At 71.5% G+C, this 94,024-nt stretch carries 85 protein-coding genes and 4 pseudogenes; 52 read left to right on the top strand and 37 right to left on the bottom strand.

Annotation, left to right across the window (positions count from 1 at the left end):
- Nucleotides 1–126: 126 nt before the first annotated feature.
- On the top strand, nt 127–1,722 hold the full coding sequence (locus tag A949_RS0113865; protein WP_019356617.1) for a hypothetical protein: 1,596 nt from the start codon (nt 127–129) through the stop codon (nt 1,720–1,722).
- Between the two features lie 226 nt (nt 1,723–1,948).
- A complete protein-coding gene (locus A949_RS39745) occupies nt 1,949–2,329 on the top strand; it encodes a ChbG/HpnK family deacetylase (RefSeq protein ID WP_443332993.1) in 381 nt (126 codons plus the stop codon).
- A gap of 199 nt (nt 2,330–2,528) precedes the next feature.
- On the opposite strand, the gene A949_RS0113855 is transcribed toward A949_RS39745, so the two are convergent.
- Nucleotides 2,529–2,897, bottom strand: a complete 369-nt coding sequence (locus A949_RS0113855) for a VOC family protein (protein WP_019356615.1) — start codon at nt 2,895–2,897, stop codon at nt 2,529–2,531.
- A gap of 32 nt (nt 2,898–2,929) precedes the next feature.
- A complete protein-coding gene (locus A949_RS0113850) occupies nt 2,930–3,703 on the bottom strand; it encodes an oxidoreductase (protein ID WP_019356614.1) in 774 nt (257 codons plus the stop codon).
- An 81-nt stretch (nt 3,704–3,784) separates the two neighbouring features.
- Here A949_RS0113850 and A949_RS0113845 point away from each other — a divergent pair, with 81 nt between their 5' ends.
- A complete protein-coding gene (locus tag A949_RS0113845; RefSeq protein ID WP_019356613.1) occupies nt 3,785–4,363 on the top strand; it encodes a TetR/AcrR family transcriptional regulator in 579 nt (192 codons plus the stop codon).
- Between the two features lie 77 nt (nt 4,364–4,440).
- On the opposite strand, the gene A949_RS38085 is transcribed toward A949_RS0113845, so the two are convergent.
- On the bottom strand, nt 4,441–4,605 hold the full coding sequence (locus tag A949_RS38085) for a hypothetical protein (protein ID WP_019356612.1): 165 nt from the start codon (nt 4,603–4,605) through the stop codon (nt 4,441–4,443).
- 763 nt (nt 4,606–5,368) lie between these two features.
- Here A949_RS38085 and A949_RS0113830 point away from each other — a divergent pair.
- Entirely contained in the window at nt 5,369–5,554 is a 186-nt protein-coding gene (locus A949_RS0113830; RefSeq protein WP_158687583.1) for a hypothetical protein, read from the top strand.
- Between the two features lie 90 nt (nt 5,555–5,644).
- Nucleotides 5,645–6,151, top strand: a complete 507-nt coding sequence (locus A949_RS0113825) for a hypothetical protein (RefSeq protein WP_026004626.1) — start codon at nt 5,645–5,647, stop codon at nt 6,149–6,151.
- 1,179 nt (nt 6,152–7,330) lie between these two features.
- Here A949_RS0113825 and A949_RS39065 read toward each other — a convergent pair.
- The 3 genes and pseudogenes from A949_RS39065 to A949_RS0113815 all read right to left on the bottom strand — a co-directional run bounded on the left by A949_RS39065 (nt 7,331) and on the right by A949_RS0113815 (nt 9,399).
- The gene (locus A949_RS39065) at nt 7,331–7,543 is read right to left on the bottom strand and encodes an RRQRL motif-containing zinc-binding protein (protein ID WP_237735827.1); all 213 of its coding nucleotides are present in this window, start codon (nt 7,541–7,543) and stop codon (nt 7,331–7,333) included.
- A 14-nt stretch (nt 7,544–7,557) separates the two neighbouring features.
- Nucleotides 7,558–7,791: pseudogene (locus A949_RS36465) on the bottom strand (IS110 family transposase); the annotation flags it as partial.
- A gap of 312 nt (nt 7,792–8,103) precedes the next feature.
- On the bottom strand, nt 8,104–9,399 hold the full coding sequence (locus tag A949_RS0113815) for an amidohydrolase family protein (protein WP_026004625.1): 1,296 nt from the start codon (nt 9,397–9,399) through the stop codon (nt 8,104–8,106).
- A gap of 86 nt (nt 9,400–9,485) precedes the next feature.
- On the opposite strand from A949_RS0113815, the gene A949_RS0113810 reads away from it, so the two are divergent.
- The 6 genes from A949_RS0113810 to A949_RS33360 all read left to right on the top strand — a co-directional run bounded on the left by A949_RS0113810 (nt 9,486) and on the right by A949_RS33360 (nt 15,523).
- A complete protein-coding gene (locus A949_RS0113810; protein ID WP_019356606.1) occupies nt 9,486–9,974 on the top strand; it encodes a MarR family winged helix-turn-helix transcriptional regulator in 489 nt (162 codons plus the stop codon).
- Nucleotides 9,975–10,219: 245 nt separating this feature from the next.
- Nucleotides 10,220–11,185 carry an STM4015 family protein gene (locus tag A949_RS0113805; RefSeq protein WP_019356605.1) on the top strand — a complete coding sequence of 322 codons (966 nt, stop codon included), beginning with the start codon at nt 10,220–10,222 and terminating at the stop codon, nt 11,183–11,185.
- A complete protein-coding gene (locus A949_RS0113800) occupies nt 11,182–12,423 on the top strand; it encodes an STM4014 family protein (protein ID WP_019356604.1) in 1,242 nt (413 codons plus the stop codon). The genes A949_RS0113805 and A949_RS0113800 overlap by 4 nt, the downstream gene beginning before the upstream one ends.
- A 37-nt stretch (nt 12,424–12,460) precedes the next feature.
- Nucleotides 12,461–13,267: an STM4013/SEN3800 family hydrolase gene (locus A949_RS0113795; protein ID WP_019356603.1), complete on the top strand. Its 807-nt coding sequence runs from the start codon at nt 12,461–12,463 to the stop codon at nt 13,265–13,267.
- Nucleotides 13,264–14,637, top strand: a complete 1,374-nt coding sequence (locus A949_RS0113790) for an STM4012 family radical SAM protein (RefSeq protein ID WP_019356602.1) — start codon at nt 13,264–13,266, stop codon at nt 14,635–14,637. The genes A949_RS0113795 and A949_RS0113790 overlap by 4 nt, the downstream gene beginning before the upstream one ends.
- Before the next feature lie 34 nt (nt 14,638–14,671).
- On the top strand, nt 14,672–15,523 hold the full coding sequence (locus A949_RS33360; RefSeq protein ID WP_037706350.1) for an STM4011 family radical SAM protein: 852 nt from the start codon (nt 14,672–14,674) through the stop codon (nt 15,521–15,523).
- Nucleotides 15,524–15,730: 207 nt separating this feature from the next.
- On the opposite strand, the gene A949_RS0113780 is transcribed toward A949_RS33360, so the two are convergent.
- The gene (locus A949_RS0113780; protein WP_019356600.1) at nt 15,731–16,150 is read right to left on the bottom strand and encodes a MarR family winged helix-turn-helix transcriptional regulator; all 420 of its coding nucleotides are present in this window, start codon (nt 16,148–16,150) and stop codon (nt 15,731–15,733) included.
- A gap of 55 nt (nt 16,151–16,205) precedes the next feature.
- Here A949_RS0113780 and A949_RS0113775 point away from each other — a divergent pair, with 55 nt between their 5' ends.
- The 9 genes from A949_RS0113775 (at nt 16,206) to A949_RS0113735 (ending at nt 26,692) form a co-directional block, all read left to right on the top strand.
- The gene (locus tag A949_RS0113775) at nt 16,206–16,736 is read left to right on the top strand and encodes a DUF6790 family protein (protein ID WP_019356599.1); all 531 of its coding nucleotides are present in this window, start codon (nt 16,206–16,208) and stop codon (nt 16,734–16,736) included.
- Between the two features lie 23 nt (nt 16,737–16,759).
- Nucleotides 16,760–17,413 (top strand): TMEM175 family protein, encoded by a 654-nt coding sequence (locus A949_RS0113770; protein ID WP_019356598.1) that lies wholly within the window; start codon nt 16,760–16,762, stop codon nt 17,411–17,413.
- Between the two features lie 236 nt (nt 17,414–17,649).
- Nucleotides 17,650–18,744, top strand: a complete 1,095-nt coding sequence (locus A949_RS0113765) for a substrate-binding domain-containing protein (protein ID WP_019356597.1) — start codon at nt 17,650–17,652, stop codon at nt 18,742–18,744.
- Between the two features lie 65 nt (nt 18,745–18,809).
- Nucleotides 18,810–20,408, top strand: a complete 1,599-nt coding sequence (locus A949_RS0113760) for an FAD-dependent oxidoreductase (RefSeq protein ID WP_019356596.1) — start codon at nt 18,810–18,812, stop codon at nt 20,406–20,408.
- A gap of 71 nt (nt 20,409–20,479) precedes the next feature.
- Entirely contained in the window at nt 20,480–22,612 is a 2,133-nt protein-coding gene (locus A949_RS0113755) for a hydantoinase/oxoprolinase family protein (protein WP_019356595.1), read from the top strand.
- Nucleotides 22,609–23,172, top strand: a complete 564-nt coding sequence (locus A949_RS0113750; RefSeq protein ID WP_019356594.1) for a hypothetical protein — start codon at nt 22,609–22,611, stop codon at nt 23,170–23,172. Before A949_RS0113755 ends, A949_RS0113750 begins: the two co-directional genes overlap by 4 nt.
- Nucleotides 23,173–23,175: 3 nt before the next feature.
- Entirely contained in the window at nt 23,176–24,465 is a 1,290-nt protein-coding gene (locus tag A949_RS0113745; RefSeq protein WP_019356593.1) for a TRAP transporter large permease subunit, read from the top strand.
- Nucleotides 24,466–24,497: 32 nt separating this feature from the next.
- Nucleotides 24,498–25,502, top strand: coding sequence for a twin-arginine translocation signal domain-containing protein (locus A949_RS0113740; RefSeq protein WP_019356592.1), 1,005 nt, complete (start codon nt 24,498–24,500; stop codon nt 25,500–25,502).
- Nucleotides 25,503–25,717: 215 nt separating this feature from the next.
- Nucleotides 25,718–26,692, top strand: a complete 975-nt coding sequence (locus A949_RS0113735) for an acetylxylan esterase (protein ID WP_019356591.1) — start codon at nt 25,718–25,720, stop codon at nt 26,690–26,692.
- 333 nt (nt 26,693–27,025) lie between these two features.
- Here A949_RS0113735 and A949_RS0113730 read toward each other — a convergent pair whose 3' ends face one another.
- Nucleotides 27,026–27,655 carry a TetR/AcrR family transcriptional regulator gene (locus tag A949_RS0113730; protein ID WP_019356590.1) on the bottom strand — a complete coding sequence of 210 codons (630 nt, stop codon included), beginning with the start codon at nt 27,653–27,655 and terminating at the stop codon, nt 27,026–27,028.
- 70 nt (nt 27,656–27,725) lie between these two features.
- Here A949_RS0113730 and A949_RS0113725 point away from each other — a divergent pair, with 70 nt between their 5' ends.
- Nucleotides 27,726–28,598 (top strand): ketopantoate reductase family protein, encoded by an 873-nt coding sequence (locus A949_RS0113725; protein WP_019356589.1) that lies wholly within the window; start codon nt 27,726–27,728, stop codon nt 28,596–28,598.
- Between the two features lie 236 nt (nt 28,599–28,834).
- Here A949_RS0113725 and A949_RS0113720 read toward each other — a convergent pair whose 3' ends face one another.
- On the bottom strand, nt 28,835–29,479 hold the full coding sequence (locus A949_RS0113720) for an MBL fold metallo-hydrolase (protein WP_019356588.1): 645 nt from the start codon (nt 29,477–29,479) through the stop codon (nt 28,835–28,837).
- Between the two features lie 136 nt (nt 29,480–29,615).
- On the opposite strand from A949_RS0113720, the gene A949_RS0113715 reads away from it, so the two are divergent.
- From A949_RS0113715 to A949_RS38080, 5 genes are all read left to right on the top strand, one after another.
- Nucleotides 29,616–30,041, top strand: a complete 426-nt coding sequence (locus A949_RS0113715; protein WP_026004624.1) for a MarR family winged helix-turn-helix transcriptional regulator — start codon at nt 29,616–29,618, stop codon at nt 30,039–30,041.
- A 540-nt stretch (nt 30,042–30,581) separates the two neighbouring features.
- Nucleotides 30,582–31,541, top strand: a complete 960-nt coding sequence (locus A949_RS0113710) for an NAD-dependent epimerase/dehydratase family protein (RefSeq protein WP_019356586.1) — start codon at nt 30,582–30,584, stop codon at nt 31,539–31,541.
- A 149-nt stretch (nt 31,542–31,690) separates the two neighbouring features.
- Complete coding sequence (locus A949_RS0113705; RefSeq protein ID WP_019356585.1) at nt 31,691–32,392, top strand: TetR/AcrR family transcriptional regulator; 702 nt, start codon at nt 31,691–31,693, stop codon at nt 32,390–32,392.
- 474 nt (nt 32,393–32,866) lie between these two features.
- Nucleotides 32,867–33,463 (top strand): RNA polymerase sigma factor, encoded by a 597-nt coding sequence (locus A949_RS0113700; protein ID WP_019356584.1) that lies wholly within the window; start codon nt 32,867–32,869, stop codon nt 33,461–33,463.
- Nucleotides 33,460–34,179: a hypothetical protein gene (locus tag A949_RS38080; RefSeq protein WP_019356583.1), complete on the top strand. Its 720-nt coding sequence runs from the start codon at nt 33,460–33,462 to the stop codon at nt 34,177–34,179. The genes A949_RS0113700 and A949_RS38080 overlap by 4 nt, the downstream gene beginning before the upstream one ends.
- Nucleotides 34,180–35,104: 925 nt before the next feature.
- Here A949_RS38080 and A949_RS0113690 read toward each other — a convergent pair.
- A complete protein-coding gene (locus tag A949_RS0113690) occupies nt 35,105–36,388 on the bottom strand; it encodes a helix-turn-helix transcriptional regulator (RefSeq protein WP_019356582.1) in 1,284 nt (427 codons plus the stop codon).
- Nucleotides 36,389–36,559: 171 nt separating this feature from the next.
- Between A949_RS0113690 and A949_RS0113685 the strand changes: the two genes are divergently transcribed.
- From A949_RS0113685 to A949_RS0113670, 4 genes are all read left to right on the top strand, one after another.
- The gene (locus A949_RS0113685) at nt 36,560–37,720 is read left to right on the top strand and encodes a GDSL-type esterase/lipase family protein (protein WP_019356581.1); all 1,161 of its coding nucleotides are present in this window, start codon (nt 36,560–36,562) and stop codon (nt 37,718–37,720) included.
- A gap of 31 nt (nt 37,721–37,751) precedes the next feature.
- On the top strand, nt 37,752–37,961 hold the full coding sequence (locus tag A949_RS39060) for a hypothetical protein (protein WP_237735826.1): 210 nt from the start codon (nt 37,752–37,754) through the stop codon (nt 37,959–37,961).
- A 360-nt stretch (nt 37,962–38,321) separates the two neighbouring features.
- Nucleotides 38,322–38,744, top strand: coding sequence for a VOC family protein (locus A949_RS0113675; protein ID WP_019356579.1), 423 nt, complete (start codon nt 38,322–38,324; stop codon nt 38,742–38,744).
- 695 nt (nt 38,745–39,439) lie between these two features.
- Complete coding sequence (locus A949_RS0113670) at nt 39,440–40,015, top strand: YdeI/OmpD-associated family protein (RefSeq protein ID WP_026004623.1); 576 nt, start codon at nt 39,440–39,442, stop codon at nt 40,013–40,015.
- A 431-nt stretch (nt 40,016–40,446) separates the two neighbouring features.
- Here A949_RS0113670 and A949_RS33350 read toward each other — a convergent pair whose 3' ends face one another.
- Together A949_RS33350 and A949_RS0113660 are read right to left on the bottom strand one after the other, a co-directional pair.
- Complete coding sequence (locus A949_RS33350; RefSeq protein WP_237735825.1) at nt 40,447–40,689, bottom strand: hypothetical protein; 243 nt, start codon at nt 40,687–40,689, stop codon at nt 40,447–40,449.
- Between the two features lie 272 nt (nt 40,690–40,961).
- Entirely contained in the window at nt 40,962–42,014 is a 1,053-nt protein-coding gene (locus tag A949_RS0113660) for a barstar family protein (RefSeq protein WP_019356576.1), read from the bottom strand.
- A 347-nt stretch (nt 42,015–42,361) separates the two neighbouring features.
- On the opposite strand from A949_RS0113660, the gene A949_RS0113655 reads away from it, so the two are divergent.
- On the top strand, nt 42,362–43,714 hold the full coding sequence (locus A949_RS0113655; protein WP_019356575.1) for a hypothetical protein: 1,353 nt from the start codon (nt 42,362–42,364) through the stop codon (nt 43,712–43,714).
- A 117-nt stretch (nt 43,715–43,831) separates the two neighbouring features.
- Here the strand turns inward: A949_RS0113655 and tpg are convergent, their stop codons facing one another.
- From tpg to A949_RS0113640, 3 genes are all read right to left on the bottom strand, one after another.
- On the bottom strand, nt 43,832–44,389 hold the full coding sequence (gene tpg, locus A949_RS0113650) for a telomere-protecting terminal protein Tpg (protein ID WP_019356574.1): 558 nt from the start codon (nt 44,387–44,389) through the stop codon (nt 43,832–43,834).
- Nucleotides 44,390–44,393: 4 nt separating this feature from the next.
- Nucleotides 44,394–46,532 carry a telomere-associated protein Tap gene (gene tap / locus A949_RS0113645; protein WP_019356573.1) on the bottom strand — a complete coding sequence of 713 codons (2,139 nt, stop codon included), beginning with the start codon at nt 46,530–46,532 and terminating at the stop codon, nt 44,394–44,396.
- Between the two features lie 498 nt (nt 46,533–47,030).
- The gene (locus A949_RS0113640) at nt 47,031–47,768 is read right to left on the bottom strand and encodes an SDR family oxidoreductase (protein ID WP_019356572.1); all 738 of its coding nucleotides are present in this window, start codon (nt 47,766–47,768) and stop codon (nt 47,031–47,033) included.
- Between the two features lie 213 nt (nt 47,769–47,981).
- On the opposite strand from A949_RS0113640, the gene A949_RS0113635 reads away from it, so the two are divergent.
- Nucleotides 47,982–48,842, top strand: coding sequence for a helix-turn-helix transcriptional regulator (locus A949_RS0113635; protein WP_037706324.1), 861 nt, complete (start codon nt 47,982–47,984; stop codon nt 48,840–48,842).
- Nucleotides 48,843–49,020: 178 nt separating this feature from the next.
- Here the strand turns inward: A949_RS0113635 and A949_RS0113630 are convergent, their stop codons facing one another.
- Entirely contained in the window at nt 49,021–49,674 is a 654-nt protein-coding gene (locus A949_RS0113630; protein WP_019356570.1) for a TetR/AcrR family transcriptional regulator, read from the bottom strand.
- Nucleotides 49,675–49,756: 82 nt separating this feature from the next.
- Here A949_RS0113630 and A949_RS0113625 point away from each other — a divergent pair, with 82 nt between their 5' ends.
- Both A949_RS0113625 and A949_RS33345 read left to right on the top strand, forming a co-directional pair.
- Nucleotides 49,757–51,331 (top strand): serine hydrolase domain-containing protein, encoded by a 1,575-nt coding sequence (locus A949_RS0113625; protein WP_019356569.1) that lies wholly within the window; start codon nt 49,757–49,759, stop codon nt 51,329–51,331.
- A gap of 185 nt (nt 51,332–51,516) precedes the next feature.
- Nucleotides 51,517–52,191: a hypothetical protein gene (locus A949_RS33345; RefSeq protein WP_019356568.1), complete on the top strand. Its 675-nt coding sequence runs from the start codon at nt 51,517–51,519 to the stop codon at nt 52,189–52,191.
- An 87-nt stretch (nt 52,192–52,278) separates the two neighbouring features.
- Here the strand turns inward: A949_RS33345 and A949_RS0113615 are convergent, their stop codons facing one another.
- On the bottom strand, nt 52,279–53,373 hold the full coding sequence (locus A949_RS0113615) for a hypothetical protein (protein ID WP_026004620.1): 1,095 nt from the start codon (nt 53,371–53,373) through the stop codon (nt 52,279–52,281).
- A gap of 333 nt (nt 53,374–53,706) precedes the next feature.
- Here A949_RS0113615 and A949_RS0113610 point away from each other — a divergent pair, with 333 nt between their 5' ends.
- The 3 genes from A949_RS0113610 to A949_RS0113600 all read left to right on the top strand — a co-directional run bounded on the left by A949_RS0113610 (nt 53,707) and on the right by A949_RS0113600 (nt 57,577).
- On the top strand, nt 53,707–53,916 hold the full coding sequence (locus tag A949_RS0113610; RefSeq protein ID WP_019356566.1) for a hypothetical protein: 210 nt from the start codon (nt 53,707–53,709) through the stop codon (nt 53,914–53,916).
- A 455-nt stretch (nt 53,917–54,371) separates the two neighbouring features.
- Entirely contained in the window at nt 54,372–55,397 is a 1,026-nt protein-coding gene (locus tag A949_RS0113605) for a PP2C family protein-serine/threonine phosphatase (RefSeq protein WP_237735824.1), read from the top strand.
- A gap of 665 nt (nt 55,398–56,062) precedes the next feature.
- Nucleotides 56,063–57,577: a hypothetical protein gene (locus A949_RS0113600; RefSeq protein WP_019356564.1), complete on the top strand. Its 1,515-nt coding sequence runs from the start codon at nt 56,063–56,065 to the stop codon at nt 57,575–57,577.
- A 6-nt stretch (nt 57,578–57,583) separates the two neighbouring features.
- On the opposite strand, the gene A949_RS0113595 is transcribed toward A949_RS0113600, so the two are convergent.
- Together A949_RS0113595 and A949_RS0113590 are read right to left on the bottom strand one after the other, a co-directional pair.
- Complete coding sequence (locus A949_RS0113595; RefSeq protein WP_158687582.1) at nt 57,584–58,237, bottom strand: NUDIX hydrolase; 654 nt, start codon at nt 58,235–58,237, stop codon at nt 57,584–57,586.
- 235 nt (nt 58,238–58,472) lie between these two features.
- Nucleotides 58,473–59,444, bottom strand: a complete 972-nt coding sequence (locus A949_RS0113590) for an SDR family NAD(P)-dependent oxidoreductase (RefSeq protein ID WP_026004619.1) — start codon at nt 59,442–59,444, stop codon at nt 58,473–58,475.
- Nucleotides 59,445–59,506: 62 nt separating this feature from the next.
- Between A949_RS0113590 and A949_RS0113585 the strand changes: the two genes are divergently transcribed.
- Nucleotides 59,507–60,088 (top strand): TetR/AcrR family transcriptional regulator, encoded by a 582-nt coding sequence (locus tag A949_RS0113585; protein WP_019356561.1) that lies wholly within the window; start codon nt 59,507–59,509, stop codon nt 60,086–60,088.
- A gap of 301 nt (nt 60,089–60,389) precedes the next feature.
- Nucleotides 60,390–60,977, top strand: coding sequence for an HPP family protein (locus A949_RS33340; protein ID WP_019356560.1), 588 nt, complete (start codon nt 60,390–60,392; stop codon nt 60,975–60,977).
- Nucleotides 60,978–61,023: 46 nt separating this feature from the next.
- Here the strand turns inward: A949_RS33340 and A949_RS39620 are convergent.
- From A949_RS39620 to A949_RS0113565, 3 genes and pseudogenes are all read right to left on the bottom strand, one after another.
- A pseudogene (locus tag A949_RS39620) lies at nt 61,024–61,512 on the bottom strand (DUF2231 domain-containing protein); the annotation flags it as partial.
- 284 nt (nt 61,513–61,796) lie between these two features.
- On the bottom strand, nt 61,797–64,133 hold the full coding sequence (locus A949_RS0113570) for a heavy metal translocating P-type ATPase (protein WP_019356558.1): 2,337 nt from the start codon (nt 64,131–64,133) through the stop codon (nt 61,797–61,799).
- Between the two features lie 202 nt (nt 64,134–64,335).
- Nucleotides 64,336–64,731, bottom strand: coding sequence for an ArsR/SmtB family transcription factor (locus tag A949_RS0113565; protein ID WP_019356557.1), 396 nt, complete (start codon nt 64,729–64,731; stop codon nt 64,336–64,338).
- A gap of 95 nt (nt 64,732–64,826) precedes the next feature.
- Here A949_RS0113565 and A949_RS0113560 point away from each other — a divergent pair, with 95 nt between their 5' ends.
- Nucleotides 64,827–66,809 (top strand): heavy metal translocating P-type ATPase, encoded by a 1,983-nt coding sequence (locus A949_RS0113560; RefSeq protein WP_019356556.1) that lies wholly within the window; start codon nt 64,827–64,829, stop codon nt 66,807–66,809.
- Nucleotides 66,810–66,876: 67 nt separating this feature from the next.
- On the opposite strand, the pseudogene A949_RS39515 reads toward A949_RS0113560, so the two are convergent.
- Nucleotides 66,877–67,305: pseudogene (locus A949_RS39515) on the bottom strand (NAD(P)-binding domain-containing protein); the annotation flags it as partial.
- A gap of 106 nt (nt 67,306–67,411) precedes the next feature.
- Here A949_RS39515 and A949_RS0113550 point away from each other — a divergent pair.
- Nucleotides 67,412–67,771: a winged helix-turn-helix transcriptional regulator gene (locus A949_RS0113550; protein ID WP_019356554.1), complete on the top strand. Its 360-nt coding sequence runs from the start codon at nt 67,412–67,414 to the stop codon at nt 67,769–67,771.
- A gap of 168 nt (nt 67,772–67,939) precedes the next feature.
- Here the strand turns inward: A949_RS0113550 and A949_RS0113545 are convergent, their stop codons facing one another.
- A complete protein-coding gene (locus A949_RS0113545) occupies nt 67,940–68,545 on the bottom strand; it encodes a TetR/AcrR family transcriptional regulator (protein ID WP_037706320.1) in 606 nt (201 codons plus the stop codon).
- 46 nt (nt 68,546–68,591) lie between these two features.
- On the opposite strand from A949_RS0113545, the gene A949_RS0113540 reads away from it, so the two are divergent.
- Together A949_RS0113540 and A949_RS0113535 are read left to right on the top strand one after the other, a co-directional pair.
- The gene (locus tag A949_RS0113540; protein ID WP_019356552.1) at nt 68,592–69,056 is read left to right on the top strand and encodes an SRPBCC family protein; all 465 of its coding nucleotides are present in this window, start codon (nt 68,592–68,594) and stop codon (nt 69,054–69,056) included.
- Between the two features lie 125 nt (nt 69,057–69,181).
- On the top strand, nt 69,182–69,631 hold the full coding sequence (locus A949_RS0113535; protein WP_019356551.1) for a DUF6314 family protein: 450 nt from the start codon (nt 69,182–69,184) through the stop codon (nt 69,629–69,631).
- Nucleotides 69,632–70,380: 749 nt separating this feature from the next.
- On the opposite strand, the gene A949_RS0113530 is transcribed toward A949_RS0113535, so the two are convergent.
- From A949_RS0113530 to A949_RS33335, 3 genes and pseudogenes are all read right to left on the bottom strand, one after another.
- Nucleotides 70,381–70,752: an STAS domain-containing protein gene (locus A949_RS0113530; RefSeq protein ID WP_019356550.1), complete on the bottom strand. Its 372-nt coding sequence runs from the start codon at nt 70,750–70,752 to the stop codon at nt 70,381–70,383.
- A 794-nt stretch (nt 70,753–71,546) separates the two neighbouring features.
- A complete protein-coding gene (locus A949_RS0113525; RefSeq protein ID WP_026004615.1) occupies nt 71,547–71,909 on the bottom strand; it encodes a VOC family protein in 363 nt (120 codons plus the stop codon).
- Between the two features lie 157 nt (nt 71,910–72,066).
- A pseudogene (locus A949_RS33335) lies at nt 72,067–72,834 on the bottom strand (IS5 family transposase).
- Between the two features lie 195 nt (nt 72,835–73,029).
- On the opposite strand from A949_RS33335, the gene A949_RS0113515 reads away from it, so the two are divergent.
- Entirely contained in the window at nt 73,030–73,851 is an 822-nt protein-coding gene (locus A949_RS0113515) for an ATP-binding cassette domain-containing protein (protein WP_019356547.1), read from the top strand.
- Nucleotides 73,848–74,504, top strand: coding sequence for a hypothetical protein (locus tag A949_RS0113510; protein WP_019356546.1), 657 nt, complete (start codon nt 73,848–73,850; stop codon nt 74,502–74,504). The genes A949_RS0113515 and A949_RS0113510 overlap by 4 nt, the downstream gene beginning before the upstream one ends.
- Nucleotides 74,505–75,102: 598 nt before the next feature.
- On the opposite strand, the gene A949_RS36425 is transcribed toward A949_RS0113510, so the two are convergent.
- A complete protein-coding gene (locus tag A949_RS36425) occupies nt 75,103–75,894 on the bottom strand; it encodes an IS5 family transposase (protein ID WP_237735823.1) in 792 nt (263 codons plus the stop codon).
- A 135-nt stretch (nt 75,895–76,029) separates the two neighbouring features.
- On the opposite strand from A949_RS36425, the gene A949_RS0113500 reads away from it, so the two are divergent.
- Nucleotides 76,030–76,509 (top strand): SRPBCC family protein, encoded by a 480-nt coding sequence (locus tag A949_RS0113500; RefSeq protein WP_019356544.1) that lies wholly within the window; start codon nt 76,030–76,032, stop codon nt 76,507–76,509.
- 13 nt (nt 76,510–76,522) lie between these two features.
- Here A949_RS0113500 and A949_RS38510 read toward each other — a convergent pair whose 3' ends face one another.
- On the bottom strand, nt 76,523–76,696 hold the full coding sequence (locus tag A949_RS38510; RefSeq protein WP_192817143.1) for a hypothetical protein: 174 nt from the start codon (nt 76,694–76,696) through the stop codon (nt 76,523–76,525).
- A 190-nt stretch (nt 76,697–76,886) separates the two neighbouring features.
- Between A949_RS38510 and A949_RS0113490 the strand changes: the two genes are divergently transcribed.
- Nucleotides 76,887–77,279 (top strand): DUF2267 domain-containing protein, encoded by a 393-nt coding sequence (locus A949_RS0113490; protein WP_019356542.1) that lies wholly within the window; start codon nt 76,887–76,889, stop codon nt 77,277–77,279.
- 162 nt (nt 77,280–77,441) lie between these two features.
- The gene (locus tag A949_RS35565) at nt 77,442–78,152 is read left to right on the top strand and encodes a rhomboid family intramembrane serine protease (protein ID WP_019356541.1); all 711 of its coding nucleotides are present in this window, start codon (nt 77,442–77,444) and stop codon (nt 78,150–78,152) included.
- A gap of 217 nt (nt 78,153–78,369) precedes the next feature.
- Here A949_RS35565 and A949_RS0113480 read toward each other — a convergent pair whose 3' ends face one another.
- Together A949_RS0113480 and A949_RS0113475 are read right to left on the bottom strand one after the other, a co-directional pair.
- On the bottom strand, nt 78,370–78,822 hold the full coding sequence (locus A949_RS0113480) for a YrdB family protein (protein ID WP_051019485.1): 453 nt from the start codon (nt 78,820–78,822) through the stop codon (nt 78,370–78,372).
- Nucleotides 78,823–79,355: 533 nt separating this feature from the next.
- Nucleotides 79,356–79,925, bottom strand: coding sequence for a TetR/AcrR family transcriptional regulator (locus A949_RS0113475; RefSeq protein ID WP_019356539.1), 570 nt, complete (start codon nt 79,923–79,925; stop codon nt 79,356–79,358).
- A gap of 92 nt (nt 79,926–80,017) precedes the next feature.
- On the opposite strand from A949_RS0113475, the gene A949_RS0113470 reads away from it, so the two are divergent.
- Complete coding sequence (locus tag A949_RS0113470) at nt 80,018–81,511, top strand: MDR family MFS transporter (RefSeq protein WP_019356538.1); 1,494 nt, start codon at nt 80,018–80,020, stop codon at nt 81,509–81,511.
- Nucleotides 81,512–81,672: 161 nt separating this feature from the next.
- On the opposite strand, the gene A949_RS0113465 is transcribed toward A949_RS0113470, so the two are convergent.
- Nucleotides 81,673–81,918 (bottom strand): hypothetical protein, encoded by a 246-nt coding sequence (locus A949_RS0113465; protein WP_158687581.1) that lies wholly within the window; start codon nt 81,916–81,918, stop codon nt 81,673–81,675.
- Nucleotides 81,919–82,131: 213 nt separating this feature from the next.
- Here A949_RS0113465 and A949_RS0113460 point away from each other — a divergent pair, with 213 nt between their 5' ends.
- Entirely contained in the window at nt 82,132–83,685 is a 1,554-nt protein-coding gene (locus tag A949_RS0113460) for a phytoene desaturase family protein (RefSeq protein ID WP_019356536.1), read from the top strand.
- A 129-nt stretch (nt 83,686–83,814) separates the two neighbouring features.
- On the opposite strand, the gene A949_RS0113455 is transcribed toward A949_RS0113460, so the two are convergent.
- The 5 genes from A949_RS0113455 to A949_RS0113435 form a co-directional block, all read right to left on the bottom strand.
- On the bottom strand, nt 83,815–84,372 hold the full coding sequence (locus A949_RS0113455) for a DinB family protein (protein WP_019356535.1): 558 nt from the start codon (nt 84,370–84,372) through the stop codon (nt 83,815–83,817).
- Nucleotides 84,373–84,566: 194 nt separating this feature from the next.
- A complete protein-coding gene (locus tag A949_RS0113450; RefSeq protein ID WP_019356534.1) occupies nt 84,567–85,070 on the bottom strand; it encodes a nucleoside deaminase in 504 nt (167 codons plus the stop codon).
- Between the two features lie 804 nt (nt 85,071–85,874).
- Nucleotides 85,875–86,684: a xanthine dehydrogenase accessory protein XdhC gene (xdhC, locus tag A949_RS0113445; protein ID WP_019356533.1), complete on the bottom strand. Its 810-nt coding sequence runs from the start codon at nt 86,682–86,684 to the stop codon at nt 85,875–85,877.
- 1 nt (nt 86,685) lies between these two features.
- On the bottom strand, nt 86,686–89,097 hold the full coding sequence (gene xdhB, locus A949_RS0113440; protein WP_019356532.1) for a xanthine dehydrogenase molybdopterin binding subunit: 2,412 nt from the start codon (nt 89,095–89,097) through the stop codon (nt 86,686–86,688).
- Entirely contained in the window at nt 89,094–90,578 is a 1,485-nt protein-coding gene (locus A949_RS0113435) for a xanthine dehydrogenase small subunit (protein ID WP_019356531.1), read from the bottom strand. Before A949_RS0113435 ends, xdhB begins: the two co-directional genes overlap by 4 nt.
- Nucleotides 90,579–91,066: 488 nt before the next feature.
- On the opposite strand from A949_RS0113435, the gene A949_RS0113430 reads away from it, so the two are divergent.
- Both A949_RS0113430 and A949_RS0113425 read left to right on the top strand, forming a co-directional pair.
- Nucleotides 91,067–92,953, top strand: a complete 1,887-nt coding sequence (locus A949_RS0113430) for an NAD(P)-binding protein (protein ID WP_037706330.1) — start codon at nt 91,067–91,069, stop codon at nt 92,951–92,953.
- Nucleotides 92,954–93,057: 104 nt separating this feature from the next.
- Nucleotides 93,058–93,747, top strand: coding sequence for a maltokinase N-terminal cap-like domain-containing protein (locus A949_RS0113425; protein WP_019356529.1), 690 nt, complete (start codon nt 93,058–93,060; stop codon nt 93,745–93,747).
- Nucleotides 93,748–94,024 lie beyond the last annotated feature (277 nt).

Below are 94,024 nucleotides of genomic sequence, written 5' to 3'. Positions count from 1 at the left end.
CCCTTTCCTCCTCCCTTCGGGACAATCCCACGATCGAGTGACGTCCCCGCGATCGCGGTCACACATCCCGGCCGGCCCTTTGATCATGTTGAGGTGACTCATCGATCCCGTATCGGCCGCCGTCGGGTGCTGTACCCGAGCGGCGCCGTCGCACTCTGTCTGCTGACCGCGCTCACCGCGTTGCCGGCCGCCGCTCAATCCGACGCGGCCCGGTCCGACGAGGCCGGTCGCTCCGCCGGGCCCGCCGTCCGGCCACCTGCCACGCCCGCCGAGGCGCGCACCGCCGCCTATCTGGAATCCGTCCGCAACGATCCCGGCCGGCTGCGGGACTTCTTCCGGAAGCTGCCCAAGGGCGGCGACCTGCACAACCACCTCTCCGGCGCCGTCACCACCGAGTACCTCATCGAGCTGGCCGCGCAGGACGGGCTGTGCATCGAGACGAAGACGATGACCGCGGTGCAGCCGCCGTGCAAGGACGGTGCCCGCCCGGCCGCCGACGCGCGCTCGGACAAGGCGTTCCACAAGGAGTTGGTGCGGGCCTGGTCCATGGAGGACTTCCCGCAGGGCGAGTCCGGGCATGATCACTTCTTCGCTGCCTTCGGCAAGTTCGGCGAGGTGACCTGGCGGCATCCGGGCAAGCTCCTCGCCGAGGTCGCCGAGGATGCGACCCGGCAGAACCAGTCCTACCTGGAGACGATGGCGACCCCGGCCTCCGACGGCGCGAAGAAGCTCGCCGAACAGGTCGGCTGGGACCCGGACCCGGCACGGATGCATCGCAAGCTCCTCGCCGACGGCAAGCTGGACCGGCTGGTGGCGCAGGCCCGGAAGGACGCCGACCGTACAAACGCCGAGTTCCGCACCGAGGCACACTGCGACACCGCACACCCCCGCCGGGCCTGCCGGCTGCCCGTCCGATGGATCTCGCAGGTCTCCCGCGGGAGTTCACCCGAGCGCGTCTTCACCCAGATCGCACTCGGCCTGCGGCTGGCCGAGCGCGACCCGCGGTTCGTCGCCGTCAACCTCGTCCAGCCCGAGGACGGGGAGAGTGCGCTGCGCAACTACCGGCTTCAGATGCGGATGCTGAGCTACCTGGGCAAGCAGTATCCGAAGGCCCACATCACCCTGCACGCCGGGGAGCTGTGGCCCGGGCTGGTCAAGCCGGAGGACCTGTCCTTCCACATCGGCGAGGCGGTGAACGTGGCGAAGGCCGAGCGCATCGGCCACGGCGTCGACCTCGTCCACGAGGACAACTGGCAGCAGCTGACCCGCACCATGGCCCGCCGGGAGACGGCCGTCGAGGTGCCGCTCACCAGCAACGCACAGATCCTCGGGGTGAAGGGGGACGACCACCCGTTCAACACCTACCGCGCCCACGGCGTGCCCGTCGTCCTGGCCACCGACGACCCGGGCATCTCCCGCACCGACATCAGCCACGAGTTCCAGTACGCGTCCACCACCTACCGGCTGCGCTACCCCGAACTCAAAGACCTGGCGCGGGCCTCCCTCGAGTACGCCTTCCTCCCGGGCCGCAGCCTGTGGCGCGGCAACCCGACGCGCGACGGCTACCGGCCCGCCGCGGCCTGCGCGAAGGAACACCCCGGCACCGGCAGGCCCGGCGGCGCCTGCGGCCGCCTCCTGGCCGACAGCCCGAAGGCAGCCGCCCAATGGCACCTCGAATCCACCCTCACCAGCTTCGAACGCACACACGCCGACACCCGCTGACCCCGACCCCGTCGCCCCACCCCGGTCACGGCCCCGGCCCCTGAGCCGGGGCCGTGACCGGTCCAGTCCGGGGCCTGACGAGCGCAGGGGACACAGAGCGGGATCTCCGCCACAGCACGAGCCACGAGAACCTCGCCAGAACCCGGCGGAGACAGGAACATCGAGGCCGAACCTGCCAGTGAGTATCGCGTTCAACACTCGGCTGATCCGGCAGCAGAGGCTCCTGATGCCGGCAGAATCCGCAGCCGCTGTCGGCAGACTTCGTGGGCGACTGGTTCGAACAGCTCGGGCGTCGAGACCTCGACGAAGAACCCGTCCGGTGACTGCCCGACCACTCGTCCTCAGCGCCGACGACCACGGCTTGAGCGATGGCAGCTCACGAGGCATTCTTCGCGCTCACGACACCGAGCTGAACAGCAGTGTCCCGGTGCTCGCCGTCGGTCCCGCAGCGGGTCGTGCCGTGGCTGGGCTGAGGGATCGCCCCGTCGTCGGGGCCGGCGCGCAGCTGGCCGTGGTCGGTGAGGACCGTCCGTTGCTCACTGCGTGCGAGATTCCCACGCTGGTCGGCCATCACGGTGCGTTCAGGCCCGGCGGCGGTCGTTCATGACCGCGGCGGTGGCGGGACGCGTCGACATGGCAGATGTGCGGCGCGAGTTCGGCGCGCAACTTGAACGGCTCGTACAGGACGTCGGGCTGCAGCTTGGGCGACCCGTCTCCGGTCCGCCGGGCTGGACTTTCCCGACGGCTACGACAGGCTCGACGCGGCCGGTTCCCTCACCCTGTCGGGGACGCAACGCCTCACTGGCTCAGGTCGAACGCAGGCAGAAGGGGTGTCCGGCAGGGCTGGCGTACACGCGGCTACGGGTGCGGGTTTCCTGGGTGGTCTCGCCGGTGGGCCGCAGTCGGGTGGCGCCGGCGTCGGTGGCCGCGCGGTCGGCGGTTGCGAGGTCGTCGACGCCGAAGTCGAGGTGCATCTGCTGGGAGGTGCCGTCCGGCCAGTTCGGGGCGGTGTGTCCGGGGGCGGCCTGGACGACGATCACCGGGAGGCCGGGGGCCTGAACGAAGTGGTGGGTCGGTGTGGGGGTGAGGGAGCCGCCGAGCAGCCGGTGCCAGAAGGAGCTCTCCTTCTCGGTGTCGGCGGCGTCGATGATCACGGAGGTCAGAGTGATGGGCATGGGGGTCTCCTGTTCGTGCTGTCGGTGGTTGTTCAGATGGTCGGGATGATGCCGCCGTCGACGCGGAACTGTGCTCCGGTGAGCCACTTCGCGCGGCCGGAGGCGAGGAAGGCGATCATCTCGGCGACGTCCTCGGGATCCCCCGGGCGGCCCATGGGAACGTTCAGGTGATCCACGATCTGCTGCGTGACCTCTTCGATGGTCACGCCCTGCTCCCCGGCCATGTGCCGGAGGTGGGCGGTGGCGCCGTCGGTGACGACGAAGCCGGGCAGGACGCAGACCACGCGCACCCCGTGTGCGCCGACCTCGGTGGCCAGTTCACGACTGTAGGTGTTGAGCGCGGCCTTGGCAGCGGCGTACGAGGCCTCGGTGCGCTGAGGCAGTTGGCTGGCGATCGAGGAGACGTGCACGACGACGCCGGAGCCCCGCTCGATCATTCCCGGCACCAGGGCCCGGTCCAGACGCACGGCGCTGAGGAGGTTCATCCCCAGGTCCGCCTGCCAGGACGCGTCGGACCGGCTCAGGGTCGGCGCCGGGGCACTGGCCGCGCCGGCGTTGTTCACGAGCACGTCCACGCCGCCCAGCTGCTCGGCGACCCGGCGGCCGAGCTCGGCCACGCCTTCCTGCGTAGAGAGGTCCGCCGGCACGAAGGCGGCGCCGCTGTCCTCCTCGGGCCGGCTGCGCGAGGCCGTCACCACGGTCGCGCCCGCGGCCACGAAGCGCCGCACCGTCGCCGCGCCCAGGCCTCGGCTGCCGCCGGTGACCAGCACTCGCAGGCCGTCCAGACCCTCACCGGTGTCCGGCATGTGGGAACCCCCTCAGTAAGATGAACCTGACTCCGGAAACAGTACACGTAACCGGAACCGGACTCACTTTATGGAGGTTCCTTGCCCTCGTCACGCCCGCTGCGCGCCGACGCGCGACGCAACCGAGAGGCACTGCTGTCCGCGGCCCGCCGAGCGTTCCTCGGCGGCGACACCGACGCCCACGTGGAGGACATCGCCCGCAGCGCCGGCGTCGCCGTGGGCACGCTCTACCGCCACTTCGAGACCCGCGAGGTGCTGATCGAGGAGGTCTACCGCAAGGAGGTCGACGACCTGTGCGCCGCGCCCGGCGACCTGCTGGACCAACACACCCCGCAGGAGGCCCTGCGGCGCTTCCTGCTGCTGCTCGTGGACCACGCGGCGGTGGGCAAGGGGATGTCCAGTGTGCTGGAAAGCATCATGGCGACGGACTCACCGGTCTTCGACGACGCCCGCACCCGCATGGGCGACGCCCTCACCCGACTGCTGGACGCCGGCAGCGCGGCCGGCACCGTCCGCGGCGACGTGACCGGACCCACCCTGCTACGGGCACTGGGCGGCATCTGCGCCATGCGCGCCACCGAGGGCTGGCTGGTCGAGGCCCGGCAGATCACTGCCCTCCTCTTCGACGGTCTGCGACACGGCGCCCCGCAATCGCCCTGAGCAAGGGGGCGCGTCATGCGCCGTCGGCCAGGCCCTGCCCGTCACTGCCGCCCCTCCCGCCGTCCTCCTCGTCCAACTCAGGCGAGTCGCGCGCAGCGGGCGCAGGGCGCCAGCAGCCGGGGCACACCGGCAGAGCTGTGGCGGCCGAGCACGTCGGGGTCGGCGCGCTTGAGCGGAATGGCACGGGTGACGTCCCCGCTCAGGACGTCGCGCTCGCACTCCTCCGAAGGCAGGGCCCGCAACTCCTCGACCGCGGCTTCCAGATAGCGTCAACGGTACGGCGGCATTCAGTGCGGGACCGAGTGCGCCGGACTGTTCGCCTGGCCCGTCTGTTATGCCTGCATGATCTGCCCGCGCTTGCCGTAGCAGATATCCCGGGCGAGCTTGTGGCGGGACTCCGGCACGGTGAACTGCCGGTCCATCTGCCCCCGGCAGGCCGGAGCCGACTCCTCCCTCCGTCAGCCGCCGGCTCTCTCACGCCAGGCTTCGAACCAGTGCGACTTGGCAAGTTGCTACCGCCCCGAATCGAACACCGGTGCGTTCTAAGCCGCGCCACTGCCTCACGGACCCGAACAGGGGCCTGCTGGGCCAAGAGGAAGGGAAGCAGTGGAGAGATCCGCGCTGTCCGACTGCGTGACGTCGGACAATTCGGCATCACGTGCAGTGCGAAAGCTCTCCCTGGACGAGGTTCTGTCTCGTCCAGGGGCCACTGATCAGGCCCCTTACCCGCAGTGCACACCCGATGAGGCGTTGCAGCGCTTCGAATGGGACCAGGGCATACCCGCGGCGCGGGTGTGCTGGAGCGCCGGGTGACCTTCCTTCTGGACATCGATGCGCACGGCAGACTGTTCCAACCCCTCGGTGCTCACCCGGCCGCCGGAGGGCACCGAGGCCGTATCGGTGTGGCATCCACTGGCCGGCTCTGCTCATATCGCACATGCACGTGACGGGGTACTCATGGCGGGCATCGACACCTGGCACGTTTATTTGACAGAAAGTCAAGATGTGCCCCATCTCAACCGTGCGCTGGACGACGCGGGATTCTTCCGCGACGACGAGGACTACGAAGACGACCGGACCGATTCGGCGGCTGCTCTGATGCTGCTGGAGCGCGAGTTCGGCCTCAAGCTCTCCCCTCAGATGGCCAACGGGGCCCTTGCGGCGGTCAGCCTTCAGCACCTCCCCGGATGACCACCGGGGGGCTGGCAATCGGTCCAGGAGCGGTCGTTCCCGGACGGGCTCCGTTGCTCGCACAGCAACGGCACTCAATAGGTTGGTCCGATGGGTCTTTTCGACAAGCTGAACGGCACGAAGCATCCCTGCGGGGATGTTCCCCCTCAGCCCGCTGAGGATGTGAAAAGCGTGCTGCTCGGCCTCAACGGGCCGGACGTGCCCTATGTGGTGCGCTATGGCGCCGACGAGGGCGCCCATTTGGTGGCTGAGTGGCGGCTGATGGAGCCGGCCTGGCAGTCGTTCTTCGCCAGCACCCAGATGAGCCGCCGTATCCGGATCCGGATGCGTCTGGACCCGGGGAGCCACGAGGTCCGCGCTCTCGAGGAGCAGTGGAAGATCCAGTGGGTCGAAGGCGTGCCGGTATCGCAGGAATACGGGCGCGGGCCTGTGAACCAGAAGTCGGTCCGGTGGACGATCGGACGCAAGGAAGCGGGCAGCGGGCTCGAGGTGACGGAGACGTTCCGCTTCGACAGCGCGGAACTGAAGGAACCTCTCCGAAACACGGTACTCAAGGCTGGCTGGACCTGGCGCGGAGTGTTGCTCGGCAAACTGTGAGGGAAGCTGAGCATCGGGCAGCGGTCAGCTGCGCGCAGCAGATTCCGCAGCGGACGCGAACCTGCTGCACATTCCGGTGACGACGCCGGCTTGGTCGGCCCGCACGACATCGAGCCGCATAGCGGCGGTGCACCCCGTCCGGCAGGACGGGGTGGAGACCGAGCGCCCGCCGGCGTCGGGACGGACGGCTTCAAGCAGTCGAGCGGGAGCGAAACGTGTGAACGGCGACTTGGACAAGGTCGCCCCGCCACGCTCGTCGAGCGCGAACCGCGCCCGCGGCGCGGGCGCCACAAGGCTCGGGGCCTCCGGACTCCCGGCCGCCCGGAGACGATGAGCGGGAGCTGCCACCCACGCCACTGGCCACAGAGACGGGGCGAGCCGGGACGGCTCGCCGCTCGGCGGTGGTCCCCAGACGGGCCCGGTGCCAGCTGTGTCGAGCACGTGTCCGTCCAGGACGCTGACGGGCCGCCATGCGCGCTGGTCCCACTCGTCCTCGACAAGGACGGTGGCGCCGCGGCGCTGGACCACCTACCCCTCGGCCGCCAGCAGGCCATCACGTTCCTGGCCGAGGTCGTCGTGGGAAATCCAGGTCTGCCCGGGGTCGGTCGACCAGCGTGCAGGGATCGCCCGCGAGGACGCCCGTGCACACCATGCCCGCGGCACGGACCTCGGGGATGCGGTCGGAGGAGAGCCACTGATCGATGCATTCCCGGATGAACTCCCCAGCACGGTGGGGGCCGATGATGAGGTCGAGCGGTACGGCACACGCTGAACTCGACGGAGAAATCGTCGGCGACCATCGCCCTGAACCGGTCGGGTTCCAGGACCTGGGTAGCGGGCAAGGTGCGCACCCAGGTGCTCTTGCCGCTACCCACCGCGCCGATGAGGGCGATGAGCGCCGGTCGGGGATGGTCGTGTCCAGGGGCTGCCTGATGCTTTCGAAAGCCGTCTTCATGGACGTACTCCCTCGTCGAAACCGATGGCAAGGTGAGGCCAGGTGCGGACGCGCCGCCGGTCGCGCCCGGCGAAGCGGGTGGCGCCGCAGTGCACGACCGCCCGGTGGTGGTCATGGGACGAGGAGGTGCTGGACCGGTTGTGCGACGTAGGCTTTGGGGTCGGCGGGTGTCCCGTCGTGGCACTCCTGGCAGGAGCCGAGGGTCTTGAGCGGGAGGCAATGCACTAGCGCCGACGGCTGAGAGGGCCGGTCTGGCGCGCGGCCATCGCCTTGTCGAGCGGGGCTTCCTCCACGAGGGGCATCGGCCGCACCGGCTTGGCCCGGTCGAGGCGGTACGGCCACGCATGACGCTCCCCGCTGCTGCACTCGATGCGTGCGACCGGGGCCTGTCCGCGGGGCCGCAGTCCCATCGGGCGCAGCTGACGGCGGGTCGCCAAGGTCGTGTATCCCTGTCCCTCGCGACCGCCAGCGGCAGGGCGCCGATCGAGGCCGGCTGGTCGACCACGACGAGCACGCTCCCGTGCTTGGCCTGCATTTTCCCGAAGACCTCGCGGAGCTTCGGTTCGCTGTTGGGCAGCGGTTTGTCGAAGGCTTTCTTCCCGGCCGGGGTGACGGCGGTGGCGTGGTGCTCGCCATAGCCGACGTCCAAGCCGAGGAAGACGGCGATGTCGCTGACGTCGATCACGTGCTTCCTCCGGTTGTCCCCGCCCGGCCGTCCCACGGCACCGATCGCCACATCCACATGACGAAGAGCCTCCCGACCTGCGGAAAAGGCAGGTGGTCATGCCCCTAATCAGCGGTCTGTCGATGCCTCCGGAGCCGGTGACACCACCCCCCGGGCCATGCGTTCGACAGGGGGAGAAAGTCATGCCAACTCCGAAGGCCGTGCGCCCCATTGCGGGGCCACCAAGAAGGTAATGGGGAGCTTCCACGACGTCATCGTCGACGAGGCTCATGACTCGACAGGGGGTTTGCCGTTCAAGCTGCTTCGAGGCATTCATCGTGTCGGGGGCGTCCATGACCCGTCGACCGCGACGCCGGCGGCTGCGGCGATCCGGTCGCGGGATTCCACCAGTCGTGTACGCAGTGCGGGCAGGTCCACACCGAGCAGTCGGCCGTCCCGTTTGACGGCCTTGCCGGCGACGAAGACGCTGTCCACCAGGCCGGGGTGGCCGGCGGCGACGATCGTGCCGGCTGCGTTGTTGACCGGGAAGATCGAGGGGTCCTCGGCGTCGAGCAGGATCAGGTCGGCGTCCTTGCCGACAGTGATGCTGCCTGTCCGGTGCTCGAGCCCGCACGCTCGAGCGCCGTTCACGGTGGCGAACTCGACGACGTCCCGCGAGGTGAGGCCGCCGTCCAGGCCGCGTTGCACGGCGAACGCCGTGCGCATGGTGGCGAACATGTCGCCGCCGGCGGATGGGCAGTCGTCGATCGACAGTGAGGGGCGGATCCCGGCGGCCAGCATGCGGCCGGTCTCGGGCCAGCCGAAGCCCATCTTCAGTTCGACGTCCGGGCTGACCGACACCGAGCAGCCCGCGTCGGCCATCATCGCGACCTGGTCGTCGGAGAGGCCGTTGCCGTGCACGACGGTCGTGCGGTCGTCGAGCAGCCCGCGGTCGCGCATGTCGGCGATCGGGCGGTGCCCGCGAGGCCAGCCGGTAGCGCCGTGCAGGTGGACGCTCACCCGCAGTCCGAGTTCCCGCGCCAGTGCCACATCGGCGGCGGTGGTCTCCAGTGTGGTCAGTTGCGGCCCGCGCAGGCCCAGCATCATGCCGTCGTCGGGCAGTTGCGACCGCACGCGCGTGATCTCCGGGGCGATGTCCGGCTCGTCGGCGACGCCCGCGCCGTAGCAGAACATCGAGTGGCCGGGCGCCTCGCGCAGCCCCTGGATCGCGGCGTCGGCGTTGTCCGGGTGGTCGGAGCAGTGGAACCAGTCGAGCATGGTCGTGACACCCGAGTCGAGCGCCTCGATCCGGCCGAGCAGGTTGCCCAGGTATACGTCGTCCGGCCGGTAGTGCGGCCGCAGCGTGCCGTGCATGGCGATGCGGTACTGGTCGAACGTCCAGTCCGCGCCGAGACCGCGGAACGCGGTCTGCCAGGTGTGCCGGTGGGTGTCCACGAAACCGGGCAGCACGATCTTGCCGGTGGCGTCGACGATCTCTGCGTCGGCCGCGTCGACGGTGGCGGCGACCGCGACGATCCGGCCGTCTTCGACGAGCACGTCGCCCTGCCGGAGATCGCCAACGGCCGGGTCCGCGCTGACCACCATGCCGCCGCGCAACAGTTTTCTCATGGGGCGGAAGGTCCTTCCTAGAGTTGACGCGTCAACTCTAGGTACGGTGGAGTTGAGACGTCAACTCGTTCGGTACGATTCCTGCCATGACTGCATCCCGCACGCCGACCCCTGAGGAGTGGGAGCTCTGGGACACCTGGATGCGCGCGCAGCGCCTGCTCACCCGAGAGCTCGACCGCGGTCTGCAGCGCGACTGCGGCATCTCGAAGGCCGAGTTCAGCGTGCTGGTGTCGCTGTGGCAGGCGCCCGGTTGCGACATGCGCGTCAGTGATCTCGTCGATTCACTCGGCTGGGAGAAGAGCCGCGTCTCACACCAGTTGACACGCATGGAGCGCCGCGACTTCGTGGAGCAGACCCGGAGCGGGACCAGCGGCCGCCGCACGCGCATGGGCCTGACCGCCGTGGGCCGCCGCGTCGCGCAGAGCGCCATCTCCGCACACGGCGGCAACATCCGCCGTCATTTTCTCGACTCGCTCACACCTGAGCAGGCCGCGGCCATCAAGGCGTGGAGCGAGCAGACGATCGACCGCATCGGACCGCGTCACAGCACGACAACAGACGACGGAGCCACCTGAGGGTCCGGCGGACGGTTGCGGACCGGACCGCGCACCGGTCCCGTCGAGAGGGCACAACGGCGATCCGGCAGGACCCGGTCGGCGTCCGACTCCCGGCGCACGACGCCGTACGGCAGCCGGCGACGGCATCGCTTCCCCGGTCACAGGCGTTGTCAGAAGCGTCGTCAGAGGCGTTGTCAGAGGCGATTGGTAGAAACTCCTCACGACCAGCGCTTCCGACACTTCCCGCCCAGGAGATCAGCGACGTGACCGACATCGAGCACCTGCCGGAGCTGCACGGCCTCCCCGCCTTCGACTTCCCCGATCCCGGGGAGCCGCAAGAGCTGCCCGAGGCGGGCGCCGTGGCCTGGCGGCTGGCCTTCAGCGTCTACGGTGACAGTGCGGACGCCGGGTTCGGCGCCCTGTGGGAGCGATTCCTGGCCACCGTGGACCCGGCGGGCGTCCGGGCGATCATCGTGGGCCCGTGGGGCGAGCCGTGCGAGGACGACTCCGGCGAGGTCGTGCGCCATCTCGTGGCAGCCCGGAAGAAGCTCACGTCTCTGCGCGCCGTGTTCATCGGCGACCTGGAGATGGAGGAAGCGGAGATCTCCTGGATCGTGCAGTCCGACGTCACGCCCGTGCTGGAGGCCTATCCGCTGCTGGAGGAGCTGGGTGTCCGCGGCGGCACCGGGCTGCGCTTCCCCGCCGTCCGCCACCAGCACCTGCGCACTCTCTGGTTCCAGGCCGGAGGTCTGCCGGGCGAGGTCGTGCGCGGCGTCGCCGCCAGCGAACTGCCCGCACTGGAGCACCTGGAGATGTGGCTCGGTGTGGAGGAGTACGAGGGTGACGCGACCGTCGCCGACCTCGCTCCGCTGCTGGCCGGCGACCGTCTCCCGGCGCTGCGTCATCTCGGCCTGCGCAACAGCGAATTGCAGGACGGGATAGCCGCCGCCGTGGCCCGCGCACCGGTCGTCGCCCGACTCACCTCGCTCGACCTGTCCCTCGGCACTCTCTCCGACGAGGGACTCACAGCTCTGCTCGACGGCCAGCCCCTCACCCATCTGACCCGGCTGGACCTCCACTACAACTTCGTCACCGAACCGGTGGCCGAGCGGTTCCGTGCCGCGTTGGAGCCGTCCGGTGTGGAGGTCGACCTGTCCGAGCCGGGCGAGGAGGACCAGGACGAAGACGAGGACGGCGAGGTCTACCGGTACACGGCAGTCTCGGAATGAGTGCCGGAAAGACGGCTGCGGAGCCGTCCGGCCGCGTCGTGCCCCGCACCGACCTCCGGTTCGCCGTGGTGGGCGTCCCCGGCGACCGGCGGACGACGATGTTCACCGCGTCCGCGCGCTCCGCGGGCCATCCCGCCCCGCGCGTGGTCGCGTGGCGGGACGTGCTGCACGGGCGGCCGGCATTCGCCCCGGGCGAGTTCGTGCGGATCGACTCCCCCGGCGAGGACGCGGAGGTGGACCGTCTGCTGCGGGACGCCGACGATCCCACCCGAGTCGGGGGAACGGCCCTGTGGTATCGCCGGTTCACCGCCGCGGTGCGGACGGTGACGGAGGCGGCGCACCGGGCGGGCGCGGTGCCTTCCACAGGCCCGGACGATCTGGCGACGCTCTTCGACAAGCGACGCTGCCACGCCCGGCTGGCCGCCGCCGGAGTCCCCGTGCCCCCGGCACCCAGGGGGCCGGTCGGCTGCTGGAGCGAGCTGCGGGGGACGCTGCGAGCCGCGCGCGTCACCCGCGCTTTCGTCAAACCCGCGCACGGCTCCTCCGCCTCCGGTGTGGTGGCCCTCACCGTGGCGGGCTCCGGCCGGGTGCGCGCGACGACTTCCGTGGAGACCGCTCCGGACGGGCGGCTGTTCAACTCTCTGCGGGTGCGGCACCACACCTCGGAACCGGAGGTCGCCGCTCTCGTCGACGCCCTGGCGCCCGACGGGCTGCACGTCGAACAGTGGCTGCCGAAGAGCTCGCTGGGCGGCGGCCGTCCCGCCGATCTGCGGGTGGTCGTGATCGCGGGGCGCGCCACCCATGCGGTCGTGCGGACGAGCCGGCACCCCATGACGAACCTGCACCTCGGCGGCGCACGCGGCGATCTGGATGCGGCGCGCGCCGCGATCCGGGCCGCGGGCGGCAGCTTCGACGACGCGCTGGACTGCGCCGAGCGGGCCGCCGCCTGTTTCCCGGACACGCTGTGCGTCGGGGTGGATGTCCTGCCGGTCGCCCGGTGGCGGCGCTTCGCCGTCTGCGAGGTGAACGCCTTCGGGGACCTGCTGCCGGGCCTGACCGGCCTGCCCGGGCGCGGAGCCGAGGGCCTGGACACCTACGCGGCACAGATCGCGGCCGTGGAGACCCGGGGCTCCGCGTCCGACGCAGTCCTGGGCGCCCCGGTGACCACCGGCGCGGCGCCGCTCGCCGCCGCGCGGCATGCCCGACACGAGGAGCACCTCCATGACACCTGCGCCTGACGCACCCGGCCAGCTCGGGGAACTTCCCGGGCCGGACATGACCGAGGTCGTGGGGAGCCACGACCTCCTCTTCGTCACACTCGACACGCTCCGCCACGACGTGGCCCAGGAGGCTGCGGCGTCTGGCCGTATCCCGAATCTGGCCCGGCATCTGCCCGGTGGCGCCTGGGAGCGCAGGCACGCCCCCGGCAGCTTCACCTACGCCTCCCACCAGGCGATGTTCGCCGGGTTCCTGCCGACACCGGCCGCGCCGGGACCGCATCCGCGGCTCTTCGCCGCCCGGTTTGCGGGCAGCGAGACCACCGAGAGCGGCACGTTCGTCTACGACACGCCCGACCTGGTCTCGGGACTGGCGGCGGTCGGCTACCACACGGTGTGTGTGGGCGGCGTCGGCTTCTTCAGCAAGCGGGGGCCGCTGGGCTCCGTCCTGCCGGGGATGTTCCGGGAGAGCCATTGGGAGCAGGAGTTCGGAGTGGCCTCCCCCACCTCCTTCGAGGCGCAGGTGGCCTGCGCCGAGAAGGTGATCGCCGCGCTCCCGCGGGAGCAGCGGCTGTTCCTGTTCGTGAACGTCTCGGCCCTGCACCAGCCCAACTGGTTCCACCTGCCCGGCGGAACCCGGGAGGCCGGCGACAGCCGGGCCACTCATGCCGCGGCTCTGGAGTATGTCGACCAGCACATGGGACGGCTTCTCGCGGCGGCGAGCAGCCGCAGACCGTGCTTCACGGTGATCTGCTCCGACCACGGCACCGCGTACGGCGAGGACGGCTATCACGGCCACCGCCTCGGCCATGACGTCGTCTGGACCGTGCCCTACGCCCACTTCTTCCTCGACGAGGCCCGATGATCCCGACCGAAGCGGCACCCATACCCGCCGCCGTCCGTCCGTACCAGCACTACGTCTACGCGTATCCGCACAAGACCGCCTACCGCCCGCTGCCGTGCGGGAGCGCGTCCTTGCGGGCGCTGTGGGCGGAGGAGCCCAAGGACGCACTCTCGCTCTATCTCCACATCCCGTTCTGCGAGGTGCGCTGCGGGTTCTGCAATCTCTTCACCCGTACCGGCGCCCCCGACGGGCTGACCGGCGCCTACCTGGACGCGCTGGAGCGGCAGGCGGCCACGGTGCGCGAGGCCCTGGGCGACCGGGTGCGGTTCGCGCGGGCGGCCTTCGGCGGCGGCACCCCGACGTTTCTGGAGGCAGCCGAGCTGGAGCGGCTGTGCGACGTCGCCGAGCGCGGCATGGGCGTCGACCTGAGCGCGGTCCCGATGTCGGTGGAGTCCTCGCCCGCCACGGCCACCGCCGACCGGCTGGAGGTGTTGGCCGCACGCGGCACCACCCGGCTGAGCCTGGGCGTGCAGACCTTCGTCGACGAGGAGGCGCGCATCGCCGTACGCCCACAGCGCCGGGCGGACGTCGAGAAAGCCCTCGCCCGGGTCCGCGAGGCGGGCATCCCCGTCCTCAACATCGACCTGATCTACGGCATCCGGGGCCAGACCGAGCAGACCTGGCGGGAGTCCCTCGACGCCGCCCTCGGCTGGTGGCCGGAGGAGCTGTATCTCTATCCGCTCTACGTCCGCCCGCTCACCGGCCTGGGCCGGCACGGCGCCGGGCCTCCCGGCGAAGCGGAGTGGGACGAGCAGCGGCTGCGCCTGTACCGCTACGGCCGGGACCGGCTGCTCGCGCGGGGCTACGAGCAGGTGTCGATGCGCATGTTCCGTCGCGCCGGCACACCGACCGACGCGCCCACCGACGCACTCGCGGACCACGCCTGCCAGACCGACGGCATGGTCGGTCTGGGCTGCGGCGCCCGTTCGTATACCTCCGCGTTGCACTACTCCTTCGACTACGCGGTGGACATGCGGCGCATACGCGGGATCATCGACGACTACACCGCTCGTGCCGCCGATGATTTCCGGCACGCCGACTTCGGCTATGCGATGGACGCTGCTGAGGCCCGCCGCCGCCACTTGCTGCAATCGCTGCTCCGGGCCGAGGGCATGCCGGTGGCGGATTACCGGGCCCGCTTCGGCACCGAGCCGGGCGACGACTTCGCCGCCGAGCTGGAACGGTTCGCCGAGCGGCGCTGGCTGGACGCCGCGGCCGCACCCGAGCTGCTCCGCCTCACCCCCGAGGGCCTGGCATGGTCGGATGCGCTGGGCCCCGAGTTGTTCTCGGATGCCGTGCGGGGGCGCATGGCCGCGTACGAACCGAAGTGAGGGGAAGGACGGTGACGGAGCTGCGATGAACTCGATGGACCTGACGCTCCTCTATCGCGGCCCGCTGGCCTCGTGCGACTACGCCTGTCCGTACTGCCCGTTCGCCAAGCGCCGCGACAGCCGCGCCCAACTGGCCGCGGACCGTGCTGCGCTGCAGCGCTTCGCCGCCTGGGCGGCCGGGCAGCGCGAGGACCGGCTGTCGGTGCTGTTCACGCCGTGGGGGGAGGGGCTCGTGCGCTCCTGGTACCGGGGTGTGCTCACGGAGCTGAGCCGGCAGCCGCACATCCGCCGGGTGGCGATCCAGACCAACCTGAGCTGCCGCACGGACTGGTTGGACGCCGCCGACCTGGACACCCTCGCCCTGTGGTGCACCTTCCACCCGGGCCAGACGCCGTATGACCGGTTCCTGACCAAGTGCCACGACCTCACCGCTCGCGGTGTCCGGCACAGCGTCGGCGTCGTCGGCCTCGCCGAGCATCTGGAGGACGCACGCCGACTGCGCGCCGACCTCCCCGCACAGGTCTATCTGTGGGTGAACGCCGCCGAGGGGCACACCTACACCGATGCCGAGGCCGCCCGGTGGACGGCCCTCGACCCGCTGTTCCCGTACAGCCGTCACCCGCACCGCAGCGCGGGCCTCCCCTGCCGCACGGGCGAGTCGGTCCTCTCGGTGGACGGCGAGGGCACGGTCCGCCGCTGCCACTTCGTCCGTGCCCAGCTGGGCAACCTCTACGACGGCTCCTACCGCCGGGCTCTGCGCCCCCGCGCCTGCCCGCTGGCCGTCTGCGACTGCCACATCGGCTACGTCCACCTGGAGTCGCTGCCGCTGTACGACGTGTTCGCGGGCGGAGTCCTGGAGCGGATCCCGGCCACGCTCCCGCGGTGAAGGCGGCGCCCCTGACCGAGCCGCGTCGAGGTGTGTGAGCGTGCTCGGCCGTCGAGGGCGGCGGCCCTGACCGACCCGCCCTCGGCCCGCCCGCAGCCACGACAGAGACCGGTGCAGTGCTGCTCCGGTCGGACGGGAGAGCGTGGTGGTGGCCCCGTCGGTGTCCGGGAGTTGGGCGGGAGGGGTCTGGAGCGCATGGCGGCGTACTCAGTCGGATGCGAGGAGTTCGGCCAGCCGGAGGGTGTCCTCGAGATAACGGTCGTAGGGAAAGCCGGCGGCGACGAGTGCGGCCCGGAATTCCTCGTCGAGCGGCTTTCCTGTGGTGTGGAAGGCTTCCCGGCCGGCCTCGGTGAGGCGGACCAGCCGCCGCCGCGCGTGTTCGGGGTCGACGGTGATCTGCACCAGGCCGTCCGTCTGCAGCGGCCGTAGTGCCCGGCTGATCGCCGGGTCGGACACCGACAGGGCCTGCGCGAGTCTGTGCTGCGTCGTCGGCTCGATGTCCTCCAGCGTGCCGAGCAGTCGGATCTGGCTGTAGGTCAGACCGTCGGGGCCATCGGTACGCCGTCGGGCCGCCTCGCCCAGCAGCATGACCACGCGGTGCAGCAGGTCTGCGAGTCCGTCATCCACAGCACCACTGTACCTGACTGTTGCGCAGTTAATATTAACCTGTTAAGACTGAGTCATGAGCAACCTCTCCTACCTCGCCCAGTCCGCGTTCCCCCTGGTGTGGCTGCTGGTGCCGGCCGTCGGAGCCTTCATCCGGACCCGCCGTGCCCCCTCCCCCCAACAGGCGCTGGAAACCTGGCAACGCTGGTGGGCCATCGGCGCCTTCGGCTGCGGCAGCCTCTGGATGACGGTCGCGTTCCTCGGCGCCCCGGACGTCATGGCGACGGCGATCGGCTTCGACCGGACGCCCTTCCTGTTCGAGATCGCCTTCGCCAACCTCGGGCTGGCGGTCATGGGCTTCCGGGCCGCCTCGGCATCCGCGCGCGAGCGCATCACCATCGGGCTCGGCGGGGGGATGTTCCTCTGGGGAGCCCTGGCCGGCCACGTCTACCAGTGGTTCGTCAACGGCGACCACTCCCCCGGCAACACCGGCGGGGTCCTCGTCAACGACCTCCTGATCCCGGCAGTCATGATCACGCTGGCCGTGCGCTCCCAGCGCCTGGAGCGGGCCACACCCCGGCCGGCCACGCAAGCCGCCGCCGTCTGACACTCCAGGAGCTGTTCCCCACCATGCCGACTCACCACAGCCACGACTCCGGCGACCAGCACGGCGAGACCGGAACGTTCGCCACCGGCCGGCTCACCGCGTTCGTGGACGCCGCCGTCGCGATCGCACTCACCTTGCTGGCCCTGGACCTCCCCGTCCCCGCCGGCGAGACCACCGGTGCCGTGCTGCGTTCGGTGTCCGACCACAGCAAGGAGTACCTGGCCTTCGCGCTCGGTTTCGTGGTGATCGCCGCGCACTGGCGGGCCCACCACGAGATCTTCCGGTATGTCCGCTCGCCGAGCAGCCGGCTGACCAGCCTCACCCTGGCATGGCTGTTCATGCAGATCCTGATGCCGTTCGCGACCCGAGTGATCACCGCCGACGGCGCGTTCCCACCCCGGTTCAGCCTCTACGCCATCGTGCAGGTCCTGGCGTCCACGCTGATCGCGCTGATGATCCGGGAGATCCGGCATGAACACCTGTACCGCACCGACGCCCCGCCCCGGGCCTTCGCCCGGAGCCGGGTGCGCAGCCTCTGCCTGGCCGCGGTGTTCGGGGCGTCCGTCCCCGTCTCGTTTGTGACCACGAGCACCGGCGCGTACCTGTGCTGGCTGACGGCGCCGCTCGTCCTCACCGTCGCCCAACGCGTCCAGAACCGCGCTCCGACCCGTGCCTGACCAGGGGTGATGTCCTCGCGGGCGACGGGCCCGGACTCGGGCCCGCCCGACGGCACACGCGCCGAGCCGTCTCCCGGTGACCGCTCCTCGCTCCCCATCCCCGCGACGGCCGACCGGCCCGGAGCCGGAAAGAACCTGCTGCACACCTCTTGACGGCCGCCACAGGCAGTCCGCAGAGTGCAGTAATGCGCATTAGTAATGCGCATTACTTCCCTGCGTTCGAGGAGTCTTCAGGCGTGGAGCAACCCAGGAAGCGGGCCAAGCCCGGCCGCACCCCCGCACCGGCGGGCCGCACCTCACGGCCGCGGCAGGCCGAGGTGGCGCGGCTCGCGGGGGTCTCTCAGGCCACCGTGTCGCTGGTGCTGTCGGCCCGCAGGGACGGGCGGGCCGCCACCATCTCCGAGGAGACCCGCCGGCGCGTCCTGGACGCGGCCGCCAGCCTCGGGTACGTACCGGACCCGGCCGCCAGCCGGCTCGCCGCGACCCGCAACAACCTCCTGGGCGTCTTCAGCTTCACGGCGGCCTTCCCCACCGATGTGCAGCACTCCTACTACCCCTTCCTGGTGGGCGTGGAGCAGGAGGCCGCCGCCCGCGGCTACGACCTCGTCCTGTTCACCGGGTCGAGCACGGGAGGCGCGGGCTCGGGCGGGCCGGACACCCTGAGCCGGGTCCGCCTGGCCGACGGCTGCCTCTTCCTCGGCCGTCATGTACCCCGCGCCGAACTCAAGCGGCTGGTGGCCGACGGCTACCCGGTCGTCCACCTGGGGCGCAGGGAGGAACTCGAGGGGCTGGCCTGGGTCGGAGCCGACTACGTCAGCGCCAGCCGTGACGTCGTCGCCCACCTGGCCGCCCAAGGGCACCGCCGCATCGTCCTCGTGCGCGAGGACGACGACGCGCCCGCCTCAACCGACCGCCAGCAGGGCTTCCTGGACGGGCTGTCGCAGGCCGGCATCGAGCACGGCGACGAGGCCGTGCTGCGCTGCGCCGACCCGGCCGCCGAGCTGACCGCGCAGCGTGTGCGGGACCTCGTGGCGGACGGAGTGACGGCCTTCGTCGCGGAGGAGACCGACACCGGGGCGGCCTGGCGGGCGCTCGATGCCGCTGTGCGCCGGGCCGGTCTTCACTGCCCGGACGACGTCTCCCTCGCGCTGCTCGGCAGCCCGCCCGCGGATCTGGCCGGGCAGCCCGTCCCGACGGGCTTCGACATCCCCCGACACCGGCTCGGCGCCGCCGCCGTGCGCCTCCTGTCCGCCCTCGTGGCCGGCAAGGAGGCGCACGAACCCCTGGTGGCCTGCGAGTTGCGCACCGGTGAGACGGCGGGCCCGCCGTGAGCCCCGCCGGGGCCGCACACCACCTGTTCACGTACGACGCACGAATGACGACCGCGAGGAGCACTGTGACACCCGAACCGGACATCCTGATCGTCGGCGGCGGACTCGGCGGGATCGCCGCCGCGCTCGCCGCCTGCCGCGCGGGCCGGCGCGTGGTGATGACCGAGGAGAGCGACTGGGTCGGCGGCCAGCTCACCGCCCAGGCGGTGCCGCCGGACGAGCACCCGTGGGTGGAGCAGTTCGGCACGACCGCCACCTACCGTGCCCTGCGCGAGAACATCCGGGCCTACTACCGGCAGTGGTATCCGCTGCGCTCGGAGGCCCTCGGCCTGAGCGATCTCAATCCCGGCGCGGGCCGGGTCAGCAAGCTCTGCCACGAGCCGCGCGTCGCCCTCGCCGTCCTGGAGGGGATGCTGGCGCCGCACCGGGCGGCGGGACGGCTGACCCTGCTGACCGAGCACAAGGCCGAGTCCGCCGAGACGGACAACGATGTCATCCGTGCCGTCACCGTACGCGACCTGCGCACCGGCCACCTGTCGACCTTCACCGCCCGCTACGTCGTCGACGCCACGGAGACCGGGGAGCTGCTCGCGCTGGCGGGTGTCGAGCACGCGAACGGCGCCGAGGCACAGAGCGAGTTCGACGAGCCGCACGCCCCCGCCCGGGCCCAGCCGGACAACCAGCAGGGCATCACCGTCTGCTTCGCGCTCTCCCACCACGAGGGCGAGGACCACACCGTCGAGCGGCCCGCCGACTACGCCTTCTGGCACGACTACCGGCCGGACTTCTGGCCCGGCCCGCTCCTCGGCTTCACGGCGCCCGACCCGCGCACGCTGGAGCCCGTGGGCCGCACCTTCGTGCCCAATCCGGACCTCGACCCGCTGGCGGTGAGCGCCGATCAGAGCGCGGACGCCGGGGACAAGGAGCTGTGGGGGTTCCGCCGGATCCTGGCCCGGGGACTGCACCGGCCCGGCAGCTTCGACTCCGACATCACCCTGGTCAACTGGCCGCTGAACGACTACTGGCTCAAGCCGTACATCGGCCAGGAGGCCGAAGCCCTGCACGGGGCACGCCAGCTGTCGCTGTCGGTGCTGTACTGGCTGCAGACCGAGGCACCGCGCGCCGACGGCGGCACCGGCTTCCCCGGCCTGCGCATCCGCCCGGACGTCACCGGCACCGCCGACGGTCTGGCGAAGGCGGCGTACGTGCGGGAGTCGCGGCGCATCAAGGCCGTCACCACGGTCGTCGAACAGGATGTCGCCATCGACGTGGTGGGCCCGTACGGCACGCCCCACTACCGCGATTCCGTCGGTGTCGGCGGCTACCGCATCGACCTGCATCCCTCCACGGGCGGCGACACATACGTCGACATCGGTTCGGTGCCGTTCGAGATCCCGCTCGGCGCACTGGTGCCCCGGCGGGTGCGCAACCTGCTGCCGGCGGGCAAGAACATCGGCACCACGCACATCACGAACGGCTGCTTCCGCCTGCACCCCGTCGAGTGGAACATCGGCGAGGTCGCGGGCGCCCTCGCCGCCCACTGCCTGTCCGAGGACGTCGAGCCGTATCAGGTGCAGGCCGAGGACAAGCGGTTCGAGGAGTTCGGCCGGCTGCTGGACCGCTCGGGCGTGCAGCGGCACTGGCCCGACGTCCGCGGCTACTGACCCCGCACGTTGCGACGCCCCCACGTCCTGCTCTCCCTCACGCACGTCAACGCACAAGGAGGTGCACTGACATGACCGTTGATCGTCGTATCCGCGTCGGCATCGACGTGGGCGGCACGTTCACGGATGCCGTGGCGGTCGATGCCACGACCCTGGCCCTGGTCGGCCAGGTGAAGGTGCCCACGAGCCACCACCACGCCGACGGTGTCGCGCACGGTATCGTCCAGGCGCTCGAAGAGCTCCTGGTGAAGGCCGGCCGCACGGCCGGCGACGTGACCTTCCTGGCGCACGGAACCACTCAGGCCACCAACGCCCTGCTGGAGGGCGACGTCGCGCGGGTCGGCCTGCTCGGGATCGGCAGCGGCGCCGGCGCGGTCTTCACCCGCCGCCTCGCCTCGTTCGGCAAGCTCGAACTCGCCCCGGGCAAGCGGCTTCCGCTCTCCTATGCGCACATCACCGACCCCTTCGACGAGGCCGCGGTCCGCGCCGCCGTCGAGCGGGTGCGCGGCGCGGGGGCCGAGGTCCTCGTGGCCACGGAACCGTTCGGTGTGGACCGGCCCGAGGGCGAACAGGCGGTGCTGGAGACGGCGCGGTCCGCGGGGCTTCCCGTCGCGGCCGCCCACGAGATCACGTCGCTGTACGGGCTCCACAAGAGAACCAGGACGGCCGTGGTCAACGCGGCGATCCTGCCCCGCATGCTCGCCACCGCCGACCTCGTCGACGCCTCCATCACGAAGGCCGGAGTGACGGCGCCGCTGATGGTGATGCGCTGTGACGGCGGCGTCATGTCGCTGGACGAGATGCGCCGCCGCCCACTCCTGACGATCCTGTCGGGCCCGGCGGCCGGGGTCGCGGGCGCCCTCATGCAGGAACGGATCAGCGAGGGCGTGTTCCTGGAGACCGGCGGCACCTCGACGGACATCAGCGTCGTGCGCCGCGGCAAGGTCGCCGTGCGGCACGCCACGATCCTGGGCAAGACCTCCTACCTCAACGCCCTCGACGTCCGCACCGTCGGCGTCGGTGGTGGCTCCATGGTGCGTCTGGCGGGCGGCAGGGTGACGGGCGTGGGTCCGCGCAGCGCGCACATCGCAGGCCTGCCGTACGCCTGTTTCGCCGCGCCGGACGAACTGCGCGACGCCCGGCTGGCCACGGTGCGTCCGATGGACGGCGACCCGGACGACCACGTCGTGCTCGACGCCGCCGGAGGCCGGTTCGCGCTCACCCTGACCTGCGCGGCCAACGCACTCGGCCGGGTCCCCGACGGCGACTTCGCACGCAGCGGCCAGGAGTCCGCCCGCGCCGCCCTCGCGCCCCTGGCCACCGCACTCGGCACGGACGTGGCGGGCGCCGCCCGCGCGGTGCTGGACGCGGGCACCAAGCAGGTCGAGGCCGTGGTCGACGCCATGATCCGCGACTACCGTCTGGACCGGGACACCGCCGTTCTCGTCGGCGGCGGGGGCGGCGCCGCCTCGGTCACCCCGCATCTGGCGGCGCACACCGGACTGGAGGGGCGCATCGCCCGGCACAGCGAGGTCATCAGCCCCATCGGTGTCGCCCTCGCGCTGGTCCGCGAGCAGGTCGAGCGGATCATCCCCGGCGCCACGCAGGAACAGATCCTCGCCGTGCGCGCCGAGGCCGAACAGGCCGTCGTCGCCCAGGGCGCGGCAGCCGACGGCGTCGAGGTCGAGGTGACCGTCGACCCGCAGACCAGCACCGTGCGCGCCGTCGCCACCGGCGCCACCGAACTGCGCACCCAGGACCGCGCACACCGCGCCGACGACACCGAGCGGCTGCGCTCGGCCGCCGGCAGCCTCAAGGCACGGGAGTCCATGGTGCGGGTGCTGGCCGGCACGGACGCGTACACGGTGTACGGCACCGAGGTGCGACGCAGGTTCCGCGGGCGCCGGCGGCCGGTACGGGTCGTGGACGCGGACGGTGTGGTGCGCCTCGGCGTCCCCGACGCACAGGTCGCGACCACGACCGTCGGCGCCGCGGGCGAGGCGCTGGCCGCGCTGGTGCGCGACGCCACCGCGTACGGCGACGGCGGGGTCCGGGCACCGGCCGTGCGGCTGCTGGTCGGTGCCCGCATCGCGGACCTGTCCGGCGTCCTGGAACCGGACGCGCTGCTGGCCCTGGCCCGCAGCGAGCTGCGCTCGCGCGGCGCCGACGAGCCGGTCGTCGCCGTCGTGGAGTCGCGGTCATGACCGCCGCCCGCGACCACGAGCACGACCTGGAGCTCGCCGTGGCGCTGCTCGCCGCGACGCCCACGCACGAGGGGCGCGACCCGCTGCTGCTGCGCCGGTGGGCGCTGGCGGCCGAGGAGTTCGGACGCGTCATGAAGCCGCAGGAGCGGCCCGTGCGGGTCGTCGAACAGGACGGCGGACTCGCCGCCGGGCTCCTCGCCCGCTACCGCTCCCGTCCGCCGCTCGTCGAGGTGTACACCGACACCGTCGAGCGGGCCGAGCAGCTCGTGGCCGAACGCGGCTGGCGGCACTGGTTTCCCCCCGGGTCGGTACGCGCCGCGGCCCTGGCCCACGAGCAGGCGCACGCCTGGCTCCATCACGCCCACGTGCGGACCGCGTTCAAGCGGACGCTCGGCCACACGGCCCTGCGCCTGGGCCGTCACCGCCTGTACGCGCATGTCGCGGGTGCCGACGAACTCGCGGCCCACGCCTTTGCCCGCGCCGCCTGCGGCCTGGGCCGCAGCCCCCTGCTGCTCACCGAGGCGCTCGCCGCCACCGTGTCCCCGGAAAGCGAGAACTGACCCATGGGTGTCGTCATCCTGCTCGTCATGGCGGCCGGAGTCGCCGCCATGCTCAGCCGCAAACTCCCCACTGCCTTCGCCCTGGTCCTGCTCGCCGTGGTCATCGCCCTGCTGGCCGACGCACCGCTGACCGGCAAGAACAGTGTGCTGGACACGGTGCTCCAGGAAGGGGCCCCGGCCCTCGCCGCCACGATGATCGCGATTCTCCTCGGCTCCTGGCTGGGCAAACTCCTGGAGGAGACCGGGATCGCGGGCACCCTGGTGCGCAAGATCGTCGAATTCGGCGGCGACCGCCCGGTGTTCGTCGCCCTCGGCGTCCTCGCCGTGTCCGCTCTCGTCGGCACGGTGACCGGATCGGCGCCCGCGGCGATGCTCGCCGGACTCATCGGCATCCCCGCGATGATCGCCGTCGGCATCCCCAAGGTGACCGCGGCCGGCACCATCCTGATGGGCATCGCCGCGGGCATGCCGTTCGAGCTGCCGGTCTGGCAGTTCTTCTCCACGGCCCTCGACCTGCCGATCGACACGGTGCGCGGGTTCATGCTGAAGCTGTTCCCGTTCGCGCTGGCCGCCGCGATCGCCTACGTCCTGGTCGAGTCCCGGCGCCGCGGAGTGGAACACGCCTGGGCCGTCAAATCCGCGGCGGACAGGCCGGCGTCGCGCCCCGGACGCCGCCAGGCGCTGGGCGACGCCCCCTGGTACGCACTGCTCACCCCGGTGGTCCCGCTGGTGCTCGCGCTCGGCCTCGATCTGGCGATCATCCCGTCACTGCTGGCGGGCGTGCTGTACGCGCTGGTCACGACGACCCGGCCGCGCGAGATGAACCGTCGGCTGCTGCGCACCCTGTACGGCGGCTTCGAGGTGGCCGCCCCGCCCATCACCCTGTTCGTCGCAATCGGCATCCTGCTCGCCGCGGTGAAGCTGCCCGGCGCGGTCGACGCGCTCGAACCGCTCGTCAAAGCCGTCAGTCCGCAGAACGCGGTCCTGTTCGTCCTCGTCTTCACCCTGCTCGTGCCGCTGTGCCTGTACCGGGGCCCGCTGAACGTCTTCGGTCTCGGCGCGGGCATCGCCGGTGTCCTCATCGCCACCGGCATCTATCCCGCCGCCGCCGTCCTCGGCATGGCGACGTCCTACAACCAGGTCTTCGGCGTCGCCGATCCGACCAGCACCCAGACCGTGTGGAGCGCGCAGTACGCGGGCGTCTCGCCGCAGCAGGTGATGGTCAGGACGCTGCCCTACGTGTGGGCGGTGGCGCTGGGCGGCCTGTGCGTCACGGCAGCGACCTACCTCTGATCCCCCGCAGTCACCGACCTCAGGAGCCTGTCATGCATGAACCGCAGTCCGGCCTCGACCGTCGTACGTTCCTGCGCACCACCGCCGTCACGGGTGCCGCGCTCGCCGTCGGCGGGCTCTCGGCGCCGTCCGCGTCGGCCGCTCCCGGCGGCTTCCCGGACTACAGCTACGTCCGCACGCTGCTGACGCCCTCGCAGCTGAAGTACAACCCGACGGGCGAGATCATCTTCCCGACGATGCGCGGCGTCTACGACAGACTGGCGTCCCCGCTCGGCCGCTACTACCTCTACTACGCGCCCCACGACGCCCCCGGAGGCATCTGCCTGGCCTACGGCGACTCCCTCGAAGGCCCCTTCACGGAGTACCCGGCGAACCCGATCGTGTCGAACACGTGGGACCCGCACTACGCGGTCAGCCACGTCTCCTCGCCGCACGTGCTGTGGCGCGACGACCTGAAGGAGTTCTGGCTCTACTTCCACGGCGAGAACACCACCACACGGCTCGCCCGGTCCAAGGACGGCATCCACTTCACCTACGACAAGGTCGTCCTGTCGACGTCGATGATGCCGTCCGGCACGACCGAGACCTCCTACGCCCGCGTCTTCCGGCACGACCTCCCCGCGCACGGCGCCCACTACGTCATGCTGTTCATGCTGAACAACACCACCGACCACCGGGACATCGGCTGGGGCTGGTCAGCCGACGGACGCACCTGGACCTTCGACCAGGATCCACTGGTCCGCCACTCCGACGTCGGCGCGGTCAACGTCGGCGGCCCGCACCTGCTCACCCGGAACGGCTCCGCCTACGTCGTCTACAACAAGGACAAGGAGAGCGGCGGCGACCTCATGATCACCGAAGTGGGCGCGGACTTCTCGCTCCGCAAGCACCTGGGCGTCTTCTACGACTCCCGCTCGAGTGCCCCGGAGAACGGCCGCGCCGCCGCCCCCTCGTTCGGCACGATGGGCGGGGTGCCGTACATGGTGTACGAGGCCGGCGAGCGGCTCTCCGGAGCGATCGCGGTCGCCAAGGGCTGACCCCCTGGGGCCTGCGCCCCGTGCTGCTGGACGCCGGTACGCCGGCTGCGGCCGGCAGCGCGGGACGCCCCCGGTCGCGGTCCGCCTTCGTCGGCGCGCTCAACGGCTCCGGTCGGGCCGCACTTCACCTCGCCCCGCACCCGGCCCGGCGGGCGGGCCCCGGCCCCCTCCCCCGTCCTCCAGTCCCTCCGCTCCCCGAGCAAAGGCGGTGCCTGATGGCCCGGTCCGATCTGCCTCTCGAACAGCTCCGCACCCACCGCAGCACGTCGGTGGAGCCGGAGGGCTTCGATGCCTTCTGGCAGTCGACCCTGGAGGAGACCCGCGCACTCCCGCTCGCAGTCCGCTTCGCCCCGGTCGCCACCGCCCTGCGGACCGTCGAGGTGTACGACGTGGTCTACGCCGGCTTCGGCGGCCACCCCGTCCGGGGCTGGTTCGTCGTGCCCGCCGGGAGCGCCGAACCTCTGCCGCTGGTCGTCGAGTTCCTCGGGTACGGCGGCGGGCGCGGCCTGCCGCACAGCCATCTGATGTGGGCCTCCGCCGGGTTCGCCCACTTCGTCATGGACACCCGCGGCCAGGGCAGCGCCTGGGGCGGCGGCGGAGACACCCCGGACCCGGTGGGAAGCGCCCCCGCCTACCCCGGGTTCCTCACCCGCGGCGTGGAGGACCCGTACACCTTCTACTACCGCCGCGTCATCACCGACGCCGTGCGCGCGGTGGAGGCGGCCCGCTCCCATCCGCTCGCCGACGCCGCGCGGACCGCGGTGGTCGGGGAGAGCCAAGGCGGCGGCCTCGCCCTCGCGGTCGCCGGGCTCGTACCGGACCTGGCGGCGGCCGCGCCCGACGTGCCGTTCCTCTGCGACTTCCCCCGGGCCATCGCCCTCGGCGAGCGCGCACCCTACCGCGAGGTCGGCGCCTATCTGGCCACCCACCGCGGCGGCGCCGAACGGGTTCGCCACACCCTGGCCCACACAGACGGCGTCCACTTCGCCGCCCGCGGCCGCGCCCCCGCCCTCTTCTCGGTCGGCCTGGAGGATTCCACCTGCCCGCCCTCCACCGTCTTCGCCGCGTACAACGCCTACGCGGGGCAGGACAAGCGGATCGAGGTCTACGAGTTCAACGGGCACGAGGGCGGCGGCCCGCATCACGAGGCGCTGCGGCTGGCGTGGGTGGGGCAGCGGCTGGACGAGTGAGGCGGGACGGGGCGGGGCGGGGCGGGGCGAGCGGACGAAGACCGCCGGCCTGCACCTCACCGGCGGACGGCTGCCAGGCTCCGTCCCGCCCAAGAAGCGCGCCGAGTCTGGCAGCAACCCGGGCCGCAGAAGTCCCCGCACTGTCATCTTCTTGGCGATCCTGCACGAGGATCGCCAAGAAGATGACTGGGCCACCGAGACGGATGCTCGCTCGGGTATCACGTCCACGCACATCAGCGGAAAGACCCGGCTGGTGACCTTGCGCCGGGATGAACTCGACGCCCGCTTCCCCCGCCTGTTCGGCGCCGTGCTGGACGATCCACCCCCTCCTTGTCAGGTCCGGGTCGGTGGCGCACTCATCGCTGCCGTCAGGAACGTGATCGCCCATCGCCGGGCCGCCTCGCCCGCTACCGGGGACGTGCAGCCCGGGGAGGGCTGGTGGTGGACCTCGATGCGGTCGACGGCTGTCACGGCAAGGATCCCTCGTATCCGGAACCACAGCTCCTCCGGGGAAAGGCCGGGCAGTACGCGCGCGAAGGCTGCGAGGTAGCGCTCGCGGACCGTGTCCTCGGCCGGGCCGGTCCAGCTGCGCGCCTCCTCGGCCGGGTCGCCGAGGATCGTCACGATCAGCCGGGACGTCCGGGAGCCGCCCTCGCCGCCGGCCGACATCTGGTCGAACAGCGGCCCCGCGAATGCCTCCACCAGTTCGCTGACCGATGGGTCGGGGGTCCGGGCGAGCAATTTGTCGAGTCCTGCGCACTGGGCAGCGTTGATGGGCTCGATCACGCGTCGGGCGACCGCGGCCATCAGCTCCGCCTTCGACCCGAAGTGGTAGCCGACGGCGGCCAGGTTCGCTCCGGCGAGTTTGGTGATCGCGCGGACCGAGGTGCCGCGGTATCCGTGCTCGGCGAAGAGGTGCTCGGCCGCGTCGAGGAGCTGGGTGCGGGTGTCTGGGGTCGCCACACGAGGGACTCTACATATGTTTGAATGAAACGAACGTATGATTAAATCGAACGTGTGAAAGAAGGCTGCCATGAAGCTGCTCGTGTACGGAGCCGGGGTTTGCGGCAGCCTGTTCGCCGCCCACATGCATGAGGCCGGCCACGACGTCTCGCTCCTCGCCCGGGGTGGGCGCCTGACCGCGCTGCGCCGGCACGCCGTGCAGCTCGCCGAGGGAGACAGCCCAGCTGTCAGGCGGGTACCGGTACCGGCGATCGAGCACCCGGGCGGCGAGTACGACCTGATCACCGTCTTCGTCCGCACCCACCAGGTGGACGCGGTGCTGGAGTCACTCGCCGGCGTCCAAGGCGACGTGCTGTTCCTGCTCAACTGGGCAGCCGGCCCGGAGACGCTGGGCGCGGTGATCGGCCACGAACGCGTGCTGCTGGGCTTCCCCATGACGGGCGGCACGATGGACGGCGACGTGATCCGCCACCGCAAGAGCAGTTTCGTCACCCGTCGGGTCGCGATGCCGATCGGCGAGCCCGACGGACGCACCACCCCGCGACTGGAACGGATCGTGGAGACGTTCCGTACCGCCGGGATCAACGCCGACGCCGAGCCGCAGATGGACGCCTGGCTCAGGACGCACGCCGCATTCGAGGTGCCGCTCGGACAGGCGGTGCACGCGGCGGGCGGCCCGGTAGCGCTGGCCGACGACCCGGACGCGGTCCGCGACATGCTCCACCTCATGCAGCAGAACCTCGCCGCGATGGCGACGCCGCCGGTACCTCGCGCGTTCGCCGCGTTGCGGGCTCTGCCGCAGGGGCTCCTCGTGGCCGTGCTCCGTCGCTTCCTGAAGAGCCCGACGGCCGTGCACAGCGGACTCAACGACCCCTCGCCCGCCATGGCGGCCGAACTCGAGCGGCTGACCGAACAGCTCCATGCCCCTGCGAGAGCCCGCTGAGCGACCCAGGCCGGCGCCCCCACCGCCGGCCCCGAGTCCTCGAACCCAGCTCCGCCGGCTCCACGGACGGCAACCGCTGACCTCATGACCGTTTCGGTAGCAATGACACGTCCGGCCTGCGGAGTTGGCGGCGTGGCCTTCTCCCCTCTTGCGGCCACGTCCTTCGAATAGCGCGGCACTACAGGGCGAACGTTGCTTGATGCGGCACTAGCGTGCCGCATCCTGCGGTCGGGGGTCTACAGAAGGACGGTGGCGCCCGGCTCGAGCCGGGTGAGGGCGGTTCCGGTCAGGCCCTGTTCGCCGAGGAGGCGGGCGGTGGACTGCTGTCCGAGGTCACTGAGCATGAGTTCGTGGATCTGGATGACGCGCTCCGGCTCCACCCTGCGCACATAGTCGGCGGCTTCTCCGAGCTTGGTCCACGGGCCGCTGGTCGGCAGCAGCAGGGTGCGGACGGGGGCCTCGGGGGCGAAGTAGGCGTCGCCGGGGTGGTAGAGCGCTCCGCCGTCGAGGAGGTAGCCGACGTTGTCGGGGCAGGGGATGTCGGCGTGAATCGGGGCGTGACGTGAGCCGTGGACGGTGATCGCGAGGGAGCCGACATCGAAGGCGTCTCCGGCGGTGACGGCGTGCACGCGGGCGTCGTCGGCGCCGAGTGCCGCGGCGACGGCCCGCGTGCCGTAGACCGACAGCTCGGGGCGGCCTCGGAGGGCCGTGGCGATCAGGTCGGCGTCGAAGTGGTCGAAGTGCTCGTGGGTGATCAGGATGGCCTGGGCCTGCTCGACGGCGTCCGCAGCGTCCGGGGTGAGGGTGCCGGGGTCGATGACCACCCGGGTTCCGTCCTTCTCGACAGTGACGCAGGCGTGGGCGTGCTTGGTGAGCTGCACGGTGAAAATCCTCCTCGCATTTTCTACACCGAAACTGTACACCTAGGTTGAGTATATTTTCCGGCATCGCCGGCTGACCGCCTCTCGCGGCATGCAACCAAGGTGTACAGGCTGGTTGCCGACTAGGCTCCGACCCATGGACGCCACAGACCTGGCCGAGGAACTACGTATGGCCGTCGGACAGCTCGTCAGAGCCGTGCGCGCGATCGACACCATGGCACCCGGCGAAGCCGCCGCCCTCGGCTACCTCGACCGCAGCGGCCCGATGACCACCGCGGACATCGCCCATGAACGAGGAGTCAGCCACCAGTCGGCAGCCAAGGCGGTCAAGGAACTCCTCCAGCAAGGACTCGTCCGCTCCGAGGCCCACCCCAGCGACGGACGCAAGAACCTCCTGCACCTCACCCCGACCGGTACCAACCGTCTCGACGAGGAACGCCGCCGGCGCGCCGCCCTGCTCGGCACGGCCATCACCGACGCCCTCACCACCGAAGAACGCGAAACCCTCGCCGCCACCATGCCGCTGCTCTCCCGCCTGACCGACCACCTGCGGACACACTGACCACCACCCCAACGCCCCGACCCCGACCAGCCCCACCACACACCTCCCGCCGGCCGGGACCCTCCGCCGTTCTCCGGGTGTCGGCCAGCAGGCCGAAGCTGCTGTCCGCGCCCCTTCCCCGGCCATGAGGCGAGCGCGCTCATCACCGCTGCTGCCCCGGCAGGGCGGCGGGAAGAGCGGCAGGGGTGCGAACGGCAGGGGCGAACCACATGCATGACGGCGGGGGCGGGCCTCGGTAGGCGCGGGCCGCTGCTGACCGTTTGCCGCGCCGGTGGCGCAGCCATGGCTGGGAGCGTGCGCAGGTACAGGTCTGCGGTTCCCGATGCGACGGGGGCGTGCCCGTCATGGGCATGCCGGCCGATCGGGTGCGGGTCCAGGTCGTTGGAACCGGTCGCAGCACGTCGCCGAGACCTCCAGGGACTATCGCGTCACCCGCTGCACCATGCCCGCGATGGCCATTCAGATAAGTTACATGCTATAACTTACGTGTCTGCCAATAACCCCGAAGGGCTCACGGCCCTCTGCCGAAAGGACCGCGTCATGAGCGCAGCAACAGGTTCGCTTCACACCGTTCTGGGAGCCGGTCCCGCGGGCACCTCCGTCGCGCTGGAACTCGCGCGCCGGGGACACGCCGTGCGGCTGGTCGACCGCGCCGGCTCCGGTGAGCCGCTGGGAGGCGTCGAGCGCCTCAAGGGGGATGTCGGCACGGTGGACGGAGCGCTCGCCGCGATCGAAGGCGCGGACGTGGTCTACCACTGCGTCAACGTCGCCTACCAGCTCCAGGTCGACGTCATGCCCGGCATCCAGGAGGCGGTCCTGGGCGCGGTGGCGCGCACCGGTGCGCGCCTGGTGGTCCTGGACACGCTGTACCCCTACGGCGAGACGCACGGCGAGGTCATGACCGAGGACACTCCGTGGCGGGCGGCCACGGCCAAGGGCAGGATGCGGGCCGCCCTGGACGAGAAGTACCTGGCCGCGCACGAGGAAGGCCGAGCGAGGGTCGTGCTGGGCCGCTCGGCGGACTTCGTCGGACCCCGGGTGCTGAATTCCACACTGGGCGGGGCCGTCTTCCCGGCCGCGCTCACGGACGGCGAGGTCCTGGTGCTCGGCGACATCGACCTCGAGCACAGCTACACCAACGTCCTCGACGTGGCCCGGGGCCTGGCCGTACTCGGCGAGAACCCCTCGGGAGAGGGCCGGGTCTGGCATCTGCCCACCGCTCCCGCCCGCACGACGCGCGAGATCCTCACAGCGCTGGGCGGCCTGGTGGGCCGCCCGCTGCGGATCGTCACGATGAACGAGGCGCGCCCCTTCGGGCCGTTCGACGAAACGTTCATGGATTCCTACGCCGAGATGTTCTACCAGCACACCGAGCCACAGATCATGGACTCCACCGCCTTCCAGCAGGAGTTCGGCGCCGAACCCACCCCGATCGAGACCACCCTGCGGGAGACCCTGGCGTGGTACCGGGGCTTCCTCGCCGCCCGGGCGAAGAGCTGACCGACCAGTCCCGGGCACCTTCGGCAGCACTCCCCCGTCAGCGACCGGGGGAGAGCACCGCCCCGTCGCACCAGCGATACAGTGACGCATGCACTGCGGATCCTGCGCGGCCGGCAGCAGGAGGCGGGGCATGGAACAGGAGGCGGGGCATGACAGTCCGTGCGAACAGCCCGCGTGCGCGGTACCGGGAGCAGACCCGCACGGAGATCAAGGAAGCGGCCGTACGACAGCTCGCCGCCGGAGGCATCGAGGGCGTGGCGCTCCTGCGGATCGCGAAGGAGATCGGGCTGTCCGGCCCGGCGCTCTACCGCTACTTCGCCAGCCGTGACGACCTACTGGCGGAGCTGGTGCTCGACGCCTACGAGGGCGCGGCCGCAGCCGTCCACGCCGTGGACACCGAAGACGGCGGCCGGGCCGCCCTGCACGCCCTGACCGGCGCCTACCGGGAATGGGCCGTGACACAGCCGCACCTGTACCTGCTCATCCAGGGCACCCCGGTGGCGGGCTTCACCGCGCCGACCGAGACCGTACTGAAGGCACGCTCCGTCCTGGGGCCCTTCCTCTCCGTCTTCGCCCAGGGTCGGCCACTGGTCCGCGTGGACCCGCTCGTGGCGCAACTGCGGACATGGCTGCGCGAGAAGCCCGAGGTGGCGGCCTGGGTCGAGCAGTGGACGGGGCAGTCCGGCACCGCCGCCGACGTCGCGCTGACCGGAGCCGTGATGACCTGGCCCCAGATGCACGGCACGGTCAGCCTGGAGATCACCGGCCAGTTCACCGGCATGGGACACGACCCCGCAACCATGCTCGACATCCAGACGGCGATCCTCGCCGACACCTTCCAGCTCCCCTGACCACCCACCCCCGCGCCGCACGCTGCGCCGAACTCTCTTCCCCCACACAGAACCGGAACGCGCTGTTCACGCACCCTTCAGCAGCGCGTTCCATCGGCTGTGGGCCGTTGCTGTCCCGGGATGCCATCGCGGTGGGTCGGGCCGTGCCGGGGCGGGCTGCTCGAGCAGCAGTACCGACGGAAGCAGAGCGGGCGGGGCCATCGCGGTGGCCGCACCGAGCGACAGGCCAGGCCGGTGTCCGGACCATTCGTCGCGAGCAGGGTCAGGGCTCCCGCCGCGGTCGCTGTGCCTCCGCTATTTCTGCGGTGCCGGCCCAACGCCCGGAGCAGTCCGCCGGGTCGGCGGGGGAACGCGGATATCACTTCCAAGGGTGCGGTCCGGCCGCTCTGCGCCCGTAACGCTTCTCGTGCGTCAGCCCAAGAACAGACGAGGTGACACCAAGAAGACGGAAGACCGCAGCAGAGGAGTCAGTGAGTGCAACGGATACGGGGCGGCCCTGCTGCCGCCGCACGTGATCCACAACAGTTCGAGCAGTTCTACCGGCGCCATGTCGAGGGCGTGACGCGCTTCGTGGCCCGTCGTGTGGGAGACCCGCACACGGCCGCCGACCTCACCGCGGAGATCTTTCTCGCGGTTCTGGACTCCGCCCACACCTATCGGCCCGGCCGCGGCAGCGAGACCGCCTGGCTGTATGGAATCGCCCGCAACGTCGTCTCTTCCGAGCGCCGCAGAGTCGCCCGGGACTCCGCGCGCGACCAGCGGATCTCGGGGCGGCGCCTGCTCGACGCGGACGACATCGCCCGGCTCGAGGAGAAGCTGGACGCCGAGAGCCCGGGCCGGCGTGCGCTGGACGCCATGAAGCGCCTGCCGGAAGGGGAACGCGCCGTACTGGAACTGGTCGCGGTCGACCAACTGACCGTCAGCGAGGCCGCAGCCTCGCTCGGCATCCGCCAGGTGACCGCCCGGGTTCGCCTGCACCGAGCCCGCAGGGCGCTGCGCGCCGACATCGCCGGGAGCCGGCTGCAGACGCATGTCTCCGTAGTGGCACAGAAAGTTGGGGAGAAGGCATGAGCACGAAGACGACGTTCCAGGACCGGCTGCTCTCCGAGCTCCAGAAGGAGATCGGGCAGCGGGAGGCGTTGACCGTCCTGGAGACCTCCCAGGCGCGGGAGCGGCGCACGATACCGAACCGCCGCCTGTTCACACCCCTGCGTGTCGGAGCAGCCGGGATGGTCTGCTCCGCAGCCGCGGCCGCCGTGGTTCTCACACCGGGTTCTCCGGCCGACTCACCGGCGTACGCTCTGGAGCGTCTCGACGACAGCAGGGTCAGCGTCACGATGAGTGAGATCAAGCCTGACCGCCGGGCACAGCAGGAACTGGCCGACAGGCTGCGCGAGTACGGGGTGGCGGTCAGCATCGACGTACTTCCTCCCGGCTACCGTTGCCGAGAGCCGCGCGGGGAGGCCGTCGACTGGACGTTCGTCCCGGAGGGCAAGCCGGTGAAGGTCGCGGGGTCGCGGGACGGGAATCGTTCAGTGGCGCAGAAGGGCCATTTCAAGATCACGCTCGAGGAGGGCGACACGCTGCTTTTCGAGAGCTCGGCATCCCACAGCGACAGGTCCCATGCCTTCGTCTTCGAGAACGCTGAGTCCCACGGCAGCGCATCGCCTCGGTCGCTCGCCGTCGGCGGCGTCAAGGGCACCGCCTCCGCCTGCGAGCGCGTGAAGGCCCCCAAAGCACCGACTCCGCCGGACGCCGGCAAGAAGGCCCCGGCGAACATCAGCTGACTCGGCCTTCGACGCACGCCGGCGAACAACGCGGCGCACCTGACCACACGGTTCGGTCACCGGGGCGTCGGGCGGGAACTGGCCGGCCGCTCGCAGCCAGGCGTAGGCCAGCATCGTGGCGTGGTTCCAGTGCCTGCCGGCGACCGACCGGATCTCCATGAGGTCGCCGACGGTGCAGTCCTGGACGGTGCCGCCCGAGCGGGAGGTCCACTGGTCGGGCGGAACGGCGGCTTCGAGCCGGGCGAAGCCGTCAGGGTCGCGGCCGGCGGACATCGAGAGCATGAAGTGCCGGGAGCGGCGGGCCGTGAGCCATGCCGGGTGCATGCGGAGCACGTCCGCGCAGATCAGCACGAGCATCCCGGCCTTCAGCTCTGACTCGCGGACAGGTCGCGGGCCGCGGGCGTCGGCCCATCGGATCACCTCGTCGCACCAGGTCTGCGGGTCCGCGGGGCCGGGGCTGGCTCTCCAGCGGGACTGCCAGCTGTTGCCTGGGAACCTCTGGAGCCACTCCAGCAGGCGGCGGGCCCCGCGGAGCCGTGCGGCGAGGGCGCTCTGGGACGCGGGCCGCAGCGGCGGCCGGGCCAGCCGGTCCAGGACCTCCTTCGGACCGGCGGAGGTGGCCGGTCAGAGGTGTGGAGGGTCCGGTTGGAGCCCAGCAGCTGGTTGGCCCGGTTGAACATCTGTCGGGCGGCCCGGGGGGGGGTTGAACGGGCCAGGGGCGCCGCAGCGGGTGGGCGCGAAGCCGTAACCGCCACCACCGCAGCAGGCCCGTCCCGTACGACCGCAGCGTCGGAGCGGGGTTCCCAGCGGCCTGAGGGCCGTCGAAGTACACCTCCACCAGCCACACGACCTCGCCGCTGGCGTCGAGCAGCCGGTACGGCTCCCATGCATCCCCGGTTTCGACCGCGACCCGGACTTCGGGGCATTACGGCTGGGGGGATGGGGTGAGGCCGGCGTCCCTGGCGAGGGCCGCGGCCTGCCCACGGGAGGAGACGGTCAGCTTCTTGAGGATGTTGCGCACGTGGAATTTCACCGTGGTCTCACCGATATGCAGTTCCTGGGCGATGGCCCGGTTGCTCAGCCCTTGGGCGAGGCCGGCAAGGACGTCGAGTTCGCGGGGGGCGAGGCCATCGAGCGGGCTCGGGGGCGCGGTCTCCGCAGGGTTCAGGGGGAAGGTGGCGGTGACGGTGGTTCCCCACTCCGGTTCGGAGTCGAGCGCCACTTCGCCGCCTGCGGCGGCGGCGATCCGGTGGAGTCGCCGCGCGGCGATGCTGGTGTCGCTGGAGGCGTTCGGACTGTCGTCGCGGACAGTGGCGGTGAGGGCGTTGTCGGTGAGCTGCCATCCGGCGTGGACGTGCTGCACCGGGTCCTGGGTGAACGCGTTGAGTACGGCAGTGAGCGTGACGGACCGGGCGGCATACGCGGTCTCGGAGGGAACGGGCCGGTCCGTCACGGGCGGGCGGAGGCTGAGCCGGACGTCACTGTAGCGCCGGATCGGGCTCAGCTCGGCTGTGAGGTCGTCGAAGACCCGGAGGGTGCTGCTGTCGGCGGGGTCCTCCTGCGCGGTGCGGCGCAGGTCGATGAGTGCGGAGGCGGCGAGGTCGGTGGCCGCCTGCCGGGCCGCCGCGTCGCTGAGGGACCGGGAGCGCAGGGTGGCGAGCACGGCGGTGAGGGTGACGGCGTGAGAGCTGGTGAGCTCCGCGGTGACACGCTGGCGCTCGCCGGAGGCGGCGCGGGAGCGGGCGAGCTGTTCGGGTTCGGGATCCAGGGCGCGGTGGAGCAGGTGCGCGGTGACTAGGTCCCAGATGCTTTGCAGCAGTTCCGCCGCGGCCGAGGGCAGGGGGTCTGCGGGGGTGTCGATGAGTACCAGCAGCGACCCGTCGCCGTCGGGGGCCGCTGCGGCAACGGCGGTGAGCACGCGGTCGGCCCCGCCCAGCAGCGCGGTGCCGCGCCAGGGAGCGCCGACCGGGACCTTGGAGGCCAGGCGGCCCAGATCGGTGCTGGTGACGGCCTCGGTGGCCGCGTCGGTTCCGGTGGTCTTCAGCGGGGAGTGGCCGCAGAAGCCGGTGAGCTGGGCGACGGCGGTATGCGGCACGAGCGGGGCCACAAGCGCGGACAGGCGGCGCAGTACGTCGCCGAGAGGCGCCCGCTGAACGTCCGCGAGCGCGGACGTGACCGAGGCAGGACTCGACCAGTCGATGGTGCTCATAGCGCCAGGCTAGGACAGTGCCATGACGACGGTCCCCTTCGGAAGGAGGGGGGAAGCCGCTCATTCGGAGGGGCTGGTTGTCAGTGCCCGGAGGTGAGGCTGGGGACCGCAAGACGCGCCAGTGCCCTTCAGGGGCGCTGGCCCGGCACTGACCGGAACGAGGCACATCCCATGACCGAATTGATCCGGACACCGCTGACTCCGGGCATGCTGCGCGGAACGGTGGACGCACGGAACACCGAGCGCGGCGTGATACCGCTGCGCCTGCCGGAGGCCGCCCTGAGGCAGGGTCACGACGACTATCTGCGCCTCATGGCGTCCCAGGGCGCAGGGGTACGACTGGCGCTACGGACGGCCGCGACCGTGGTGGAACTGGACCTGGTGGCCACCCGCACCGTCTTCCACGGCGCCCCGGTCGGTCCGCCCGGAGTGTTCGACCTGCTCGTCGAGGGCCATCTCACCGGCGAGGCCGCCGCCCCGGGCGGAGCGAGCGCCGACGTCGACATGGCCACGGGCGCAGTCACCTACAGCACCGGCACGGCAGGAACCGTGCGCTTCGAGGGGCTGCCGAGACGGGAGAAGGACATCGAGATCTGGCTGCCCCATTCGGAGGTCGCCGAGCTGATCGCTCTGCGCACCGACGCCCCTGTCCGGGCGGCACAGGAGGCGGACAAGAGGATCTGGCTGCACCACGGCAGCTCCATCAGCCAGGGTGTCGACGCGGCCGGCCCCACCCGCACCTGGCCCGCAGTCGCCGCGAGCAGGGCGGGTGTGGAACTGGTCAACCTTGGCCTGAACGGCAACGCTCTGCTGGACCCCTTCACCGCTCGCACCGTGCGCGACACGCACGCGGATCTCATCAGCATCAAGATCGGCATCAACCTCGTCAACACCGACCTCATGCGGATGCGCGCCTTCACCCCGGCCGTCCACGGCTTCCTCGACACGATCCGCGAGGGGCATCCCGACACTCCGCTGCTCCTGGTCTCCCCGATCCACAGCCCTCTCGTCGAGGACACCCCCGGCCCCACCGCGCCCGACCCCGATTTCCCCGGCCTGCGCTTCAAGACGTTCGGCGACGCCGCCGACACCGCCACCGGACGCCTTACTCTGCGCACCATCCGCCGGGATCTGTCCCGTATTGCCACCGAACGCATGGCCGATGATGCCTGCCTGCACTACCTCGACGGGCTCGACCTCTACAGCGAAGAGGATTTCGCCACCACACCGCTGCCGGATCTCCTGCACCCCGACACTGCAGGCCACGCACTGATCGGCGCACGCTTCGCCCGCCACGCCTTCACCGGCCGCGGTCCCTTCACCTCTTGCTGACGCTCAGTCACGCCACAGAAAGCACCTGAACATGCGCACCAATGCCCTTGCCTTCGCCGACCACGGGACCCCGGACGTCCTGGACCCCACCACCACCGACGTAGCCGGCCCCGGCCCGGGCCCCGGACAGGTCCGTACCCGCGTCCACGCCACCGGAGTCAACCCTCTCGACCTCAAGCTCAACAACGGAGCGATGGCCGCCTTGATGCCCCTGGACCTGCCCTACATTCCTGGCCTGTAACTCGCCGGCACCATCGAAGCCACCGGCCTCACCCACGTCACCGACCTCGGCGCGACAGCCACCACCTACGGCAGCGGCCCGGCCGACCGCGTACGCGCCCTCGCACCCGGCGGATTCGCCCAGGTCCTCGACACTTCCGGAGCCGATGACCGAACCGCCGACGCTCTCGCCGCCGTCAGCGCCCTGCATGACAAGGCGATGCCGACCCAGCGCATCCATGAGGTGCTGCCCCTGTCTCAGGCGGCCCAAGCTCACCGCACCGCCAGGACTGGTCACCTCAACGGAAAGACCTCCTGACTCCCTGACTCCCGACCTGCACCGGTCCAAGGGGTCCGGCCCCTCACGATGAGAGGAATACTTGTGCCCAGGCTCGATCACACCATCGTCCACAGCAGCGACCGCTTCGCCGGAGCGCGCTTCATAGCCGACCTCCTCGGAACACCCGAGCCCAGGAATCTCGGCCCGTTCGCCGTCGTGCGTCTCGACAACCACGCGGCCCTGGACTACGCCGAACACCTCGTCGCGGGCAAGGACTGGCTCCCCACGCACTACGCCTTCCGGGTGACCGACGAAGAGTTCGACGCCGTCTTCGCCCGGATCCAGAAGCGCAACGTGCCCTACTGGGCAGACCCTCAGCACAGCCGGCCGCAGGCCATCAACCATCTTGAAGGCGGGCGCGGTGTCTACGTCCACGACCCCGACGGCCACAACATGGAATTCCTCACCACCACCTACACCGACGACTTCCTCACCAGCCTGACCCCTCCCGCTCAACCGTCCTGACTCGGCCCTCGCTTCCGGTCGGGGCTGTCCCCCGCCTTTGCGTGGAGACAGCCCCGACCGGGACCGATTCAGCGCGGAAGAGGAGCGGGAACAGCGGCAGTCCCCAAGGCGTTCGGGCGTTCGTGGGCAGGCGCTCGGTCGGCGAGGTCAGGCCGTTCGACGAAGCAGACGAGAGCCTTCAGGCTGGACGCGTACCGCTCGACGTCGATGCAGCAACTATCCGTCTTCAAAAGATCGTTCGACGACAGGCAGGCAGCGTGCCCAATGAACCCGTGCGATCCCGGGGGTTCGCGGCGGCGCGAATCCAATCAGATCCGATGGTGACAAGGCCCGTCACGGGTACGAGAACAGGGTCAGCGCACTCGCGCCCTGAGCATGATTCACCGATAGCTGCTGCACCGATGTTCCCCGAGGCCGGTGTCCGAGAGCAGCGGACCCGGCCGGACATGCGCTCCGACCGAGGAACACGTCCAGCCACAGGGCCGGTGTGGGGGGGCAAACGTGCGTGGAGTCGGACCACCCACGCGACGGACGCGGTCGAGGCCGAACAGCAGCGTCGTGTCACCGAGAAGACCTGGAGTTCCGGCCTGATCGTTCTGCGTGGAGAGCAGAACTGATCAGCCGGGTTCACGGGCATCATGCATGCGGGACGTGCCCGTGTCCTGGCATGCAACCGGCTGTGATTCGCTGCTGAGATGACTCAGGACTTGGAGATCGTCGCATTCGAATCCGCCGAAGCATTCGAGGCGTGGCTCGGCGAGAACCACGCCGTCTCGCCCGGCATCTGGCTCAAGCTGCGCAAGAAGGACCCCGCAGTCGTCGCGCTGAACTACGCCCAGGCACTCGACGTGGCACTCTGCTTCGGCTGGATCGACGGCCAGAAGGCCAAGTTCGACGACCAGTGGTGGCTCCAGCGGTTCACCCCGCGAAAGCCGCGCAGCAAGTGGTCCAAGGTCAACCGGGACAAGGTGACCGCCCTGATCGAGCAGGGCCGGATGCGTCCGCCGGGGCAGGCCGAGGTCGATCGGGCGAAGGCGGACGGCCGCTGGGAGGCGGCCTACGACAGCGCCAGGACCGCAGCGGTGCCGGAGGATCTCGCGGCGGCTTTGACCGCCGTCCCGGCCGCGGCGGCGTTCTTCGAGACGCTGGACCGGCAGAACCGCTACGCGATCCTGTACCGGATCCAGGAGGCCAAGAAGGCCGAGACCCGGGCCCGCAGGATCGAGAAATACGTGGCGATGCTGGCGAAGGGCGAGAAGCTGCACCCGTAGCCACGGAGTGGGTCGGCTGCGTGGTGTCCTGGGCTTCCCTGTGCGCCTGAGGCCTCGACAGCAGCCACCCGTCACTGTCGCGTGACGGGACGCCAGCGGCCCTGACCCTCGTGGCTTCGCGAACCGGCCTGTCCCGCAGGTGGTCAGGGCGCGGGAGAGCACCTTCGGGTTGCCGCCCCGTGAACCTCGTCGCCCGCGGCTCAGGCGGCGCGCCGGCCAGCGTCCCGGAACCGGGGAACCATGCGGGCGGCCAGTTCCGGCTCGGCGGTGGGCGGTGGAGGCGGTCCCGGTCTCCTCGCCGGGTGGTGTTCCGCTCCTCCGGACAGGACCTGACCGCCGTGCGGACCTGCGTCGGGACGGCCTCGCGCTTCATCGAGCCCCTGCTGCTCGGACCGGCGGTCCCGGCCCTCCGCGCCCGCCTCCGACGCCGGCTATCCCCGCGGCCCGAGGTGCTGTATCGCGGAGCCGCGCTCTTCCGGGTGCCGTTGCAGCCGGGCCAGCACCCAGGCGGTCCGGGCGTCCATGCCCATCCCGCAGTTGGCGGCCAGGCGCCGAGCCCGCCAGGTGGTGCGCGGGGCAAGCAGCCACCGGGTGAGCGGGAAGCGAACCCGGGACCCCTGACCCGGGCCCTTCGTCGAAGCTCTCGCCGTGCCGGAAGTGGGTGTGTCAGTCACGTCGAGAGCGTCGCGCCCCTCCGCACCGGGCTGCTGCAAATCGACACCTCGCCACTCGAAGGAGTTAGGTGCGTCGCGCGGTGTGTTGACGCGAAGCTGCGGGGTGCCACCGCCCCCTCCTTCGCTTCCCGGCCACGGCTGCGGCCGCGGACACCCGCGCTGCAACGGCCTCTTTGCCTGGGCGCCTCAGCCCAGGCATCCCATCCGGCCGGCGCACGAAGGGCGGTGGCCGTCCGACGTGGCCGCCCGATGCCTGGCGGGCGGGCCGCAGCTCACGCCAGCGTGACGTGCATGCCGCCCTGCTCCAGGACATCGAGGATCTCGCCGAACAGGTCATAGGGGTGGCCATCCGGTGTCAGAGCCTGGGACAGATGTTCGCGTGCGGTCACGGCGTCCCGCCAGAGCAGGGTTGCGGGGGCGGTGTAGCCGAAGTTGCCGCGCAGACAGTCGTCGAGGGCTCCCAGGCAGCCGCCGAAGTACCCGCCCGGACCGTTCACCGCCTCTCCGAGCGCCAGGTAGAGGCCCGGTTCATCGGTGACGTGCCGGCCGTCGAGTGCGTAGGCGTGACCGGCCGGCCGGTCACGGTGAGTGCGCCGGCCGGCCCGCTCCCGGACGAGTTCGTGCCAGGCCCGGCGGCGCCGGGTGTCGAGCCCGGTCCAGGCCGCCGCCGTGTCCGGCGGCCCGGCGAACCACCGCGTCCAAACGGGCCGGGCGTATGCGGGAACCGGCATGGCGAGTTCGTCGTCGAGCTCCAGGTCGATCAGCCCCGTTCCGTGGGGGGAGGGACGCCAGGCGGTGATTCTGGTCCAGAGCAGGCGTTCGGTGAGCGGCTCGCCCCGGTCGTCCTGTATCTCCAGGGCAGCCTGCTCCAGGTCCAGCGCCCGCCGGGTGCCCTTCATCAGTGCTGCCTTCAGCTCGTCGCCCGGGGCGAGTCCTCTCAGGACGAGCGGCTGAGCGCCCTGCTCGCGGGGCAGGACACGGGCGAATTCCCGGCAGCGGCCCAGCCAACGGTGCCCGTCGTGCACCCGCACGCGGCCCCTGTGTCCCTCGGGTGGGCCTTCGTAGTCGTCCAGGCCGGTGAGCACGAGACTGTCCGTCCCAAGAGGCTGCCCCAGGCTCTCCGCGTCCTCGAGCAACCAGGGGTCGTGTGCCTCGTCGTCCGGCACCAGCCACACTCGGTTGCCGACCCAGCCGTGCACCTCTCCTTGTGGCACCCAGCCGAACAACTCGTAGATCCCGCGCCGGGGTTCTCCGAACAATCCCTCCGCCTCGTCGCAGACACCCCAGGCATGCCCGTGCTCCGTATCGGTCAGGGTGTACCGCATTCGCCCGCGATGGCTTTCGTCCTGGTGCACGCTGACCATCATGCCGGGACCGGATTCCGACGGCGAAGTCGTTTCGCACCGGTCGGCTGTGACACCTCGAGCAGCGTGGTCGTCGGCCAGATCGCTCCCCCCGGTGAGGGAGCCGGCCGTGGAGGGAAGGCGCGTCGCGGTCGCGTGCCCGGAGTCTCGAGTTCGCCGGATGCGGGGCGCAAAAATGGGCACGCCCTGTGCGAACTCGCCCCCTATGATCAGCTTGTCGGAGCGTTGAAGGGGTGGGGATGCTTGCGGACACCGGGGACCGGACAGTTGCAGCCGCTCGGCTCGCGGAGGGTGCGCCGCTTCACAGCGTGCTTGATGTCGCCGACCCCGGTGACTGGCTCGCGCTCGACGCGGAGGTGCGTGAAGCAGCCTGGCACCGCCCGCAGTTCCTGGCGGAGTGGGAGCACTCCGCCCCGCTGCCCGCCGACCTTGCTCAACTCGGCGCGTCCCGCCTCGCAGTCGCCCTGTGCCACCGCGACGGACGGATCCGTCAGAAAGCGGTGCGCCAGTCGGCCCGACACCCCGGTCTGCTGCCGTTGGTCGTGATCCGCTGCGCCGATTGGGCCGGCCCCGTGCGCGAGCAGGCCCGGCAGGTGCTGCGCGAGGCCCTGGACGTGAACTCCGCCCTCGACCTCGCGCCGCTCATCCTTCGTGTCGGCCGCCGCGACAGAGGAGCCTTCGGAGTCGATGCGCTCGGCCGGATCCTGCGTCAGGCGTCCCACGGACAACTCGCCGTGCTCTTCGCCGACCCCGACCGCACCGTCCGGCGGTTCGCCTACCGGCTGGCCGTCGAGGGCCGGCTGCTCGGTTCCGCCGAGCTGGCCCGCGCGGCCGCCCGGGACCCGGACAGCGTGGTCCAGGAAGTGTGCGCCACAGCAGCCCTCACGGCTCTGGGGGATGGGGACGCCTACGAGGAGGTACTGCCTCCGCTGCTGTCCGCACGCAATCCGCGTACCCGTTCGGCCGGTGTGACCGCCCTGAGACGGGCGGGACGGCCCCAGCAGGCCGAGCCCTTTCTCGGCGACCGTTCCGGGCTCGTGCGCGCTTGCGCGCGGTATGTCATACGCCAGCAGGGAGGCGACCCGGCGGCCTGGTACCGGGAGCGGTGCACGGCCTCGGACGACCCCGAGTTGCGGCCCGGTGCGGTCATCGGGCTGGCCGAGTGCGGGGACCGCACGGACGCCGGGCTGCTGCGGCCGCTGCTCGTGCACCCGGCGGCCGGCGTGCGGGCACGAGCTGTGGCAGGGCTGCGGGTACTGGACTGCGTGGATGCACAGCAGTTGCGGCCGCTTCTCGACGACCCTGCCGCTGTCGTCGTCCGCGAGACCGCCTCCACCCTGGAGCCCTCGGCCGAGGAACTGCCGGCCGACTGGCTGTTGGAGCGCACCGGATCCGAGCGGCCGCGGCACGTCCGCCTCGGCGCATTCCGGCTGCTCGACGCGTACGGCGGCATCGTGGCACTGCGGGCGGCAGTCGGGCTGCTCGAGGACCCGGATACCAAGCTGCGCACCTGGGCCGCGCAATCGGTACAGGGCTGGCATCCGTCGCCGGACGGACGGCGGGGCGACGCGGAGGTGGGTGAACTGCTCGACCAAAGCCGCCACCTCTTCAGCGACCACGTGCTGCGCCGGCGCAAGTGGGAAGCCGGGGTGGAGAGCTGAGACCGCACCGCGGTCCGGAACTCTGCTCGGCACTCGCGACCCGAATCCCTGGTGCAACAGGGCGCCTGGCCCGATGTCGGCCAAGGGGAGATCAAGCCGGTCACGCCCCTCCGTTCTTCAGAAGTCCAGGTCCAGATAGTCGATGTCGTTGATGGCGACATCCGAGAGTCCCATGGCGCGGCTTCCACCGTCCTGGAAATACACTTCTTTGAATCCTTCGGCGATGATGCCGCGCATCTGCTGGTCGCCGGCCCCGGCCTCGCGGGCGTCGAACAGGCGCTGTGCGTAGGCAGGGGGGAGGTGGACGGTCAGGCGGCGGAAGCGGCCGTCGTCGGTGGAGCCGATCGGTGCGGTGTAGCCGAACCGGGCGCGGGTCTCGACCGTCACGCCGCGGGTCGTGGCGGCCTGCTTGCGGCGCCGCTTGCGCACGCCGGGCTGCCAGCGGGCCCGCACGGCGTCGTCGATTTTCGCCGCGATGTCGGCGCGGGGATGTTTGCGGGCGCCGCGCCGGTAGCGGTTGACGGAGTCGGCGGTGACCCCGATCTCGGCCGCGACGGCCTTCGCGCTGCCGAACTGCTTGAGCAGGTAGCTGATCTGGCCCTTGAGGGTCTTGGGCGGGTTCCTGGTGAACGCCTCCCGGTCGGCACGCTCGATGGCGTCGTCGATCTCTCCCATGGCCCTACTCCCCTTCGTCCAGTACGGCGTCGCCGCCCTTGATGTGGCGGGCCGGGTTCAGCCCCTTCTCCATCAGGTCCACGGCCCACAGCATCGGCTGGACGCCCTCCGGCTTCGCCAGGCCTGGTGTGGGTCCGAGGCGGAAGCCGCCGGGCTGCGGCTTGCCCGAGGCGGCGTAGGGCAGGAAGTCCAGCGGGCTGGTGCCGGGGCTCGGATAGACGACGCAGTCGGAGAGCACCGCCAAGGGGTACAGGCCCGTCATGGTGGCCATGTTGCGCAGCTTGCGGTGCATGTTCACCCGCGCCTTGGAGATCACGGCGGCGCGGATGTCGGGGCGCCAGGTCGGGCGCTCGAGGGCGGGCCAGCGCTCACCTTCCTTGTAGTGGCGCCCCTGGGGGCGCTCCCGGAGCTTGCCGACCCCGCCCTTGATGGTCGCTTTGATCGCGGTCAGCACCGCGGCCAGGGCCGGGTCGGCCTGCTTGTGCTGCTCCATCGCGGCGAGGAACTCGACGTCGGACAGGCCCTTGGTGACGCCGAGGCCGGCGAGGGTGTCGACATAGGCGTTCTTGAGGCGGTCGTGCCAGGGGTCCAGGTATGCGCCGGTCTCCCTGCGCAGGTACGCCTCGAGCGGAGCGACGTTGTGGCCGAGTTCCTGGGCGTAGGCGACGGTGTGCGTCTGGTACCACGCCGGACCCGTCGGCCGGGAGCCGTCCGGGGTGAACGGCGAGGGCAGGCGCGGATCCAGCTCGATGTGGGAGAGGTCGACCAGCCAGGAGCCGGGGATCTTCGGGTTGAACTTCACGTTGTGGAAGTGGTCCGGGGCGGACAGGCCGACGACCAGGCGGGCCGCGGCCGCCAGGAACGCCGTGTTCAGATCCAGGCCGACCGCGTGGGGCAGCAGACACTCGTCATCGGACAGCGTGTCCACCGGCCGCACCCACTGGTACGCCTCCTCGTTGAGGAAGCCGCCGGTCCAGCCGGACCGGACGACGACCGGGTGCTCCGCGGTGGCCTCGGGCGGGGCGGGGTCCATGGGCTCCGTCCCCAGCGAGCCCGGGTTGTGGCCCGAGATCCAGTTGCCGGTCTCCGCATCGCGCTCCGGCTTCGTCGGCGGGCGCAGCGCTGTCATCAGCTCCAGACCCGAGACGGCCGTGGATCCGCGCGGGGTGATGACGCGCTGTGCGTACAGGCCCAGGGTCCGGGCGACGTCGGCCGGCGCCATCTCGCTCACGCCGGGCCAGGAGCGCTCGTCGAGGGCGTCCCAGGGCAGGATCGCCAGCTGCACGCACTGCCGCTCGCGGCCTTCCGCCTTGCGGTAGATCCGCGGCCAGGGGCCGAACCCGCGCTGGGTGAGCTGCCACTTGGCCTTCGCCACCTGCTTGACGACCGGGTGGTCGTCGGGCAGGCGCAGGGAGCGGCGCTGTTCATGCCCTTCCAGACGCTCGGGCAGCCCGAGCTTCACGGCGGCCGCGGCGGTGAGGACGATCAGCGGGTCGGAGTCCTTGCCGTGGCGGTTGAGCTTCGGAGCACCGAGGCCGGACTCGCGCAGTGTCCACTGCACCAGCTCCACCACCGTGGTCGCCGGGCAGTCCAGCACGATCCCCTCGGCGCCGTAGGCGGAGCCGTCGCCGTCCAGCACCGCGAGCGGTCCGTGCGGGAAGCGCGGGTCGGCGACCGGCGCGGCGGCCTTCTTCGCCGGGCGCCGGGACGATGTCTCCGGGCGTGCTGTCGCACGGGAAGGGGGGCGGGGCGGGGCCGGGGCGGCAGGAATGCGAACCGGGGCGGCGGCCTCCGCCTGCTCCGGCCCGGCGGCCGGACCGGCGGACGCCTCGGATGCCTCCTGCTGCGGCACGACGACCGGGGCGGGAGTGGCGGGAGTGGCGGGGGCACTGTCGGCGGGGTACTTCGCCGCCCAGCCCTTGAGGAGTCGCTGGTAGGCCTCCAGGCGCGGAGACTTCGGCTCGGAGCGGCCGTTCTCGTAGTTCTTCACCGTCTGCGTCGATGTCTTCAACGCGACCGCGAGCCGGGCCTGGGTGATACCGGCGGCTTCGCGAAGGCGGGCGCGCTCCGCAGGGGGCGGGAGCTGCGGCTCCTCCTCCAGCAACGCGTCGATGTTCGCGAACAGCTCTTCCTCGGACGGCATGCCGCTCTCCCTCCATCGGCCGCCACCCTAGCAGTCTTTATCTAGAAATTTATCCTATCCATTAACCCGGACAGGGTGACTTCCCGGCCTTGCGAGCGGAACGCCGGGGGCAGGAGGTTACCCTCCCGCGGCGCCGGTCCTCGTCCACGCCGCCGGGAGAGCCGGGGCGGATCAGCGACAGCTGAGGGACCGGATGCTCGCGCCGGGCCTCGCCGCGGGCAAGGTCAGGGCTCCCGTCCCGGTTGCCGTACCGGAGATCGCGGAGGTGCGGGCGGTGCGGCCGAGCGGGCCGGCCGTACGGCGGCGGGGGCGACGACGGCCATCCCGGTCATCATGGGGATCACGTACCCACCGGCCCGGGGCACGGCGATGCCCCGGGCCGGTTGGAGGTGCATGAGGACGTAGCCGGTCGATCCGGTCAAGGCCGTGCCGCGCGGGGGTCGGAGGGCGAAGGGGCCGCCCGGCACGGGGTGCGCGTGGCGGCGGAGGGGCGGGCGGTCAGCCCTGGGCGGTGGGCCGGACGACGATCTCGTTGACGTCGACCGCCGCGGGCTGTTCGATCGCGAAGGCCACGGCGGCGGCGATTGCCGCGGGCGGGATCGCGAGTTTGTCGCGCATCTGTGTGATCTCGGCTCTGACCCGGCTGTTGGCCGACGCCTCGGCGAACGGGGTCGCCGTCACGCCGGGTGAGACGGTGGTGACCCGCAGGGAGTCGCCGGCTTCCTGGCGCAGCCCCTCGCACAGGGCGCGGACCGCGAACTTGGTGCTGGCGTAGACGGCCATGTTGGGCACGATGCGGAACGCGGCCGTGGAGGCGGTGGTGATGAAGTGGCCGGTGCCCTGTGCGCGGAAGACCGGCAGCGCGGCGCCGATTCCGTGCAGCACGCCCTTCACATTGACGTCGACCATCTCGTCCCACTCGTCGGTGCGCAGGTCGTCCAGCGGCGAGAGGGTGCCGACTCCGGCGTTGCCGACCAGGACGTCGAGTCGGCCGAACCGCTCCTCGGCGAGCGCGACCAGGGCCCGCAGGTCGTCCGGGCGGGTCACGTCGGTACGGATCTGTACTGCCATGCCTCCCGCCTGCTCGATCCGCGCCACCAGTTCGGTCAGGCGCTCGGTGCGGCGCGCGCCGAGGACGAGACATGCACCGCGTTCGGCGAGCAGCAGGGCGGCCGCCTCGCCGATGCCGCTACTGGCGCCGGTGATCGCCACCACTTTGCCCTTGATCTCTGACATGACTTTCGCCTTCTCCTCTTTCGACCCCCCGGGGCCCGGGTGCCGCGACAGCAGTAATTGACATGGCGTCAGGTCTTTGCCGGCGTCGGAGGGGTCGGTGTGACGGTGCGGGACGTCGGCGGTGCCGCGGCCCGTGTTCGCACACCAGCCTCCGTCAGGAATAGCCTGGTATCCAGAATGCACTTATCCTGGAATCAGAGGTGCCACGCCGCCATGTCCACGCAACCGGACCGACGCCGTCAGCTGAGCGCGTTCCTGCGCAGCCGGAGAGAGCGCCTCACTCCTGACGAGGTGGGCCTGCCCCGCACCGGCCGCCGCCGGACTCCGGGACTGCGCCGGGAAGAGCTCGCGCTGCTGGCCGGGATCAGCGCCACCTGGTACACGTATCTGGAGCAGGGACGGAACATCCGCGCGTCCGAGCAGGTGCTGACCGCGCTGGCCTCGGCGCTGCGGCTGGACCGGCACGAACGCGACCATCTGCTGTCGCTCGCCGGCCATTCGCCCGCAGCCGAAGCCGGAGCCCACGATCTGCTGACGGCAGAGGTGAGCGCCGTTCCCCTGCTGCTGCAGCCGAACCCGGCGTACATCATCGGCGGCAACTACGACGTGCTCAGCCACAACCGGGCCGCCGCCGAGCTGTTCCCGCGGCTCATCACCGAGGAGGAGCGGCCCGCGAACTTCGTCCGGTGGGTGTTTCTCGAACCTGCGGCGCGGGAGGTCCTGGTGGACTGGGAGCCCGAGGCGCGCGGCGTGCTGGGCCGGCTGCGTACCCTGGCGGCGAACCATTCCGGGGACCCGCGCTACACCCGGCTGATCGAGGAGTTGCACGAGGGCAGCGCGGAGATGCGGGAGTGGTGGCCCCAGTACGAGGTGCAGGTCCGGCGCAGCGGCCGCAAACGTCTGCGGCACCCGCGGCAGGGCACGGTGGAGTACGTCTACACCGCCTTCCACCTGGCCGAACAGCCCGAACAGACGCTGGTGGTCTATCTCCCGGGCAGCGAACCGGACGAAGAGGGCACTTCCCCGCGCGGCAGCGCGGCTGTCTGCTCGTGCGGCGGAGGGAGGCGCGACTGACCCGGCCCCGCGTGGTCGTCGCGGCGGCTCCGGGAGCCGACGAGTGGGGTCCCGACCGCGCGGGGTGCGTCTCCGGCGCGGCTCCCGTTCGGCCCCGACCCGGTCATGGCGGGCCGTACGGGCTCACCGGGGCATGCTGCCGCTGCGTGCATCTCGCACCGGGGCCGGCCGGGAGGCATCAAGCATCGTGCTGTGCGGCGTACTGGCGGCACTCGCCGGTGAAGACGGTGGCCAGTTCGGCGTCGATCACGGATGCCGCCAGTTCGGCCGCGCTCATGCCGTTCACCCCGGCGGGGTCGTGATACACCTGCGTCGCGAGCCCCTGGGTGACGGCGGTCAGCCGGACGGCGGCGGGCCAGGGGTCCAGTCCGGTCTCGACCTCGCCGCACTCCTTGCCGTTGCGGACGGCCGTGGCGATGTCGGCACGCACGCGCCGGGTGGTCTCCGCGTCGATCTCGGCGAGGGCCGGGACGTCCAGCGCGCGGCCGGCGAACGCTCTGCTGACGCGGAACTCGGTGCGGCGCCCCTCGTCCAGGGGGAGGAGTTCGGTCATCGCCTGCGCCAGGACGTCCGCGACCGGGCGGCGGTGTTCGATGCCGTCCCGGATGCGCTGCTCGGCCCGTTCGCGGAGAGCCGCGCCGACCTCCTGGAAGGTGTGGAGCAGCATGTCGTCCTTGGTGCGGAAGTAGTGCTGGACGAGTCCGACGGACATGCCGGCCGCCGCCGCGGTGCGAGCGACGGTGACCGCGTCGAGCCCCTGGTCGGAGATCAGCGCCCGGACAGCGACGGCGATCCGGCGCTTGCGTTCTCCGTGATCGGCGGTTCTTGACACTTGATAACCATACCATCGTACGGTTATAACCGTACGGCCATACGGTTATTTTCCGTGTCCGGGATCGACGACAAGGAAGCCCATGCGCTCCTTCCTCCGGCGCATCGCCACGAGGACCATGCCCGCGCTGCTCGCGCTGCTGCTGTGCGCGGCGGCCGCTCCTCCCGCCGAAGCCACCGCTTCGACGGACCGCTACGCCGCGATCGACGCCTATGTCCGGGACCGGATGGAAGCCACCCGCACACCCGGACTCTCCTACGCCGTCGTGGGCCCCGAGGGGCCGGTGCATCAACGTTCCTGGGGAGAGGACGGCAGGGGCGAACGCGTCACGGCCGACACCCCGTTCCTGTGGGGATCCGTCGCCAAACCCGTCACCGCGACCGCCGTGCTGACGCTCGTGCAGGACGGACGCCTCGGCCTGGACGATCCGGTGGTCGACCACCTTCCGGCGTTCCGGTTCGGCGGTCCTGCGCACGCCGGGAAAGTGACGGTCCGCCACCTGCTCGAACAGACCTCCGGCCTCCCCGAATCCGCGACCTTCGACGTGGCCGACTGCTACGACGCCGACTGCCCTCCGCCCGCGGGACGCCTGGCCGCCCTCGACCGGATCGAGCCGACGGGACCGCCCGGTACCGACTACACCTACACCAGCGCCAACTACCTGGTCCTGACCGCCGTGATCGAGGCCGTCACCCACCGTCCCTTCGCCGAATACATCAGGCGGGCCGTGCTCACCCCGGCGGGCATGGACACCGCCATCGCCGACCGGGCCTCGGCGCGCGAGCAGCACCTGCCTCCCGGGCATCAGCTGCTGTGGGGCAGACCCGCGGCCGTCGCCGACGAGGTGGACGACCACGGAGCCGGCTACGGCTACCTGGGCGGAACCCTGGCCGACCTCGCAGACTTCGCCGCTCTGCAGCTCCGCGGCGGGAAGACCGCCGGCGGAAAGCCCCTGCTGACCTCCGCGTCGATCCGGCTGATGCGCACCGAAGGCACGCTGCGGACCGAAAGCGGAGCCCCCGGCGCCCGCACCGGATACGGACTGGGCTGGCGGGTGGGCGGGCTCAAGGCGCCGCTCCGGGACGCCGTCTGGCACACCGGGGCAACCCCCGGCTATTCGGCCATGCTCTTCCTCGTCCCGGAGCGGAACATCGCGCTCGTCCTCCAGCAGAACCTCTACGGCCTCCTCCAGGACGAAGCCGTCATGCAGGCCGGCTTCGGAGCGGCACGGATCCTGGCCGGCGGACGGCAGCCCACGGACGCCCCCTCCGCGTCCCTCTACTACTGGGCGGTCTGGAGCAGCACCGCTCTGGCCGCACTGCTGGTCCTCTCCACCGGGCACGCGGCGCTGCTCCTCAAGCGCGGGACCGTCGGGTCACTCCCCCGGAAGCGCGTCCTCGCCCGCACCGCCGCCTGGTGCACGGTCTGCGCGGTGCCCCTGCTTCTCCTGGCGTCGGCCGCCCACTACGGTGACGTGCTCGGACTGCTGCAGTGGATACCCGACGCCATGACCGCCCTCTGCGTCGCGGCCGCCGCCGGGCTCACAGCGATCGTGCTCCGCCTCACCCACGCGGTCCGCATCCTCCGCCGGCCTCCCGGCCCGGGGAACGGCCGTCCGGGAGAGCAGCACGTACCGGCCGAAGGAGGCGCCCGGTGATCCTCGTCGGCGCTCGGGCCGGGAAGCGGGGTTCGCATGCACCGCCGCACAGCGCCCAGGCCCCCGGAACACGCGACGCGGAAGGCTGCGTCCGCCACACGGCTCCGCACCGGGATACCGCGGTGTGCCGGAGGCGGGTCCGGGTATCCGGCCACGTACCGCAACGCACCAGAAGGGGGACCGCGATGTCCGGGCAGGACGGGGAGACACGTACGGATGCCGGGCGCTTCCACGCGGTCGCGATCGTCATCATCGTGCTCCTGGCAGCGGCGCTGGCCGGGTTTCTGGCGGGCGCGTTCGCCGGAGAGGGCGAGTGGGACCCCACGCGGGGCCTGTTCTTCACTGCCGCCGTTCTTCTGCCGAGCGCAGGGGCTGCCGCCTGGGCATGGCGGTGGACTCGTCGGCGTGCGGCCGGCTTCGGACTGACCCCGAGCCGCTACATGCGGGTGGGCCGTCAGATCCAGCGGGGAAGGTTGCCGCAGGACCCCGCCGAGCTGCCGGCCGCCATCGACATCGTCAGGCGGCAGCGGCGCACGCTGAGTGCCCAGCGGCACCGGTGGATGTGGTGGCTGATGAGTGCCGCCGCACTGCTGTTGCTCCTGAGCGCCGGGGTACAGGTCCTCGATCGGCGCTACGGGCTCGCCGGCCTGAATCTCCTGGCCCTGGGCATGTGCCTGATCAACCCTTTTGTCCTGCGCCGTCAGCGGCGGCGCCAGCACGCCGTCGAACAGGCCCTGGCAACCGCTCAGCAGCCGCAGCAGCCCTCCACCGGCGTGGAGCGGCCTCCGCGCCCCTCGCGGCCGGGAGCAGACCGGACCGGAGGCGCGAGGGAGGCCGGTGAGACCTGTCCCCCGCTGTGAGGGTCGGGAGGAACCGCCGAGCGCCCCCGCCATGTGAGGTGCTTTCAGGCGTCCTGCGGCACGGGCAGCCGGTCGTCATCTGCACCGTCAGGACCGGGTCGCCCGCCTGCACCCGTCCCCGGAGGACTCGTCCCGTTCGACCGGCGCACTGCGGTCGTACGGATCGATGTCCGCGCCGTCCCCGTCCGCCGCGTGGTCGGTGCCGAAAGGCGGTTCGAAGTAGCCCGAGGGGGTGCCGCAACCGCCGTTGGTCATGTCGTTCTTGTACGAGACGATCGAGAACGTGCCCGGCTCGGTCCGCACCTTGTCCGGGTCGTCCCAGCTCAGGACCAGTTCGCGCCGGACGATGGTGCGGACGATCTCGTCGTCGCCGTCCGCTTCCGCGCGGGTGACCGGGTAGACGAAGGTGACGTCGGCCGTCACCTGGAGTGCGCCGCGCTCGCCCTCCTCGAAGGTGAGCCGGCCCCGGGTCTTCACGACATCGCCGACCAGGTGGACGCGGGAGGGCCGGAAGCGGCTGAAGAGGAGGAGGGGGTCGTTCTTCTCGCTCGGGCTCCGGAAGGCGGTGCCCAGAAAGTCCTGGACGTCCTTCTGGTGCGGGTTGATCAGTGCGATGGCCTCATCCGGATGTTCACCCCGCAGCACCCCGCGGTCCAGGCTGGAGGCGACGAGGAAGTCGCGGCTGCGGTCGAGGGCGCGCTCGACCTCGGCCGCGGTCATCCCTCCGACCGCTTCGGCCTTCGGCACGGTGATCCCGGCCGCGCCGCTCGCCCAGCGCGCCGCCGGGGACCCGCGGAACGGCTCGTCCTGGGTGGGGCGTTGGGATGCCTGCGTCGGGGGTGCCTGGTCCGGGCGGGCGGTCTCGGCCGCCCGCGGTGCGGAGTCGGCGCCGGGGACGAGACCTGTCACCCAGCCGGGCGCGAGCGCCACCACGAGCAGCACCAGCGAGGCCAGCAGTCCGGCCACGTACCAGCCCGTGCGGCGCTTGGGCCGGGCGGGCGTGTAGGTGCGCCAGCCCTCCGGGCCGCGGTCGGGTTCCTCGCGCAGCCGCCGCGTCACGGCGCGGGCCCGCGCGGACGGCTCCTTGGGGGCGTCGGCGGCACCCGCCACCGACTCGCGCAGAAACCGCTCCCACTCCTCGTCCGACTTGGACGTGCCGTCCGGCTCCGTGCCCCCACTCATCCCGAACCCCCTGGCGCCCATGTGACCACGCGCCACTCCCCCGGGCGCGTCCGCATCATGGCACAGAGCCCCGACAGCGCAGCCCACAGGGCCGGGGCAGGCACCGCTCACCGGATCGGCCGGCGGAGGCGTTCCGGCCGTCCAGGACGTCACCGCGGCGGATCGGGGCGCGAACCGCCGCTGGCGACCCCGGAGTGCTCCGCCGCTGGGTTCCGGGCGTCCGGCGTCACCGGCAGGCGGGGTCGCTCGACGATGTTGGTGTACGGAGTGCCAGGGCATACGCTGCGGGCGGAGCGCCGGGCGCTACCGGAAGCACCGCACCGAGGGGGAACCATGCCGTGGTGGGCACTGATCGCCGTCTTCTGGATCGTCGCCGGACCCGTCGCCCTGTACGCCATGACACGGCACAGGCGCCGGACGGATCAAGCCCTCGAAGAGGCCGACGCGCGGTACGAGGAACTCTCCCGCAAGTACACCGCGCTGCTGGAGGAGTCCGCGTCGGGTGAGCTGCCCAGCGGCCGGGAGCGGCACCCCGAGGCCTGAATCCGGTCGTATGGACCGGCGGCGGCGCGGACCGGTCCAGCGCTTCCGCGCGGTCGACCGGCGGCACGTCGCGCGTGCGCGGCCCTCACCCGCCATGTCCGCGGCAGCGATCGCCGGGCGCGGGGCACGGTGCTCGCCACCGGGACGGGCGGTCACGGCGCGGCGGGTCCGGGGGCCGGCCGGGCTCGAACCACGCTGCTGCACTGCCGCGACCCTTCGCCCCGCGCGCCTGGTCCCGGTCGCTCGGATTCTGCTGCTGCGACAGCGTTGCGGAGTCAGCTGTGCTCTCCGCGAAGCCGCCCGAGTCGTTCCGAGGCGGGCGGAGGATGGTGGTGTAGCCGTTGGGCATGGACTATCGGGACTGTCGGGCATGGCTCCGTCGTGCTTCTCGTGCCCCCGGGGCGGTTCTGCTGCTGCCGGTGGCGCTCGTGGTGGGATTGACGATCTGCGACGCCGTGTTGCCCAGTTCCCGCCATTTCGGGCCGCTGGTGATCGTCGCTCCTGCCATCACCTCCGTGCTGGGCGGCCCCCTGGCCACCGCAGCCGTCGGGCTGTGCGCGGTGGTGACGCAGCTGGCTCTCGGGCTGGCGAACGCCGACTCCGACGTCGTCGGCTACAGCACGCGTGCCGCCGCCATCGCGCTGGTCTCAGCCGCCCTCGTCCTCTACAGCCGCAGCCGCCGGCGCCGCGACGAGCAGCTCGCACAGGCCAGAACAGTGGCCGAGGCAGCCGGCGAGGTACTGCTCAAGCCGCCTCCGGCGCGGCTCGGGCGGCTGTCCTTGGCGACCGCCTACCGGTCGGCGCAGCAGGAGGCACAGGTGGGCGGCGACTTCTACGCCGCGACCCGGATCGTGGGCGGTACCCGGCTCATCATCGGGGATGTGCGGGGCAAGGGCCTGGACGCGCTGGAGGACACCGCCCTCGTCCTCGGTGCCTTTCGGGCGTTCGCCCATCACCACCTGCCGCTGCCGGAACTCGCCCGCGAACTCGACACGGTGCTGAGCCTGCACAATCTCGACACCGACATGATCGAGGACTTCGCCACGGCTGTGCTCGTCGACCTCTTCGACGACGCCGACGAGCTGGCTCTGGTCTGCTGCGGACACCCGCCGCCCTACGTCCTCGGCCGAGGGGCGGTTCGGGCTCTGGAAGCGGCCCGACCGTACCCGCCCCTGGGGCTGGGCGAGCTCTCCCCCGAGTCGCGGGCCGTGGAACGGCACGCGTACGCCTCAGGGGAGACGCTGATCCTCTACACCGACGGGGTCATCGAGGCGCGCAACGCCACCGGGGAGTTCTATCCACTCGCCGGCCGCCTGGCCGAGCTGACCACCGGCACCGCCGAGCAGACCACCGACGCCGTGGTGACCGACCTGCTGGACCACACCGGTGGCCGGCTCCAGGACGACGTCGCTCTTCTCACCGTCCAGCGGGCGCCCTCGGCCGCTGCCGTGGCGGCCCGGCGGGGCTTTCTGCCCTTCTGAACCAGCTGCCGGGGTCCATGCTTCCCGGCGGCACGCGCGGGAAGAGCGGGAGGAGGCGTGGCGACGCCGCCCTCCGCAGCGCAGCGGGTGAGGGGCCGCAAGCGTGCACAGTCCGGGCAGGCAGAAGACCGCGGACGGGCCTGTCCCGGCCGGGCCGGAGTGCCTTGGGGCGGTCAGTCACCGCCTCCCCCGCCGCTGCTTCCGCCCTCGCCGCTTCCGCCCTCGCTGCTTCCGCCGTCGCCGTGCCCGTGTTCGCTTCCGGGGGAGTCGCCGCCCCCGGCCCAGGTGGGGCCGGAGCCACGTCGTTCCCTGCCTCCACGGAGTGCCAGGAGGACGAGCACCAACAGAACGGCGAGACCGATCACCAGAACCTTCACGAAGCGCTCCCTCACTGGACGTTCGGCGTCAGGGGCAGCGGCGTGCACGAGGACCCGCACGCATGTGCCCCGCTTCTCACTGCCCCGGCCGACGGCCCGCATGCCTGTGAGGCGCTGGTGGGCGAGCACGTCCGGCGGCCGACATGGCACGGGCGGACGTCGACCGGCTGCCGCTTCACAAACGCCTGTCGATCAGTAGTGACCAAATGTCAAAATCACGACCAGCTTGTGCGAGGCGGACAGAGATGGTTCGAGGGCGACCAACCCTGACGGAGAGGTGTACGAGCGATGCCGGACGAAGAGTTCAACAAGATCGTCAACAGTGATCTCGAGCCGGTCGCCGTGGTGGCCCAGTGCCTCGACAACCAGTGGGTCCCACAGGAACTTCTCGGGTCCATGCTTGAGGGCGGCCGGTCACTGCGGGACGCCGAAGTGGCTCGTGCCCGCCTCCGGGCCGTACGCCACGAGTACCTGCGGGCGATGCTGAATGCCCAGCAGGTCATCGTCAACCGTGCGTTCTTCCTCAACAATCAGGCCGTCTACCAGGATTTCCAGAACGGCGGCGCTGCACGCGATGCGTTCGAGGAACTGCTGCGTGACGCGGTGATCGTTCCCTATCTGTACAGAGAAACCGGACTGGTGGCGGAGCAGAGCTTCACCGTTCGGACCGAGGGGGAACGGGCATGGCGGGAGGTCGTCGCCGACGCGGGAACGGGCAGCTGCCTCCGGCTGTCCTGGGACGAGGACGAGAACACCCGGCTCACCGACCTCAAACTCAAGGACTCGTTCCACGACCAGCTGCTGAGCATGGCCAGATTCCGGACAGAGAGCCTGATGCGTGACTTCAAGCTCGACGAGGAGGGCGCGAGACGGCTGAAGGCCCGGCTGAGGGACGTCTCCCGGTGGGCGGTGGACAGGGAATCAGTGGTGCGCGAGGAGTTCTACCGGGAATTCGTGGTGGCCGAGGGCACCGACCCGGCAGAGGGTCGATACGACCGGTCGAAGCCGTTTGCAGGCGAGTTGAAGCAGCTTGCCGATCTGAAGTACAACACGTCCCTGTCGGACGCTGTGGGGCGCTATCCGCTGACGCCGGCGGATTCGCTGGACCGTACGGCCCTGCAGGAATTGGACCGCGCGCTCTCACGCGGCACGGCCGTGTCCGCGGACGAACTGGTCCGGATGCTCCAGCAGCAGGCGTTCGCTCTCGTCCAGAATCCGTTGGACGTCGGGCTCACCGGGCTCGGTCTGGATCATGTGCGGCAGGCGAGGGGGACCGACGAGTGGGCGCTCTACAAGGACAGCCTCCTGCGTCTCCTCCGGGATCCCGAGCTCCTGGCGGAAACACCTGAGGCGTTCAGGGACCGCAGCCAGGACGTGTACAACCGGTACGTGTCTCTTGCCGAGCGGCTCGGCGGCATCGTCGGTGCCCGGCGCGCAGGAGTGGTGGACCGATGGCAGCCGATCATCAAAATGAGCGTTCATACGCTCGGTTCTGTCATATCCGTCATCTTCGGCGAGGAACCGTGGATCGAGGTGGTCGGGAAAGTGGCCGACTCTGTCGCCGCAACGGCCTCCAAAGGTGTGGTCCGCTTCGCTGTGGTCGGCCGGGACCAGCGGCAGGCCAGGAAGCAGTTGGAGACGAGCGTGGATCTGATGCAGGTGAGGTTCGACCGGACGAGGGACGAGTGGGAGGGTCTGGTCCGCCGGATGCAGGAGGCAGGATTCGCTCGGCGTGAGCCGGTCCACCGCCCCGAGGGGGAGGCCACTTTGAACGCTCCGGACGAGCACGAGGGAACCGGCTGAGCCTTCTCAGCTGAGGAGGTGCCGCAGGCGGGCTTGGGTGAGGGCGGCGAGGGTGAAGCAGTCGGTGATGGTGCCGTCGAGGATTTTCCTGTCGAGTTCCTCGGGCGTGAACGTGACCAGGCTGCGGATTCCCGCCGCGGTCTCCAGGGGCCCTGTGGCGGTCAGCGAGGCGAAGAAGAGGGGTACCGGTTGAGAGTGCAGACCCGTGTCCGGATGGACGACGCCGATGGGAGTGACTGACTCCACCTGCGCCGAGAGCTCCTCGTCGAGTTCCTTCAGGGCATTGCTTTCCGCGGTGAGCCCTTCGGTGCCGTAACCACGGGGGATCTCCAGAGTCCAGCCACGAATGGCGTGCCGGTAGTTCTCCAGCAACAGGACCCGGTCGTCCAGGACGGGCAGGATCGCGGCACCCGGTGAGTCCGCGGTGCTGAGGATCCGCAGGTAGGTGCCGAGGCGGCCGTCGGGGAAGCGGACAGGGTCGCGCAGCAGGCGAATGTAGGGGTCCTGGTAGACCAGACCGAGGGTGCCGAGGTCCTCGGGGGCCTGGCTGGGGTCGACGATGTCGATCGCACCGGGCCCTTCCTCGTTGCGGAACAGGTCCGGTTGCTCCTGACGCAAGCGGCGGTAGCCGTCCATGGGGTCCTCGTGCGCATCAGTCATGCAGGAAGTATGGGACGGCGCGGTCGGCCCCGGTCGGAGTCCGGCGCGGGAACTGGAGCGGTCGCCGGCTCCGGGGCCGTCTTCCCCGCTCCGCACACACCGCGACGCGCCGAGCCGTCTCCGACTTCGGTACCGACTGGGCGGAGCGGCCGCACCGTTCCGGCACCGGTGGAGGCTTCGAACCGTGCGGGGTCGGCCGGAGATCCCATCGGCGTCCCCGACGGGGCCGGCGGCGTCAGGTGTGCAGCAGGTCGGTCGAGACGGTCCAGAGCCGTCGGGCCAGGTCGGGGGCAAGCGCCCACTCCTTGACCCCGTGGGGATGCTGTGCAAGATCGACGTCGTTCGGGACGGGGTACGCCTCCTGCGCGTCGTCGAGGTAGTGGCCTCCGGAGTGGCCGAAGGCGGGCCAGACCGCCGCGACGATGCTGGTGGCGGCCCCCTGCTCGACCGTCTTGTACGTGAAGACACCGGCCGCTTCGGCTGCGTCGAGCGACTGCCGCTGCTGCGGCGTGAAGTTGCGTTGCAGCCCGGTGGAGACGCCGCCGGGGTTCACGGCGTTGGCGACGATCCCGTCCGCGGCCCACCGGCGGGTGGCCTCGACGGCGAACAGGGAGTTCGCCGTCTTCGACTGCGCGTACGCGATCTGCGGGTCATAGCTGCGGTGTGCGAAGTGGAGGTCGTCGAAGTCGATCCCCGACCGCATGTGCGCGGTGGAGCTCACCGCGACGATCCGGGCCGGGCCGCGGTCGGACGCTCCCAGCGCCAGGGCGCCGTGCAGGCCGGCGGCGAGTGCGAAGTGGCCGAGATGGTTCGTCGCGAACTGCACCTCCCAGCCTTCACGTGTCCGTTCGAGGCCACCGGTGACCACGCCCGCGTTGTTGATCAGAAGGTGCAGCGGGCCGCGCCATGCCTCGGCGAATCGGGCGACGGTCGCCGGGTCGGCGAGGTCGAGCGGAGCGACCCGGGGCCGCATGCTCCCGGTGGATTCGCGGATCGACTCGGCGACGGCCTCGCCCGCGGCGGTGTTCCGGACCGCGAGGGTGACCTCTGCGCCGGCCGCGGCCAGCGCACGGGCCGTCTCGGCCCCGATGCCGGAGGAGCTTCCGGTCACGATCGCGCGGACGCCGGTCAGATCGAGGCCTCGCAGCACATCCTCCGCGGTGCTGGCGGCAGTGAAGGGAGTCGAAATGAGGGTGGAATCAGCCATGCCATCGACTATACAGATTAGACGCTGTTTGTATAGTCCGCATCTGCCCGTATGCTCGCCTCATGAGCAGCCCCGATGCCGGTCGCCCTTCTCCGGCTTCTCCGGCAGTCGCCGACACCAGCCGGCGGACCGCGGTCCTGGACGCCGCCCTGCCCACGTTCGCGCGCTTCGGCTACCGGAAGACCTCGATGGAGGAAGTGGCACGGGCGGCGCAGATCTCCCGGCCGGGGCTCTACTTCCTCTTCTCCTCCAAGGAGGAGCTGTTCCGGGCCGCCGTCATCCAACTCCTGGAACGCGACCTCGCGGCCGTCGAGCACGTCCTGGCCGATGCCGCACGCCCCCTGCCGGAGCGTCTCGCCGAAGCCTTCGACCAGTGGGCGGGCCGCTACGTCGGCCCCGCGGCACGCGACATCACCGAGGTCATCGAAGCCAACCCCGGCCTGCTGGGCGAGACGACCGAGACCGCGCCGCGGCGCTTCGAGGCGCTCGTCACGGACGCGGTCGCCGTGGAGACGGGGCGGGAGAAGGCACGCGCCGTCGCCCGGACGCTGAACAGCGCCTCCATCGGCCTCAAGCACCAGGCCCGGTCGCGGGAGTTCTTCCTCGAACGGCTGAGAGTCGCCATCGGCCTGCTGGTGGGCTGAGGGGGGCGACTGGCGGCGTACCCCCTACGCCACGTCCGCTTCGGGAGGGCGACCGCCGGGCGCCAGGCCCGGTGCACCCGACCGGGCCCCACCGGGTGGACCGACGTTTGGCACCGGAGCGGCCTCGGGATTGCTGGACGGTGACCGAACACTGCACGTGCCAGTACGGCGCGGTACGGCACCGGCCGGGAGCGGCCCCGGCGCCCTTCACCGTGCCGGGCCGAAGAACGACACGGGGCAGGGACCCCGGATCGGGCCTGCCGGGTGCCGGGCATGCGTCCGGTCCGGTCCCGGGAGCAGCATGACCTCTCCCAGGAAGAGGCATGCTGCGGAGCTGTGGCTCGCGGGGATCAGGCTGCTGGTACTGGTCGGGGTCGCCCTCACCGCGGTGGGCCTTGCGGGATACGCCGCCGGTTGGGTGTGGCTGACGACCGCGCTGGGACCGACGGCCTACCTGCTCCTGGCCCGCTCCGGCACCGAGTCGTCCCAGCTGCGCACCGCGCTGCTGGGACACACGACCGCGATCGCCTGCGGGCTCGCCTGCCTGGCCGCTTTCGGCCTGTGGAGTCACCCCTCGGTCGTCGAGACGGGGCACGAGAGCCTTCGGCAGATCGGTGCGCAGGCCGTGGCCGTGGGGCTGACGCTGCTGGGGCAGACGCTGCTGCGGGTGGAACACCCGCCTGCCGCTGCGACCGCGCTGCTCATCACCTCCGGCATCACCCGCCCCGGCTACCCGCTCTTCGGACTGCTGGCCGGGCTGGCGCTCCTGCTGGTCCTGGTGGCAGTACTGGCGCGAGTGCCCGGTGGCCGGTCCGGGAGCAGTGGGTATGCGGCGGACACGCAGATGCGGTGGAGGGACGAGGGAGGGAGACGGCACCGCCGCCGGTGAGCCCGTTCGCACCGTCCCCGGTGTGGCCCGATGTCCGTTTCTCCCACACGGCCTTCGCACCGGAGTCCCCGATCCGGAAGGTTTCCAGGGCGGAGCCCACCGCGACGGCCAGCGAGAGGAGGCAGACGACGATCCGGACCGGCAGGGATGTCGCCGCAGAGATCGCCCGGTCGCTTCCCCGGTGCGATGACACCTCGCTTCGTCGTGAAGAGAAGTGATTCAGCAGCCACACCGCCGAGCACGCCACGAGGAGTCCGACAGCCCAGGGGGTCAGCCCGTCGCCCATCTCGGTGTGTTCCTCGACCAGCGAGGTCTCCTCGACGCGCTCCTCCAGCCATTCGCCTGATTCCGTCGTCAGCAGCACGGCCACGAGCGCCACCACGGCCAGAGCCGGCAGAAGCCAGCCGATCCGCCCTCCCAGGGAGGGCCACAGCGCACACAGCACCAGCAGCAGCGCAGCCAGCGGCACGAGGGTGACGGCGCCATGGACCAGCAGGGGATGAGCGGGCAGACCGTTGATCGTATCGATGTCCATGAGGCCATCTCCGGGGAACGAGGCGGCGCTGTTTCGCGGCAGTCGCGATCGGCACCATGGCGGTTCGGATCGTGGGGCGGGGTGGAGAGAGGTGCCGTCGGGGCCTCCGGCGGCGGTGCAGGAGACGGACTTCGTCCACGGTCCATGGTCCGGGGCCCGGTCTCACCCCTCGGCCGCGACACGTTCGGGTCACCCGCACGCACGCCTCAGTACGCCCTGAGAGAGAGGCCGTCGATCCTCGCTCCGCCTGCAAAGAACGGCCGAACCGGCCCCGGCCGCAGAGGTCAGGAAGTGGAAGGCCAGGTCTCCTCCTCCTGGGCGAAGTGCAGCCGGGCGATCGCGTCCAGGCCGTACAGGCACGCGCGGAGGTCGTCGACCTGGGCGGACGTCATACCCGGCCCGGAGTCGGCCAGTTCGATGTGCGCGCCGATGCGTCGGACGAGGCGTTCGATCTCGGTGCGGGCACAGCTCGACACGGTGACGAGCGCCGAGTCGGATGAGTTCCGGGCGAGTTCGGGATACAGTTCCCGTTCCTCGGCACGCTCGTGGGGCAGCAGGCGTTCGACGAGCGCCTGGTGGAGCTCTCTCAGCTCCCGCAGGTGCCGCTCACCGGGTTCGGCCGGAATCAGGTCGGCCGTGTCCCGGACGGCGTCCAGCAACGCGCTGAGCTTCTCGTGTTCCGCGGTGGAACGGCGGATGAGTGCCACCACCGACGGGGAGAGCGGGGAGCGCTCCGCCCTGCCGGGGCGCAGGGATCGCAGGGCATTGAGGATGACGGCTACGTCGATCCCCTCCTGGAGCAGGGCGCCGGCTGCGGGCGCGAGCAGGCCCGCGGCGGCGACGGCCATCGCGGCGAGGGACATCCCCATGCCGCCCAGCGCGCTCTGCACCGCGATACGGCGTGCGCGTACGGCGATGGTGACGGCGTCGGCGAGGCGGTCCACCCGGTCCGCGGTCAGCACGATGTCGGCCGCCTCGGAGGAAGCGGTGGAGCCGCGGGCCCCCATGGCCACGCCGACATCGGCGGCGGCGAGCGCCGGCGCGTCGTTCACCCCGTCGCCCACCATGACGGTGAGGGCGTGTTCGCGTTCGGCCCGCACCGCGGCGATCTTCCCCTCGGGGGTGAGCTCCGCGTGCACGGCGTCGAGGCCGAGGACGGCCGCGGCCTCCCGGGCGGGTTCGGAACGGTCCCCGGTGAGCAGCACCAGCCGTTGGACCCCCGCGCCCCGCAGGCGGCGCAGCGTTCGGGCCGCGTCCCGGCGCAGTGGATCGCGGAGGCCGACAGCGCCCGCGGGACGGCCGTCGACGGTGAGCCAGACGAGGGCCGAGCCGTCCAGGAGGGCCCGGTTCTCGGCAGCCCGGACCCACTCCGGGCGTTCGGCGTCGGCGGCGAGGCGGCCGACCGCCATGGGCTGTCCCTCGACGGTGCCGGTCGCTCCCCTGCCGGGCTCCTCAGCGACGTCCGCGGGCGGGCTGAGCCTCATGCCTCGTTCGCGTGCTGCGTCGACGACGGCGTGTGCGAGGACGTGCGGGGAGTACTGGTCGAGGGACGCGGCCAGCCGCAGCACGTCCTCCGGTGTCCGGGCGGGCGCGGCGATCACGTCGACGACCTGCGGGTGGCCGCCGGTGAGGGTGCCGGTCTTGTCGAGCAGTACCGTCCGGGCCCTGCCGAGGACTTCCAGTACACCGCCACCGCGGATGACCACGCCGGAGCGGGAGGCGCGGGAGAGTCCCGAGACGACGGCGACCGGTGCCGCCAGGAGCAGTGGGCAGGGCGTGGCGACCACCAGGACCGCGACGGCCCGGACGGTCGACCCGCTGACGAGCCAGGCCAGCCCCGCGACGGCGAGTGTCAGGGGCAGGAACCAGGCGGCGTAGCGATCGGCCAGCCGGACGACGGGGGCTGACTCCGCCTCGGCCTCGCGAGCCAGTCGGACGATCCCGGCGTAGGTGCTGGCCTGGGCGGTGGCGTCGGCCCGCAGGTCGAAGGCGTGGCCGGCGTTGACGACGCCGCTGCGCACCGGGCGGCCGGCGGCCCGTTCCACCGCCATCGGCTCCCCGGTGAGCACGGACTCGTCCAGGACCGCGGTCGCGCCGAGCACCCGGCCGTCCACGGGGACCACTTCGCCGGGGCCGACCACCAGGACGTCGTCGACGGCGATCTCGTCGAGCGGCACCAGGACCACGTCTTCGCCGGTGCGGCGCCTGGCGGAGCGGGGTGCGTGCTCCAGGAGCGACCGCAGGTCGTGGGAGGCCCGTCGCTGGGCTCCGGTCTCCAGGGTCCGGCCGCCGGCGAGCATCAGCGCGATCAGTGCTCCGGCCAGGTACTCCTGCACCGCCAGGGTGCCGGCCAGTGCCAGTACGGCGATCAGGTCCACGCCGGCGTGCCCACGTCGCAGCGCGCCCAGCACCCAGGCCAGCGATGGTGGGAGGGCGGCGAGGGTGCCCAGGGCCCAGCACAGGTCCGCGGCGGCGGGCGCGTCCGTGAGCCAGGCGGCGCCCCCGGCGGTCAGGGCGGCAGCCGTGACGCTCAGGAGCGCCTGCTCGAGCCGCGGCTGCGGGATTCCGGCAGCCGCGCGGCGGACGGCCCCGGTGGGGGTGGGGCGACGACGGTGATGCATGACCTTCCCCGCTGCGACACCAGGTGGGCGGATCGGCACCTTGCATGCTGCCCTGATCGGTACCACGCATTGCGCGGAAGGTGCCCGGTGCCGTCCGGGTGCGCACGGTGGTGGGCCGGCTCGGGCCGAACGGAGCAGTGCGGTGCGTCGGCGCGTGTGGTGAGCCGGGTCCGCTGCCCTTCGGCGTGCAGAGCCCGGTGCCTCATCCGGGGCCGGGGCGGCCGGCCGCTGCCGTTTCGGCGGCCGGGACGTCCCGCAGGCCGAGGCGCAGGTGTTCGACGTGGAAGAGGGCCTGCTCCAGGAGCTCGGCGACATGGTTGTCGTACAGCGAGTAGACGATGGAGCGGCCGTGCCGCTCGCCGGTGACGAGTCCGAGGTTGCGCAGCAGGCGCAGTTGGTGGGAGCAGGCCGAGGCTTCCATGCCGACGGCCTCCGCGAGTTCGCCGACCGGGCAGGGGCCCTCCTGGAGGCGGGCCAGGATGTACAGGCGGGACGGGGTGGCCAGGGCCTGGAGTGCGGCGGCGACCTCGGTGGCCCCGGCCGCGTCCAGGCGTTCGCGCGGGGTGTCGCTGTTCCTGCCGTCGCTTCCGTGGCCCATGCGGTCATCCTACTCGTGACACTTGAAGACCTGTTCAGTTGTTCCGGTATGGTGGGCGCACTCTCCACTCCCTGTGCACGAAGGGGCGTTCCGCCATGTCCTCGGTCCTGAACCCGCGTCCGTCGCCGACGCTCACCGCGGGGGCGCGATCCGCTCCTCCCCCGCGCCGCACGCGTCTGCTGGCCCTGCCGGAGACCCGGTGGGCGGCCGCGGCGCTCGCGCTGTTCCTGCTCGCGCTGCCGCTGTATCTGCAGGGCGCTCCGGCCTGGCTCTGGGGAGCGCTGTTCGCCGCCGCCTACGTGGCCGGCGGGTGGGAGCCCGGCTGGGAGGGCCTGAAGGCGCTGCGGGACCGGACGCTCGACGTGGACCTGCTGATGGTGGTCGCCGCGCTCGGCGCCGCGGCGGTGGGCCAGGTGCTCGACGGCGCGTTGCTGATCGTCATCTTCGCCGCATCCGGCGCCCTGGAGGCCGTCGCGACCGCCCGTACGGCGGACTCCGTACGGGGACTGCTCGATCTGGCACCCGCCACCGCGACCAGGATCCTGCCCGACGGCACGGCCGAGTCCGTGGACGCCGGACGGCTGGAGATCGGCGACCTCGTCCTGGTCAGGCCCGGGGAGCGGGTCGGCGCCGACGGAACGGTCGTCGACGGAGCCGGAGAGGTCGACCAGGCCACCATCACGGGAGAGCCGCTGCCGGTGGTCAAGCAGGCCGGTGACGAGGTGTTCGCCGGCACCGTCAACGGCACCGGCGCATTGCACGTCCGCGTCGGGAGGGACCCCTCGGATGCGGTCGTGGCGCGCATCGTGCGGATGGTCGAGGAGGCCTCGCGGACCAAGGCGCCCACCCAGTTGTTCGTCGAGAAGATCGAGCAGCGCTACTCGGTCGGCATGGTACTGGCCACCCTCGCCGTCTTCACCGTCCCGCTGGTGTTCGGTTCCGCGCTCGAACCCGCCCTGCTGCGGGCGATGACGTTCATGATCGTCGCGTCGCCGTGCGCCGTGGTGCTCTCCACCATGCCGCCGCTGCTGTCGGCCCTCGCCAACGCGGGGCGCCACGGGGTGCTCGTGAAGTCGGCCGTCGTCATGGAGCGGCTCGGCGGGACCGACACCGTCGCCCTGGACAAGACCGGCACCCTCACCGAGGGCTCACCCCACGTCAGCGACATCCGGCCGGTGCCCGGTGGCGGGACGGACGGGGAGACCCTGCTGCGGCTGGCGGCGGCGGCCGAGCACCGCAGCGAGCACCCGCTGGGCCGTGCCGTCGTGACCGCGGCCCGGGAACACGGCCTGGACCTCGTGGAGACCGCCGGCTTCTCCTCCGTCCCGGGCCGGGGCGTCACCGCCACCGTCGGCGGCCGCACGGTCCGTGCCGGGTCGCCCGCACACCTGCTTCCCCGTCAGGACGGGGCGGGTGCCGAGGAGATCGTCCGGGAACTGGAGGGTGCGGGACGGACCGCGGTCGTGGTCGTGGTCGACGGCCGGAGCGCGGGGGTGCTGGGCGTCGCCGACCGGTTGCGACCCGACGCCGCCGCCACCGTCGCCGCGCTCACCCGGCTGACGGGCCGCGCCCCGGCACTGCTGACCGGGGACAACGCGCCCGCCGCCGCGCGGCTGGCGGCCGAGGTCGGTGTCACCGACGTGCGCGCCGGCCTGCTGCCCGAGGAGAAGGTCGCGGCGGTGCGGGAGTGGGAGGAACAGGGCCGGGCCGTCCTCCTCGTCGGTGACGGCGTCAACGACGCCCCCGCTCTGGCCGCGGCCCACACCGGCATCGCCATGGGCCGTGCCGGTTCGGACCTCGCACTGGAGACCGCCGACGCCGTCGTCGTACGCGACGAACTCGGCGCCGTCCCCACCGTGGTCCGCCTCTCCCGCGCGGCTCGCCGCCTGGTGCTGCAGAATCTGTGCATCGCCGGGGTGTTCGTCGCCGGGCTGGTCGTCTGGGACCTGGCGGGGACGCTGCCCCTTCCGCTGGGGGTGGCCGGGCACGAGGGCTCGACCGTGCTGGTCGGCCTCAACGGGCTGCGGCTGCTGACGGACGGCGCCTGGCGCCGCGCCCGCGGCGCGGAGGCCGCCTGAGTGTCCCGAACGCTCTCCCCGTGCGCCTGCGGGGACGCCGGCGGCCTCCCCCACGGCGGCGGGGCGGGCCGCTCCTCGGCGTCCGTCCCACTGCGGCCGGGGTCCCGGCTGCTGCGCTGCCCTCGTGCCCGTCCCCGCCGTCCAGGTAGCGGGCACCGCGCTCGCGGGCCCACTCCGCGCGGGCTCGGGCTTGTGCGGGCGTGCCGGTGGTCAGGTTGACGAGGTCCTTGCCGGTCAGGTCCGTACCGGTCAGCACGTCCTGGACCGAGGCGTCGTCCATGAGGCAGACGAGGACCAGGGGGTTCGCGGCGACCGCCTCGGCTGCGCTGTCCGCGGCTTCGGCGCCCTCGGCGGCGAGCGCCGCGGCACGCGCCGGGGTGCGGTTCCAGACGGGGAGCGGGTGGTCTGCGGCGAGCCAGGTCCGGGCGAGCGCGGTACCCATCGCGCCGAGTCCCAGCAGGGTGAGGGGTGTGGGATGAGCAGAGTGATGTGTCATGCCATGAAGGCTGGTCACAGACATAAGTATGATCAAGTACGCACTTTGGGGTGGGTGGTTACCCCGAGGTGAGCGAGCACGTCACCGGGGTGCGGAGGGGTGGAGCATGACGACGCTGAACCGGCCGGGTACGCCGGACGGGCACGTCTGCGGTATCGACACCGCGATGGAAGTGATCGGCGGCAAGTGGAAGGTGCTGATCCTCTGGGCGCTCCACGAGCGCCCCCACCGCCGCTTCGGCGAGCTGCGCCGGCTGCTTCCGGGCGTCACCGAGAAGGTGCTGGCCTCTCATCTGCGGGAGATGGAAGCGGACGGCGTCGTGGGCCGCGTGTCCTACGACGAGGTGCCGCCGCGCGTCGAGTACGCGCTGACCGGGGACGGCAGGCGCCTCGACGAGGCGCTCCGGCCGCTGGCCGCCTGGGGGCGCGAGCGGGCGACCGGCCAGGAGCAGCAGGCGGCGGAGTGACGCGGTGCGGCAGAGCGGTGCAGGCTCCGGTTCCGGCGCTCGTGCGGAAGAGGAGCCGCTTCGTCCGCGGGCGCGGGTGCCGTCCCGGTGGCCGCCGACAGCCGCCCGCGGAGTGCCCCGCGCCCCTGAGGCTCCTGCCCTCGCGCTCCCGACCCGGGAGGCGGCCCGTCACTCGGTGTAGTACAGCCCGAGGAACTCCTCCAGCGCCGCGTCGACGCCGGCCCGGTCTCCGGTGGCAAGCAGGTCGAGCAGCAGGCCGCGCACCGTGGCGAGCCCCAGCCTGGCGCGGCTGCGGGCCGTGGCGGGGTCCGCCCCGGCGGCTTCCTCGGCTGCCGCGAGCGGCTCCAGCCAGTCCGCCACCAGCCCTTCCAGGAACGGGCGGGCTTCCGGCCGGCCCCGCAGGGCGTGCCCGCAGATCTCGAAGAAGAGCCGCTCCTGGCCGGCCAGCCGAGGGTCCGCCAACTGCTGCCACAGACGCCGCGCGGCGTCGGCGGGCGACAGACCGGGCTCCAGGCGTAGTTCGGCCAGCAGTTCGCGCCGGCGCCGCTCCGACGCCCGGACGATCTCGACGAGCAACTGTTCCTTGGAGCCGAAGTGGTGGATCAGCATGCGATGGCTGACGCCGATGGCACCCCCGAGGCGGCGCAGGCTGAGGTCCGCGATGCCGTGTGCCGCGACGTGGTCGAGGGCCGCGTCCACCATTCGGGCGCGCCGGTCCCGGTCCGTGCCGGGTGCCGGCGGGTTCTCCGACCCGGTGTCGTCCGTATTCCCCACCGCAGGAGTGTACCAAGTGGTACATGCGCCATGTACCGTTCGGTACATGAAGCCCGTCACCGTGTCGACCGACGTACCGCAGACACCCGAGCAGGTATACGAGTTCCTCGATGTCATGGCGCACCACGAACGGTTCACCGACCACTACCTCACCGACTGGCACCTCAGCGGTCCCCGCCGCGGCCCCGGGTCCCGGGCCACCGTGACCGCCTCGCTGGGCGGCACGAGGACCGAGGTCGCCGTCGAGGTAGTCGAGGCCGAGGCGCCACGGCAGATCACCGAGCGCAATGTCAGCGCCGCCGGGCGACGTGTCGCCCGCGGCGCCTACACCATCGATCCGCTGCCCGACGGCGGGAGCCGGGTCTCCTTCTCCTACGCCTGGGAGCGGGCCCCGCTCCCCGACCGGCTGCTGGCTCCCCTCGTACGGGCCACCATGCGGAGCGCGAACCGCACGGCCATGCGGCGCCTGTCCACCGAGCTGGCCCAGCACGCGCCGGGCGCCGGAACCTGACGGCGGACCGCTCCGCCGCACCGCATCCGGACGGCGCCGGTCGTCCGGCACCGCACCGCCGGCCACGGTGCCGTCCTGCTCGACGTGCTGTCCGAGGCAGCCACCGGCTCTGCGAGACTGCCGTCATGCCCCCAGCACCGCATCCGGTCGCCGAGACCCTCTCCTACCTCGCCGGCGAGTGGAGCGTGCGCCGCGAGGTGCTCGACCGTTCCAGCGGGCGGCGCGGCCGGTTCGACGGGCGAGCGGAGTTCCGGGCCGGCACGGGTGACGAGTGGCTGCACGTGGAGCAGGGCGTCTTCGAGTGGGACGGGGTCCGGCGCGAGGCAGGCCGGACGCTGCGGCTGCTGCCGGGCCCCGCCGGTACCGCCGAGGTGGCCTTCGCGGACGGCCGGTTCTTCCACGCTCTCGACCTGCGCAGCGGGCGCTGGACGGCGGAGCACCAGTGCGGAGCCGATCTGTACGAGGCCGACTTCACGGTGGTCTCCCCCGCCGAGTGGCGGCTGCGGTGGCTCGTCCACGGCCCGGCCAAGGACCAGCTGCTCGACTCCCGCTACCACCGCCCCGCACACGGCTGACACCACCGACAGCGGGGCCCGGCCGCCTCGGTTGACGAACACCGCCGACCGGCGCGGCCACGCCGAACGACTCCCGTCCGGTCCGCTGCGCGGTCCCGGGCGCGCGTCCCCTCGAAGACGGTGCCGCGCACAGAGCGAAGGCACGGGCCGACACGGGCAGCGAGGCATGCGGGGGGGCTGCACCTCCGTCGCGCCCTGCGGGGACGCACATGGCGGGCGCAGCGCCTGGGGAAACATCCCGGCCCCCTCCCGACACGTACGGGTACCCCACGGGAACCGCTCAGATCCTGGTCGAGATGTCCCTCGAACAGGATTTCTTTGCTGTGCAGGCGGTTTCTGCGGGTGGACATGCCGTCTCGCGCAGCCGCAGCAGAAACGGAAACCAAGCCAGGTCGGCCGCCGCATAGCGGAGCTGGTCGCCGGTGGTGCGCCCGGCCTGTGAGAGGCGTCGGCCTGGCGAAATCGGCGCGGATATGGCGTACTTGCCGGCTGAACAGTTCGCCTGGCGGCGAGGCCGCAGCATCTTCCCGCGCATCGTCCGTCGCGTTTTCGGATCGAGTGATCGGCCCGGACATAGCGCTGGGAATCGAGCGGTCGATCCCGTGACTGCTCGGCAACCGCCGACTCACCGTGCGCGACGAACGAAAACAGCATCGTGTGGCATTCTGCGCACTTGCAGCGGCGCCGATGAGCCACTACAGGCAGTTCACGAACCTCACCACGTGAGACAAGACCGTGAGAGCGTGCACTCAACCAGGCGGAGCTTGGCGCGTGGCTTCCCATGACGAGTCATAGAAATCGTATGCCTTATCAAGCCCGCTGATGCGGAATATTCGCTGCGCCAATCCCGAAGCAGATGCAATGCGCAACGACCCCTGATTCTCGCGCACACGCTTCGCGATCGCGACGACCGCGCCCAGCCCCATCGAGTCGAGGAACGTCACGAAGCCGAGATCCAGCACGAAGTTGCGATGCTCCTGTTCAATGAGGCCGAGCAATGCGTCCCGCATAACAGAAGCGGTGTGAACGTCGACATCGCCATCGATTTCCACTACAGTCCAACCGTTGACAACCTCGTAGTTCACCATGAGGTCGTTTTTCCGGGTGATATTGGTCCGCATCTCGACTCCTTCCCGTTTTTCAGATCACCCAGAGCAGTTGCCGAAAGCAACCTATTTCAACCCCGAAGGGTCGCCTGACCCGCCGGACACGTCAGCCAGTGAACCCTTCCGGGTCTCCTCGGAGAAGCAAGCAAGCACCACTTCCGCCCTATGCACGTTCAAACGCCGACTGTGGTCTCTCACCCCTCATTGTCCAGCATGCGCGCCAGATCCACCAGAAAGCAGCGACGCAGACGATCCCCAAGGACCGATTACACCAAGGAGCCCTTGCACACGACGCTCCCGTGATCGCACCACGCAAGAGAATCGGTCGCCCAGCATTCCCGGGGCAGGCCGTGGAAAGCCGTACCGAGATGTGTGGAGTACCTGCTGCCAGGGTCGCCCCTGGCGAGGCAGAAGCACAGCACCATCACAGCATCGGGTGAATACCCCGATGAGCGAAGCGAGCGTGCGGTCCGCGAGGTGCGCGCCATCGGTCGGCCGATCGGCTCACGTCGCGAAGGGCCTGGGTATCTGCGAGGAAGCTCTGCGCAGCTGGGGGCACCAGGCAGACACCGACCGGGGCGAACGAGACGACCGGGCCCATCACCGCCGAACTTGAGGAAACTGGTGGCAGACCACCTGCCTTCGACCGGGAGACGTACAAGCAGTGCAACACCGTCGAGCGGTGCATCAACCGCCTGAAGCAGTGGCGCCGCATCGCCACCCGCTACGAGAAGACTGCGACGATCCATCCGGCCGGTCTCCACATTGCCGGCGTCTTCTTCCGGTCTGCCCGATGAGCACCTTCATCCTCAGACGTGACTGTGGACGTTGATGACACTTCCGTCGGGTGCCTGGACAAAGAAACGCCGAATCCCCCACGGCTCCGAGGTCAAGGGATAGACGACCGGGTAACCCTGGCGCTCGGCTGCGGCGTACGCGGCATCGACATCCTCGACCTCGACCGCCAGCGCCGAACGGGAGGTATGAGGGTCCCACGAGTCTGCGGCAGGAGAGACCAGGGTCATCTGCGCCGTCGGATTACCCGACGAGGCCAGCATCAAGAAGCCCGGCTCGTCCATACGCACGTCCATCCCCAGGAAGTCGCTGTAGAAGCTTCGGCTCTCCTCAATGTCCTGGGTGACGACATTGGGCATGATGCGACGGATCGTCATGCTCACACTGTAACGCGGGGCCGCTGCGACAACTTGGTCCAAAGGAGAGGCTCCGGGGCCTGTTGGGAGAGTCCCGTCTTCGTCTCGGTCGAGCGACGGGATCTTCGCATCAGGCGCCAGGCATACCGAGCAACCCGGCAGTGAGCTCTTTCCATCCTCAGTTTGAGCTGGCCAGATGCAGGCAGAGGACGGCCTGAACAAGACTCGTGATGCGGGAGGTCGAGCGGCGGAGTTCGCGGAGGAGGCGCCAGGACTTGAGGGTGGCGATGGCCTGCTCGACGAGGGACCGGATCTTGGCGTGGGAACGGTTGACGGCCTGCCGGCCGGTGGAGAGGCTGTCCCATCGGCTGCGGTAAGGGAGACGGACCGTGTCGCCTGCACCCTGGTAGCCCTTGTCTGCCCAGCAGACGATGCCGGCCTCGGCGAGTGCCTCGATGATGCCGTGCTCGCGCGCGGCCCGGATGTCGTGGACGGCGCCGGCCAAGGCCGGTGAAGCCCACATCAGACGTCCCTTTGGATCGGCTATGACTTGCACGTTCATGCCGTGCTTCTTGTGTTTGCCCGACTAGAACGGGCGGTCGGCGGCGATTCGGTCGATGGGCAGTAGTGTCCCGTCGAGGATCACGCACGCCTTCGTCGACGCCGCTCGTACGGCTTCGGCGGGGGTGGGGGCGAGGGCAGCGAGGAGGTTGACGGGCCTCGGGTGATGTATCGGTAGGCGGTGGTGGTGCCGATCCCGAATCCGGCCGCGAGCTGGGCGTAGGGCTGGCCGTTGCGCAGGTGGGCGAGGGGTGAGCAGGGCCTGCCGGCCTGCGTTCAGGCGCCGCCATCGGGTGCCGAGAGCGCGGCGGTGTTCTTTCAGACGGGCGGCGAGGAAGCGCAGCGCCGTGCTGGACACGTCGACGCCGGACGGGTAGACAAGCATGCGAAGCCTCTGGTGGAGACGGTTGTCTTGGTCGAAAACCCATCTACCAGGGGCTTTACCTGCCTGTCAGCTTAACTGCCAAGCCCGTCCGCCAGGCTGGAAGGACCAGCGTGTAGGCCACAGTGAGGAGTCGAGTTGTTACGTTGTGAGGCGGTCGGTAAACGGTACGGCGGAGGACGATGGATCCTCAGTGACGTGGACATGGAAGTCGCGACCGGTGACGTCCTCGCGGTGGTCGGCAGCAATGGTTCGGGAAAGTCGACCTTGCTGAGGATCCTCGTCGGACTGTCGCAACCCACCACCGGGAGGGTGTCGGGCCGACCACCGCGCATCGGTTACGTACCGGACCGCTTCACCGTCCACGACCGCATCTCGGCGATCTCCTATCTCACTCACATGGGGCGTATCCGTGGCCTGTCGGCCTCCGCCGCCCATGCCCGAGGCCATCACCTGCTGGAGCGGCTGTCCCTGATGGGCGGGCTGAACGCACCGCTGCGCACGCTGTCGAAGGGCAACGCGCAGAAGGTGGCGCTCGCCCAGGCCCTCCTCATCCCGCCCGACCTGCTGGTCCTCGACGAACCCTGGTCGGGTCTGGATGCCTCGGCCCACGGTGTCCTCGCCGAGTTCATCGACGAAGTGGCCGCACAGGGCGGGGCGGTGGTCTTCACCGACCACCGCGAGGCGATCACCGAGACGCACGCCCGCGGCGCGTACACCATCAGCGACGGCCGGGTCACCTTGCACGGCGGCCGGCACGCCGGGAGGCGCACCTCGATGGCCGAGCTGGTCCTGACCGTGCCGCCCACCGGTGTCATGCCGATCGAGGTGAACTGGTCCGTGCTGCCGGGGGTGACGCACACCGCCCGGCGCGGCGGGGAGGTCGTCCTGCGGGTGGCGCGGGAGTACTCGGACGCCGTACTGCTGACGGCACTGCAGCACCGATGGTCGGTGGCCAGCCTGACCGAGGCCGCGGACGAACGCGGTTTCCGGGCCGATGCGCGGGGGGCCACCCTATGATCGCCCTGGTCCGCTACATGTCCACGGTGCTGCTGCTCTCCCAGCGCTACCTCGCGCCGCTGCTGCTGTTCCTCGGCCTGATGGCCGTGCTGACCAGCAGCGACACCGGCCCACTCACCGCGACCTACGCTTCGGTGGCCGGGGCCATGCTGCCGTGCTCGGTCTGGCTGACCATGACACTGACCGGTCTCGAGGACCCGGCGCACCGCTCGATCGTCGTCGTCAGTGCCGGCAGCCCTCTACGCGTCCTGCTCGCGACGGCCGGGACGGCCGCCCTGTGGTGCCTGCTGCTGACGGCTGCCGGCCTGGTGCTGCCGCTGCTGTTCGGAACCCACACCCCCGGCCTCGCGGATCTGGCGCTGGGGACCGCGGCCCAACTCACCTGCGCCTTCACCGGCATGGCCATCGGACTGGTCTGCTCGCGGCTGGTGTTCCGACGCCAGGGCCACGCGCTCGTCCTCGCCTTGGCGCTCCTGCTGGCCGTGCTGCTGGGCAAGGGCGTTTCCCCGGTCAACATCCTGCTCACCCACCTGCAGAACGCATCGGACTCGGCGGACGCCCTGGCGCCCACGGGGGCCCTGCTCGCCATCACCGCGGGCTTCTTGGCGGCCGCAGTTGCCATGACACAGGCGATCACCCGCAGAAAGGCATGAACTCTGCGGCGGTGTGCCCGCCCCGGCGCAGGCTACGCAGCGCCGTCCAGCAGAACGCATGCCCCGCCGTCCTGACCGCTTCGGTGAGCGTGGGGGCGAAAGCGGCCGGGAGCCCGACGCCTCGGTGAGACAACCGTAGGCAATGGTGCCGGTGCCGAACCCGGCCGCGAACTGCGCGTGGGAGCAACCATTGCGCAGGCAACCGAGGGCGAGCAGGTCCTGCCAGCCAGCGCTCAGGCGCCTCCAGCAGCTGCCAATCGACCGACAGCGCGCGCAAACGGGTCCTATTGGACTGCCCATGATCCAGGTTGGAAAAGGTTCAGTGCCTGTCAGATCGTGGTCGGCGGCGCGTTTTCCAGGAGGATCGCTGCTGCTGGCCATGGCCGGCTACGGGGTGGCCAGTTGCCCGCAGGGCCTGCTCAGCTTCTACGCCGACACCGTCCGCGGCCAACTCGGAGTGGGCGAAGGGAAGCTGCTCGTGGGTATCTCCTTCGGCTACGCCGACGAGAACGCGCCGGTAAACCGGGTCGCGGCCGGTCGGGCGGCCATGAAGGAAACCACCACATTCCACGCCTGGAGCCGGCCCCGAAAGCGCTGGTCACAGCCACTCTTCGAGGGTTGCGACCAGCACGGTCGCCTGGTGTCGGACGGCGAGTTTGTCGTATCTCGTGGCCACAGCGCGGTTCCGTTTCAGCCGGCTGATCCCGCACTCCACCGTGTGCCGTTCCTTGTGGTCGTCCTTGTCGAAGACCGTTGCGCGTCCGCCTCGGGAGCCGAGCTTCTTGCAGTCGCGTACTCGGTCTGCCTTTTCCGGGGTGGTGCATCCGATTCTGCGTCTGCGCGGGCAGGACCGGTTCGCGCGGGATCCGCAGGCTTTGTCGGCACGGGCCTGTCCGGCATCGTGTCGCAGGCGTCCGGGACCAGCGCGAGGTACGCGAATGCGTTCGAGGAGGGGCTGGAACTGCGGGCTGTCGTGACGGTGGCCCGCAGTGGGCAACAGGGACAGCAGCGTCCGCCCTTGCTCGACCACGAGGTGGATCTTCGTCGTCAGGCCACCGCCGGAACATCCGAGCCCGTGATCGTCCGGCTCGGTGTCGCCGACCCCGCCGGGGGCTCGCCAGACGCCCTTTTCCTGCGCGCCGGCAGCATGCCGGTGGGCACGGCAGGCGGTCCAGTCCACGCTCACGGCCCGGGTGATCAGCCCCTGCGCATCGGCTTGGACCTGCGGCTGTTCCAGGATCCGCTGCCATGTGCCGTCGCGCCGCCAGCGGCGGAACAGGTCGTGATCCGCTCCCAGGGGCCTTACCGGTCGGGGACGTCCCGCCAGGGCGTGCCCGCCCGGGTCCGCCGACGTCTGCCGTCGTTCAACTGTCGCCGCGTCCACGTCCATGACCGCCCCGGCTGCTTCCCCGCCAGCAGTAGCGGCTCCGGTCGAGCCGGCTGCCAGTCCGTCGGGTCTCCTCGCGCCAAACCATGATCATCACAGCTCGGGATCTGCTTTCGCAACAGGCATTAGACTCGGGCCATGGGCAGGACGGACCGTGCCGACAGGGAGATCGCCGCACCGCGGGCGACCGTCTACGGAGCGCTCCTCGACCGGGAGGCTCTGGAGGCGTGGCTTCCCCCCGGCGGCATGCGCGGGCGGATCGACCGGTGGGACCCGCGGCCCGGCGGCGGGTTCCGGATGACCCTCACCTACCTGGATCCGGCTGCCGGCCGGGGCAAGACGTCGGCAACGGAGGATGTCGTCGATGTCGGGTTCGCGGAGCTGGTGCCGCCGGTGCGCGTGGTGCAGCGGGCGGTCTTCGAGGCCGACGATCCGGCGTACGCGGGGACGATGACCATGACCTGGCAGCTGGCCGCCGCCGGTGCGGACCGCACGGAGGTCACCGTCACCGCGACCGGCGTACCGCCGGGTGTCGACCCCGCGGCGCACGAGGCCGGACTCGCCTCCTCGCTGGCCAACCTGGCGTCATACGTGGAGGACGTCGGGCGGCACGGCTGAAGAGGGCCGCGGCCTACTGCTCGTGTGCTCTGGTCTGCAGCCGCCAGGTACTGCCCGCACACGGCAGCGGCGGGAAGGTGTGCCCGGCCACGTCGGTGCTCCAATGGTGTCCCTGACCGCAGTCGCAGGCGTAGATCCCGCTCACCGGGACCTGCTGGCCTGGCTTGAAGTGCTCGTCCTCGTCCATACGCCGGATACTGCGTCCCGGCGGCGCGGGAGCGCATCCCACCTCGCCGGTCCGCCGCCGCTCTCCCCCGTTCGCCGCGCCCGGCGGAAGCCGGAAGCAGGACATCGGCGATCATGATGCATGGGCTCCGTCCCGCTGGGAAACCGGAGCGCTCGACAGCGGACGACGAGCGAGCGGAGGAGCCCCCCAGATGCGTGACGACGAGTTCCTGGCCCAGGTGCGCGACCGCGGCGGCTACACGGACCAGAACGAGGCCAGGGAGGCCACCGAGGCCGTACTGACCGTGCTGGCCCAGCGGATCGGGGCCGACGAGGCCCAGGACCTGGCCGACCAGCTGCCCACTCCCCTGGACCTTCCCCTCCGCGGCAGCGGCGCCGACGCGGACACGAGCGGGGAGGTGTTCGGCCTCGACGAGTTCCACCGGCGTGTCGCGGACCGGTCCCGGACGCGGCCGGACACGGCGAAGCAGCATGCCGCGGCCGTGCTCTCCACGCTGCCGCAGGCGGTGTCCGCCGGTCAGATCCGGCACGTCCGCGCGCAGTTGCCCGACGAGTTCGGACCGCTCTTCGACCATCAGGCGTGACGGCCTCCGGCCGGCGGACCGGTCCGGGGCGTGGCGCTGCGGGCGACCCGGGTGGTCACCTTCGCGGGGTCGTTCTGCGCCGGACCGGACGGGGCATATGTCACTGCTGTTCCAGCACGGTGGCCACTGTCGCCGGTTCGGTGCGCACGGCACGCTTGACTCATGAACACGCACACGCTCGCCCTGTACGGCTGCGCGGCCGCCGTGGTCGTACCCGGGACGCGCTTGATCACGGCCCGGCCGGAGGGCCGGCAGGCCGGTCCCGGCCGGCTGCTCTCGGACCTGTGGCGACGGCCGATGCCCCGGGCCGCCGCCGTGCTGACGGGCGTGATGGTGGCGGTGGCCGTGGTGCAGAGCGTCGCCCCGGATGTCATACCGCACCTGGAGCGCGCTCCTCATGGGCCGTGGTGGCGGGCGGCGACCACGCTGCTGGTGCAGACATCGGGTTGGCCGCAACTGGCCCTCAACCTGGCAGCGCTCGCGGTCGTCGCACCGGCGGCCGAGCGCAGCCTGGGAACCGTGCGGACGCTGGTGGTCTTCCTGCTGTCCGGCATCGCGGCCCATGTGGTGAGCATGGCGGGCTGGAGCGTGCACGGCGCGGGTGACTCGGTGGGCATCTGCGGCCTGGTCGGCGCGCTCGCGGCGGCCTGCGTGCTCGACGGCCGGCAACGGCCGCTGCGGTATCTGTCGGTGCTCGTGCCGACTGCGGGTGCGGTGCTGTGCCTGCTGGAGAACAACCACGGCATCGGCGTGCTGACCGGCGTGCTGTTGGGGGCCGTGGCCGCACGCGGAGGCAGAGACGACGGCAGGGCGGACGACGGCAAAGACAGCAGCAGGGATGGCAGCGGGCCGACCGCGGTGGTGGGTTCGTGACGCCCGCACCGCCGTGATCCGGGCGGCTGCGGCGCGCTCGCCTGCCGGACGCCGGCCTCCCGCCGACGGCAGCCGACGCAGTCACCGGCTCCGGGCCCGCCCGTCGCGAAGGTACGGCGCCTGCCCGAACCGGCGGGGGGCACGGGGGCTGTTCGGGCCGGGCCGCGCGGCACCGGATCCCCGCGAGTGCGCATGCCGGTCCGGCCCGGCTCACGGCTCAGCCATCGGCCGCCGGTGGGGCAACCGCGACCACTCTCCCGGTGGGCGCGGCCTCCGGCCTGCGCCGGAACACCTCCGCCACCGCGGTGTTGACCACGACGACGACCGCCATGGCCACCGCCGCGACCGGATGCCCCACTCCGTACAGGGCGGCTGCTCCGCCCCCGAGCACCAGCGCCTTCACCGCGAGCACGGCGGGCAGCCGCGGACGCAGTCGTGCCCTCGGCGCGGCGAACAAGGCCCACAGCACAGCCGCCATCAGGGGTGCGCCGATCCCCAGCAGAACTCGAAGGACCGCAGGGCCGCCGACGGTGAAACCCCACCAGCTCAGGCACGCCAGGGCGGCGAGTTCGAGGAGGAACGCCAGGACTTCGTTGGCGGTGTACCAGCCCCGCCCGTCGAGCACGCCTCCGGACCCGGGAGGTGTCGGGGAGTCGGACGGTCCCGGCATGAAATCCTCCCGGTGGGGCCGGACTCCCGGCGCACGGAGACGTGGTGTGCGACCCGCGGAGGCACCGGTGTGCCGGACGACAGCTGTGCCGGATGTCCGCGCGAATCGCGGTCAGCGTACTGCACGGGGGCCTGGCCGGGGTCTCTCCCGGTACGGCCGCATCTCCGGAAGCCCAGGCCGCGCGGAGCGGCCGCTGTCCGCGTTCGTCCGGCAGCTCGTTCCGGCGGAGCCGGGCACGCGCGGTGAGCGTGGTGCACACCATGACGACCGCATGACGACCGCGAGCACGAACCGGGAGACGACATAGCGAACGGGTCCTCCCGGGTCTGGTCGCCGCGGCCTGCCTGGCCCGGGCAGCCCGTAGCTCGACGGAGTCCCCGGTCGCCGCCCGTTGTCCATGTCGTCCTGCCGCAACCGCTTCGACAACGTGACGGGATGGACACCGAGCTCGACCGCGGTCTGCTTGATCGCCCGACGTGCCCTCTCATGACGCTGGTGCCGCGCGGCATCGGGTCTGAGCCGTGGTGGGCCGGTCAGCGCACCAGGGGGAGGAAGATCGTGTCGACGATCTCTTCCAGGACGTGATCGGGCACCGGCGCGAACGTCGACAGGATCTCGTGGCGCAGCAGGACGAAGGGGAGGGTCTTGATGCGCTCGGTGAGGACTTCTGAAGTGATCTCGCCGCGGGCGACGGCGCGCTCGAAGAGCGTGTCGAGTGCTGCCGTGCGGCCTGTCGTGACGGGGTCGAACAGGTCATCGGGGCTGCGTCCGGTTTCCCGGTAGTAGCTGGCCAGGTGCGCGTACATCACTGTGATCAGCTGTACGTGGGCGGTGGCGATTTCCCGCATGAGGGTGAGGAGGTCCTCCCGCAGGCTTCCGGTGTCGGGAAGGGTGGGGCGGGATTCCTCGAGCACGTGGACGATGGTGGCCCGGACGAGTTCGTCGCGGTCGGACCAGCGGCGGTAGAGCACGGGCGGGCTGGTGCCCGCGCGCTTGACGACGCCGTCCATGGTGAATCTGGCGTAGCCGTTGTCGGTGAGTTCGTCCCAGGCTGCATCGAGGAGTGCCTTTTCCAGTTCCGCCCCGCGGCGTCGCTGAGCCATGCCCACCTCTCCATCGTAGAAAGACTTGCCTTTCTTAGGGTACCGGCTTACCGTGAGCAGAGTAAGGAAGGATTCTCTATCTTAAGGTGTCGATGGTGCGCACTTCCCGCGACAACGGGCCCGTCTCCACCGATCCCGGCCGTGTGGACCCCGCCGTGTTGCGCATGGCGATCACCCTGATCGTCGGCGCTCTCGGCGTCGTGTTCGACACCACGATCATCAGCGTCGCCCTGAACGACCTGGCCGAAGAACTCGACGCTCCGCTGTCGACCGTCCAATGGGTCAGCACGGGCTACCTGCTGGCGGTCTTCATCACGATCCCGCTCGCCGGATGGGCCCAGTCCCGGCTCGGCGGTCGGCGTCTGTGGGGCATCGCCCTGGGCGGATTCCTGGCCGGCTCGATCCTGAGCGCCCTGGCCTGGAACGCCGGCAGCCTCATCGCCTTCCGGACCGTGCAGGGCCTCTCCGGCGGCATCCTGATGCCGCTGCTGTACACCCTGCTCATGCAGGCTGCCAAGGGCCGCAACATCGGCAAGGTCATGGCCGTCATCACCGTGCCCACCGCGCTCGGACCGATCCTCGGCCCCGTCCTCGGCGGCCTCGTTCTCCACCTGGCCGACTGGCGCTGGCTGTTCATCATCAACATCCCCTGCTGCCTGATCGGCATGTGGCTCACCCGGCGCAACCTGCCCGACGACCGGCCCACACCCGACCAGCCCCGCGTCCGCCTGGACGCAGTGGGCCTGGTCCTGCTCTGCCCGGGATCCGCGGCCCTGCTCTACGGCCTCTCCCAAGTCGACGGCAGCACGGGCTCCGCCAGTGCCCAGGTCATCGCTCCACTGATCGCCGGCCTCGCTCTGATCTCGGGCTTCACCTTCCGGGCGCTCACCCGAGCGTCCAGCCCGCTGGTCGACGTGCGGATGTTCCGGCACCGCTCGGTGGCCTCGTCGTCCACGCTGCTGTTCCTCGGCGGGATCTCGCTGTTCGGGTCGATGATGCTGCTGCCCCTGTACTTCCAGCAGGTCCGCGGCGCGACCCCACTCGATGCCGGACTGCTGCTCATCCCCCAGGGAGTCGGCGCCCTCCTGGCCCGCGGTCTGGCCGGCAGGTACATGGACCGGGTCGGCCCCCGCGCGGTGGCCTTCGTGGCCTTCGTCCTCGTGGCCGTATCCACCGTGCCGTTCGCCTTCGTGACCGCCGGCACCAGCGAAATCCTGCTCATGGCCGCGCTGTTCATCCGCGGCATCGCCCTGGGCGCCGCCATGATCGCACCCATGGGCGCTGCCTTCGTCGGGCTGGAGCACGAGGAGATCCCCGACGCCAGCATGATCACCCGCGTCGCTCAGCAGATCGGCGGCGCAGTGGGCGTCGCCGTCCTCCTCGTCATCCTCCAGCAGAACCTGGGCGACGCCCGCACTCCCGGCGCCCTGGCGAACGGCTTCGACCACGCGTTCTGGTGGTCCGTGGCCCTCACCGCAGCCGCTGTCCCGCTCTGCCTGCTGCTGCCCCGCCTCCCGGCGCCGACGACACCCGCCGACAGCACAGCGCGGGAGAGCAGCAAGAGCATGGGGGCGACCGCGCCGTGAGCACCGCCGTGGAGACCCTGTCCCCTGGGGCGACGCAGCGAAGATCGACAGGCGCTCGGAGCGGGTGCCTCGCGGTCACCCGGCAGTCCGGCCCGCTGCTCCACACCTCAGGCATCGGCCACCGGCGGGACAGCCACGTCCGCTCCCCCGCGGAGCGGCCGCTATCCGCGCTCGTCCGGGAGCTCGTTCCGGCGGAGCCGGGCACGTACCGTCAGCGTGGTGCACACCATGACGACCGCGAGCACGAACTGGGAGACGACGTAGCGAACGGGCTCTCCCGTGAGCACACCGCCGATGCCCAGCACGATTCCGACGACTGCCAGCACGGGGCAGGCCCGGACGAGGAACTTGTCGAGGGAACGGAGCCACGGCCGGCTCTCCAGAGACGTCACTGATCTGTTCTGCATGGGCTGCCGAATACCCATGCGACCGTTTCCAACACCCCCCTCACACACATGGATACGGCAGGGGCTCTCCGATCTCAGACCGGGCCGGGAGGCGACCGCCACGGCACCGTCGGGAGGGAGGGAGGAACGGACGCGGCGGCCCGGCGCGGGCGTCGCCCGCGTGCGGCGCGCGGGATCTGCACGGCCCCCGCTTCCCCGTGCTAGGAAGAGCGCATGCCCGCACACGAGCGATACGACGCCGTCATCGTCGGCGGCGGCCACAACGGTCTGGTCGCCGCCGCCTACCTGGCCCGGGCGGGCCGCAGCGTGCTGGTGCTGGAGCGGCTGGGCAGCACCGGCGGGGCCGCCGTCTCCTCGCGGCCCTTCGCCGGATTGGAGGCCCGCCTGTCCCGCTACTCGTACCTGGTGAGCCTGCTCCCGCGGAAGATCGTGCGGGATCTGGGGCTGGAGCTGACGCTCCGGAAGCGGTCGGTCTCCTCGTACACCCCGGTCCGGCGGGACGGCCGCGCCACGGGTCTGCTCGTGGACGACCGCGCCGACGCGACGCGGCAGTCGTTCGAGCGGCTCACCCACGGCACCGCCGAGTACCGCGCCTGGGAGGACTTCCACGGCATGACCCGGCGCGTCGCCGAGCGCGTCTTCCCCACCCTGACCGAGCCGCTGCCCACCCGGGAGGAGCTGCGCCGCCGGGTGGACGACGACAGTGCCTGGCGCACCCTGTTCGAGGAGCCGCTCGGTGCCGCCGTCGAGGCGTACTTCCGCGACGACCTGGTGCGCGGCGTCGTCCTCACGGACGCGCTGATCGGGACCTTCGCGGACGCCCACGACCCGTCCCTGAAGCAGAACCGGTGCTTCCTCTACCACGTGATCGGCAACGGCACCGGCGACTGGGACGTCCCCGTCGGCGGCATGGGGCAGCTCACGGACACGCTGGCCGCAGCAGCGCGGTCGGCGGGTGCGGAGTTCGCCACCGGCCACCAGGTGACCGGCATCGAGACCGACGGCCACCGGCAGGCCGAGGTCGCCTACCGGACAGCCGAGGGATACGGCACCGTCGCGGCCGGTCATGTGCTGGTGGGCGCCTCGCCCCACGAGCTGGCCGCACTGCTGGGCGAGCGGCCGCCCGCAGCCACCGAGGGCGCCCAACTCAAGGTCAACATGCTGCTGAAGCGGCTCCCGCAGCTCCGCGATCCCGCCGTCGATCCGCGGCAGGCTTTCGCCGGGACGTTCCACATCGCCGAGGGCTACGAGCAGTTGGCCACCGCGTACTCCGAAGCCGCCGAGGGCCGGCCGCCCTCGGCTCCGCCGTCCGAGATCTACTGCCACTCCCTGACGGATCCCACCGTCCTGGGACCGGAGCTGGCCGGCCGGGGCTACCACACCCTCACCCTCTTCGGACTGCACACCCCGGCCCGCCTCTTCGCCGCCGACAACGACGCGGTGCGCGAGAGCCTGCTGGCCTCGACCCTGGCCCAGCTCGACGGCCATCTCGCCGAGCCCCTCGCCGACTGCCTGGCCGAGGACGCCGACGGCCGGCCCTGCATCGAGGCGAAGACGCCGCTCGACCTGGAACGCGACCTGCGGCTCCCCGGCGGCAACATCTTCCACCGTGACCTCGCCTTCCCGCACGCGCAGGAGGGCACCGGCCGCTGGGGAGTGGAGACCGGGCACGCCAATGTCCTGCTCTGCGGTGCGGGGGCCGTGCGCGGCGGCGGTGTCAGCGGTATCCCGGGGCACAACGCCGCCATGGCCGTACTCGGGCTCTGACGGGCGGGACCCGCACCCGGCCGGCCCGGCGTGTGCTCCGTGTGCTCCGGCCTCCGCGGCACTGCGGGGCGGTGGACCGGCGACGGGCAGCCCGCGCCCCGAAGACCGCGGACTGCTCCCGGCGCACCGTCACTGGCCCACTCTGCCGTCGACGCGCTCCCGCAGGAAGTCCGCGTGCCCGCAGTGCCGCGCGTACTCCTCGATCCGGTGCACGAGCAGCTCCCGGATCGCGATGCCGTCCTCGCCCACCCGCTCGCCCAGGTCCGGGTAGCCGGCCAGTGCCGCGTCCGTCTCGCTCTGCTCACGCTCCAGATCGCGGTACGCGGCCTCGACGACGGCCTGCTCGGGCACGGCGCCGTCGAAGTCGGCGTCCCGTCGGCCGTACAGCTTCGGCAGCGGGGCTTCGCGGCCGAGCCAGTTGCGCCAGTCGCGTTCCACCTCGGCGAGGTGCCGGAGCAGCCCGAGGAGCGACATCGTGGACGGCGGCACCGACCGGCGGGCCAGCTGTTCCGCGTCCAGACCCTCGCACTTCAGCAGCAGGGTCGTGCGGTAGTTCGTCAGGCAGTCCTGCAGCGCGCCGAGTTCCCCCTCCGGAGCCGGTCCGTCGTTGCGGGGATCGTCCTCGGGGTCGGCCCACATGTCCGGGTGGACGGTCGCCTTGGTCCAGCGTGCGCTTCGCTCACTCATGCGTGGCATGGTCGTGCGTGCCGTCCGGACCCGCCACCGGATTCCGCCGCGGGAGGACCGGACCGTGTCGCCCCCGCGGCGTCCTCCTCCCCGGTGGCAGATCCCGTTCGCAGGCCGGCGACGGGCGCGAGACCCGGTGCCGCGGTACGTGTGCGCCCGCGCAGGAGACGCCCGGCCCACTGACGGGCTGCGGGTCAGTAGGCGATGCGGTCGGCCTTGCCGACCCAGGCGTCGAACGGCTGGGTGCGCTGGGGCAGGTCGAGGTGCTCCACGGCCATCGGCCACGACTCCTGCGGCCGCTTCTCGAACAGGTCGTAGAACTTGCGGTCGTCGAAGCCCGCCACGGCGGCGTCGTGGCGGTCGGCGGAGAAGATGAGCCGGTCGACGCGCGCCCACAGCGCGGAGGACAGGCACATCGGGCAGGGCTCGCAGGACGTGACCAGGGTGCAGCCGTCCAGGCTGAAGGTGTCGAGTTCCTTGCAGGCGGCGCGGATGGCGCTGACCTCCGCGTGCGCGGTGGGGTCGAGGCTGGAGGTGACCTGGTTGTTGCCGAGGGCGACGATGTCGCCGTCCTTGGCTATCAGGGCGCCGAACGGGCCGCCGCCGTTGTGGACGCTGGTGGTGGCGAGCTGCACGGCCCGCTCCATCCAGGCGCGCTCGAGCTCACGGTTGCCGGTCTCTGCGATGCGGGTGGTCATGGGTGTTCCTTCGGGTGTGGGTGGGCGGATGGGGGTGTCCCGGGTTCGGGTGGGCGGACGGCCTGGAAGAGCGGCGGCCCGGACTGTGCGGAGTCGGGGCCGTGGGGGTGCCGGCGGGGGCCGGGCCGGTTCAGGACGACGTGCGGACGGCGCGAATTCCGCTCTGCCGCGTCCGACTCGAAACCGTGCGGGACACCCGTACCGGCACCTTTTCCGCGCACCGCTATTTCTCCCTTTCGAATGCCGGGGACAACGGGAGCGTTAAGCGGAGAATCGGAGAACGGAGAGATGGTGTCGGCTTGCTTTCCGAGCGCGCCACCCTCGAGTCGTATCAGCCGGTCCACTTCTCCGGAAAGGCGAAAGGCAGCGGGGTCACGGTGGTGACCGAAAGCAATACCCATGCCGGAGAGGCACGCTGGATTCTGCACGCCGTACAACAGTCCCTCGCTCCGTCGCGTCTGCTGCAAGAATTAGACAGGCCGCCGGTCAAGATCGGCCAGGGAGCGAAGGACCAAACAATGGGCGGAGTCGGCCCGGTGATTCGTAGGGTCCTACAAGTGCGGTCGCAGGCCGTGACCCCGTGGTCGCCTCCGGGAGCAGGCCGTGCCGGGAGCCGATCCGCACCCGCGCCGTCGCGCCCGGCCGGGACGGCTGCGCCGCGACAGCCGCCCGGGGTCGTGCCGGGCCTCCACGGGTGCGCGGGGGTGCGCGGGGGATGTCCCGTGCGGCCCACAGCCCTGGCGGTTCGTACGACCACGCGCGTCGGGCCGGGGCCGGGGCACCCCGGTCGGCCGGGGTGGGGAGTCAGCTCTCCTGGGCCTCGAAGGTGCGCAGCACATCGGCCGCGACGCTCACGGCGATGGTCGCGGGAGACTTGCCGGTGATGTCGGCCAGCCCGATCGGGGTCTTGATCCGGTCGATGGCCGCGTCGTCGTGGCCGCCCTCGGTGGCCAGCCGCTTGCGGAAACGTGCCCATTTGGCGGCCGACCCGATCAGCCCGACGGGGCCCAGATGACTCGCCCGCAGCGCCGCATCGCACAGCGCGGCGTCCTCGGCGTGGTCATGGGTCATGATCAGCACGTGGGTGCCGTGCGGCAACTCCGCCAGTACCTCCTCGGGCAGCAGCGGCGTGTGGTGCACCCGCACCTGCGCCACCGCGTCGGACAGCACATCCAGCCGCTCCGCGGCGAGGATCTCGGCGCGGCTGTCGACCAGATGCAGATCCAGGTCCTGACGCGCCAGGATGCGGGCCAGTTCCAGCCCGACGTGCCCGACGCCGAAGACCGCCACCGCCCGGACCACCGGGAGCGGTTCGAGCAGCACCGAGACCGTGCCGCCGCAGCACTGCACGCCGTGCTCGTTGGTCACCTTGTCGTTCAGTGCGAAATCCATCAGCTCCGGCTCCGGCTCGGACGCGGCGAGCAGTTCCCGGGCCCGGTCGATCGCGACGGCTTCCACGTTGCCGCCACCGATCGACCCCCAGGTCCCGCTCCGCCCCACCACGAGTTTGGCGCCGGCGTCGCGCGGCGCGTGGCCGCGCGCGGCCGCGACGGTCACCAGCACACCGGGCTCCCGGCGTGCTCGCAACCGCGCGACCGCGGCGATCCACGTCATGTCAGGCACCGCTCAATGCTTCCGCGCCGGTGCGCGCCGGTTCCGCGGCGGCTGCGGGCAGCTCGCCGTGCCGGGAGGCGGCGCCCCCGCGGGCTTCCTGGACCGCCCAGTAGACCGCCTCCGGCGTCGCGGGCGAGGCCAGTTCGACGCTGACCCCGCCGGGCCCGAACGCGGCAGCGGCCTGCCGCAGGGCTTCCCGGACCGAGAAGGCCAGCATCAGCGGAGGCTCCCCCACCGCCTTGGAGCCGTAGACGGCGCCCTCCTCGGTGGCGTTCTCCAGCAGCCTGACGTTGAACTCCTCGGGCATCTCCGAGAAGCTCGGCAGCTTGTAGGTGCTCGCGGCCTGGGTCAGCAGCCGGCCGCGGTTCGGCCCGTCGCTCACGTCCCAGCGCAGGTCCTCGAGGGTCAGCCAGCCCGCGCCCTGCACGAACCCGCCCTCGACCTGACCGATGTCGATCAGCGGCGAGAGGCTGTCGCCGACATCGTGCACGATGTCCACCCGCCGCACACGGTAGGCGCCGGTGAAGCCGTCGACCTCCACCTCGGTGGCGGCCGCACCGATGGCGAAGTACTTGAACGGCGAGCCCCGGAACGACTTCGCGTCCCAGTGCAGCCCCTCGGTCCGGTAGAAGCCGGACGCCGACAGCTGGACCCGCTGGAAGTAGGCGGTGCGCACCAGATCGTCCCAGGCCAGCTCGGCGTCGCTGCCCAGGGCGCGCGCGACGCCCTCGACGATGCGCACGTCCGAGGCGTTGGCGCCGAGCTGCGAGGCGGCCACCTGCAGCAGCCGCTCGCGGAGCTGTTCGCAGGCGTTCTTGACCGCGCCGCCGTTCAGGTCGGCTCCGGAACTCGCTGCGGTGGCCGAGGTGTTGGGCACCTTGTCAGTACGCGTGGGAGCCAGCCGCACCTTGTGCAGCGGGATACCCAGCGTGGTCGCGGCCACCTGCAGCATCTTGGTGTGCAGACCCTGGCCCATCTCGGTGCCGCCGTGGTTGATCAGCACCGAGCCGTCCTTGTAGACCAGCACGAGGGCGCCGCCCTGGTTGAAGGCGGTGAGGTTGAACGAGATGCCGAACTTCACGCCGGTGACCGCGAGCGCCCGCTTGGTGTGCGGATGCGCGGCGTTGAAGGCCGCGATCTCGCGCCTGCGGTCGGCGATGCCGGCGTCGTCCTGCACCTGCCGCCAGACGGTCGAGATCCGTTCGGGCTGGGTGACCGGCTGTCCGTACGGCGTCGTCTGGCCCTGGCCCGGCTGGTAGAAGTTGCGCTCCCGCAGCTCCATCGGGTCCAGGCCGAGCAGCGGCGCGCACCGGCCGAGGATGTCCTCCATCACCAGCATGCCCTGCGGTCCGCCGAAGCCGCGGAAGGCGGTGTTGGAGACGGTGTGGGTCCTGGCGATGCGCCCGGCGACCCGCGCGTTGGGGATCCAGCAGGTGTTGTCGATGTGGCACAGCGCCCGGGCCAGCACCGGCTCCGACAGGTCCAGGCTCCAGCCGCCGTCCGCGGTCAGCGTGGCGTCCAGGGCCTGGATGCGGCCGTCCGCGTCGAAGCCGATCCTCCAGCGGGCGTGGAAGCCGTGCCGCTTGCCGGACATGGTCAGGTCCTGGGTCCGGTTGAAGCGGAACCTCACCGGCCGGCCGGTCAGCTTGGCGCCGAGCGCGGCGACGGCCGCGAATCCGTGCGGCTGCATCTCCTTGCCGCCGAAGCCGCCGCCCATCCGCAGGCACTGCACCGTCACCTCGTGGCTGGACACGCCCAGCACGTGCGCGACGATCTCCTGGGTCTCCGAGGGGTGCTGGGTGCTGCTCTGGACGAACACCTGCCCGTTCTCGTCGATCTGGGCCAGTGCCGCGTGCGTCTCCAGGTAGAAGTGCTCCTGGCCGGCGAACTGGAACTCGCCGCTGAAGACGTGCGCGGAGTCGGCGAAGCCCGCCTCGATGTCGCCCTGCACCATCACGGGCCGGGCACCGTGGTAGCTGTCGGCCGCGATCGCGTCCTGCAGCGTGATCAGGGAGGGCTGTTCGTCGAGTTCGACCTGCACCGCCGCCGCGCCGAGCCGCGCCGCCTCCAGGGTCTCGCCCAGCACCCAGGCGACGGCGTGGCCGTGGAACATGACCTCGTCGGGGAACAGCGGCTCGTCGTGCTTCATCCCGGCGTCGTTGACGCCGGGCACATCGGCGCCGGTCAGCACCCGGACCACACCGGGCACCTCGAGCGCGGGAGCGGTGCGCAGCGCGGTCACCCGGCCGTGGGCCTTCATGACCTGGACCGGATAGGCGTGCAGGACGTCCTTGGTGCGGTGCACCAGGTCGTCGGTGTAGAGCGCGGCGCCGGTGACGTGCAGACCGGCGGCCTCGTGCGGCATGGGGACGCCGACGACGGGCTTCTCGGGGCGCTCGGACAGCTGGCTCATGACGGCACCGCCTCGGTGGTTTGCGCGTACAGCTTCAGCAGGCTCTGACCGAGCATCGCCGAGCGGTAGTCGGCGCTGGCCCGGTGGTCGTTCATCGGTGTGCCCTGGGCCCGCAGGACCCCGGCCGCGGCCTGGACGGTCCCGGCCGTCCACGGCTCGCCCTCCAGGGCCGCTTCGACGGCGAGGGCGCGGACCGGCGTGGCGGCCACCCCGCCCAGGCCGATGCGCGCCTTGCGCACGACTCCGTCCTCGACGTCGAGCGCGAAGGCGACCGCCACGCTGGAGATGTCGTCGAACCGCCGCTTGGCGATCTTGTGGAAGCCCACGAGCGGCGAGAGCGGGAGCGGGAGGCGCACGGCGCGGATCAGTTCGCCGGGACGGCGGACGCTCTGCCGGTAGCCGGTGAAGTAGTCCGCCAGCGGCACCTCGCGCTCGCCGTCGGCGTCCGCGAGCACCAGCGACGCCTCCAGCGCGAGCAGCACGGGCGGACTGTCCCCGATGGGCGAACCGGTGCCCAGGTTGCCGCCGAGCGTGGCGCCGTTGCGGATCAGCCGGGACGCGAACTGCGGGAACAGTTCCGCCAGCAGCGGCACCGCGCCGTCCAGCCGGCGTTCGATCTCGGTGAGTGTCAGGGCCGCCCCGATCTCGACGGTGTCGGACCCGACGTGCAGCTCGCGCAGTTCGGGAAGCCGGTCGACGGCGACGACGCAGCCGGCGCGGCGGGAGCGGATGTTGACCTCGACACCCCAGTCGGTGGAGCCGGCGACGACCACCGCGTCGGGCCGCTCGCGCAGCAGCCGCAGGGTGTCGGCCAAGGTGCTCTTCCGCAGCAGCACCGCATCGCCCTGGGCGTACTCGGTGGCGACCGGCGCGGGCGCCGGCTGCTCGCGCCGCTGCGCCAGCGGGTCCTCGGCGGTGGGCGTGCCGACGGCGAACGCGGCATCGCGGATGGGCCGGTATCCGGTGCAGCGGCACAGGTTGCCGCTCAGCGCGTGCAGGTCGAACCCGTTGGGGCCGTGCTCGGCGTCGGCCGCGCCGTGCCCGCCCTCGCCGCTCTCGGCGGGTTCGGGGTGCGCGCAGCGGTCCGGCCGGTAGTACTCGGCGGCCATGCTGCAGACGAACCCCGGTGTGCAGTAGCCGCATTGGGAGCCGCCGCGGACCGCCATCTCCTCCTGCACCGGGTGCAGGGCCGGCGGCGTGCCGGGCGCACCGGCGGTGGCGAGGCCTTCCGAGGTGACGATCTCCTGGCCGTCGAGCGAGGCTGCCGGGACCAGGCAGGCGTTGACCGCCACCCAGTCGGTGGGCTTGTCCACCCCGGCCCGGGCCACCAGGACCGAGCAGGCGCCGCATTCGCCCTCGGCACAGCCTTCCTTGGTGCCGGTGAGGCCGCGCTCGCGGAGGAAGTCCAGCACCGTGGCGTGGGGCGGTGCCGGTTCGATGGGGGTTTCTTTCCCGTTGACCGTGATCCGTGCCGCTACCATGACGTGCCTCCGTTCCGGGCCGGGGCAGGTCGGTTCATTGTGTTCGCCAATTTCAGGCAGCTTTCTGTGTTCGGATACGCAGCAGAAGAGGAGCGAGCGCATGACGGCACGCGTCGGCGGCGCGCCGGAGAATGGTGGAGAAGAATGCGAAATCGTGCCACGGGGGCACGTCGGAGCGGCTTTTGTCAGCAGCCGTGCGCGACCCGGCCCGGCACCCAGACGGTGCGGCGGGCGAGGCGGCTCAGATCGGAGTAGACACGCATCCTCGAGCCGCCTCCTTTCGGTGTCATGAATCCACTTCGAGCGTAAATTAGTGGCTGCGCCCACCGGGGTCAAGAGGTGGCGGGGCCGCCACCGTCCTCCGGGGCCGGGCAGCGCGGCTGCTCACGGCCGTCCCGCCGCGAGGTGCGACCGGAGCTGTGACAGGGCACGCTACGCAGGTGCCCACACTGCCCGATCAGTTCGACCCCGACCGCTTCGCCGGACACATGATCGTCTGCGGCGACGACGCACTGGCGCATCGTCTGGCGACCGAGCTCCGCGACGTCTACCGAGCCCGCGTCACGCTCGTCCTCCCCGGCGGCGCGCCTGCCGGGCCGCCGCGGCTGTCCGCTCCCCGCCAGGGGCGGGCCGCAGCGCTGCTGGGACGGGTCTCGGCGGCCGTCACCGGCGGGCCGCCCGCGCCCGGGGCGGATCCGCACCGGCTGGAGGCCGACGCGCTCACCGAAGAGGTGCTGGAGTCGGCGGGGGTGGCCGGGGCCGCCGCGCTGGCCCTCGTCCACGACGACGACGAGACGAACATCCACGCCGCCCTGGCGGCCCGCAGGCTCAATCCGGGGCTGCGGCTGGTGATCCGGCTCTACAACCGCAGGCTCGGCCAGCACCTGGAACAGCTCCTCGACCAGGCCGCGCTGGTCGCCCTGCCCGACCTGGACCCCGCCACCGCCGACGCGTCCACCACCGTGCTCTCCGATGCCGACACCGCCGCTCCGGCACTGGCGGCCACGGCGATCGCGGGCACCAGCAAGATCGTCCATGCCGACGGGCTGCTGCTGCGGGCGGCGGAGCGTACTCCGTCCGGCCGCGGGACCGCCGACCCGGGCCTGTGCACGCTCGCTCTGCTCTCGGCGACCGTCAACGACCCGGGCGGCGAGGAGGGTTCGGACAGCAGCGGGACGGCCGGCCCCCAGCTGCTGCCCGAGCCGCAGGCGGTCTCGGCCGCCACCGGTCGCGGCACGATCGTCCTCGAAGCGGTGGCCCGGAACCGGCCCGCACCGCCGTCCGGACGCCCGGCCGGCCGGGGCCGGCCGCTCTCGGAGTTCTTCTCCCGCAGGCTGCGCTGGTCCGTCGGCGTCACCGGGCTGGCCGTGTGCGCCCTCGCTCTCGTCTCCTGGCTGATCACCGGCGGCCATCTGCTCCACGCCGCCTACGTCACGCTGCTCGACCTGTTCGCCATCAACGACCCCGCGCTCGGCGAGAGCGCGGGGCGGCAGGTGCTGCAGCTCCTGACCGGGCTGGTGGGTCTCGCGCTGCTGCCGCTCCTGGTGGCGGGCGCGCTGGAGGCACTGGGGGCGTTCCGCAGCGCAGCCGCCCTGCGCCGCCCGCCGCGCGGACTCTCCGGTCACGTCGTGCTGCTCGGGCTCGGCAAGGTCGGTACCCGGGTGCTGGCCCAGTTGCGCGATCTCGACATCCCCGTCGTCTGCGTGGAGGAGAGCCTGGAGGCGCGCGGAGTGGCCCTGGCCCGGCGTCTGCGGGTGCCGACGGTGGTCGGCGACGTCACCCAGGAGGGCGTCCTGGAGGCCGCCAAGACCCATCGGGCCCACTCGCTGCTCGCTCTGACCAGCTCCGACACCACCAACCTGGAGGCCGCCCTGTACGCCCGTACGGTCAAGGCGGACCTGCGGGTGGCGCTGCGGCTGTACGACGACGACTTCGCGGCCGCCGTGTTCCGGACGCTGCGTGCCACCCACCCGCACGCGCTGACCCGCAGCCGCAGCGTCTCGCACCTGGCCGCACCGGCCTTCGCCGGTGCGATGATGGGCCGTCAGATCCTCGGTGCGATACCGGTGGAGCGCAGAGTGCTGGTCTTCGCGGCGCTGACTGTCGCCGGCCATCCGCAGCTGGAGGGCCGTACCGTCGAAGCGGCCTTCCGGCCGGGCGCCTGGCGGGTCCTCGCGCTGGACACCACGGCACCGGCCGAGCGGCGCCCCGACCTCGGCGTCCCGCGCCCGGCCGACGGGGAGCAGCGCCCGACCGGCCTGGTCTGGGACCTCCGGCCGGACTACGTCCTGCGCCCCGAGGACCGGGTCGTGGTGGCCGCGACCCGGCAGGGCCTGGCCGAGCTCCAGCCGCAGCCGCCGACCGCCGTGCCCTGAACGGCACCGCGCCGTCCGGGACGGGGTGACGGGTGCGGGCCGCGTACCGGCCGGAGGGCGGGGCTGGCAGGATACGGTCCGGATTCGAACGGAAGGCACCGGTCATGGCGATCATCCATCACACCACGCTGAGCCCCACCAAGCTGGAACTGCTCACCCGGTGGCTGCCCTCCCGGCCGTGGTACCGCGCGGGTGAGGCCGCGAGTGAGGCCGCGAGTGGGGAACAGCCCGTTCTCGCCAAGGCCGGCGGCTTCCGGCTGGAGGACCCCTCCGGCGAGGTGGGCATCGAGTTCATGGCGGTCACGGACAGCGCCGGGGGCGAACCGGTGACCTATCAGACGCCGATGACCTACCGGGCGGCGCCGCTCGCCGGTGCGGAGGACGCGCTCGTCGGCACGCTGGAGCACGGCGTGCTGGGCAAGCGCTGGGTCTACGACGCCACGCGTGACCCGGTGGCGGTGGCGCAGCTCTACGCGCTGCTCACCGGACGGGCCGAGGCCCAGGCGCAGAGCCGGAGCGACACCCCCGACCGCACCGTCAGGGTGCGCGCGGCCACCGACGTGCCCCTCCAGGATGCCGGTACCGGAGCGGTGCACGACGGGAAGCGCTCCACCGACGTGACACTCGTCCTCCCCGTCGAGGGCTCGCTGTGGCTCCGGTTCCTGCGCGTGCCGCCGGCCCACACCGTGCCGGAGACCACGGATTCGGCCGCTCACATCACCGTCGGGTGGACGGCTCCCGACGGTGCGCCGCGGCACGGGCTGTGGTGCGCGTTGATCGACTCCCGCGAGTGATTCCTCCCGGCGAGCGGTCCACGGGATCGCCGCCGACGAGGTGAGCCCGTCACTCCTCGTGCACACTGCCGGACTCCGGTGTGGCACCGCCGGTGCGGCGGCCGTGAAGATTCTCTCTCCTGGTGCCCGGACCCGCCCCGGACCGCCGGACGCCACGTAGCCTCTCGGTTCGGGCGGGGATGCGGGGTCCTCTCCCCGCAGCCCGCCGGTGACGGTCCGTACGCCGACGGCGCGCTTCAGCCGTCGGGGAAAGGCGCGGAAGCCCGTCCCCGGCCCC

The sequence above is a fragment of the Streptomyces sp. AA1529 genome (genome assembly GCF_000280905.1).
Taxonomy (GTDB): Bacteria; Actinomycetota; Actinomycetes; order Streptomycetales; family Streptomycetaceae; genus Streptomyces.
The sequence above is the reverse complement of the archived record's forward strand: the minus strand, read 5'-3'. Positions and strand labels throughout refer to the sequence as shown.

What these genes read in the sequence shown, in the direction of transcription:
- A949_RS39745 (WP_443332993.1), top strand. Translation starts at nt 1,949, where the DNA reads ATGCCGGCAGAATCCGCAGCCGCTGTCGGCAGACTTCGTGGGCGACTG.
- A949_RS0113540 (WP_019356552.1), top strand. Translation starts at nt 68,592, where the DNA reads ATGAAGCCCGTCACCGTGTCGACCGACGTACCGCAGACACCCGAGCAG.
- A949_RS0113475 (WP_019356539.1), bottom strand. Translation starts at nt 79,925, where the DNA reads ATGGCTCAGCGACGCCGCGGGGCGGAACTGGAAAAGGCACTCCTCGAT.
- A949_RS35565 (WP_019356541.1), top strand. Translation starts at nt 77,442, where the DNA reads ATGAACACGCACACGCTCGCCCTGTACGGCTGCGCGGCCGCCGTGGTC.
- A949_RS0113810 (WP_019356606.1), top strand. Translation starts at nt 9,486, where the DNA reads ATGACTGCATCCCGCACGCCGACCCCTGAGGAGTGGGAGCTCTGGGAC.
- xdhC (WP_019356533.1), bottom strand. Translation starts at nt 86,684, where the DNA reads ATGACGTGGATCGCCGCGGTCGCGCGGTTGCGAGCACGCCGGGAGCCC.
- A949_RS0113535 (WP_019356551.1), top strand. Translation starts at nt 69,182, where the DNA reads ATGCCCCCAGCACCGCATCCGGTCGCCGAGACCCTCTCCTACCTCGCC.
- A949_RS0113755 (WP_019356595.1), top strand. Translation starts at nt 20,480, where the DNA reads ATGACCGTTGATCGTCGTATCCGCGTCGGCATCGACGTGGGCGGCACG.
- A949_RS0113525 (WP_026004615.1), bottom strand. Translation starts at nt 71,909, where the DNA reads ATGACGATCCGTCGCATCATGCCCAATGTCGTCACCCAGGACATTGAG.
- A949_RS0113610 (WP_019356566.1), top strand. Translation starts at nt 53,707, where the DNA reads ATGCCGTGGTGGGCACTGATCGCCGTCTTCTGGATCGTCGCCGGACCC.
- A949_RS0113705 (WP_019356585.1), top strand. Translation starts at nt 31,691, where the DNA reads ATGACAGTCCGTGCGAACAGCCCGCGTGCGCGGTACCGGGAGCAGACC.
- A949_RS0113855 (WP_019356615.1), bottom strand. Translation starts at nt 2,897, where the DNA reads ATGCCCATCACTCTGACCTCCGTGATCATCGACGCCGCCGACACCGAG.
- A949_RS0113585 (WP_019356561.1), top strand. Translation starts at nt 59,507, where the DNA reads ATGAGCAGCCCCGATGCCGGTCGCCCTTCTCCGGCTTCTCCGGCAGTC.
- A949_RS0113750 (WP_019356594.1), top strand. Translation starts at nt 22,609, where the DNA reads ATGACCGCCGCCCGCGACCACGAGCACGACCTGGAGCTCGCCGTGGCG.
- A949_RS0113775 (WP_019356599.1), top strand. Translation starts at nt 16,206, where the DNA reads ATGAGCAACCTCTCCTACCTCGCCCAGTCCGCGTTCCCCCTGGTGTGG.
- A949_RS38080 (WP_019356583.1), top strand. Translation starts at nt 33,460, where the DNA reads ATGAGCACGAAGACGACGTTCCAGGACCGGCTGCTCTCCGAGCTCCAG.
- A949_RS0113450 (WP_019356534.1), bottom strand. Translation starts at nt 85,070, where the DNA reads ATGACCACCCGCATCGCAGAGACCGGCAACCGTGAGCTCGAGCGCGCC.
- A949_RS0113790 (WP_019356602.1), top strand. Translation starts at nt 13,264, where the DNA reads ATGATCCCGACCGAAGCGGCACCCATACCCGCCGCCGTCCGTCCGTAC.
- A949_RS0113560 (WP_019356556.1), top strand. Translation starts at nt 64,827, where the DNA reads ATGTCCTCGGTCCTGAACCCGCGTCCGTCGCCGACGCTCACCGCGGGG.
- A949_RS0113550 (WP_019356554.1), top strand. Translation starts at nt 67,412, where the DNA reads ATGACGACGCTGAACCGGCCGGGTACGCCGGACGGGCACGTCTGCGGT.
- A949_RS0113490 (WP_019356542.1), top strand. Translation starts at nt 76,887, where the DNA reads ATGCGTGACGACGAGTTCCTGGCCCAGGTGCGCGACCGCGGCGGCTAC.
- A949_RS0113425 (WP_019356529.1), top strand. Translation starts at nt 93,058, where the DNA reads ATGGCGATCATCCATCACACCACGCTGAGCCCCACCAAGCTGGAACTG.
- A949_RS0113740 (WP_019356592.1), top strand. Translation starts at nt 24,498, where the DNA reads ATGCATGAACCGCAGTCCGGCCTCGACCGTCGTACGTTCCTGCGCACC.
- A949_RS36425 (WP_237735823.1), bottom strand. Translation starts at nt 75,894, where the DNA reads ATGGACGTGGACGCGGCGACAGTTGAACGACGGCAGACGTCGGCGGAC.
- A949_RS0113455 (WP_019356535.1), bottom strand. Translation starts at nt 84,372, where the DNA reads ATGAGTGAGCGAAGCGCACGCTGGACCAAGGCGACCGTCCACCCGGAC.
- A949_RS0113745 (WP_019356593.1), top strand. Translation starts at nt 23,176, where the DNA reads ATGGGTGTCGTCATCCTGCTCGTCATGGCGGCCGGAGTCGCCGCCATG.
- A949_RS0113570 (WP_019356558.1), bottom strand. Translation starts at nt 64,133, where the DNA reads ATGCATCACCGTCGTCGCCCCACCCCCACCGGGGCCGTCCGCCGCGCG.
- A949_RS0113565 (WP_019356557.1), bottom strand. Translation starts at nt 64,731, where the DNA reads ATGGGCCACGGAAGCGACGGCAGGAACAGCGACACCCCGCGCGAACGC.
- A949_RS0113815 (WP_026004625.1), bottom strand. Translation starts at nt 9,399, where the DNA reads ATGAGAAAACTGTTGCGCGGCGGCATGGTGGTCAGCGCGGACCCGGCC.
- A949_RS33340 (WP_019356560.1), top strand. Translation starts at nt 60,390, where the DNA reads ATGACCTCTCCCAGGAAGAGGCATGCTGCGGAGCTGTGGCTCGCGGGG.
- A949_RS0113625 (WP_019356569.1), top strand. Translation starts at nt 49,757, where the DNA reads ATGCGCTCCTTCCTCCGGCGCATCGCCACGAGGACCATGCCCGCGCTG.
- xdhB (WP_019356532.1), bottom strand. Translation starts at nt 89,097, where the DNA reads ATGAGCCAGCTGTCCGAGCGCCCCGAGAAGCCCGTCGTCGGCGTCCCC.
- A949_RS0113470 (WP_019356538.1), top strand. Translation starts at nt 80,018, where the DNA reads ATGGTGCGCACTTCCCGCGACAACGGGCCCGTCTCCACCGATCCCGGC.
- A949_RS0113685 (WP_019356581.1), top strand. Translation starts at nt 36,560, where the DNA reads ATGACCGAATTGATCCGGACACCGCTGACTCCGGGCATGCTGCGCGGA.
- A949_RS0113800 (WP_019356604.1), top strand. Translation starts at nt 11,182, where the DNA reads ATGAGTGCCGGAAAGACGGCTGCGGAGCCGTCCGGCCGCGTCGTGCCC.
- A949_RS0113795 (WP_019356603.1), top strand. Translation starts at nt 12,461, where the DNA reads ATGACCGAGGTCGTGGGGAGCCACGACCTCCTCTTCGTCACACTCGAC.
- A949_RS0113465 (WP_158687581.1), bottom strand. Translation starts at nt 81,918, where the DNA reads ATGCAGAACAGATCAGTGACGTCTCTGGAGAGCCGGCCGTGGCTCCGT.
- A949_RS0113635 (WP_037706324.1), top strand. Translation starts at nt 47,982, where the DNA reads ATGTCCACGCAACCGGACCGACGCCGTCAGCTGAGCGCGTTCCTGCGC.
- A949_RS0113460 (WP_019356536.1), top strand. Translation starts at nt 82,132, where the DNA reads ATGCCCGCACACGAGCGATACGACGCCGTCATCGTCGGCGGCGGCCAC.
- A949_RS0113590 (WP_026004619.1), bottom strand. Translation starts at nt 59,444, where the DNA reads ATGGCTGATTCCACCCTCATTTCGACTCCCTTCACTGCCGCCAGCACC.
- A949_RS0113435 (WP_019356531.1), bottom strand. Translation starts at nt 90,578, where the DNA reads ATGGTAGCGGCACGGATCACGGTCAACGGGAAAGAAACCCCCATCGAA.
- A949_RS0113715 (WP_026004624.1), top strand. Translation starts at nt 29,616, where the DNA reads ATGGACGCCACAGACCTGGCCGAGGAACTACGTATGGCCGTCGGACAG.
- A949_RS0113725 (WP_019356589.1), top strand. Translation starts at nt 27,726, where the DNA reads ATGAAGCTGCTCGTGTACGGAGCCGGGGTTTGCGGCAGCCTGTTCGCC.
- A949_RS0113600 (WP_019356564.1), top strand. Translation starts at nt 56,063, where the DNA reads ATGCCGGACGAAGAGTTCAACAAGATCGTCAACAGTGATCTCGAGCCG.
- A949_RS38510 (WP_192817143.1), bottom strand. Translation starts at nt 76,696, where the DNA reads ATGGACGAGGACGAGCACTTCAAGCCAGGCCAGCAGGTCCCGGTGAGC.
- A949_RS0113770 (WP_019356598.1), top strand. Translation starts at nt 16,760, where the DNA reads ATGCCGACTCACCACAGCCACGACTCCGGCGACCAGCACGGCGAGACC.
- A949_RS0113510 (WP_019356546.1), top strand. Translation starts at nt 73,848, where the DNA reads ATGATCGCCCTGGTCCGCTACATGTCCACGGTGCTGCTGCTCTCCCAG.
- A949_RS39060 (WP_237735826.1), top strand. Translation starts at nt 37,752, where the DNA reads ATGCGCACCAATGCCCTTGCCTTCGCCGACCACGGGACCCCGGACGTC.
- A949_RS0113670 (WP_026004623.1), top strand. Translation starts at nt 39,440, where the DNA reads ATGACTCAGGACTTGGAGATCGTCGCATTCGAATCCGCCGAAGCATTC.
- A949_RS0113615 (WP_026004620.1), bottom strand. Translation starts at nt 53,373, where the DNA reads ATGAGTGGGGGCACGGAGCCGGACGGCACGTCCAAGTCGGACGAGGAG.
- A949_RS0113595 (WP_158687582.1), bottom strand. Translation starts at nt 58,237, where the DNA reads ATGACTGATGCGCACGAGGACCCCATGGACGGCTACCGCCGCTTGCGT.
- A949_RS0113530 (WP_019356550.1), bottom strand. Translation starts at nt 70,752, where the DNA reads ATGCGGACCAATATCACCCGGAAAAACGACCTCATGGTGAACTACGAG.
- A949_RS0113480 (WP_051019485.1), bottom strand. Translation starts at nt 78,822, where the DNA reads ATGCCGGGACCGTCCGACTCCCCGACACCTCCCGGGTCCGGAGGCGTG.
- A949_RS0113690 (WP_019356582.1), bottom strand. Translation starts at nt 36,388, where the DNA reads ATGAGCACCATCGACTGGTCGAGTCCTGCCTCGGTCACGTCCGCGCTC.
- tap (WP_019356573.1), bottom strand. Translation starts at nt 46,532, where the DNA reads ATGCCGTCCGAGGAAGAGCTGTTCGCGAACATCGACGCGTTGCTGGAG.
- A949_RS33360 (WP_037706350.1), top strand. Translation starts at nt 14,672, where the DNA reads ATGGACCTGACGCTCCTCTATCGCGGCCCGCTGGCCTCGTGCGACTAC.
- A949_RS0113660 (WP_019356576.1), bottom strand. Translation starts at nt 42,014, where the DNA reads ATGCGGTACACCCTGACCGATACGGAGCACGGGCATGCCTGGGGTGTC.
- tpg (WP_019356574.1), bottom strand. Translation starts at nt 44,389, where the DNA reads ATGGGAGAGATCGACGACGCCATCGAGCGTGCCGACCGGGAGGCGTTC.
- A949_RS0113640 (WP_019356572.1), bottom strand. Translation starts at nt 47,768, where the DNA reads ATGTCAGAGATCAAGGGCAAAGTGGTGGCGATCACCGGCGCCAGTAGC.
- A949_RS0113735 (WP_019356591.1), top strand. Translation starts at nt 25,718, where the DNA reads ATGGCCCGGTCCGATCTGCCTCTCGAACAGCTCCGCACCCACCGCAGC.
- A949_RS0113825 (WP_026004626.1), top strand. Translation starts at nt 5,645, where the DNA reads ATGGGTCTTTTCGACAAGCTGAACGGCACGAAGCATCCCTGCGGGGAT.
- A949_RS0113500 (WP_019356544.1), top strand. Translation starts at nt 76,030, where the DNA reads ATGGGCAGGACGGACCGTGCCGACAGGGAGATCGCCGCACCGCGGGCG.
- A949_RS33345 (WP_019356568.1), top strand. Translation starts at nt 51,517, where the DNA reads ATGTCCGGGCAGGACGGGGAGACACGTACGGATGCCGGGCGCTTCCAC.
- A949_RS0113430 (WP_037706330.1), top strand. Translation starts at nt 91,067, where the DNA reads ATGATCGTCTGCGGCGACGACGCACTGGCGCATCGTCTGGCGACCGAG.
- A949_RS0113710 (WP_019356586.1), top strand. Translation starts at nt 30,582, where the DNA reads ATGAGCGCAGCAACAGGTTCGCTTCACACCGTTCTGGGAGCCGGTCCC.
- A949_RS0113850 (WP_019356614.1), bottom strand. Translation starts at nt 3,703, where the DNA reads ATGCCGGACACCGGTGAGGGTCTGGACGGCCTGCGAGTGCTGGTCACC.